The organism is Pseudomonas sp. (assembly GCF_030683065.1).
Taxonomy (GTDB): domain Bacteria; phylum Pseudomonadota; class Gammaproteobacteria; order Pseudomonadales; family Pseudomonadaceae; genus Aquipseudomonas.
On record NZ_JAUXMX010000004.1, the window covers coordinates 1 to 115,343 of the forward strand.

The following is a 115,343-nucleotide window of genomic DNA, read 5'->3' on the forward strand; positions in this document are numbered from 1 at the left end:
GTTCGCCTTCGCCGACGTGACCATGGGCCTGCTGGCCATCGCCAACCTGATCGCCCTGGCCCTGCTGTTCAAGGTCGGCCTGCGTCTGATGCGCGACTACGACAAGCAGATCAAGGCAGGTGTAGAGGTGCCGGTCTTCGACCCGAAAGACTTCGCCGATCTGGATCTCGATCCAAAGGCCTGGCCTGCCCAGCAGTCGGCACCCGCGCCGCACACCCTGAATTCCGACATCGGCCACAGCGTGCACCAGCGTTGAACCGCTAACAACGTGATAAACAGGGGGCCATGGCCCCCTGTTTTTTATCTGAGCGCCAGTGATCATGCTCCCGCTTACAGCGGCGGCTGCACGGCGGTACTCGATATGTTCACAACCTCTGAGGAGAGCCGTCATGGCTATAACAAAACTCCTGGTGCTCTACACCGGCGGCACCATTGGTATGCAAATGAGCGCGGATGGTCTGGCGCCCGCCGCAGGCTTCGAGGCGCGACTACGTGCCCAGCAAGCGCAAGAGCAACAACAGCTGCCAACATGGCTGTTCCGCGAACTGCTGCCGCCGATCGACAGCGCCAACATGAGCCAGGCCAACTGGCTGGCGATGGTCGCGGCGATTCGCGCCGGCATCGAGCAGGACGGCTGCGACGCGGTGCTGGTGCTGCACGGCACCGACACCCTGGCCTACAGCGCCGCGGCGCTGAGCTTCCTGCTGCTCGGCCTGGCGGTGCCAGTACTGCTGACCGGTTCGATGCAGCCGGCCGGCGTGCCCGGTAGCGATGCCTGGGCCAACCTGTTCGGCGCCATGCAGGCGCTGCAGCAGGGTGTTGCGCCCGGCGTACAGCTGTACTTCAACGGCTCGCTGATGCATGGCGCGCGGGTCAGCAAGCTGGCCAGCGCCACTTTCGGTGCCTTCGCCGAGCTGCCGCGCCAGCGCCAGAGCCTTCGCGCCGAGCGTATTCCCGCCAGTCTCGATTACCGCCAACCGCGCCAGCCGGTGAACCTCGCCGTGTTGCCGTTCTTCCCCGGCATCCAGGCGGCGCAGGTCAGCGCCCTGCTCGACAGCGGCGTACGCGGGCTGCTGCTGGAGTGCTACGGCAGCGGCACCGGACCATCGGATGACGCCGCGCTAATGGCCACGCTGAGGACAGCCCATGAGCGCGGCGTGGTGCTGGCGGCGATCAGCCAGTGCGCCCATGGTCATGTCGAGTTCGGCGTCTATGCGGCGGGCAGCAAGCTGGCCAGCGCCGGTTTGGTCTCGGCCGGTGGCATGACCCGCGAGGCCGCACTTGGCAAGCTGTTCGCCCTGCTCGGCGCCGGCCTGAGCCAGGCCGAGGTGGAGCACTGGTTTGCCCTGGACTTGTGTGGCGAGCGCGCCGACTAGCAGGCTTACTGCCCCGCCAGCCAGTCGCGGTCGGTCAGGAAATACTCGGTCAGGCGCGCTTCTTCGCTGCCTGCTTCGGCCTTCCAGTCATAGCCCCAGCGAACATGCGGCGGCAACGACATGAGGATCGACTCGGTGCGCCCACCGGACTGCAGACCGAACAGGGTGCCGCGGTCGTAGACCAGGTTGAACTCGACGTAACGACCACGGCGGAAGGCCTGGAACTCGCGCTCACGCTCGCCGTAGGGGGTCAGCTTGCGGCGCTGTACGATCGGCAGGTAGGCCGCCAGGTAGGCATCGCCGATGGCGCGCATAAAGGCGAAGCTGGTGTCGAAGTCCCACTGGTTCAGGTCATCGAAAAACAGGCCGCCAATCCCGCGTGGCTCGCCGCGGTGCTTGATCTGGAAGTAGCGGTCGCACCATTCCTTGAAGCGCGGGTAGACGTCGGCGCCGAAGGGCGCGCAGGCCTCGAAGGCAACCTGGTGCCAGTGCACGCAGTCTTCTTGATTGGCGTAATAGGGCGTCAGGTCGAAGCCACCACCGAACCACCAGACCGGCTCCTCGCCTTCCTTCTCAGCGCTGAAGAAGCGCACGTTGGCATGCGAGGTGGGCACATAGGGGTTTTCCGGGTGGATCACCAGCGACACGCCGAGCGCCTCGAAACCGCGGCCGGCCAGCTCAGGCCGGTGGGCACTGGCTGACGGCGGCAGGCTGTCACCAAACACATGGGAGAAGTTGACCCCGCCCTTTTCGATCAGCGCGCCATTCTCGATCACCCGCGTGCGCCCGCCGCCGCCGGCCGGGCGCTGCCAGCTGTCCTCGAAGAATTCGGCACCGCCGTCCTCGGTTTGCAGGGCGGCGCAGATACGGTCTTGCAGGTCGAGCAGATAGGCCTTTACGGCCTCAGTACGGTCACTCACGGCGGCACCTTAAGAGCAGTCAGGCCAGCTGAGGGGTTGCCCAGCCGGCGAAATCGGCGCCAAGCATAACATTTGCCCAGCCACCCTCGCAGTTGACGCCGCTCAAGCGAAACGATTGGATAGATGCCCGCGACCCGTCCTCATCGGCGGTTTGATCGCCCCCTTCGCAGCAAGGAGCCTTGTATGGCCAAGCGTATTCAATTCAGCAGCCACGGCGGCCCCGACGTCCTCGAGTACCGCGACTATCAGCCCGCCGCCCCCGGGCCCCATGAGGTTCGCGTGCACAATCAGGCAATCGGCCTGAACTTCATCGACACCTACTTTCGCAGCGGCCTGTATCCGCCACCGGCCATGCCGTCGAGTCTGGGCAACGAAGGCGCGGGTATCGTCGAAGCCGTCGGTTCGCAGGTCAGTCAATACCAGGTCGGCGACCGCGTGGCCTATGCCACCGCCCCGCTGGGTGCCTACAGCGAACTGCACGTGCTGCCGGCCAACAAGCTGGTCAAGCTGCCGGACGCGATCAGCTTCGAGCAGGCCGCCGCGGTGATGCTCAAGGGCCTGACCGTGCAGTACCTGTTGCGCCAGGTATTCGTGCTCAAGGGCGGCGAAACCATCCTGTTCCATGCCGCCGCCGGTGGCGTCGGCTCCTTCGCCTGCCAGTGGGCCAAGGCGCTGGGGGTGCAATTGATCGGCACCGTCAGCTCGGCCGAGAAAGCCGCGCGCGCCACAGAGCAGGGCGCCTGGGCGACCATCGACTACAGCCACGAAGACGTGGTCCAGCGCGTGCTGGAGTTGACCGATGGCCGCAAGTGTCCGGTGGTGTATGACGGCGTCGGCAAGGACACCTGGGAAATCTCCCTCGACTGCGTGGCCCCACGCGGCCTGCTGGTCAGCTTCGGCAACGCCTCGGGCGCGGTGACCGGGGTCAACCTGGGTATTCTCGCGCAGAAGGGCTCGCTGTTCGTCACCCGGCCGACGGTGGCCGGCTACGCCGACACGCCCGAGCGCTTGCAGATGATGGCCGACGAACTGTTCGGCATGATCGAGAGCGGCCAACTCAAGGTCGAGATCAGCAACCGCTATGCACTCAAGGACGCCGCCGCCGCGCAAGCCGCCCTGAGCGCCCGGCAGACCACCGGCTCGACCATTCTGCTGCCGTAAGACGGCGCGCCCCCGCGTTAGCGTTATCCTACGGGGCGCGTGCGGCATAAAAATCGGCGGATTTACGCCTAGCATTCGATATAAACAAGCGTAAATCCGCCTATTGATGATAGATACATGCAGGCAAAGCCCTCTAGAACGGGCCTTGCAACCCTTGGCACGGCATCTGCTATAGCTCTGGTACGCCAAGCGTGTGGTTTACGCTGGCGACTAATAAGAAAGACCAGAGGTGAGCCCATGAACTGCCGTACTTCCCCCCGCGAGCGCGTCTCGCCCAGCTTCGCTATGCCGCCTCTGACGTGCCAGGCCTCGGCCGGGCGCAGGCATTCGCCACTTTCGCCCAACCTGATCAAACCCCAGACCTGCCCATCCGCTGCGGCGGCTGAGCATCGTCTACAGTAAAAAAACGCTGCATAAAGCCATAACAATGACGGAGATACTCCATGCGATTGACCAAGCGTTTCAGCCTGCTCGCTGCTGCCGCGGCCTTGACGGCCAGCACTGCCGCCTTTGCCGCACCGACCTTTATCAACATCCTCACTGGCGGCACCAGCGGGGTCTACTACCCGATCGGTGTGGGCCTGTCGCAGCTCTACAGCACCGGCATCGACGGCGCCAAGACCTCGGTGCAAGCAACCAAGGCCTCGGTGGAAAACCTCAACCTGCTGCAAAGCGGTCGCGGCGAGCTGGCCCTGGCCCTGGGTGATTCGGTCGCCGATGCCTGGAATGGCGTGGAAGACGCCGGCTTCAAGGTACCGCTGAAGAAGCTCCGTGCCATCGCCGGCACCTACCCGAACTACATCCAGATCGTTGCCAACAAGGAAGCCGGCATCAACACCCTGGCCGATCTCAAAGGCAAGCGCATCTCGGTCGGCGCGCCGAAGTCCGGCACCGAGCTGAATGCTCGCGCAATCTTCGCCGCGGCGGGTCTGAGCTACGAAGACATGGGCAAGGTCGAGTTCCTGCCGTACGCCGAGTCGGTCGAGCTGATCAAGAACCGTCAGCTGGATGCCACCCTGCAATCCTCGGGTCTGGGCATGGCGGCGATCCGCGATCTGGCCGCCACCCTGCCGATCAACTTTGTCGCCATTCCGGCCGAGGTCACCAGCAAGATCGACAACGCGGCCTACCTGCCAGCAGTCATTCCAGCCGGCACCTATGACGGCCAGGACAGCGACATCGCCACCGTGGCGATCAACAACATCCTGGTCAGCCATGACGGCGTGTCCGAGGAAATCGCCTACCAGATGACCAAGCTGATGTTCGACAACCTTGAGCGCCTGGGCAACGCCCATTCCGCAGCCAAGGACATCACCCTGGAAACCGCCGCGAAGGATCTGCCGATCCCGCTGCATCCGGGTGCGGAGCGCTTCTACAAGGAAGTCGGCGCCCTGTAAGGCTGCCGCAGGGTTGGCTGGGTAGCATGGGTTGAGTACAGACGGTCGTAGGATGGGTTAGCCGCGCAGCGGCGTAACCCATCAAGCGATGTCGAAGGCGAGCGCCCATGCAGCATGGGTATCGCTTCGCTCAACCCATCCTACCCGGCTACCCAGGCACCACTATCTGTAGAGCCGCGAATAAAACCAGCGTACGCAGTACGGCAGGTTTTGTTGGCGACTCTTGCACCCTATCGACGTTGTAATGAGGGCATTGGCTCCATGACTGAACAAAACCACGGCCTTGCGGCAGGTCCGGGCGAATGGCCGAAAGCGCTGTTTTACGTGGCGCTGCTGTTCTCGATCTTCCAGATCACCACAGCGGCCTTTCATCCGGTGTCCAGCCAGATCCTGCGTGCGGTGCATGTCGGCTTTCTGCTGCTGGTGGTCTTTCTCAGCATCCCGCTGGTTGGCAAAAACAAGCCTTGGCAACCCCTGGCCTGGGTGCTGGGCCTGGTCGGCATGGGCACGGCAGCCTACCAATGGGTGTTCGAGGCAGACCTGATTCAGCGCTCGGGCGACCTGACCAGTGCCGACATGGTGGTCGGCCTGGTGCTGACGGTGCTGGTGTTCGAAGCCGCACGGCGGGTGATGGGCATCGCCCTGCCGCTGATCTGTGGGCTGTTCCTGGCCTATGGCCTGCTCGGCCAATACCTGCCCGGTGACCTGGCGCATCGCGGTTATGACCTGGATCAGGTCGTCAACCAACTGGCCTTTGGCACTGAAGGTTTCTACGGCACCCCGACCTATGTGTCGGCCACCTATATCTTCCTGTTCATCCTGTTCGGCTCGTTCCTTGAGCAGGCAGGCATGATCAAACTGTTCACCGACTTTGCCATGGGCCTGTTCGGCCACAAGCTCGGTGGCCCGGCCAAGGTCTCGGTGGTGTCTTCGGCGTTGATGGGCACCATCACCGGCTCGGGCGTGGCCAACGTGGTCACCACCGGCCAGTTCACTATTCCGCTGATGAAGCGTTTCGGCTACAAGTCGGCATTTGCCGGCGGCGTCGAGGCGACGTCCTCCATGGGCAGTCAGATCATGCCGCCAATCATGGGCGCCGTGGCATTCATCATGGCCGAAACCATCAATGTGCCCTTCATCGAGGTGGCCAAGGCCGCCCTGATTCCGGCACTGCTGTACTTCGGCTCGGTGTTCTGGATGGTCCATCTGGAAGCCAAACGCTCCAACCTTAAAGGCTTGCCGAAAGACCAGTGCCCCAACCCCTGGGCGGCGGTGAAAGAGCGCTGGTACCTGCTGATCCCGCTGTTCATCCTCATCTACCTGCTGTTCTCCGGGCGCACGCCGCTGTTCTCCGGGATGGTCGGCCTGGCCCTGACGGCCATTGTCATTCTCGGTTCGGCGATCATCCTGCGGGTGTCTTCCTTTGCCTTGCGCATGGCCTTCTGGATCGCCCTCGGCCTGCTCTGTGCTGGCTTCTTCCAGCTCGGTATCGGCGTGGTGTTCGGCGTGGTCGGACTGCTGGTAGCGATCTGCTGGTTTATCAAGGGCGGTCGCGACACCCTGGTGATCTGCCTGCATGCGCTGGTCGAAGGCGCACGCCACGCAGTACCTGTAGGCATTGCCTGCGCCCTGGTCGGGGTGATCATCGGCGTGGTGTCACTGACCGGGGTGGCGTCGACCTTCGCCGGTTACATTCTCGCTATCGGCCAGGACAACCTGTTCCTTTCGCTGATCCTCACCATGCTCACCTGCCTGGTACTGGGCATGGGCATTCCGACCATTCCCAACTACATCATCACCAGTTCGATTGCTGCGCCCGCGCTGCTGGAACTGGGCGTGCCGCTGATCGTCTCGCACATGTTCGTGTTCTATTTCGGCATCATGGCCGACCTCACCCCGCCGGTGGCGCTGGCCTGTTTCGCGGCGGCGCCAATCGCCAAGGAAACCGGGTTGAAGATCAGCCTGTGGGCAATACGTATCGCCATCGCCGGTTTCATCGTCCCCTTCATGGCCGTGTATGAACCGGCGCTGATGCTGCAGGGCGATAGTCTGCTGGCCACCCTATACGTCGTGTTCAAGGCGGCGGTAGCGATCGGTATCTGGGGCGCAATTTTCACCGGCTTCCTGCACTGCAAGATGGCCTGGTGGGAGCGGGCACTCGGCTTCGCGGCGGGTGCCAGCCTGATTCTGGCCACGCCGATGAGCGACGAGATCGGCTTCGCCCTGGCGGCGCTGTTCATCGCTCAGCACTTCTGGCGTGCCCGGCGTGCCCAGGCGACGCTGGCGTGATCGGATTGTGCATGGGCCTGGCGGGCGTGGTGTGGGCTGAGCTGCCCGTACCAGCCTTCACCCTGGCCTGGCAGCACACCATTGAGAAAGTACGCTGGGAAGAGGATTACCGCGTTACGCCAGAGGGCTTGTTGCTCGGCGAGGCGCGGGTCAAAGGGTCTGGTGCCGGCATGGAAATTCCTGCCGACGCCGAACTGCGTGAGGGCAGCTGGCATTACCAACGCCAGCTAGCGCCCCTGCAACCGCTGCGCCTGGGGCGAACCCCCGAGGCAGGGGATTACCAACTGTGTTTCAACCAGCGTTGTCGCTCGATGAGCGACTGGCTCGGCCCGCCACAAGCGACCGAGCCGGCGTTGGAACTCTGGAGCTGTGAGCTGAGCCCCCCTGGATCCTCCGTGGATCCAGGCCAGGACAACGGTTAAGACCGCGTCCGCTCCCAAGGCCACAAGCCCTGGTCGTCGTAGAGGAGAACCCCCATTTGGCGCAGGCCGGTGGGGGTTTTGTTCTTTAAGGCTGGGCTCGGATTTATGCCGAGTCGGGTGTGCGGGGCCGCCTAGGCCGTGCGCACCAATATTCTGCAACCTGCGTTGGTGCGCACGGCGCACCCTACGGGGCAACCCAGTCTTGGGGCAGAGCCTTGCTTATGGCATGGGGTTGGTTATCTTGACGCCCCTCGCGTGCCAGTCCTCGCCCGCGAGCTGTGCCCCCCGTTTTTCGTGATTACAGAGCAGCAAGCCGATGACCTACACCACCTATTACCTGGACATGCAGCACCCCGAGCAGATCCGCGCCAAGCCGCTGCCAGCCGGGCTGAGCGTGGTGGAGTGCCAGCACAAGCAGTTCCAGCTCAACCGTTTTCTCTACCAACTGGTTGGCGAGCCTTGGCAGTGGACCGACAAGCTGAGCTGGAGCGATACGCAGTGGCGCGAGCTGATCGAGCAGCCCAATCACCGCACCTGGGTGGCCTATCACCAGGGTGCAATTGCCGGCTACTACGAGCTGCTGCGCGATACCGAAGGCGCAGTGGAGATTGTCTATTTCGGCCTGGCCGAGGCCTTCTTCGGTCAAGGTTTCGGCGGCCCGCTACTGACGCACGCCTTGCAATCGGCCTGGGCCTGGCCGGGCACCACCAGGGTCTGGGTGCACACCTGTAGCCTCGACCACCCCAGCGCCCTGGCCAACTACCAGGCCCGCGGTATGCAAATCTATCGCGAGGAAGCGACGCTCTAGGCTGGGTTGAGCGCATGGCAGGTCATGGGGGAATGCGTGGATGTGTGGTGCGCCGTAACCCATCGCGGGCCCCGAGACCTTCATCGGTCTCGGGGCCCAATCCTGGGCCACAGCGGCGCGCGAGCAAGGCACGCATGATTTTTTGCGGATGACGTTTATGAATGACTGCGCGGCGTTTTGAGTGCGGGCTGGGCGCTGGCCTGTCTGTACCCTTCTGAGCCAGAGCGGAGTTGGCCCGGTTATCTGTCAGTGGGCGTATCCGCCGTTTGCCCACCAGGGCATGTCAAGCGAAGCAAGGAGTACTGCGAATGGCTAACTATCCACCCAAGGACACCACACCGTCCGCCGGCATCCCCGCACCGAGTGGGGCAAGCAACCTGATCGACACCGACTACGTCATCGGCCAGGACAATATCAAGGGCAAGTTCCTTTTCAACCTTGATATTCATGGCAAGGTCTTCAGTATTTCCGCGTTGCTGACCGTGCTTTTCGTGGTGCTAACCCTGGCCCTGCAGAGCGAGGTCGAGCCACTGTTCACGGCTGTGCGCAACTGGCTGACCGGCAACCTGGCCTGGTTCTTCCTCGGTTCGGCAAACATCTTCGTGGTGCTGTGCCTGGGGCTGATCGTCTCGCCGCTGGGCAAGGTGCGTCTGGGCGGCAAGGAGGCGACGGCGGATTACACCTACACCGGCTGGTTCGCCATGCTGTTCGCCGCCGGTATGGGCATCGGCCTGATGTTCTACGGGGTGGCTGAACCCATGTCGCACTTCTCCTCGGCCATGGGCGGGGTCAGCGTCGAGAACGGCCTGCGCACTGACTGGGCACCGCTGGGCGCCGCGGCCGGTGATGCCCAGGCGGCTGCCAGCCTGAGCATGGCCGCCACCATCTTCCACTGGGGCCTGCATCCCTGGGCGATCTACGCCATCGTGGCCCTGGCCCTGGCGCTGTTCACCTTCAACAAGGGTCTGCCGATGAGCATCCGCTCGATCTTCTATCCGCTGCTGGGCGAGCGGGTGTGGGGTTGGCCGGGCCATGTGATCGATATCCTCGCGGTGCTGGCCACCCTGTTCGGCCTGGCCACTTCGCTCGGTATCGGGGCGCAACAAGCGGCAGCCGGCATCGAATACCTGTTCGGCATCACGGCCGACAACACCAGCATGGTGCTGTTGGTCACGGGTATCACCGCACTTGCCCTGCTCTCGGTAATGGCCGGCCTGGACAAGGGGGTCAAACGCCTGTCGGAAATCAACATGGTGCTCGCGGCCATGCTGCTGCTGTTCATCATCGTGGTGGGGCCGACCCTGGCGATTCTCACCGGCTTCTTCAGCAACCTGGGGAGCTACCTGACCCATCTGCCGGCCCTGTCGAACCCGTTCGGCCGTGAAGATGCCAACTTCAGCCAGGGCTGGACCGCCTTCTACTGGGCCTGGTGGATCAGCTGGTCGCCCTTCGTCGGCATGTTCATCGCCCGGGTCAGCCGTGGGCGCACGGTGCGCGAGTTCCTGATCGCCGTTTTGCTGGTCCCCTCGATGGTCTCGGTGCTGTGGATGACCGCCTTCGGCGGCACGGCCCTGGGCCAGCTCTTCAACGATGGCTTCACCGGAGTGCAGGACGCGGCGCTGGAGCTGAAGCTGTTCGCCATGCTCGGCGAACTGCCGCTCACCGAGATCAGCTCCTTTCTCGGTATCGTCCTGGTGATCGTGTTCTTCGTCACCTCCTCGGACTCCGGCTCCCTGGTGATCGACACCATCACCGCTGGCGGCAAGGTCAACGCGCCAGTGCCGCAGCGAGCCTTCTGGGCGATTCTGCAAGGAGTGGTAGCCATCGCCCTGTTGCTCGGCGGCGGCCTGGTGGCTCTGCAGGCCATGGCGGTGTCCGCCGGTCTGCCGTTTACCATCGTCCTGCTGGTGGGCTGCGTGTCTGTCGTCAAAGGTCTGATGAGCGAGCCGCGCTGACTCTTGGGTGCGCCCCGCGTATTGGCGTCGAGGCCGGTGCGCGCGGCGCACCCTACCGATAGGCCGCGTGCCTGCGTAGGGTGCGCTGTGCGCACCGCGTGGCCCGTTGTTCCCGGATTGCGCCAAGGCTTATCCGGGCTACCCGTCTAGCACACTTCTCTGCCGGGTCCGCTTCGCGGCTCAGGCCGCTCCTGCCCAGCCTTTCAGTTCCACAAATCCCCCACCGGGGTGGTCGGCGGATAGTGGGTGGCGCTCTGCGCTTGCAGCAACTCCGCAGTCGCCAGGGCATCGGTCAGCGCATGGTGGGCCTGGTAAAGCGGCAGGCCGTAGCGCAGACGGCTGTCGGCCAGGCGGATCGATACTGTCTGCTGGTCGAGCAACTGACGCAGCCAGCCGGGCCTGCGCTTACGCGGGTGCAGCCGGACTTCCAGCTGCATGGTGTCGATCACCGGGAATTGCAGCCCTTCGCCGAGCAGATGGCGCACGGCCTGATCGAGAAAACCGCGTTCGATCGGGCGGTAGTGCACCACCATGATCTTGCCGGCCATGGCCGTCAGCAGCTGTTCGAGCACGGTCTCCAGGCTCGGCGCGCTTTGGATGTCCGAGTGGGTGATGTGGTGGAAGGTGACCGACTGGCTGCTCAGTTCGCCCGCCGGCTTGACCACCCAGTAGTTGGCTTCGCGGCAGCGAATGCGGCGCAGGTTGAAAAGCACCAGGCCGAGGCTGACGATCGAATCACGGCAGCTGTCCAGACCGGTGGTTTCGACATCCAGGGCCAGCAGCGGTACCTGTTCCAGGGGAGTGTCTGCGCTTACCGTGCCGGCCTGGTAGAAGCGCGCCAGGCGCGGGTCGCGGGCGTCCTGCCCCAGCTGAGCGAACAGCGCCGGCCAGTCGGGCGGCTCGCCAGGGCTGTGGCGTCTCATAGCGGCATATTCTGCGATTGCCCCGGGTAGCGGAAGCGCAAAAATTTCTGCGCATTGCTCAGCACCTGGAAGGACGATTTGAGGTTCTGCCGGTCGCTGGCGGAGACCTTTTCCGGTTCGATGTAGTTGTCCGGCTCGCGGCCTTCCTGCAAGTCCATGGCCTGATGACGGATGCGCACGATGGAGAGGAACTCCAGGGCGTAGCGCAGCTGAGTGATGGCCTCCTCGGTGAGCAGCTTGGTGGCGGCAATGGCGTCCAGGCGCTCCAGCGAGTTCTGTGCCTTGGAGCCGGCAGCCAGGGCATGCACCCTTATAAGGTCGGTGAGCGGCGCAGTACCCCGGCCCTTGAGATTGATGATGTTGTTATGCTGACCGTCCTTCTCCATCACGAAGGTACGGAAGAAGCCCAGCGGCGGAGTACGGTTGAGCGCATTGCGTGCCAGGCTGGCGAGAAACAGCGGGCTGTGGCTGGCTTTCTGCGCCACCAGCACCTTGAGATTCTCGACCAGCTCGGCCTCGCCGTAGATGCTGTCCAGGTCGAAGAAGATGCAACTGTTGAGCAGGGTCTGCGGATTAGGTCGCTCGATCCACTCGGTGAAGTAGCCCCGCCAGACCCGAAGCGGCTGACGCCACTGGGGGTTGCTGGCCATGATCCCGCCCTTGCAGTACGTGAAGCCGCAGGCCGCCAGGCCGTCGCTGACGAACTCGGCGAGTTGCTGAAAGTAGTGGTCGTGGACCCGCGGGTCGAAGCGGTTGTCGAGCACCAGGGCGTTGTCCTGGTCGGTGACGATCAACTGCTCGGCGCGGGCCATCGAGCCCAACACCATGAAGCAGTAGGGCACCGGCGGTGGCCCCAGCTTTTCCTCGGCCAGTTCCAGCAGACGCTGGGTCAGGCTACGGCCGATGCCGGACATGGCGCTGCCGATCATGTGGGCAGTGGCCTGCTCATTGACCAGGCGCAGGAAGGTGGCGCGCAGGTCCGGCACCAGGGCCTGCAACTCCGCCACCGACTGCCGGTTGAAGATGCTGTTGACCAGATACAGGCTGCTCTGCGACTCGTACTTGATGATGTCGGCCAGGTTGATCACCCCGATCGGCCGCTGGCGATGCACCACCGGCAGGTGGTGGATGTTGTGGCGGAGCATGCACAGCATGGCCTCGAACACCGAGTCGTCGGCCTGGATGGTGATCGGGTTGGGCGACATTATCTGCTCGACCGGAGTGTCCAGGGCGAGGCCCTCGGCCAGTACCCGGCTGCGCAGGTCACGGTCGGTGGTAATGCCGGCCATCGCCTGGCCCTGGCCGGGGTTGCCTGGCGGTGAGCCGAGGATCACCAGGGAAGACACCCCATGCTCGGTCATCACCCGTGCCGCATCCTGAACCGAGGTGCCCAGTGGCACGCTGACAGTGCGCCGGGTGACCAGCTTGCGTACCTCGGTCTTCATCAGTTCGCTGGCATTGCCCTGAGGTTTTTCCACCGACTTCAGCCGCGACTGACCTTCGGCCTCGACGAAGTCGGCGAACGCGTCATGCGCCTCGCATAACTGCTCAAACAGCTGGCCGGGTATGAAATAGATCAGGCTGTCCTCGATCGCCCGGGCCGGCAGGCGAACTTTCTTGCCGCGCAGCAAGCCGAATTGGCCAAACACTTCGCCTTCGGCCAGGCGGTTGTAAAGCTCGCCGTTACGCCGGTAGATATCTACCGCGCCGCTGCGGATGTAGTGCAGGTCCTGGATCGGAGCACCGTAGAGCAGGATGTCGCTGCCGGCCTTGAAGTAGCCGACCTCGATCTGTTGGGCGATCTGGTCGAGGACCTCGTTCGGGAGTCCATCGAAAGGGGCGAAGCGACTCAGGTGGTCGCGTATTTCGATCAGCTCGACTTGCATGCAGGGGTCCTGGCGGGCGCGTACGGAACTATTGAAGCATGCGCCCGGCAGGGCGGGCATGGGCAGAGTTGGGCGCACGCCTGCACCGGTCGTTGTCAGGCAGCTGGGCGTCGGTTGCAGGCAGGAATGGCCCCCGCATCTGGACGCATACCTGCAGAGCTAGCGCAAAAATGTGACCCCGACGAATGCGCTGTGCGCGTCTCAATATTGAAAAACCTGGCCCTGTGTCTGCTGCCCGCGCTGGCCACGGCGCAGGAGACCGGCCTGTGGGAAATCAGTTCGCGCAAAATGCTCGAGCAGATGAACAACCTGCCGCCCGAGCAGCGCCAGATGATGGAGCAGGTGTTGGCCCAACAGGGTGTGCAACTCAGCGGCCAGGGCGTACGGCGCAGATAAAACGCCCCTGCAAGACCCCAAGTCCGGTTGTAGCCAGCGCCACGCGGTGGACGTTCCGCTTCAGTTGCCCGGATGGACAGGGCGAGGGTGAGGCGCACTTTGTCAGCGACCGGGAGTTCAACACCCAGCCTATGGCGGCCAGAGCAGCAGCATGCGAAGCCATGCGCGCTGGATTTCCAACGATTGTGGCGGCGTGCAACCAGGCTGATCTGCGGCTGCGTCACCCTCGTTGGCTGCGTTCGCTATCAATAGCCACATCAAACGATAATAAACCTCAATTGCATTGACGAGGACAACAAACTGCTGCGAAAATTCAATCGATAATTATTAGCGTTTGCATTCGAGGGGATTTGAACACTCGAGGCGCCCTGCTAATGAACACCCCCTGCACACAAGGACGATCCTGCAGGGCATTCGATATTCGTATTGGGGAGAGTCCTTGTGATGTGCAGAAAGACCCGCTTGGCCGTGGCCATCGCCGCCGTTTGCAGTTTCAACCACGCCCTGGCTGACGACGGCGCGGCGGTACAACTCGACGCCCAGACCGTAGTCGGCAGCAGCGACAGCGAGCAGCCAGACAGCTACAAGGCCGCGCCAAGCAGCGCCGCGACCAAGCTGGACCTGACCCCGCGGCAGACCCCGCAGTCGATCTCCACCATCAGCGGCGCGCAGTTGCAGGACTTCAAGTTAAGCAGCGTCAATGACGCGCTGAAGATGGCCCCCGGCATTCAGGTGCAGGAGGTCGAGACCGACCGCACCTACTACACCGCCCGCGGCTTCGATATCACCAACTTTCAATACGACGGCATTGGCATTCCCTTCGTCTACGGCAACGTCGAGGGCGATCTGGACACCGCAATGTTTGAGCGGGTGGAGGTGATTCGCGGCGCCAATGGCCTGATGTCCGGTACCGGCAACCCCTCGGCCACCATCAACTTCGTGCGCAAGCGCCCGACAACCACGCCCCAGGCGCGCATCGACCTGACCGGCGGGTCCTGGGACAAAAGGCGCATCGACACCGATGTGTCCGGCCCACTGACCGAGTCGGGCAATATCCGCGGTCGTGCGGTCTACGCCCATGAGGACAAGAATTCCTACCTGGATAGGTACTCGCGCGAGAAGAACATCTTCCATGGCGTGCTGGAAATCGACCTCAGCGACGAAACCCTGTTCACCATCGGCCACACCCTGCAGAAGAGCGACGCCGACTCGCCGCTGTGGGGCGCCCTGCCGCTGAACTACAGCGACGGTTCGAAGACCGATTACTCGCGCTCTACCAGTACTTCGTCGGATTGGGCTTACTGGGACGTGCAGGAGAACCGCACCTTCGCCGAGCTGGCCCAAGACCTGGGCAACGGCTGGCAGGCCAAGGCGGTGCTGACCCATGTGCAGAAAGAGGGCGACGGCTCGCTGTTCTACGTCTACGGCGAGCCGGACCGCGACACCGGTCTGGGCCTGTTCAGCTTTCCGTCCGAGTACCAGGACAAGAACACTCAACTGATCGGCGACCTGCAGCTCAGCGGCGCCTTCGGCCTGGGCGGCCGCGAGCACGACGCAGTGCTCGGCGCCAGTTGGTCGCGCTCGGAGCTGGAGGATATGTCCTGGTACGACTCCAGCACCGGCACCGCGTTGCCACCACTTGAAGAGTGGAATGGCAACATCGGTGAACCGCTGAACGATGCCGGCACCAACGGCAGCGATTTCACTGATCGCATGCAGAGCGTCTACGGTGCCGCACGCTGGAGTCTGACCGATCGACTCAATCTGATCACAGGTGCACGGGTGGTCGATGTGGAAAGCAGTGGCGGCAACTACGGCGCGGACAAGACCACCAAGTACAGCAGCGAGATCGTGCCTTACGCCGGCCTGGTCTACGACCTCACCGAACAGTACTCGGTCTACGCCAGCTACACCGAGATCTTCGACCCACAAACCGAGACCGATATGAGCGGCTCGCGTCTGGCACCCGTGGAAGGGGTCAACTACGAAGCAGGGATCAAGGGCGAGCTGTTTAATGATCGCGTTAATGTTTCCCTCGCGGTGTTCCGTACCGAGCAGGATAACCTGGCCGAGTTCGTCGCGATGGTTGCGGGCAAGAACCGTTACCGCGCCGTCGACGGGATCACCAGCGAGGGCTACGAGCTGGAAGTCTCCGGCGAACTGCTGCCGGGCCTGCAGGCGACGGCCGGCTACACCTTCGTCGATATCACCGACGCCGATGACCGGCATACGCAAACCCACTCACCTAAGCATCTGTTCAAGACCGCCACAACTTATCGTGTTCCGGGTCTGGAACAGCTCAAGGTCGGCGCCAGCCTCAACTGGCAGGACGATATCCACAACGGCATCGCCGAGCAGGACGCCTATGCCCTGGTCAACCTGATGGCCAGCTACGACATTGATCCAAACTGGAGCGTCTCGGCCAACCTCAATAACGTCACCGATGAGAAGTACCTGACCAGCCTCTACTGGACTCAGGCCTATTACGGTGCGCCGCGCAACGCCAGCATGAGCGTCAGCTGGAAATACTAGAAAGCTGCCGTGCCAGCGCCACACCGGTGCTGGCGGGGCGCGACTTACCGTGACGAGATAGCCCATGCGTGCCTCACTGGTTCTTCTACACCGTTGGTTCGGCCTGTTTATCGCCGTGTTCCTGTTCGTCTCCGGCCTGACCGGGGCGATCATTTCCTGGGATCACGAGGTCGACGAATGGCTTAACCCACAGCTGTTCGAATCCCGCAGTGCCGGGCAAATGCAGTCGCCCGAGGCTCTGGCCGCGCAACTGGAAGCACGCGACCCACGGGTGCAGGTCGGCTTTATGCCGCTGTATACAGAGCCGGGCCACGCCTTCGGCCTCAGCGTCAATCCGCGCATCGACCCGGCCACCGGCAAAGCCTACGTACTGGATTTCAACCAAGTGGCGCTCGACCCGGTGACCGGCGAGGAGCAGGGTCGGCGCATGTGGGGCGCGGTGTCGTTAAGCCGTGAAAACCTGATGCCGTTCCTCTACAAGCTGCACTACAGCCTGCATATCCCCGACGGCTTCGGCATCGAGCTGGGCATTCTGCTGTTTGGCATCATCGCCATCGTCTGGGCCCTGGATTGCTTTATCGCTCTGTGGCTGTCGTTTCCCAGCTGGCGTGCCTGGCGCAAGTCCTTCGCCTTTCGCTGGCAGCAGGGCGGCTACAAGCTCAACTTCGACCTGCACCGCTCCGGTGGTGTGTGGATCTGGGGCCTGCTGCTGATTCTGGCGGTGACCTCGGTGTCGATGAATCTCAATGTGCAGGTGACCCGGCCGCTGGTCGAGCTGTTCTCGCCGCTGACCCCCAGCCCTTTCGCCAGCCGCACCCCGGTCAGCCTCGATCAGCAGATACAACCGGCCATCAACCGCGCCGCAGCGGTCAGCCTGGCGGCAGTCGAAGCGGCGCGCCTGGGCCTGGAGAATCCCGCTGGTGGGGTGTTCTATTCGCCGGAGTTCGATGTCTACGGCGTGGGTTTCTACACCGCGGAAAACGACCACGGCGACGGCGGCTTGGGCAATCCCTGGCTGTACCTGGACGGGCAGACCGGCGCCCTTGCGGGCAGCCAGATTCCGGGCACGGGCAGCGCCGGGGATATCTTTATGCAGGCGCAGTTCCCGCTGCACTCCGGGCGCATTATCGGCATGCCGGGGCGCATTCTGGTGTCGCTGCTGGGCCTGGCGGTGGCCATGCTGTCACTGACCGGGGTGGTGATCTGGGCGAAGAAGCGCCGCTCGCGGGTGCGTAGCGAGCAGCGCAATCGACAGGCGCTGGGCGAGACGTCAGCCGCCTGCTAGAGGATCGGCGAGATCAGCCGCGCCACGCGCATGCCGAGCTGTTGCAGGCGATGCAGGTTGTGGCGGTCGGCGCCTATGAGTTCGCGGCAATTGCGCAGGTCTTCTTCGAGCATCTGCTCAACCTCGGCGGCAAAGCCGGCGTCGAAAGTCAGCAGGCTGATCTCGAAATTCAGGCGGAACGAGCGATTGTCCAGGTTGGCGCTGCCGATGACCACGACGCTGCTGTCGATCAGCATGACCTTCTGGTGCAGGAAGCCCGGCTGGTAGCGGAACACCCGGACTCCGGCGCGCAATGCTTCGAAGGCATACAGGCTGGAGGCGGCGTAGACCACCCGGTGGTCGGGCCGCGCCGGCAGCAGGATGCGCACGTCGACGCCGCGCAGCACGGCCAGGCGCAGGGCGGCGAACAGCGCCTCGTCAGGGATGAAATAGGGGCTGGTGATCCACACCCGCTCACGGGCGCTGTTGATCGCTTCGACGAACAGCAGCGCGCAGGTTTCCTGCGGGTCGGCCGGGCCGCTGGCGATCACCTGGCAGAGCATGCCGTCGTCCGCATAGGCCTCGGGCAGCAGCAACGGCGGCAGTTGGTGGGTGGCCCAGAACCAGTCTTCGGCAAAAGACTCCTGCAAGCAGGCGACCACCGGCCCGCGCACCTCGACATGGGTGTCGCGCCAGGGCGCCAGCGGCGGCTTGTGGCCAAGGTATTCGTCGCCGACGTTAAACCCACCGAGAAAACCGCACTCGCCATCGACCACCACTATCTTGCGGTGATTGCGAAAGTTCAGCTGGAAGCGGCTGAGCAGCCCGCCGCCAGTGGGGAAGGCGCGAACCTGCACACCGCCGGCACGCATTTTTTCGCTGAAGTGGCGCGGCAGGGCGTGACTACCAATGCCGTCGTAGAGCACGAAAACCTGGACCCCGGCAGCCGCGCGCTCCAGCAGCAGGTCGCGCAGGCGCCGACCGAGCTGGTCATCGCGGATGATGAAGAACTGCAGCAGGATCACCTTGCGTGCCCCGGCCAAGGTAGCCAGGATCGCGTCGAATACCGCCTCGCCATCGATCAGCAGTTGCACCTGATTGTTCGCCAGACAGGGCATGCGGCCCAGTCGCGGCAAGGCGCGCAGTTGCTGGTAAGCCGGCGACGCGCTGGCGCTCAGGGCTTCGTCGACCCAGGGCCGCCAGTTCAGCTCGGCCATGGCCTGGTGCATCTGCTTGTCGGCGTGGCGCCGGCCCTTGATGTAGGCATCGAAGCGGCTGCGGCCAAAAACCAGGTAAGGCAGCAGGGTCAGGTAGGGCATAAAGAACAGCGACATCGCCCAGGCCAGAGCGCCCTGGGCGGTACGCACGGTCAGTACGGCATGCACCGCCGCGAGCATGCCGAGGGCGTGGATCGCGGCGATCAGGTAGGCGAACAGATGGGGGATGCCGAAATCCAGAGGCATGGCGGTTCCTGTGTGTTGACGCAAGATTACTGCTGTCACGGGTGCCTTTGCAGTGTGGCATCAACGGAGGGACATGCGCCAAGTCTCGATTCGGCAGGCGGCGCGTTTGGCCGACTAATGACGCTCCACAACACGCAGACCAGGGCTTTGACTGTTACTCTTACCGGCTAACCGGAAAAAACTCCGGTCGCGATGAGTTGTAAGTGGGGCGAATCCGTCCTTCTTGTGCTTGCCAGCGAGTTAAATGCCTCAAGGAGAACTCCACATGGACAAACCCCCTTTGCATGACACGACGCCACAGCCAGAAGCGGAAAAACCAGGTGGTATCCCGGCTCCGAGCGGGGCCGCCAATCTGATCGATACCGACTATGTCGTCGGCCAGGACAACATCAAGGGCAGGTTCCTGTTCAACCTGGATATCCACGGCAAGGTCTTCAGTATCTCAGCCCTGACCGTGGTGCTGTTCGTGGTTCTGGCGCTCGCGCTACAGAGCGAAGTAGAGCCGCTGTTCAGTGCCATACGCGGTTGGCTAACCAGTAACCTGGCCTGGTTCTTTATCGGCTCAGCCAATATTTTCGTGCTGCTTTGTCTGTTCCTGATCGTCTCGCCGCTGGGCAAGGTGCGCCTGGGTGGCAAGGACGCGACCCCCGATCACTCCTATTCCGGTTGGTTTTCCATGCTGTTTGCCGCCGGCATGGGTATCGGCCTGATGTTCTATGGCGTGGCCGAGCCGATGTCGCACTTTTCTGCGTCCATGGGCGGGGTCAGTCTCGGTGAAGATGGCCTGCGTACCGACTGGGCACCGCTGGGCGCCGCCGCCGGCAATACACAGGAAGCCGCGAGCCTGGCGATGGCTTCCACCATCTTCCACTGGGGCCTGCACCCCTGGGCGATCTACGCGATTGTGGCGCTGGCACTGGCATTGTTCTCGTTCAACAAGGGCCTGCCGCTGAGTATTCGCTCGATCTTCTATCCACTGCTCGGTGAGCGGGTGTGGGGCTGGCCTGGGCATGTGATCGATATCCTCGCAGTCTTCGCCACCCTGTTCGGCCTGGCCACGTCTCTGGGCTTGGGCGCCGAGCAAGCGGCAGGCGGCCTCGATCACCTGTTCGGCATCACCGCGACCAATACCAGTAAGGTACTGCTGATCGTTGGCATTACCGCGATTGCCTTGTTGTCGGTACTGGCCGGCCTGGACAAGGGGGTCAAACGCCTGTCCCAGCTGAACATGATCCTGGCGATCCTGTTGCTCGGCTTCATCATTGTGGTCGGCCCAACGCTGGCGATCATCACCGGTTTCTTCAGCAACCTGGGGAGCTACCTGACCCATCTGCCAGCGCTGTCCAACCCCATTGGCCGCGAAGATGCCAACTTCAGTCAGGGCTGGACTGCCTTTTACTGGGCCTGGTGGATCAGCTGGTCGCCTTTCGTTGGCATGTTCATCGCGCGGGTTAGCCGTGGGCGCACAGTGCGTGAGTTCCTGGTGGCGGTGCTGCTGGTGCCTTCCCTCGCGTCGGTATTGTGGATGACCGCCTTTGGCGGTACCGGCATCGGCCAGTTGGTTGGCGATGGCTTTACCGGGGTGCAAGATGCCGCGCTGGAGCTGAAGCTGTTCGCCATGCTGGCGCAACTGCCATTGGCCGAAATCACCTCCTTTATCGGCATCCTCCTGGTAATCGTGTTCTTCATCACCTCATCTGACTCAGGGTCGTTGGTGATCGATACCATCACCGCTGGTGGCAAGATCAACGCCCCAACACCCCAGCGGGTGTTCTGGGTGATCATCGAGGGGGTCATTGCCATCGCCCTGCTGCTTGGCGGTGGCCTTGTCGCGCTACAGGCGATGGCGGTATCCACCGGCTTGCCGTTCACTATTGTGCTGTTAGTGGGCTGTGTGGCAATCGTCAAAGGCTTGATGAGCGAGCCGCGCTGATCGCAGCTGCCGGGTAATGCAAAAGCGCGCCTTCGGGCGCGTTTTTTGTGGGTGACATTATCCAGAGCAGGGTCGGCAGCAATCATTGTGGGAGGGGCTTTAACCGCGATGCTTTTGGCCCACTGGTTAAGCGTTCGCGGCTAAAGCGGAGCGTCACTCCAGCCCCTTCTACAAGCTGATGCGCAGCAACCCGCTTAACTCCACAACTCGCCAATCGGTGTAGTTACCGAGTAGTGGGTGGCTATCTGCGCCTGCAACAGCTCCGCCGTGGCCAGGGCGTCGGTCAGGGCGTGGTGCGCCTGGTAAAGCGGCAGGCCATAGCGCAGACGGCTGTCGGCCAAGCGGATGGACGTTGGCTGACGACCGAACAGGCGATCAAGCCAGCCCGGTTGGCGCTGGCTACGGTGCAGCCGGGCCTCCAGTTGCATGGTGTCGATCACCGGGAAATGCAGCGCCTCACCCAGATGCTGACGGACCGCCTGGTCGAGAAAACTGCGCTCGATCGTGCGGTAGTGCACCACCATCACCTTACCGGCCATGGCGGTCAGCAGCTCACCAAGAATGGTCGTCAGCCTGGGGGCGTCGCGGATGTCGCTATGGGTGATGTGATGGAAGGTGACCGACTCGCTGCTCAGCTCGGAAACCGGCTTGACCACCCAGTACAGGGCCTGGCTGCAACGAATACGCGCCAGATTGAAGGGCACTAGGCCGAGGCTGACGATCGAGTGGCCATTGCAATCCAGGCCGGTGGTTTCCACATCTAGGGCCACCAGCGGCACCTCCTCCAGCGGGGTGTCGGCGGCGACCACGCCGGCCTGATAGAAAGCCGCCAGGCACGGATCCTTGGCCGAGTGTCCGAGCTGGGCAAAGATGCTCTGCCAGTCCGCAGGCACAGCAAGAGCGGTTTTACGCCGAACACCGAGCAGCTTCACAGGGTGCCGCTCGCCGGGTAACGGAAGCGCAGGAATTTCTGCGCATTGCTGAGCACCTGAAAGGCTTCCTTGAGGTTGTGACGCTCGCTGGCGGAGATTTTTTCCGGCTCGATGTAATTGTCTGGCTCGCGGCCTTCCTCAAGGTCCATGGCCTGATGGCGTATGCGCACAATGGAGAGGAACTCCAGGGCGTAGCGCAGCTTGCTGATGGCTTCCTGGGGCAGCAGCTTGGTCGCGGCGATGGCATCCAGCCGCTCATTGGAGTTCTGCGCCTTTGAGCCGCAGGCCAGGGCGTGCACACGGATCAGGTCGGTAAGCGGCGCAGTACCCCGGCCCTTTAGATTGATAATATTGTTCTGCTGGCCATCCTTTTCCATCACAAAGGTACGGAAAAATCCCAGCGGCGGAGTGCGGTTAAGCGCATTACGCGCCAGGCTGGCGAGAAACAGCGGGTTCTGACTGGCCTTTTCCGCGAGCAGATCCTTGAGACTCTCCACCAGATCGGCTTCGCCATAGACGCTGTCGAGGTCGAAAAAGATGCAACTGTTGAGCAGAGTCTGCGGGTTGGGCCGCTCGATCCACTGGTTGAAGTAGCCCTTCCACACCCGCAACGGCTGACGCCACTGCGGGTTGGTGGCCATGATGCCGCCCTTGCAGTAGGTGAAACCGCAAGCCGCCAGACCATCACTGACGAAGGTCGCCAGCTTGAGGAAGTACTCATCGTGGATCCGTGGATCGAAGCGGTTGTCGAGAACCAGAGCGTTGTCCTGGTCGGTGACCACCAGTTGCTCGTCACGCGCCATCGACCCCAGGGCCATGAAGCAATAAGGCACCGGCGGCGGGCCGAACTGCTGCTCGGCCAGCTCCAGTAGACGCTGGGTGAAACTACGGCCGATGCCCGATATGGCGCTGCCGATCATGTGCCCGCTGGCTTCGTCGCTGACCATGCGCACGAAGGTGGCGCGCAGGTCGGGCAGCAGCGCCTTGAGCTCGGCCACTGATTGTCGGTTGAAGATGCTGTTGACCAGGTACAAGCTGCTTTGCGACTCGTACCTGATGATGTCCGCCAGATTAATCACCCCCACCGGCCGTCTGCGATAAACCACCGGCAAGTGATGGATATTGTTACGCAGCATGCACAGCATGGCCTCGAAGACCGAGGCATCAGCCTGCAGGGTGATCGGGTTGGGCGTCATCACCTGGCTGACCGGGGTGTCGCCGGCCAGCCCCTCGGCCAGCACGCGGGTGCGCAGGTCACGGTCGGTGACGATGCCGACCATCACCTGGCCCTGCTCGCTCGCCGGTAACCGAGCGGGCTCGGGGTCGCTGGCGTGCGGGTCGACGATCACCAGGGAGGACACGCTCTGCTCGGTCATCACCCGTGCGGCCTGTTGCACCGAGGTGTCCAAGGGCACGCTGACCGCCTGCCGGGAAATCAGCCGGCGCACCTTGATCTTCATCAGTTCGCTGGCCTTGCCCTGACTGTCCACCGCCGACTTGAGGCGCGATTGACCCTCGGCCTCGACAAAGTCGGCGAAGAATTCATGGGCTTCGCAGAGCTGCTCGAACAGGCTGCCGGGAATGAAATAAATCAGGCTGTCTTCGATCGCCCGGGCCGGCAGGCGCACCTTGTGCCCGCGCAGCAGGCCGAACTGACCAAAGATGGCACCCTCGGTCAGGCGGTTATAGAGGGCGCCGGTGCGCCGGTAGATTTCCACCGCGCCGCTGCGTACATAGTGCAGGTCGTGAATTTCCGCACCGAAACTAAGGATCTCGGTGCCAGCTTTGAAGTAGGCGACTTCGACCTGGCGGGCGATGTCGTCGAGGGTGTCTTCGGGTAGACCATCGAAGGGCGGGAAGCGGTGCAGGTGGTCGCGTATCTCGATCAACTCGATCTGCATACGGTCCTCTTGAAAGGTGGGCGGTCAACGAGCGTGCCTGTACGGGGCCAGGCGTGCTCTGAAGCGTGGCGCTGAACGGCTCGTACGTTTGGGGCGGACGCTCGGCATTGGCCCAACGATAACGCGTTCTGCAGCGGGATTGCCGATTGTTTGGCGATCCCCCGCTGATGTATGACGCCCGACGGCGGCCGGTAGGCGGCCCCCACCTCGCTTGCGATGCCACCCGGTCGTTCTTATCAAACAACCAGCATGTCATTTATTTTATGGGTTATGACGTTTTCTGTAGGAGGGGCTTTAGCCGCGAAGCTGTGCTGTGCATCGAAGAATTCAGGGCTAAGGCGCAACGCCGCCCAGCCGCTCCTACGGCAGGGAGAGAGCCGCCAGTTTGCTGCGCGGCGGCCCCCCCCCCTCATGCCGTCCGTAACGGCTACATCGCATTGGTTTGCCGTGGCGCGTTGCGCGCCGGTTCAGCTGTGCTCAAGCGTCAGGTAGACCGCGGTCTGGTTGAGCAACTGATAGGCGACTTCACCGAAGGTGATGGGGCCAGTGAGTCGCCCCGTCTGGCGTCCCTGCAACTGTGAATACAGGTAATTAAGGATGCAGTTGCAGCCGAACAGGATGGGGCCGCCGGCGCTGGGCATGGCCTGCAGGAAGCGCTCGCTGTAGTCCTCCACCGCGTCGGCGAAGCGGTAGTTGACCCCGGCGAACACCGGTGCGTAGAAGGACACCAGGCCCGGCTCGCTGTCCAGCGACTGGATGCTGACATTGACCATGGCCCCGCAGTAGTCGGCCACCAGCGGCAGGCGGGTGTCGATGCCACGCGTGCGGATCAGCTCCAGCAAGCTGCCGCGCACGCCATCGATCAGGCAGTCGCGGGCGGCAAAGCCGGTCTCGTCGAAGCTCAGCAGCGGCCCAGTGCCGGGCTTGAACAGGTTCACCGTATGCACCAGCGCCGTCTGCTCGGGCGGCAGGGGTACATGCAGAACAATAGCCTGATCGACAAAGCAGCGACCGCTGCGACCATCGATCACCTGGGCCTGCGCGCTGCCCAGTTGATCCAGGTGTACGCCCGCGACCCAGCCGGCAATCGGCTTGATGTACATATCGGGGTAGTTGGGGGCCTCGCGGGCATAGTCTTCGAGCACGCCGCTGCCGGCCGGCAGAATGACGATGCTGAAGCCATTTTCCGGAGCGTCTTCGAGCATGTGCGGCAGCCGCTCGCGGTCATAGCAGGCGATCTCGCCGACCTGCTGGCCGAACGGTTGCACGAACACCCGATCGAGTCGGCAAGTACCGCCTTCGCTCGCCATGAAATAGGGCGTGGTACCGCCGATCCAGTTGCCCTTGGGCAGCGCCGCCAGGCACTCAAGGTGGCCGGCGATGGCCAGGGTTTCGCCGCGTTCGATCAAGGCGCTGGCCTGGCACAGATCGAGCAGTGCGCTGGTTGCTGTTCCGTTGCTCATGGCTGGTCGCCCTGCGTGGCCTGCTGCTGGTCGCAGGTTAGCTGGGCAATCTCGTGCGCCAGGTGCTTTTCGTGCTTGATAAAGAAGCGCCGCAGTTCATTGATTCTGAGAATCTGCATATCCGCGTCATGCGCCTTGGCGAAGTCCTGGCGGGCGCGGGCCAGCAACAATTTCAGACTCAACAGGCGGATTTCGAACGGGCAATCCAGCGCCAGCAGGCGCTGCCATGCCCGGTCATCGCTGGCGGGAATGCTGCTGGCGGTTTGTCCCGCCGGGTCGTCCAGCTGCAGGCGTGCCCGCAGCTCCGTATCCGCCGTGGCCAACTGACCGGACTCGATCGCATGCTTGATCTGCCAGGCGAGGTGAATGTCGATATCCAGCAGGGCGCAGACCTGACGATAACGCAGGCCATCCTGCAGGCACTGGATCACCCGCCGGGCCAGGCCATGGGTGAAGTCGCTGGCGCTTTTACCGAGGAAGGCTTGCGGCTCCTGACCGTTCTGCTCAGGCAGGCTGGCATGGATATAGGTTTTGTAGGCGCCGATATTGGTATGCCGCCAACGCGAGCGCGGCTGTTCGCCGAGGTAGCGGCCGAACCAGCTCTTGCCCGTGCTCAGGTAGGCATGCACCTCGCGGCTATGGGTATCGACACGAACCCGGCTGATCTCCCAGGGTTCGTTCACTTCCAGCAGCCAGCGGCATAATTCTGCGTCTTTCACCCGGACCTCCCTGTATTGGTTTACCAGTCCAGGGACATTCACATGGGGGGGCGCAGCGAGCCAGGGAACCTTGGCACTAAGTCGTTGCTACTTGCTTGTTGCGACTTGTGCAGTAGTACGGCGACGCCTTCTGGGAGGCTGCCCAAGAATGGCCGTCGACGGCAAATTGACTAGTAAAAACTCACCACGTGGCCCGTACGGTCGAAGGCGATGAAGTTGCCGATGCTGCCCGCTTCGATGGCCCCGACCATCATCTTCAACGGTTGCTCGGCCTCGTCGCTGTTCGGCGCCATACCCGCACGCCCGGCCAAGCCGGCGGCGAACACCAGATCCCAGGCCACGCCGGTACGGCTGGACTCAGTCAGCAGCCCGGCGAAATCCACCAGTTCGTCCGGCAGCTTATCGACGCACAGTACCGGCTTGAGCGAGCCGCCCTGGCTCTCGGCGTAGCGCTGACGTTCCTCTTCGGTCGCATCGTCCGGCAGCTCGGCGCTAACGAACACCAACAGCAAGCGTTGCGGTTCCGGCTGGGCTTTGGAAGCGGCCAGCAGGTCGGCGAATTCGGCAATATCCATGACAGTCCATCCGTACGGCAAAAATGAGCGAAGCAATAACCCACACTGCCACGCGGCGCCGACCTTTGACCATATCTCTTAAGGCATAGAACGCCGGTCAGGGTTTGCCGCTTTCCCGTAGCAAGATTGCCCTGCCCCTGCGCGCCGCAATCGTCAATGACCGATCACGCAGGTTTGCTTCACCCCGGTTCAACTGGCCTTTGCAGCTTCCGCTTGGCTGGGTGGGTTCAGATAGGCATCCAGCGAATCATCCATCGCCTCAAGCCACGGCGTATGGTGCGCCGGCGCCTGAGTACCGGTCATCAGGGAGCGATAGGAGTGATCCCTGAAGGTCAGGATATTGTTGTGCTTGTGCTGTTCCCACTGCAGAAACGTCTGGTTCACACCCTCGATATCGAAGGTCGGGTAGTCGGTCTGCTCGATCAGGGATTTTATGTAATCGCCCTGAAAGCGGATCATCTGCTCATCGGTTTCAAGTAGCGCTTCGCGCTGACTCCAGTTCTGGATGGCGGCCTCCATCACGGGCTTTGCGGGCATGGTGATGCGACCCAGAATCACATCCCGCACATACCAGGCCTGGGCATCGAACATATTGAAGGTGTACCACTGGTCTTGCATGCCGAGGTAGAACAGTGCCGGCTGCTCGACCAGGGCCACACCCTCATGCAGACCAAGAGGCCAGAGACGGTTGCTGGTTTTCAGGCGCAACTCTTCATCCAGAAACGGGAAGTGATGCAGATAGCCGGTACAGAGAATGATCGCATCGACTCGCTTGGAACTGCCGTCGACAAAATAGGCGGTATCGCCATCGACTTTGATCAGCAGCGGCTTTTCATCCCAATTATCCGGCCAATCGAAACCCATGGGCCGGCTGCGATAACTGCTGGTAATACTCCGTGCGCCGTACTTGTAGCATTGCGAGCCGATATCCTCGGCGGAATAACTGCTGCCAATCAGCAGAATGTCCTTGTCCTTGAACTCCAGCGCATCACGAAAATCATGGGCATGCAGAATGCGGCCATTGAAGCCCTCAAAACCCTCGAAAAACGGCACGCTGGGTGTCGAGAAATGACCGGAGGCCACAATCACATGGTCATACAGTTCACTGCTGGTACTGTCACTGCCATGATCATGGGCAGTGACCGTGAATTGCCGACTTTGCGCGCAATAACTGACCTGCCGAACCGGCGTATTGAAGCGTATATATTGACGGACATCGGCTTTCTCGACCCGGCCCTTGATGTAATCCCAGAGCACCGCGCGGGGCGGATAGGAGGCGATGGGCTGATCGAAGTGTTCATCGAAGGTGTAGTCGGCAAACTCGAGGCATTCCTTGGGGCCATTGGACCACAAGTAACGGTACATGCTGCCGTGTACCGGCTCGCCATTCTTGTCCAGTCCTGTGCGCCATGTGTAATTCCACAATCCGCCCCAGTCCGCCTGCTTTTCATAACAGACCAGTTCAGGAATTTCAGCGCCTTGTTCCTGGGCGGCTTGAAAGGCGCGAAGTTGTGCAAGGCCACTAGGGCCGGCACCAATAATGGCTACTCGAGTCGTGATACATTTCTCCCTGAATAAGACGCCTTGTTGCCGTATTAATAAGCAACAAGAACCCGGTCTATCAACTAGGCGAGTTAATAGATCAAGAACCATGAATCGCAAGATTCATGAGATCGATATGCGTAAAAACGATGTAAGACCATACAGCAAAGGCCCGCTCTTGTCCGTTTTGTGATGCCTTGTGGGTCTGCGACAATAAATATCAGGCGGCCAAAGGCGATTGTTCAAATCGCCCCATAATTGGCTGCAGCGCTTGCAGTGAAGGGCCTGTAGCAAGGCTACTGATCGCCCGCAGGGGCGGTTTGATGGTTACGCGAGCAGGCGGCAACAACTAACATTATTTTGAAATTAGTGGCACGACGACTTGCTTATCTGCGTTTTTAACGCCCCAGCGCACGGCATGTATACCGTAAAATCCCTGCCAAAAATCATGCGCCTGAACTGAGCATATCGGTGATATTAACCATGAACACAGAGACTTATTTGCTACGCAAGACGCGCCCCAAAGATCAGTTGCTTTTTAACGAACTGATTACGAGAGCTTGAGACTAATTAGTTAACTGATTATTCATGCTGAGTAATAACATGACTTGTAATATGACCTGAATCAACAGGCGACAGTGGTCGCACGATTATTATCCTCCGCGTTAGAATTATTTTTATGGAGGCGACATCGTGAGTAGCGACGCTGCCTGGGCTCATCCCGCGCCTGTTAATTTTATATAGAGACACTCAACCCCTGCTCTCTATCAAGGAATCCTGTATTCAGGGTTTCAATACCGCGCGTAATTCGCGGCGCTTCAACGGCAGCAATCGGGCCGACTGCTTACGCGGCAACTCTTTCATTTTCACATAGACTTTCGATAGCAAACTGGCCATGGCGCACCCTAGAATTGATATTGCGTAGCTATATAAACGCTATTGTTTTTTCGGAAGGCGCCGTAATCCTCGGCACTGTTTTCACCGTCGAAAGCCAGGCAGCCGACGGATAACATCCATTGCATATCCATCTGCCAACGCGCCTCCAACTTGCTGAAACCCCCTTGCTTATTTATGTCGTAAAGCGTCGTCCACTCGATTTTCACGTCGGGGTCATAGAACGTTTTGGCGATCTGAAACGTGGCCAGATTCAACTCGCGCGGCAGGATCACCTCGTCTTCGGGCTCGCCCAGCCAGACATCCTGGTACTGGAAGTTCAGGTAAATGTCGCCGGGGGCGGTGTAATCCAGCGAGAGGATCGCTGCGGTCGCATCGGTTTCCGTGAGGCCGTCAGCATCGGCCAGATAGCGCGCCAGCTCCGGGTAGATATACAGCTTGACGTCCTGGTAGCGCGCCAGTTCGGCGCGGGCTACCACATCGCCAAACGCATAGGCCGCATCGACGCCATAGGACAGGCTTTGGTATTCCTTGGTCTCCAGCGCCACCACGCCCGGCGCGACGAATGTCCGCTCCACCCGCTGGCGGTGGTCGGTGCCGTAATAAACCGCGGCACCGAAATCCAGTCCGCCCAGGCGGCTGGTGTAGCGTCCCGCCCATTCGTGCCGCGGCGCGGATGCCTTGGAGGTGTTGACGGCAAAGCCCAGAGCGGCGAATTGCTCACGCTGGAAATCGGCATCGGCGAAATCGCAGGCCCGCTCGCACCAGATGCTGTCGGCATCGGCCAAGTGGTTGCGCGAGGACTCCGGGAAATAAAACAGCGCCAGGCTGGAGTCGCCCCACTCGATACGTGTGCCGGCGGACAACCGCGCCAACTTGCGCTGCGCGCGCGGTTCCAGGTAATACCAGCGGGGGTCTTCGGCAAAGGCGAAATCCAGCGGATTGACGTCGTCGGCCCGGCCCCATACTTGCTGCTGCCAGCCGGCGAACAGATACACGGCGTCGTGCACCTGCCAATCCAACAGCAGCGTGCGCAGCTCAGCGCTGGCACTTTCCACCGAGGTTTCGCCGTTGCCTTCAACTTCCACCTGCAAGCTCAGGCGCTCGGCGAGTTCGCCCGAGGCTGTCACCGCGGTGCGGCCCAGCAAGGCGGACTCGCCCGCCTCGCGAGCATCCATACGCAGGTCGACGGTGCCGGTGTGATTCCATCCGGCATTGGCCAATACAGGTGCCGATAACAGCAACGTGAGCAATCCCTTTCTCATCGACACGAATCAAATCTCTCTGGCTGTTAACGCTTTGAAGCTGAATTGATCGACCTGTAACCCGAGGTTGTAATCGATCTTGTCAATGTTCATCACGGTGCTGGAGCCTTGCTTGACGCTCACCACCTTGGAGCGTGTCACTGTCCAGACACCTTCGATCTGCTCGGTCTGCTCGGCGGTCAGGGTCTTGAGCAGTTTGCCGTCCTGGTAGTACTCCACTTTCAGCTCCAGCAAGCGCTCGGGGTCGACCCAGGAAATCGTCCGCTCGTAGGGGTAATCCGACTTGTTCGGCACGGCCTGAACCACCGCCGTGGCGATACCGTCGAGCACTTCATCGCGCAGCTGTTGGTAGGTGAAATCCTCGGTGGCCTTGGCTTCGATATCCACGTAGAAGATGTCGGTGCCGAACAATGGACGGCCGCGCTCGGAACTTGAAATCTTGCGCGCTTCCTTCTTCGCCGCCTGGGATAGATACAGCCACTGCAAGGTCTCTTGTTTGTCTTCGCCGTGGACCAGCACACCGCTGCCGCGCATGAAGTTAGGCGCGGTGTACTTGAGCAGCGTCTTGTTGCCGGCGCTTTCCTCGATGTTCCAGATACGCAGCTGATACTCCTTGCTGCTGCCGCTTTTACTGGTGTACTCGAGGGTGACTTCGCTGAGCGCGTCATCACCGACATAGCGATTGTTGACCTTGTCCATCAGCCCTTGGGCGTCTTGTGCAACAACCACGACGGGCAGCGCGAGTATCAGCAGTACAGAGAGAATGCTGTTCATGGTTCAGGCCTCCTGTGCATCGGATTTAGCGGCGTGCGGTTGCAACTCCGACAGCGACGTTTGGCTTATCGCCGCGCCGCGCATAAGGAAACGCGGTTGCAGGACCAGGATCACCGCGCCCAGCAACAGCAAGGTGCCGAGCGTGGCGAACAGGATGGTGACGATGTTCAACACACCGAAGTAGATGATCGGGGTGAAGGGCGATGCCATCAGCACCAGATAGCCGCCGATCAGCGCCAGGGAGGTGTAGATGATCGCCCGACCGCTTTGCTGCAGGGTTTCGACAAAGGCACGCGGGTAATTGCCATGCTGGCGAACCTGTTGTTTGTAGGTCATCAGGAAATGGATGGTGTCGTCGATACCGATGCCGATCGCCATCGCCGAGACCAGCGCGGTGGCGATATTCAAAGGAATGCCGAACAGCCCCATAAAACCGAAGTTCACTGCCACAGCCAGGGATACCGGGATCAGGCTGATGATGCCGCCGAGCAACGAACGGAACACCAGGGTGGTGACGACAAACACGCAGATCAAGGCCAGCGCAACCGAGATGATCTGGCCTCGGATGATGCTGTCGTTGATATCCGAAACGATCATGATGTCGCCGTAAGGTTTAGCCTCCACCCCTGCCGGCAAGTTGGTCTTCAGCCAGGCGCTGGCCGCATCGATGATGCGTTTCTGGTTCTGTAGGCTTTCTTCCCGGTAGCTGCCGTCCGGGTATTCGATCAAGGCAAAGCGACCGCCGAAACTCAGCAGGCGGAAATCTTCATCGACCACATTGCGCAGGCTTTCACGTACATCGGCGCCCCAACTGAATATCTCGATGTACTGCGCCACTTCCTCGGCGGACTGGGGAATGCGGTGATAGCTCTGGTCGCCGTTGTAGGCGCCGCTCATCTGCTTGACGTAGTCGGCCAGCGACAGGGTTACCTTGACCTGATCGCCGTACTCGCTGTGCAGCCAGTCCTTGAACGCCGCCAAGGTGGCCAGTACCGCAGGGTCCTTGGCGCCGTCCACCTTGCCGGTATCGATGACGAAGTTGAAGCCCACCACGCCGCCGAAGGATTGCGAAATCGCCCGGGAAGAGCGCACCAGGTTGGAGTCTTCCTTGAAGAAACTCAGGCCCGACGACTCCACTTTCACCTGTTGCAGGTAGTACGCCGAGCTACCGATCAGCAGCGCCCCCAGCCCCAGCACCCACCAGCGCCGATTGACGATACCGCGCCCCAGCAGTTCTAACACGCTGTCGAGCACACGATTAAAGCGGCCTTTGGCGTGGCCGTTGCGCACGCCCTTGATCGGTTTCAGCAGGCTGATGATGGCCGGCAGCAGCGTCAGGTTGGCCATCCACAACACCACCACGGCAAAGCCCAGGGTGGTGGCGAAATCGCGGATGGCGACTATCGGGTTGAATATATTGGAGATGAAACCGAGAAAGGTCGTGGCGGCCGCGAGCAGAATGATCGGCCCGATATGTTGGCCAGTAGCACGCAGAATTGCCGAAGATAATGCCTCCGGAGCCAGGCCGACTTGCCGGTAATACTCGTTCAGGAAGTGGATCGAATAGGACGAGCCCACCGCGATGATCAGCATGGGTACCAGGTTGGTGATGATGGTGATCTTGATGCCCAGCATGCTCATCAAACCGGTGCTCGCCACCACCGCGAGAAGGATTGGCGCGAATGGCAGCAGCACGCCGCGAGCGGTATGGAAGGACAAGAACAACAGAGCGGCCAGCACCACCAGGAACAATGGCATCAACACGCCCATGTCGCGGTCCATGTAGCGCTTCATTTCATGCTGAATCACCGCCAACCCGGCAATCGGCCAGCGCCCTTGCAGGCCGGCCTGCTCCAGCGCCTGCTCGACCAGCTCGGTGGCGACCTGGTCGGTGATGCCGGCATTGAACTCCACCAGCAACGCCAGGCCCTTGCCGTCGAGGCTGAGCAGATTGCCGCGGTATACCGGATCACTGGCCAGGCGTTGTTGAATGAGCACGGGATTGAATCGCCCGGAGTCGGGGTCATCGACGATCTGGCCGACCTCGAAGGTACCGCCGCCGCCCTGAAGATATTGCTTGGAGAAGATCGAATGCACCTCACGAACGTGAGGCGACTGGCTCAGCTGCCTGCTTAGCGCATAGGCCGAAGCGAGCACCGGCTGAGTTAACACTTCGTCTTCGCTGACGCTGATAATGATGAAGCCAGCAGCGCCGAACACCTTCTCCATTTCATTGCGCAGGGTTACATGAGCGTTATGCTCAGGAACCAGTGCCTCGACCCGGCCATCGACCTGCAGCTTCGGCAGCTGGCTGGCGAACAGGGCGAAGACGATAAGCGATGCGAGAATGACCCACCAGGGTCGCTTTACCGAGAATACAACCAGTCCGTTGAACATTCGTCCTCCTGAGCCTGTCAGGACGAACTGGCGCGTTTGGGGCGGCGCTAAACCATTACTCGTCCTTGAGCGCCTCGGGGCAGCAGCTCTCGAAATAATGCCTTATCGCCGTGGCGATGCCTTCCAAACGGTGCAAAATTGCCAGCCCGTCGAGTTCGTAAAATATGTGCCTGCCGCGTTTTTCCGCCTTCAGCACCCCAACGTCATGCATGACGCTGAGGTGCCGTGAAACCACGGAGCGGTCCTGCGGCAGGTAGCCGGTGATCTCTGCAATGTCCATCTGGCCGTGCTGCGCCAACACCTTAAGAATGTCGATGCGGACCGGCTCGCTGAGCACTTTGAATAGCTTTGAATCGAAAATCTGGTGCAGTTCGCTCATATGGGCTCTCCATATCGATTATTCATGCACACATATGCATATGTCAATTTATACCGATAACGATGCTAGCATCGCCCATAAACAAATTGGCAACTATTGGGCCTATCGGTCAGTGTTCCGCGAGGGCTTCAGCCTCCTCGGTCAAGGGTGACACGCTCCACAGCTTCAGATCGGTCTAGACCTTGCCGGTCACAGCCAGAAAGGATTCCTGCATGGCCTGCATCATCGGTGTATGAAAGGCATGGCTGCCGAGCAGGCGGGGAGAACGTCCCAGAGAGGACACATCCCTGGTGTAGATCAACGGCTTGTAGTCCGGTCCCTGGCCTTGGCCACAGCCGCCCTTGAGCCTTCTGTCGATCTGGGCCTGGGTCAGGCCATTGGATGTTCCAGGCATGAGAAAACCTGCACCCGCTGTGTCGATCATCTCAACATAGTGGATGTAGGTTTGGGATGAAGCGCTATACGTAGGATGGTTTTTTATTTATGCGGACGAGACTGTATTTTCATCCCACGTGTCCAGCAGCCAGGCGCATGCCGCTTATTCCACCGTTACGCTCTTGGCCAGGTTGCGCGGCTGGTCGACGTCGGTGCCCTTGAGTACGGCGACGTAGTAGGACAGCAGCTGCAGCGGGATGGTGTAGAGGATCGGCGCTAGGGCGTCGTGGATATGCGGCATGTTCACCACATGGGTGCCCTCGCCGTTGCGCATACCGGCCTGCTGGTCGGCGAACACGATCAGCTCACCGCCGCGGGCGCGCACTTCCTGCAGGTTGGATTTGAGCTTCTCCAGCAGCTCGTTGTTCGGCGCCACCGTGACCACCGGCATGTCGCTGTCGACCAAGGCCAATGGCCCGTGCTTGAGTTCGCCGGCCGGGTAAGCTTCGGCGTGGATATAGGAGATTTCCTTGAGCTTGAGCGCACCCTCCATCGCCACCGGGTACTGCGCGCCACGACCGAGGAACAGCGCGTGGTGCTTGTCGGCAAACAGTTCGGCGATCTTCTCCACCACCGCATCCATGGCCAAGGCTTCGCCGAGACGAGTCGGCAAGCGGCGCAGTTCGTCGACTAGCTCAGCTTCCAGTTGTGGGGCCAGGCTGCCATGTACCTGGCCAATAGACAGGGTCAGCAACATCAAAGCGACCAACTGAGTGGTAAAGGCTTTGGTCGAAGCCACGCCGATTTCCGGGCCGGCCTGGGTCAACAGGCACAGGTCGGATTCGCGCACCAGGGAGCTGATGCCGACATTGCAGATCGCCAGGCTGGCCAGGTAGCCGCCCTGCTCCGGGCTCAGCGCCTTGGCATTGCGCAGGGCAGCCAGGGTGTCGGCGGTTTCGCCGGACTGGGAGATGCTGATGAACAGGGTATCGGGCTGCACCACCACCTTGCGGTAGCGGAATTCGCTGGCCACCTCGATCTGGCAGGGAATCGCGGCCAGCTCTTCCAGCCAGTAACGGGCGACCATGCCGGCGTGATAGCTGGTGCCGCAGGCGACGATCTGCACGTTCTTGACCCGGGCGAACAGCTCGGCGGCTTGCGGGCCGAACGCCTGGACCAGCACCTGGTTAGTGCCCAGGCGGCCTTCCAGGGTGCGCTGCACCACTTTGGGTTGCTCGTGGATTTCCTTGAGCATGAAGTGGCGGAATTCGCCCTTGTCGGCGGCTTCGGCGCCGTCGTGGTACTGCACGCTTTCGCGCTGTACCGGCTTGCCGTCGACGTCCCAGATCTGCACGCCATCGCGGCGGATCTCGGCGATATCGCCTTCTTCCAGGTACATGAAGCGGTCGGTGACCTGGCGCAGGGCCAGTTGATCCGAGGCGAGGAAGTTCTCGCCCAGGCCCAGGCCGATCACCAGCGGGCTGCCGCTGCGGGCGGCCAGCAGGCGATCCGGCTGCTTGGCGCTGATCACCGCCAGGCCATAGGCGCCGTGCAGTTGCTTGACCGCCTCTTTTAGCGCAGCAGTCAGATCCGGCTGGCTTTTCAGCGTGTGGTCGAGCAGGTGGACGATGACTTCGGTATCGGTATCGGAGCTAAACACGTAGCCCAGGTCTTTCAACTGAGCACGTAGTTGCTCGTGATTTTCGATGATGCCGTTGTGCACCACCGCCAGCGCGCTGCCGGGTTCTTTACCTGAGAAATGCGGGTGGGCATTGCGTTCGCTCGGCGCACCATGGGTGGCCCAGCGGGTATGGGCGATGCCCAGACGGCCGGCCAGGGGCTGCTCGCTCAGGGCGTTCTGCAGTTCGGCGACCTTGCCCACCCGGCGACTGCGCTGCAGCTCGCCCTGCTCATTCAGCAGCGCCACACCGGCGCTGTCATAGCCACGGTATTCCAGGCGTTTCAGGCCTTCCACCAGCACGGCGGTGATATTACGTTCGGCGACGGCGCCCACGATGCCACACATAGTCTTGCTCCTTGTTAATGCTCTACGGCTGCGCAGATCAGGTTGACCCCGCGCGCTGTCAGTTGTTCACGCACTTCATCGCTGAGGCGCTCGTCGGTGATCAGGGTATGGACACTGCTCCAGGGCAGTTCCAGGTTGGGAATCTTGCGGCCAATCTTGTCGCTCTCGACCATCACCACCACTTCACGGGCCACCTCGGCCATCACCCGGGACAGGCCGAGCAGCTCGTTGAAAGTAGTGGTGCCACGGGCCAGGTCGATACCATCGGCACCGATAAACAACTGGTCGAAGTCGTAGGAGCGCAGCACCTGTTCGGCGACCTGGCCCTGGAAGGACTCCGAATGCGGGTCCCAGGTACCGCCCGTCATCAGCAGCACCGGCTCGTGCTCCAGTTCGCTGAGGGCGCGGGCCACATTCAGCGAGTTGGTCATCACCACTAGCCCGGGCTTGTGCCCCAGCTCGGGGATCATCGCCGCCGTGGTGGTGCCGCTGTCGATGATGATCCGCGCATGCTCGCGAATGCGCGCCACCCCGGCGCGGGCGATGGCCTGCTTGTACCTGGAAATCGGCTGGGTGGCATCGCCGATTAATTCCTGCGGCAGCGACACCGCACCGCCATAACGGCGCAACAGTAGACCGTTTGTTTCCAGGGCGGCGAGGTCTTTGCGAACGGTCACTTCGGATGTCGCAAAACGCTTGGCCAACTCATCCACACTCACCTCGCCCTGCTCGGCGAGCAAGGCGAGAATGGTGTGACGACGTTGCGGAGTGTTGCGTTTCGACATGCTAAGTTTCGATTCGAAAGATAATGTCGCGAATCAAAACCTAATGAAGCTTTCGAGTCAAGCCTGAAAACGACAAAAGGCGGCCGGGGCCGCCTCTAGGATCGGGTCGTCGATGGGTAGGGCCGCGTAGGTTAGCAGCAAGCGCAACCCATCGATTGGCAGCATGGGTATCGCTGCGCTCAACCTACGCGGCCCTACCCATCCTACGGAGTTGCTTCACTTCTTGGTCGGGCGCTTCCAGCCTTCGATATTGCGCTGCTTGGCGCGGCCCACTGCCAGGGTGTTGGCCGGCACGTCGCCGGTAATTACCGAACCGGCGCCGGTGGTGGCGCAATCGCCCAGGGTCACTGGTGCCACCAGGGCGCTGTTGGAGCCAATAAACACGTCCTCGCCCAGTACAGTCTTGAACTTGTTGGCGCCATCGTAGTTGCAGGTGATGGTGCCAGCGCCAATATTGGTTCGGGCACCGATCTCGGCATCACCCAGGTAGCTCAGGTGGCCGGCCTTGGCGCCCTCGCCCAACGTGGCATTCTTCAGCTCGACGAAGTTACCCACATGGGCGCGGGCGCCCAGCAGCGAGCCGGGACGCAGACGGGCAAACGGGCCGCAATCGGCGCCCTCGCCCACTTCGGCACCTTCCAGATGGCTATTGGCTTTGATGATCGCGCCTTGGCGCAGGATGCTGTTCTTGATCACACAGTTAGGGCCGATCTGTACGCCATCCTCGATGACCACCTGACCTTCGAGGATCACGTTGATATCGATCGATACATCGCGACCCACCGTTACCTCACCACGCAGGTCGAAGCGGGCCGGGTCGATCAGGGTCACGCCCTGCACCATCAAACGTCGCGCCGCACGGTACTGATAATGCCGTTCAAGCTGCGAAAGCTGAATACGGTCATTGGCGCCCAGCACTTCCATCTCGTCGGTGGCCTGTTCGGTGGCCACCACCAGACCGTCGGCCACCGCCATGGCGATCACGTCGGTCAGGTAGTACTCGCCCTGGACGTTGCTGTTGGAGAGCCGACCGAGCCAGTCGCCCAGACGCGTGCCGGGCACGGCGAGGATGCCAGTATTGCCTTCGCTGATCAGCCGTTGCTCGAGGCTGGCATCCTTGTGCTCGACAATAGCCTGCACCACGCCATTGTCATCTCGAACGATGCGGCCATAGCCGGTCGGGTCATTGAGATTGACCGTCAGCAGACCGAGCTGCTGCTCGCTGACCTTAAGCAGCAGGCGTTGCAGGGTTTCCACTTCGATCAGCGGCACATCGCCATAGAGAATCAGCACCCGCTCGGCGCTCAACATCGGCAAGGCCTGAGCCACGGCATGGCCGGTGCCCAGTTGCTCGCTTTGCAGTACAAAGTTCAGGTCATCGGCCGCCAGACGCTCGCGAACCAACTCTGCACCATGGCCGATCACTACATGAATGCCCTGGGGCTTGAGCTGGCGGGCTGTGTCTATCACATGGCCAAGCATGGATTTGCCAGCAACCGGGTGCAGCACCTTGGGTAGGGCCGAACGCATGCGGGTGCCTTGGCCGGCGGCTAGAATAACGATATCGAGGGACATGGTAGGTATCCTGAACAACCCGGGAACCGGCCCGGGGTTAAACGATTGCGAATATGCTGCATCCCCGTAGGGTGCGCCGTGCGCACCATCAAACAGCTGGACCGGTGCGCACGGCGCACCCTACAGCATGCCGGACAAAAACTGCGGACAAAGAAAAAGGGTAGCCAAGGCTACCCTTTTACTTACACACAATGAAGCCGGTGACTTAACCGCCGAACTTCTTGCGCAACTGCTGGACGGTACGCAGCTGAGCCGCGACCTCAGCCAGGTGAGCGGCGGCGGAACCGTAGTCGAACTCCGCGCCCTTCTCGTGCAGTGCACGCTCGGCAGCATTGAGGGCTTCCTGAGCTGCAGCTTCGTCAATATCGGCAGCACGCTGCACGGTATCGGCGAGCACTTTCACCACATTCGGTTGAACTTCCAGGAAGCCACCAGAGATGTAGTAAACCTCGGCCTCGCCACCCTGCTTGATCAAGCGAATCGGGCCTGGCTTGAGATCGGTCAACAGAGGCGCGTGGCCGGGTGCAATACCCAGGTCGCCCAAGTTGCCGTGTGCAATCACCATTTCCACCAGGCCGGAGAAGATTTGCCCCTCAGCGCTGACGATATCGCAATGGACTGTCATGGCCATATCTAACCTCACGTATCGATCATCTGAACGCTACTACGTTCGACTATGCAATCGTTGAAACCAGGCTCAAAAGTAAACAACGCTTTCTCTCCTGACCTCACCTTGCCCAGCCTTCGCTCGCTGGCGTTCAACCAGACCGTGAGCGCCCGTTACCGGGCGCACCGATTACAGCTTCTTGGCTTTTTCGACGGCTTCTTCGATACCGCCAACCATGTAGAACGCCTGCTCTGGCAGGTGATCATAGTCGCCGTTAAGAATGCCGCTGAAACCAGCGATGGTGTCCTTCAGGGAAACGTACTTGCCCGGCGAGCCGGTAAATACTTCAGCCACGAAGAACGGCTGGGACAGGAAGCGCTGGATCTTACGAGCACGGGATACCAACAGCTTGTCTTCTTCAGACAGCTCGTCCATACCGAGGATCGCGATGATGTCCTTCAGTTCCTTGTAACGCTGCAGCACGTACTGAACGCCGCGAGCGGTGTCGTAGTGCTCCTGACCGATTACCTGCGGGTCAAGCTGACGCGATGTCGAGTCGAGTGGATCGACCGCTGGGTAGATACCCAGGGAAGCGATGTCACGGGACAGTACAACGGTGGCGTCCAAGTGGGCGAAGGTGGTCGCCGGGCTCGGGTCAGTCAAGTCATCCGCAGGTACGTAAACGGCTTGGATCGAAGTGATCGAACCGGTCTTGGTGGAAGTGATGCGCTCTTGCAGAACACCCATCTCTTCGGCCAGGGTCGGCTGATAACCTACTGCCGACGGCATACGGCCGAGCAGTGCGGATACTTCGGTACCGGCGAGGGTGTAACGGTAGATGTTGTCAACAAACAACAGTACGTCACGGCCTTCGTCACGGAACTTCTCGGCCATGGTCAGGCCGGTCAGAGCTACGCGCAGACGGTTGCCTGGCGGCTCGTTCATCTGACCGTAAACCAGGGCTACCTTGTCGAGAACGTTGGAGTCCTTCATCTCGTGGTAGAAGTCGTTACCTTCACGGGTACGCTCGCCCACACCGGCGAACACGGAATAACCGCTGTGCTCGATGGCGATGTTACGGATCAGTTCCATCATGTTTACGGTTTTGCCTACACCGGCACCACCGAACAAACCGACTTTACCGCCCTTGGCAAACGGGCAAACCAGGTCGATAACCTTGATCCCGGTTTCCAGCAGTTCGTTGGAGCTCGACTGCTCAGCGTAGGAAGGTGCCGGACGGTGAATGCCCCAGCGCTCTTCTTCGCCAATCGGACCGGCTTCGTCGATCGGGTTGCCCAGTACGTCCATGATCCGGCCCAGGGTCTTAATCCCGACTGGAACCTGGATTACGGCACCGGTGTTTTCGACGTTCAGGCCGCGTTTCAGGCCTTCGGTCGAACCCATCGCAATGGTACGTACCACGCCATCGCCCAGCTGCTGCTGAACTTCCAGGGTGGTTTCGGCGCCGACTACTTTCAGCGCTTCATAAATATTCGGCACTTGATCACGCGGGAATTCCACGTCGATAACGGCGCCGATGATTTGAACGATACGTCCGCTACTCATCTTTGGTTCCTCGAATATTTGAACCGTTCTTAAACCGCGGCAGCGCCGCCGACGATTTCCGAAATCTCTTGGGTGATCGCTGCCTGACGCGCCTTGTTGTAGACCAGTTGCAAACCACTGATCAGGTCACCGGCGTTATCGGTAGCATTCTTCATCGCGATCATCCGAGCTGCCTGTTCGCACGCGCTGTTTTCCAGCACGGCTTGATATACCTGCGATTCGATAAAGCGAACCATCAGGCTATCGAGCAGCGACTGTGCATCAGGCTCGTAGATGTAATCCCACAGCCCTTTCTGCACGCCTTCTTCTTCGATCGCGGCCAGCGGCAACAACTGATGCACTTCCGGCTTTTGCGTCATGGTGTTGACGAACTTGTTCGACACCAGATACAGGCGATCAATTCGGCCGTCGCTATACGCGTCGAGCATGACCTTGACACTACCAATCAGGTCGTTAAGCGAAGGCTCTTCGCCCAGCTTGCTGATGGCTGCAATCACATTACCGCCGTAGCTACGGAAAAAGCTCGCGCCCTTGCCGCCCACAGCACAGAAGTCTGCTTCGACCTTGGCATCACGCCATTCGGTCATATTTTTCAGCAGTGCCTTGAACAGGTTGGTGTTCAAACCACCACACAGACCACGGTCACTCGAGACCACGATATAGCCGACGCGCTTAACGACGCGTTCCACCATAAATGGGTGGCGGTATTCCGGGTTGGCATGGGCCAAATGGCCAATTACCTGACGGATACGCTCGGCGTAGGGACGACCAGAAGCCATGCGCGACTGAGCTCTGCGCATCTTGCTGACCGCCACTTTTTCCATGGCGCTGGTGATCTTCTGCGTGCTTTTGATGCTCGCGATCTTACTGCGAATCTCTTTTGCGCCTGCCATTTCACACCTTTTGGTTCAAGCAGGCGGGGGCGTCTAGGCCCCCGCTGCGGTTACCAGGTTTGGGTGGCTTTGAACTTCTCGATACCGGCTTTGAGGCCCGAATCGATCTCGTCGTTGAAGTCACCCTTCTCGTTGATCTTCGCCATCAGATCGGCGTGATCACGGTTGAAGTAGGCAAGCACCGCTGCTTCAAAGGCACCCACTTTCTTCACGTCCACGTCCTGCAGGAAGCCACGCTCGGCGGCATACAGGGACACCGACATGTCGGCGATGGACATCGGCGCATACTGCTTCTGCTTCATCAGCTCGGTAACGCGCTGACCGTGCTCAAGCTGCTTGCGGGTGGCTTCGTCCAGGTCAGAAGCGAACTGGGCGAATGCGGCCAGTTCACGGTACTGAGCCAGAGCGGTACGGATACCACCGGAAAGCTTCTTGATGATCTTGGTCTGAGCAGCACCACCTACGCGGGATACCGAAATACCGGCGTTCACTGCAGGACGGATGCCCGAGTTGAACATCGAGGATTCCAGGAAGATCTGACCGTCGGTGATGGAAATCACGTTGGTCGGAACGAACGCGGAAACGTCGCCACCTTGAGTTTCGATGATCGGCAAAGCGGTCAGGGAACCAGTTTTACCTTTCACAGCGCCGTTGGTGAACTTCTCAACGTACTCTTCGGATACACGCGATGCGCGCTCCAGCAGACGGCTGTGGAGATAGAACACGTCGCCCGGGTAGGCTTCACGGCCTGGCGGACGGCGCAGCAGCAGGGAAATCTGGCGGTAAGCCACTGCTTGCTTGGACAAATCGTCATACACGATCAGCGCGTCTTCGCCGCGATCGCGGAAGTATTCGCCCATGGTGCAACCGGCGTACGGTGCAATGAACTGCAGCGCAGCGGATTCGGAAGCGGAAGCAGCAACCACGATGGTGTTAGCCAGCGCGCCGTTTTCTTCCAGCTTGCGCACCACGTTGGCGATGGTCGATTGCTTCTGACCAATGGCTACGTAGACGCACTTAATGCCGCTGTTCTTCTGGTTGATGATGGCGTCGATTGCCAGAGCAGTCTTGCCGATCTGACGGTCACCAATGATCAGCTCGCGCTGGCCACGGCCTACCGGGATCATGGCATCGACCGACTTGTAACCGGTTTGCACCGGTTGGTCGACCGACTTACGCCAGATCACACCCGGCGCAACCTTCTCAACCGCGTCGGTGGCGACGTTGTTCAGCGGGCCTTTACCATCAACCGGGTTACCCAGGGCATCGACGACGCGACCAAGCAGTTCCGGACCAACCGGTACTTCAAGGATGCGGCCGGTGCACTTGGCGCTCATGCCTTCGGCGAGCGTGGTGTACGCGCCCAGTACTACTGCACCGACGGAGTCTTGCTCCAGGTTCAGTGCCATACCGAAAACGCCACCAGGGAATTCGATCATTTCGCCGTACATTACGTCGGCGAGGCCGTAAATGCGCACGATACCGTCGGAAACGCTGACGATAGTGCCTTCATTACGGGCTTGAGCGGTCACATCCAGCGCGCCAATGCGCTGCTTGATGATTTCGCTAATTTCGGAAGGATTCAGTTGCTGCATGCCAGTTCCCTCAAATCAGGATTTCAACGCTTCGGCCAGCTTGTTCAATTTGCCGCGTACCGAACTGTCGATGACCAGGTCACCTGCGCGGATCAACAGGCCGCCAATAAGGGCAGCATTGACAACCGGCTTAGGTTGGACAGTTCGAGCAAGCCGCTTGGAAAGCGCGGCAGCCAAGGTTTGTAGTTGTTCCGCGCTGAGCTCGAATGCTGTTTGCACCTCAACGTCGAGGGTGCTTTCAGCTTCGGCTTTCAATACGGTGAATTGCTCGAGTACGACCGGAAGCAACGACAGACGATCATTGCTGCTCAGGACGGAGAGGAAGCTGATGAACGTGTCATCAACGTTGCCACTGCAGACCTGTGCCAGCATTTGAACTTTCTGTTCGCTGGTCAACGCGGGATTTCCCAGTTGCTGTGCCACTTCCGGGGTCTGCACGGCGGCAGCGGAAAAGGACAGCATGGCCAACCAGGCGTCAGCCTGACCGGCGTTGCTGGCGAACTCAAAAGCGGCTTTGGCGTAAGGCCGACCAAGCGTAATGGTATTGATCATCGCTTGCCTCGCTTAGAGTTGTGAGGCCAGTTTTGCGACCAAATCATTGTGTGCTGCGCCGTCTATCGAAGACTCGAGAATCTTCTCGGCACCGGCAACGGCCAGAACTGCTACTTGTAGACGCAGTTGATCCTTGGCACGGTTCACTTCCAGATCGATTTCAGCTTTGGCACCGGCGATCAACTTCTCGCCTTCAGTGCGGGCCTGGGTCTTGGCTTCTTCAACAATCGAATTGGCGGTTTTGTTCGCGCGGTCGATGATTGCGCTGGCCTGCTCTTTACTTTCACGAAGTAATTGAGCAGCGCGTTCCTGGGCAAGATGCAGATCACGCTCAGCGCGTCCTGCAGCATCCAGACCTTCGGCGATTTTCTTCTGGCGTTCTTGCATGGCGCTGGTCAGCGGCGGCCATACGAACTTCATGCAAAACCAGACGAAAATAGCGAAGGAAATCGTTTGACCAAACAGGGTCAGGTTTATGTTCACAGCGATTTACCTCGTGCTATCTCGTATGAGCGGTGTCAATTTCACAGCTATGGGGATTCGCTGAGGCGAATCCCGCATCACACTGGAAAGTGATTAGGCACCAGCAGCCGGAGCAACAACGAAGATCAGGTACATCGCGATACCAACACCGATCATCGGAACGGCGTCGAGCAGACCGGCCATCAGGAAGGTCTTGGTTTGCAGCTGTGGGCCCAGCTCAGGTTGGCGAGCGGTGGATTCCAACAGCTTGCCGCCCAGCAGGGCGAAACCGATACCAGTGCCCAGTGCGCCCAGACCAATCATGAGGGCAGCAGCGATATAGACGAGTTCCATAAATAAAGCTCCAGAGTTTTATAAGTTAAGGTTTTTGTTGAACAGGTTACTGGCGTCAAGTTGCTATCAATGATGATCTTCGTGCGCAGCACTCAGATACACCACCGTCAGCACCATGAAAATGAACGCCTGCAGCGGGATCACCAGGATGTGGAAGATCGCCCATGGCACGTTGAGCCCGAATTGCAAGTAGAAGGGCAACAGCGCGATCAGGATGAACACCACTTCGCCGGCATACATATTGCCGAACAGTCGCAGCGCCAGACTCAAAGGCTTAGTCAGCAGGCCAATGATTTCGAGAAACAGGTTGAACGGAATCAACGCCCAGTGATTGAACGGCGTGAACGACAGTTCCTTGGTGAAACCACCGAGTCCCTTGACCTTGATGCTGTAGAAGATGATCAGGATGAACACCCCCAAAGCGAGGCCGAAGGTACCGTTAGGATCGGCGGTCGGCACTATCTTGAAGTATTCGAGCCCCAGGAGGCTCGCCACACCAGGAATGTAATCGACCGGAATCCACTTCAGGCTGTTCATCAGCATGACCCAGACGAAGATAGTCAGGGCCAACGGGGCAACCAGTGAGTTGCGACCGTGGAAGGTGTCTTTGACGATGCCCTGGATGAACTCGATGGACATTTCTGCAACGTTTTGCAGACCACCCGGGATACCGGTGGTGGCTTTCTTGGCAGCCAAACGAAACAGGCCAAGGAAGATCAGTCCCATAAACACCGACCAACCCATGGTGTCTACGTGAACTGCCCAAAAGCCCATTTGCGCTACGTCTTCCGGGGTTTGGGCCAAAATCCAGCCCTTTTCCGGATGCTCGCCATAGACCAGGTTTTGCAAGTGATGCTGGATGTACTCTGCCGGGGTGTTTGCCATAAACGCCTCAAACGCTCTAATGCTTCAGAAATTTTTTATCAGTAGTGGAGCGCTGGCGGCTGCCGCCACAGCCAGCAGATACCCGACGAATAGCGCCGCAATATCCAACTGCCTTATGCCCACAAACACCAGTGCAAACAGCACTGCTGTGAGAATCCATTTACCCATTGCCCCAGACCAGATGGACAGGACGATATCTCTAGTCGAACGCGCGCCAAAATAACGAAAGGCTTTGTACGCAAAAAACGCATTCGGCAGCAGGGCAATCATGCCGCCCAGTAAAGCCGAGTAACCAGCGGTCAGGCCCTTGCCTAGAGTAAAAAGTAGGGCGACCAGCAGACAGACAATTGCCTGCACAAGCAGAACAGGAAATCCGGGTTGCTGGATAAACGGCGTTTTATTGCGAATAGCCAAACCAGCGACACCCCAACTCAAGCTGCAAACATTAATCAACTTGAAGCTTACAAAACAGCGCGGGGAGTATAGGTGCATGCTTTCCCCCGATCAACCTCGCTGTAGTGCCTGGGTCGGCAATACTACATGGCCAATTGTTTCAGCGAATGTGGGCCAGTACGCCCTGCAATTCATCCAGTGAGTTGTAGCGGATCACCAATTGGCCTTTGCCTTTCTGCCCGTGCTTGATTTGTACCGGCGAGCCCAGGCGCTCTGCCAGGCGCTGTTCAAGGCGACTGATGTCGGGATCGGACTTGACTACTTCAGCCGTCTTTTCCTTGCCACTCAACCATTGGCGCACCAACGCCTCGGTTTGTCGGACAGTCAGCCCGCGCGCGACAACATGTCGCGCCCCTTCGACCTGTTGCTCTGCAGGCAGGCCAAGCAAGGCACGCGCATGACCCATTTCCAGATCGCCATGGGACAGCAGGGTCTTGATCTCGTCCGGCAGGGCAATCAGACGCAACAGGTTGCTGATGGTCACGCGGGATTTGCCCACGGCATCGGCTACCTGTTGCTGGGTCAGATTGAATTCCTGCTGCAGCCGTTGCAGAGCGACGGCCTCGTCAATCGGATTGAGGTCTTCACGCTGGATGTTCTCGATCAGCGCCATGGCGATGGCCGCCTCATCGGGCAGCTCGCGCACCATCGCCGGGATCTTGTCCAAACCAGCCTGCTGACTGGCACGCCAGCGCCGCTCACCGGCAACGATTTCAAAACGGCCCTGGCCAATTGGTCGCACTACGATCGGCTGCAAGACACCCTGGACCTTGATCGACTGGGCCAGCTCCTCGAGCGCAGTAGCGTCCATGTCGCGGCGTGGCTGGTACTTGCCGCGCTGGATCAGATCCAGGGGTACGTATTGCAGCTCGCGGCTGTCGGCCTGAACGGCTTCTTCCTGCAAAGCAGTGACGGTAGTGCCGCCCAGCAGGGCGTCCAAGCCTCGTCCCAGCCCTCGTTTCTTGGCGGCCATGCGGAATTCCTTATGCGGTTGCGGTGTGGGGGCGGGCGCGCTGACGACGAACCAGTTCCCCGGCCAGGGCCAGGTAGGCAATGGCTCCGCGGGAACTCTTGTCGTATACCAGCGCCGGCATACCGTAGCTGGGGGCCTCGGCCAAGCGCACGTTGCGCGGGATTACGGTTTGGTAAAGCGTGTCTGGAAAATGTTCCTTGAGCTGCGCTGAAACATCATTGGTCAGGCTGATGCGTGGGTCGTACATGGTACGCAGCAGGCCTTCGATTTTAAGCGAAGGATTGAGCATTTGAGCGATGCGCTGAATGCTGTTGATCAGGTCACTCAGGCCTTCCAGGGCAAAATACTCGCACTGCATGGGGATGATCACACCATCGGCAGCCACCAGGGCATTGACCGTCAACATCGACAACGCAGGCGGGCAGTCGATGAGGATGTAGTCGTAGTTCTCACGGATCGGCGCCAGTGCGTTGCGCAGGCGACTTTCCTTCATTTTCATTTCCAACAGGCTGACTTCCGCAGCCGTCAGGTCACGGTTGGCCGGCAACAACTGGTAGCCGCCGTGCTCGGAATACTGCATGGCCTCGACCAGGTTGCACTCACCGATCAGCACGTCATAAATCGAGTGTTCCAGGGCATGTTTATCCACACCACTGCCCATGGTCGCGTTGCCCTGTGGATCAAGATCGATCAACAGCACCCGGCGTTTGGTCGCAACCAGTGAGGCGGCCAGATTGATGCAGGTGGTGGTCTTGCCCACGCCGCCTTTCTGGTTGGCAATTGCGAATACTTTAGCCATGTTGCGTTTCCCCTAGACCGAGCGGCGCAGTATCAGCAGATGGCGCTGACCTTGGCAACCGGGAACCTTGAGCACATGGGTGGTTGCCAGGCTGAAGTCAGCCGGCAAAGCTTGCAGTTCGTCGTCCGGGTGTACGCCTTTCATGGCCAGCCATTGACTCTGGCCATTGCCGAGATGGCGAGTCCAGTTGGCAAAATCTTCCAGGCTGCTGAAGGCACGGGAAACGATACCACTGAACGCCTGCTCAGGCTTGAAGGCCTCAACCCGGCTGTGGATAACTTCGAGGTTGGCCAGTTTCAACTCCAACTTCACCTGAGTCAGAAAACGAGTCTTCTTGCCGTTGGAGTCGAGCAGGGTGAACTGGCGGTCGGGAAACAGGATGGCCAAGGGAATACCCGGCATACCGCCGCCACTGCCAACGTCCAGCCAGTTATCCCCAGCCACCTCAACAAAGGGCTGCACACTCAGGCTGTCGAGCAGGTGCCGCGAGACCATTTCATCCGGATTGCGCACCGCGGTGAGGTTGTAGGCCTTGTTCCACTTGATCAGCAGCGCCAGGTAGGCGAGCAGTTGCTCCTGCTGTGTGGACGAAACCTCTACGCCCAGTTCGATAGCGCCTTGCGCCAGTTCTTCGGCGTGCTTGCTGGTTACCACTGACATCAGGCGCTTTGCTCCAACTGGCGACCAGCGCCGCGTTTCTTCAAATGGATCAGCAACAGGGAAATCGCCGCTGGGGTAACACCTGGGATCCGCGAAGCCTGGCCGAGGGTTTCCGGGCGGGTGTTGCCGAGCTTGTGCTGGATTTCCTTGGACAAACCGGAAATCCCGTTGTAATCGATGTCCACCGGTAATTTGGTGTCTTCGCTGGCGCGCAGCCGGGCAATTTCATCCTGTTGACGGTCGATGTAGCCGGCGTACTTGGTCTTGATCTCGACCTGCTCGGCGACGCGCGGGTCTTCTGCACCCGCGCCTGTCAGTTCGGTCAGGCCGATGTAATCGATCTCCGGGCGCGACAGCAGATTGAGCAGGTTGTACTCATGGGTCAACGGCGTCCCGAAATGCGCAGCGATAGCATCGCCTTGGGGCGTGCCGGGTCTGACCCAGGTACTTTTCAGGCGCTGCTCTTCCACTTCGATGGCTTCGCGTTTGGTTTCGAATGCCGCCCAGCGGACGTCATCGACCAAGCCAAGCTCGCGGCCTTTCGCGGTCAGGCGCAGATCGGCGTTGTCTTCGCGCAGGATCAACCGGTATTCGGCCCGCGAGGTGAACATCCGGTACGGCTCCTGAGTACCCAAGGTAATCAGGTCGTCGACCAATACACCGATGTAAGCCTCGTCGCGGCGCGGACACCAGCTGTCCTTGCCCTGGGCGCGCAGCGCGGCGTTGGCCCCGGCGAGCAAACCTTGCGCGCCGGCTTCTTCGTAACCCGTGGTGCCGTTGATCTGTCCGGCGAAAAACAAGCCGGCGATGACCTTGGTTTCGAGGCTGTATTTCAAATCACGCGGATCGAAGTAGTCGTACTCGATGGCGTAACCGGGACGCACAATGTGGGCGTTTTCCATGCCGCGAATCGAACGTACCAGCTGCAATTGCACGTCGAACGGCAGCGAGGTGGAAATGCCGTTGGGGTAGAGCTCGTGGGTGGTCAGCCCTTCCGGCTCGATAAATACCTGATGGCTATCCTTGTCGGCGAAGCGATGAATCTTGTCCTCGATCGACGGACAGTAACGCGGGCCGACGCCTTCGATCACCCCGGAGTACATCGGCGAACGGTCGAGGTTGGCGGCGATAATTTCATGGGTACGCGCATTGGTGTGGGTAATCCAGCAGCTGACCTGGCGTGGTTGCTGCTCGGCGCGCCCGAGAAAAGACATCAGCGGCGTTGGCGTGTCGCCCGGCTGCTCGGTCATCACCGAGAAATCCACCGAACGACCATCGATGCGCGGCGGGGTACCGGTTTTCAGGCGACCAACGCGCAGCGGCAATTCACGTAAACGCTGAGCCAGGGCGATCGACGGCGGATCACCGGCTCGGCCGCCGGAATAGTTCTGCATGCCGATGTGGATAAGTCCGCCGAGGAAGGTGCCGGTGGTCAATACCACCGAATCGGCGAACAGGCGCAGGCCCATTTGGGTGACCACGCCTTTGACTTCGTCGTTTTCAACGATCAGGTCATCTGCAGCTTGTTGAAATATCCACAGGTTGGCCTGGTTTTCCAAAGTTTCGCGAATCGCGGCCTTGTACAGCACCCGATCGGCCTGGGCACGAGTGGCACGTACAGCTGGACCCTTGCGGCTGTTGAGCACACGGAACTGGATACCACCCCTGTCAGTGGCCGCTGCCATGGCGCCGCCGAGAGCGTCGATTTCCTTGACCAGATGACTTTTGCCAATCCCGCCAATCGCCGGATTGCAGCTCATCTGCCCGAGGGTTTCCACGTTATGGGTCAGCAGCAGGGTTTTTACTCCCATGCGTGCTGCTGCCAGAGCAGCCTCAGTGCCGGCATGACCACCGCCGATCACGATCACCTGAAAACGGGAAGGGAAATCCACCACGAACCTCGTGCCTGTTGATAAATGGGGTTTTTGCTTTGAAAAGCTGGGAAGCCGGCAAGTATAGGGATTTAGGCCGTGTGAAAGAAGCCTTGTGCACAAAAAATAGCCAGCCTGCTTTGGCTCTCCACAGCGCTGTCGGTTAATAGAGAATAAAAGAATGAATTTATATAGATCTTTATTTTTATGTTTATTAAGTATGAAGCGCTTTTCTGTGGATAGATTGCTGTAGACCAATAACGACAAGGCCTACAGCGTTTCAAAAGGCTGTGATGATCCTGCCGTTAGCCTGTTGGATAGCCGTAGATACCCTGTGGATGAAAGCGATGGTTATCCACAGGGGCGTTTATCCTCAGTTTTATCACCGGGTTATAGGCAGGGCTCAGGCACGGTTTTCCACAGGGCTTAGCTGGGGAAATAAGTGCGCGATATACATATTTCGCCCAAGCAGATGCCTGCCACGGCGACACAAAAAGGGATTCGGGGCGCAGCGATTTGTAGGATGGGTTAGGCGCGGGGAGAAGATTCAGGATTCAAGTGGGGGCTGGATGCGCCGTAACCCATCAGAAATCATGAGGTGTTAAGGCTGGGTTAGGTGCAGAGAGGTAGTCGTGAACACAGCAGGTGGTAGAGGCGCCGTAACCCATCTGCGCCACGTCATGATGAGTTATGCGACGCGGGGGGATTTGAGTTGCTCGCAGATTTTGGATTCTGCGGCGCTAACCTACGCGGCCCGACCCATCCTACTTGCCGATACAGAAGCTGGAGAATATCCGCCCGAGCAGGTCGTCAGAGCTGAAGGCTCCGGTGATCTCGCCCAGAGACTGCTGGGCCAGGCGCAGGTCTTCGGCGAGCAGCTCACCGGCCCCTGCCAGGGTCAGTTGTGCGTGGCCATGGTCAAGATGGGTCGCGGCCAGGCGCAACGCCTCCAGGTGCCGTCTGCGGGCACTGAAGCTGCTCTCGGCAGTCTGCTCATAACCCATGCAGGCTTTCAGGTGCTCACGCAACAGCTCCAGGCCGTCGCCTGAACTGGCCGAGAGGCTGATGGTCACGTGACCATCGCTGCCAACTTCCAGGGCAACAGCTTCGCCCGATAGGTCAGCCTTGTTGCGGATAAGGGTTACTTTGCCCGCAGCGGGGCGCTGATCAAGAAATTCTGGCCATAACGCAAAGGGGTCATGCGCTTCCGACGCGGTGGCGTCAACCACCAGGAGTATGCGGTCGGCTTCGCCAATGGCTTTAAGTGCCCGCTCGACGCCGATCTTTTCCACCTGATCCTCGGTAGCGCGCAAGCCGGCAGTATCCACAACATGCAGCGGCATACCGTCAATGTGGATATGTTCGCGCAACACATCGCGGGTGGTGCCGGCTATCTCGGTGACAATAGCGGCTTCGCGCCCAGCCAGAGCGTTCAGCAGGCTGGACTTGCCGGCGTTCGGCCGACCGGCGATCACCACGGTCATGCCATCGCGCAGCAACGCACCTTGTCCCGCTTCGCGCAGCACCTCAGTCAGGTCTTTTCGCACACCCTCGAGCAGGTTCAGTACATGGCCATCGGCGAGGAAGTCGATCTCTTCTTCCGGAAAATCGATGGCCGCTTCGACGTAGATGCGCAGGCTGATCAGGCGCTCGGTGAGGCCGTGTATGCGCCGCGAGAATTCCCCCTGCAGCGAACGTAGGGCATTGCGCGCCGCCTGTTCTGAACTGGCTTCGATCAGGTCGGCAATCGCTTCGGCCTGGGCCAGGTCGAGTTTGTCGTTGAGAAACGCGCGTTCACTGAACTCGCCGGGCCGGGCCTGGCGTGCACCGAGCTGCAGGCAGCGACGCAGAAGCAAATCCAGCACCACCGGGCCGCCGTGGCCTTGCAGTTCCAGCACATCTTCGCCGGTAAAGGAGTTGGGGCCGGGGAAGTACAGGGCCAGGCCTTCATCGAGCACCTGTTCGGCAGCTGCAAAAAAAGGGCCGTAGTGGGCGTAGCGTGGTTTCAGCTCACGCTGGCAGATTGCTGTAGCCAGTTTCCCGGCCAGTGGTCCGGAAACACGCACGATACCCACGCCGCCCCGACCTTGGGCGGTGGCGACGGCAGCAATGGTTTCAGTAACGGTTGGCATGCGGTTCTCCTGAATACGACATAGCAAAACGCCCCTGAAAAGGGGCGTTTGTTACAGCTTAGAAGCAATCATTGCTCAGGCGTCTGCGGCCCTGGCTGCTGCTTCGATCTTGCGGGTAATGTACCACTGCTGTGCGATCGACAAGACGTTGTTGACCACCCAGTACAGGACCAGACCAGCTGGGAACCAGAGGAAGAAGAAGGTGAAGATGATCGGCATCAGCTTCAGTACCTTGGCCTGCATAGGGTCCGGCGGCGTCGGGTTGAGCTGCTGCTGGATGAACATGGTAGCGCCCATGATGATCGGCAGGATGAAGAACGGATCCTTGATCGCCAGGTCGGTTATCCAGAACATCCAGGGAGCCTGACGCATCTCCACGCTTTCCAGCAGGGTCCAATAGAGCGCGAGGAAAACCGGCATCTGCACCAGAATCGGCAAGCAACCACCCAGCGGGTTGATCTTCTCTTTCTTGTACAGCTCCATCATCGCCTGGGACATTTTCTGCCGATCGTCGCCGTGCTGTTCTTTCAGCACAGCCAGTTTCGGTGCTACGGCACGCATGCGCGCCATCGACTTGTAGCTGGCGGCAGACAGTGGGAAGAAGATCAGTTTGATAATGATGGTCAGGACGATGATCGACCAACCCCAGTTGCCGAGGATGCTGTGGATATGTTCCAGCAACCAGAAGATCGGTTGTGCGAGGAACCACAGAATGCCGTAGTCGACGGTCAACTCAAGCCCAGGGGACAGGGTTTTCAGGTGACCCTGAAGTTTCGGACCGGCATACAGAATTGCACTGACTTCGCCTTGGGCGCCTGCAGCAACCTGAACGGCCGGGCCGGTAAAGCCGACAATGTAATTGCCTTGGCTATCTTTGCGGGTCTGTACCTGATTGGCGCTGTCTTTGGCAGGAATCCAGGCAGTAACAAAATAGTGCTGCAGCCAGGCAACCCAGCCTCCTTGAACGGTTTCTTTGAAGGCTTGCTTGTCGATATCTTTCATCGACACTTTTTTGTACGGCTCTTCGGCTGTCCAGAGCGCGCCACCCAGGTAGGTCGCGGTGCCAGTGGCAGTGGTCGAAGAAGGGTCATCGCTGCCATCGCGCTTGAGCTGAGCGAACATGTTGCCGCTCCATGCTTTGTCGCTCTGGTTATCGATCAGGTAGCTGACGGTCATCTGGTAAGACGCAGGGTCTACACAGCCCGGCTTTTTCAGCTGTTGTTCACTCGCCGAGCACTGTGCGTTCAAACCACGCGTCAGGGTGAAGCGTTTGATGTAATTGATCCCGTCTTCGCTGAGCTTGAGGTCGACTTGCAGTTCGTCCTGCCCGTCAGCCAATTCGTAGCTCTGTTGCTCGCTGCTCCACAGCGCACGTCCACTGGACTTGTCCGGCGCGTTAGTGCCGATCAAACCGCTTTGTGCCAGATAGGTGCGTTCGCTACCGTTATCAAACAGCTGGAAAGGCACGTCAGGATGATCTTGCCGACGCGGGTACTGCGGCAGACGCAGTTCCACAACATCGCCACCGCGCGGGTCGATAGCCAGATCCAGGACGTCGGTTTTCACTCGAATCAGTTGGTTGCTGACGGCTACAGGGGCAACGCTGATAGAGCCTGAATCGGCGGCAGGAGCTGCAGTCGGTATGTCATCACCGTTAGCAGTTTTTGCGCTGGCAGTGGTATCCGGCAAGCCCGGAACGGTACTGCTGACTGCTGCAGTCTGAGTCGGCAGGGCAGCTTGACCGTAGTCCTGGTTCCACTGGAGAACCATCATATAGGACACGATTGCCAGGGCGACGATCAGGATCGAGCGTTGAATATCCATGATTATTCGGCCATCGAAGAGGAACGGGAGGTTTTCGCGGGGGGAACCGGGTCGTAGCCACCGGGATTCCACGGGTGACAGCGGCCAAGCCGGCGCAATGCCAGCCAGCCACCACGCATGAGGCCATTTTGTTCAATGGCTTCATGCGCGTAGCAGGAGCAGCTTGGATAAAAACGACAGTGACTGGCCATCAGCGGACTAATGGCATAGCGGTAGAACTGGATTGGAATCAAGGCCAGTTTACGCATGGGGACTGTCGTTCATCCCGATAGGGGTAGCAGTTTCCGGGCTTGGCTTGTTGCGTGCCAGGCGTTTCCAGAGCTTGTCGAACTGATTAGCCAATTCGACATTCTGCAGATCGCCCAGGCCTTTGCGCGCCACCACAACGATGTCCCAACCGACCAGTTTGTCCTGGTTCAGACGAAACGATTCGCGTATCTGGCGTTTCAGGCGATTGCGCTCAACCGAGAGCTTTACGCTCTTTTTGCCAATCACCAAACCCAGACGGGGGTGATCAAGCTCATTGTTGCGCGCCAGCAGCAGGACATTTTTGCCCGGAACTTTGCCGCTAGGGGAGTCGAAGACTGCCTTGAATTGTCGGGGGGTTAGCAGGCGCTTTTCCCGACTGAAGTCTCGACTCACCACAATACCGATATTTAGACGGCGAGACGCTTACGGCCCTTGGCGCGGCGACGCGACAGGACAGCACGGCCGTTCTTGGTGGCCATACGAGCACGGAAACCGTGGGTGCGAGCGCGTTTGATAGTGCTGGGTTGGAAAGTACGTTTCATGGTGCGGTACCTGGTCGTCGACTACGGGCCGGAATGGCCCCCGTTTTAAGAGACCGGCGATTCTAGAGACTCGCGAGGGTTAGGTCAATTTCCAACCAGCCTTTTCGTTAATAAAGAATATAGAGAAGAGAATATTTAAAGCTTTTCTATTATTTTAATAACTATTAGCAAGGCCTTTATCTGTGCATAAGTGCCTCTAGCCCTTTACTGGCGGCGCTTTCAAGCAAGGGCAAGTCTGTCAGGAAGTGGTGCTCCAGCTGTGTGCATGCAGCGGATAAGCTGGGGATGGAATGGTAAGTTATCCACAGGGCGGTTCTTCCACCACTTATGCCCAGGCTTATCCGCTGGGCTTAGGCAGGGTTATCCACAGAGCTAAATTCATAGTGATCGACCAACGGTCGATTCTTGTACTGACACTTCTAGCCAGGCTGCCGGGACCTTTTCGTGTGGATAACTTTGTCTTCGGCGGCTACAATGGCGGCTGTTTTTTGCATCGCCGCTTTCCTATTTAGGGGTTATCCGTGTCCGTTGAACTTTGGCAGCAGTGCGTTGAGCTTCTGCGCGATGAACTGCCGGCCCAGCAATTCAATACCTGGATCCGGCCGCTGCAGGTCGAAGCCGCGGGCGATGAGCTTCGCGTTTATGCACCCAATCGTTTTGTGCTTGACTGGGTTAATGAAAAGTACCTGACGCGGTTGCTCGAGTTACTTGCTGAACGGACCAACGGCATGGTGCCGGCGCTGTCTCTATTAATAGGCAGTAAACGCAGCAGTGCCCCGCGCGTAGCTGCCGTTGCCGCACCTGCGCCCGCCATAGCCACTACGCCAGCGCCAACCCAGAAGGCGCCACCGGTACTCTCAGAGCCATCGCGTTCCAGCTTTGATCCGATGGCAGGCGCTGCAAGCCAGACGGCTCCTGCGCGCACTGAGCGTACTGTGCAGGTCGAAGGTGGGCTCAAGCACACCAGCTATCTGAACCGTACCTTCACCTTCGATAATTTCGTCGAGGGTAAATCTAACCAGCTGGCCCGTGCGGCAGCTTGGCAAGTAGCGGATAACCCCAAGCATGGTTACAACCCGCTGTTTCTTTATGGCGGCGTGGGGTTGGGCAAGACTCACTTGATGCATGCCGTAGGCAACCACCTGCTGGCCAAGAATCCGAACGCTAAGGTGGTCTACCTGCACTCCGAGCGTTTTGTTGCCGACATGGTCAAGGCGCTGCAACTGAATGCGATTAACGAGTTCAAGCGTTTCTACCGTTCGGTGGATGCGTTGCTGATCGACGACATTCAATTCTTCGCCAAGAAAGAACGCTCCCAGGAAGAGTTCTTCCACACCTTCAACGCCTTGCTTGAGGGTGGCCAGCAGGTGATTCTCACCAGCGACCGCTATCCCAAGGAAATCGAAGGCCTGGAAGAACGCCTGAAGTCGCGCTTCGGTTGGGGCCTGACCGTGGCGGTCGAACCGCCCGAGCTGGAAACCCGGGTAGCGATCCTGATGAAGAAGGCCGATCAGGCCAAAGTCGATCTGCCCCACGACGCAGCGTTTTTCATTGCCCAGCGCATCCGTTCAAACGTGCGTGAATTGGAAGGCGCGCTCAAACGCGTGATTGCCCATTCGCACTTTATGGGACGCGACATCACCATCGAATTGATTCGTGAATCGCTGAAGGATTTGTTGGCGCTGCAGGACAAGTTGGTCAGCATCGACAATATCCAGCGCACCACGGCCGAGTACTACAAGATCAAGATTTCTGATCTGCTTTCCAAGCGTCGTTCACGCTCTGTGGCAAGACCTCGCCAGGTAGCGATGGCACTGTCGAAGGAATTGACCAACCACAGCCTGCCGGAAATTGGCGATGCCTTCGGCGGCCGCGATCACACCACGGTACTTCATGCTTGCCGCAAGATTGCTGAACTGAAGGAATCCGACGCGGACATCCGCGAGGATTACAAGAATCTGCTGCGTACGTTGACCACTTGAATACGCCACTCCACTAGGCAAGGGACTAGACCATGCATTTCACTATTCAACGCGAAGCCTTGTTGAAACCGCTGCAACTGGTCGCCGGCGTCGTGGAACGCCGGCAGACCTTGCCGGTGCTGTCCAATGTGCTGCTGGTGGTCGAAGGCCAGCAACTGTCGCTCACCGGTACCGATCTCGAAGTCGAGTTGGTGGGCCGTGTCAGCCTGGATGAACCGGCCGAGCCGGGTGAAATCACCGTACCGGCGCGCAAGCTGATGGATATCTGCAAAAGCTTGCCGAGCGATGCGTTGATCGACATCCGCATCGACGATCAGAAGTTGCTGATTAAGGCCGGCCGCAGCCGCTTTTCCCTGTCGACTCTACCGGCCAACGATTTTCCTACAGTTGAGGAAGGCCCAGGTTCGCTGACCCTCAGCCTGAGTCAAAGCAGACTCCGGCGCCTGATCGAGCGGACCAGTTTTGCCATGGCGCAGCAAGACGTGCGTTATTACCTCAATGGCATGTTGCTGGAAGTCCAGACTGGCATCCTGCGTGCCGTCGCCACCGATGGCCATCGTCTCGCCATGTGTTCCATGGCAGCCGAGATCGAACAGACCGAACGTCATCAGGTAATCGTGCCGCGTAAAGGTATTCTCGAGTTAGCGCGCCTGCTGACCGAGCAGGATGCCAACGTCAGCATAATCCTGGGCCAGCATCATATTCGTGCGACCACTGGTGAGTTCACTTTCACCTCCAAGCTGGTTGACGGCAAGTTCCCGGACTACGAGCGCGTCCTGCCGCGTGGTGGCGACAAGCTGGTGGTGGCTGATCGTCAGGGGCTGCGCGAAGCGTTCAGTCGTACCGCCATTCTCTCCAATGAGAAGTACCGCGGTATTCGTTTGCAGTTGGCTGCCGGCTTACTGAAAATTCAGGCCAACAACCCTGAACAGGAAGAAGCCGAAGAAGAGATCGCCGTGGACTATAACGGTAATCAGTTGGAGATCGGTTTCAATGTCAGCTACCTGCTTGATGTGCTTGGGGTTATGACGACAGAGCAGGTTCGTCTGATTCTGTCCGACTCCAATAGCAGTGCCTTGGTGCAGGAAGCCGATAACGACGATTCTGCCTATGTCGTTATGCCCATGCGTCTGTAATAGCTAAATGTCCCTTACCCGCGTCATGGTCACTGCGGTGCGTAATTTGCACCCAGTGACCCTCTTCCCCTCCCCGCGTATCAATATTCTCCACGGTGCCAATGGCAGCGGCAAAACCAGTGTGCTGGAAGCCGTTTATCTGCTTGGTTTGGCCCGCTCATTTCGAAGCATACGATTGCTGCCAATGATTCAGTACGAGCAACTTGCCTGTACGGTTTTTGGTGAAGTGCAACTGGCGGATGGCCGACAAAGTAGTCTCGGCATTTCTCGTGATCGTCAGGGCGAGTTGCAGATTCGTATTGACGGACAGAATGCCCGTAGCGCTGCCCAGTTGGCTGAAGCATTGCCATTACAACTAATCAACCCGGACAGTTTCCGCCTGCTTGAAGGCGCGCCCAAGGTTAGGCGGCAGTTTCTCGATTGGGGAGTGTTCCACGTGGAACCTCGCTTCATGCCAGCCTGGCAGCGCTTGCAGAAGGCCCTGCGGCAGCGAAACTCATGGCTGCGGCATGGTACACTTGACGCCGCTTCGCAGGCCGCCTGGGATCGTGAGCTGTGCCTTGCCAGCAACGAGATAGATGAGTATCGCAGAGCCTACATCAAGGCTCTGAAGCCGGTATTCGAGCGTACGCTGAGTGAGCTGTTGGAGCTGGAAGGTTTGACCCTCAGTTATTACCGCGGCTGGGACAAGGAGCGCGAGCTGAGTGACGTACTTGCCACTTCTCTTCAGCGCGATCAACAAATAGGCCACACCCAGGCTGGACCCCAGCGAGCCGATCTCAGACTACGTCTAGCAGCCCACAGCGCTGCCGAGATACTGTCGCGAGGTCAGCAAAAGCTGGTCATTTGTGCCCTGCGCATTGCTCAGGGCCATTTAGTTAATCAGGCCAAGCGCGGGCAATGCATTTATCTGGTGGATGACTTGCCGTCAGAACTGGATGAACAGCACCGTCGCGCCTTGTGTCGTTTGTTGGAAGACTTGCACTGCCAGGTGTTTATCACCTGTGTAGACCATGAATTGTTGAGGGAAGGCTGGCGCACGGATACGCCCGTTGCCATGTTCCACGTGGAACATGGCCGTATCACCCAGACCCACGACCACCGGGAGTGAAGCATGAGCGAAAACCAAACGTACGACTCCAATAACATCAAGGTCTTGAAAGGCCTGGATGCCGTACGCAAGCGGCCTGGTATGTACATCGGTGATACCGATGACGGTAGCGGTCTGCACCACATGGTCTTCGAGGTGGTCGACAACTCGATCGATGAAGCGCTGGCAGGTCATTGCAGCGACATCACCATTACCATCCACCCCGATGAATCGATCAGCGTGAGTGACAACGGTCGTGGCATTCCGGTGGACATTCACAAGGAAGAAGGTATTTCCGCCGCAGAGGTCATCATGACCGTGCTGCACGCTGGCGGTAAGTTCGACGACAACTCTTATAAAGTATCCGGTGGTTTGCACGGTGTCGGCGTGTCGGTGGTTAACGCCCTTTCCGAGCACTTGCTGCTTACCGTGCGCCGCAGTGGCCACATATGGGAACAGACCTACATCCACGGCGTGCCGCAAGAACCTATGCGGATTGTTGGCGACTCCGAGACTACGGGTACCCAGATCCACTTTAAGCCGTCTGCGGAAACCTTCGCCAATATCCATTACAGCTGGGATATTCTGGCCAAGCGTCTGCGCGAACTGTCGTTCCTCAACTCCGGTGTCGGTATCGTCCTCAAGGACGAGCGCAGCGGCAAAGAAGAGCTGTTCAAGTACGAAGGCGGTCTACGCGCCTTCGTCGAGTACCTGAATATCAACAAGACTGCGGTCAATCAGGTGTTCCACTTCAACATGCAGCGCGAGGACGGTATCGGCGTTGAAGTGGCCCTGCAGTGGAACGACAGCTTCAACGAAAACCTGCTGTGCTTCACCAATAACATCCCACAGCGCGATGGTGGCACTCACCTCGCCGGTTTCCGTTCGGCACTGACGCGTAACCTGAATGCCTATATCGAGCAGGAAGGTCTGGCCAAGAAACACAAAATCGCCACCACTGGCGACGATGCGCGCGAAGGTTTGACTGCGATCATTTCGGTGAAAGTGCCGGATCCCAAGTTCAGTTCGCAGACCAAAGACAAGCTGGTCTCCTCTGAAGTGAAAACCGCAGTCGAGCAGGAAATGGGCAAGCACTTCTCTGACTTCCTGTTGGAGAACCCGAGTGAAGCCAGGGCTGTTGTCGGCAAGATGATCGATGCTGCCCGCGCCCGTGAAGCCGCTCGCAAAGCGCGGGAAATGACCCGCCGTAAAGGCGCGCTGGATATCGCCGGCCTGCCTGGCAAGCTGGCTGACTGCCAGGAAAAAGACCCTGCCCTATCCGAACTCTACATCGTGGAAGGGGACTCCGCGGGCGGTTCTGCCAAGCAGGGCCGTAACCGCAAGACCCAGGCGATCCTGCCGCTCAAGGGCAAGATCCTCAACGTCGAGAAAGCCCGCTTCGACAAGATGATTTCTTCCCAGGAAGTCGGCACGCTGATCACCGCGCTCGGTTGCGGTATCGGGCGCGATGAGTACAACATCGACAAGTTGCGTTACCACAACATCATCATCATGACCGACGCCGACGTCGACGGCTCGCACATCCGTACCCTGCTGCTGACTTTCTTCTTCCGTCAGTTGCCAGAGCTGGTCGAGCGCGGATACATCTATATCGCTCAGCCGCCGTTGTACAAGGTCAAGAAGGGTAAGCAGGAGCAGTACATCAAGGACGACGAGGCCATGGAGGAATACATGACCCAGTCGGCCCTGGAAGATGCCAGCCTGCACGTCAATGAAAGCGCGCCCGGCCTGTCTGGTGCGTCGTTGGAGCGCTTGGTCAACGACTACCGGCTGGTGATGAAGACACTCAATCGCTTGTCGCGTTTGTACCCTATCGAGCTGACCGAACACTTCGTCTACATCCCCCGTGTCAGCATCGAACAGCTGGCTGACAAGGATGCCATGCACGTCTGGTTAGGCCTGCTTGATGCGCGCCTGAAAGGTATGGAAAAGTCCGGCCTGGTATACAAGACCCGGCTGCAGGAAGATCAGGAGCGCCACCTCTGGCTCCCGCAGGTCGAGCTGATTTCCCATGGGGTTTCCAGCTACATCACTTTCAACCGCGACTTCTTCGCCAGTAATGACTACAAGACCGTTACCAGCTTGGGCGACCAACTGAACAGCCTGCTGGAAGAAGGCGCCTACGTGCAGCGCGGCGAGCGCAAGAAACCAGTAACCACCTTCAAGGATGCCTTGGGCTGGTTGATGACCGAGAGCACTAAGCGCCACAGCATCCAGCGTTACAAGGGTCTCGGTGAAATGAACCCGAACCAACTGTGGGAAACCACCATGGACCCCGACGTACGTCGCATGCTCAAGGTGACGATCGAAGACGCCATTGGTGCGGATCAGATCTTCAACACCTTGATGGGTGATGCGGTGGAGCCACGCCGGGAATTCATCGAGGCCAACGCTTTGGCGGTATCAAACCTGGACTTCTGACATGGTGTAGGTGGGCAAAGTTAATCGCCAATTCGGTCAAAGTTAACGGCCCACTGCTCTACTAAAAAACCCCGGCAGACCTAAAGTCTGCCGGGGTTTTAGCGTTAAAGGGGGAGATTTTCCAGGCTCCAGGTAACGCCAACTTGTACAGTCTGGTTCCGACCACAGCACGCTTTGCTAGTAATGCAGCTAATCCTGGGAACCAGTCACTGGGGGTGTGGTTTATCAGTCATCCCGCAACTGATCAGTGGATGGCCCGGTCGCTGATCGACTTGTTGCCAAACACCTGTAAGGGTGAAATCTTGATGACAAGTGTCATCACAGTGAGTACCCGGTCATGGCGTCCATACACATTCACATCGACGACGAGCTTAAAGCTCGCGCTTTCCGTGAGCTGGAACGACTTGGCGTTACCCCTTCCGAGCTGATGCGCCAAGCCTTGCAGTATGTGGCTGATCGAGGCCAGCTGCCATTTCGTCCAGGGCTGACGGCCGAGGAAGATGAAGCGTTAATCGTCACGGTTCGTCAACGTCAGGCAAGTCCTCAGCGCGTAAAGGTTGCGCTGGATGACCTATAGCCTGAGTTTGATGCGGCACTGCAGGAATGGCAAAAGCTGGGTGATATCGCTCGCCAGCAGCTCAAGAAAAAGTGCGCTGATATATTGCGCAATCTGCGTATCGATGACCGGCAGCGGCCTTGCTGCGGATGTGGAGCAAACGCCAAGCCGGCTATAAGCCAATAGGCTAGCTGGTCCAGCTCAATGGAGTTGCTGGGCACGACAGGCTAATACGCGACTGTGTGCAGGGCAGGAGGACTCGGTAAGCCCGGAGCTATTGTGCGACGCAACACCGCATTGTAGAGCGCGGGTCGCTGATTAGGAGAGTGGAAGACCGATGGCTTGACCCTGCTGAAGATGGGAAAGCCAGAAAGCACTGAGGGGAGCCTGGGCTCCCCTCGAATAGGTGACGTGTGCTTTGTTTTTATTATGTAGCGATCTGTTGTTGTTATTAGCGATCGGCTTTTTTTCATCAGATCCCCAAGAGGGATCAAGGGCAAACGTATTTTTTTGGTTGCTGGTACTGCCATTGTCACTAGGTGATCCAACCAGGACGGGCTACCTCAGGGTAGTTTTATTGTTCTATAACTGGTTGCCGGTTATGAATCCCGGAACAACACACACTCTCCAAAAAAATCTGTTGGCTACTTCTCTGTGGTGTTTTTTTTGTTTTGCCAGAGTCGAGATGTTTTTCTTCTTGCTGTTCTTATTGTTGTTCTTATTGTTGTTCTACCGTTGATATAGCACAGCCCGTGCCAGTTATTAAATATTGTTATATATCAATGGTTTGTAAAGTTATCGGTTTTTCAGCCGGATAGAAAGTCGGCTGATCTGTTTCCGTATCACTCAGTTACGTTACCCGGCGACGGCCGTCGTAACACCTGATGCCCAGTTGGGCGATGCTCCTCTCGCTGCCGCTCGTCAGATGTGAAAAGGCAGGGGTTGTGAAGGTGCAGTGGCTGAGCGATCCAGCCGTCTGTTGGAACCTGTCGCCATATAGACGTTCTAATTAGTCCTGCAGCAGGACGCTGCCACAAAAAAAGCTGATGGCTCCCCTCCCCGCCCCTCAACTAAACGCCCGCGCAATGACATGACCTGGCCGGAGACAGGATAAAAGATGTCGTCCGCAGAAATGCAGCGGATTTCAGCAAACGACAGCATAACGGTGAGGCCCAAGTCAGCGAAGACGCAGCCAAGCCGAGAGCTGAATATGCTGGCGGTCCACTACCCGGATGCCTTGCCATCACCTAGCGTTGAGCCGTGAACCTGCACTGCCATGATTTCACCGCACTGCCTTGCCCAAGCAGATAAGGGGCAATCCGCAAGCAGTCCATTGAACAATTACAAGCACGACGCCGAAGCCGACCTGAAGGTTGCTCCAGACCCTCAGTATCAGGCGAGGCGCTGGGCATAGGACCTTTATGACTATTGTTTTGTCGGGCGCGATCATCACGCTTTTGCTTATCACTTTGTATGTCCTGGTACGCTGGGGTAATGAGCGCTGTCATGGCTCTGAGCCGGTGGGGTTGTTGACCTTCATGGCGATTCTGTTCACCTCGGGTCTGGACATGGGCCTGATCATCTTTCCGCTGACCGAGTTCCCGGTCTACGCCGAGGATGCGCAATATCAGTTCTCCAACCCATTGGCTGTCGGGTTCGGCTTCTGGGGCTTTCTAATCTGGGTGTTTTACTTCATCACCACCTTCTACTTTTGCGTGATCGAGCCGCGGGTGAAGTTCTTCGAACTGAAACCGGTAAAGATCATCAATAACCTGGTGATCATCTCGACCTGTGCCTTCACGGCCTATCTGTTCCTGGTGAACATCGCCTGGTATGCCCCGGAACTTAGCGAAGCCTGGGGGTATCTGGTGGTGTTCCTGATTCTGTTGGCGGCGGTCTATTCGAGTACGGATATCAAGTACCTGAAGATCCTCAGCGTCGCTTCGACCTGGTTGTTCTTCGCCCTGATTGCCGGGATGTGGTGGTGGATGGATGCCGATGCAAGCTACGCCGCCGAGGCCGCTTCTGCGATCGGTACCGGCTACTTCGCCGAGTTGCATGAATTCATCCTGCCGCTGAGCGATTACCACGCCTTCTACCTGTTTTGGTGGTTCGCCTGGAGCGTGATGATCGGGCAGTTCGTTTCGCGCTTTGTCGGCGGTTTGAAGACGTATCAATTGCTGCTGGCGTTGCTGATCATCCCTTCTATTCCGTTGGCGATATGGTTCTCCGTCTTGTACTACTACTTTGCCAACGCCATTGAGATCACCCTGCTCCTGAAGTTGGCGATGGTTACGGTGGGGGTTATCTTCGTGATCAACTCGGTCGATTCTCTGGTGCGTTTGTACACCGATAATCTGGGGATCAAGGTCGAGAAGCTGGGGCGGCCGAGGTTCATTCTGCTTAACGTGAGTGTCTTGGCGGCGCTGGTTCTGCTGTTCAAATTCACCCCGTTCGAGATTCAGTCGGTGGGGCTGGTGGTGATTGGCCTGTATGCGGCTGCCATTACGACCATTGTCTGGCGCCATCGACCGGCGTTGGCGGCGATCAATGACTGAAGCGCTGGCTGAATTTGCGGTAAGGCAAATCCAGCTTCGCTGCAGTCGAATAGACGACCATGGATAAATCGCTAGGCCAGCGGCACCCACCAGTAGCGCACGAAGTGGAAGAAGATCGGCGCGGCGAAACATACCGAGTCCAGGCGGTCGAGCATGCCGCCGTGGCCTTCGATCATATGGCCCCAGTCCTTCACCCCGCGGTCGCGTTTGATCGCCGACATTACCAGGCCGCCGGCAAAGCCCAGCAGGTTGACGGTCAGGGCCATCAAGGCGGCCTGCCAGAAGTTGAACGGGGTGATCCAGCACAGCAGCGCGCCGATCAGGCAGGACAGGCTAACGCCGCCGATAAAGCCTTCGACAGTTTTCGACGGTGACAGACGCGGCGCGATCTTGTGCTTGCCGAACAACTTGCCGCAGACGTACTGCAGCACATCGGACAGCTGCACCACGATGATCAGCCAGGCGATCAGCAGCAGGTTGCGCCCTTCATAGCCGGGGATGTCCAGGGTCAGCAGCGCGGGCACCGAGGAGATGCAGTACACCGCGATCATCAGGCCCCACTGCACCTTTGACGCGCGTTCGAGAAAGCGCGTGGTGTCGCCGCCCAGGGACGCCAGGATCGGCAGCAGCAGGAACAGGTACACCGGGATAAAGATGGCGAACAGGCCGTACCAGTCGAAGGCGATCAGCAGGTACTGCATGGGCAGCGCGAAGTAGAAGGCTGCGACCAGCGCCGGGTAGTCGCTGCGCCGCGTGGGCGTCAGGGTCATGAACTCGCGCAGGGCGTAGAACGAGACGAAGTAGAACAGCAGGATCACGCCCAGGTTGCCGAACAGAAAGGCGATGCCGATCACCAGCACCATGACCCACCAGGCATTGATCCGCGCATTGAGGTTATCGATTACCGGATTGGGGCTGTCGCCACTGCGCCGCTTGAGGAAATAGCCAATGGCCGAGGCGAGCAATAACAGCGCGCCGATACCGGCGAACAGCAGCAGGGTGTTGTTATCCATCTCAAGCCTCCTCAGGAGCTAGGGCCAATAAGGCGTTACGGGCGCGTTCGAGGAACGCCTGCTTGCTTTCATCCTGCAGATGTTCCAGCGGCGTGCCGAAACTCAGGGTGCACAGCAGCGGCAACGGCAGGGCCCTGCCCTTGGGCATGACCCGATTGAGATTGGCGATCCACACCGGCACCAGTTCGATGTCAGGACGCAGCCGGGTCAAGTGGTACAGGCCGCTTTTGAACGGCAGCAGGCCGTCCTCCAGATTGCGTGTGCCTTCTGGGAAGAGGATCAATGAGTCGCCTTGATCCAGAGCATCGAGCATCGGCTGCAATGGGTTGGCTTCCGGCGTCGCGCGCTCGCGGTCGATCAGTACGCCGTTGAATACTTTGTTGATGAGGTAGCGGCGCAGGCCGTCGCGTTGCCAGTAATCGGCCCCGGCCACCGGTCGGGTGCGGCGGCGCAGTTCATCCGGTAGCGAGGCCCAGAGCAATACGAAATCGCCGTGGCTGCTGTGGTTGGCGTAATACAGCCGCTGCACGGGCTGTGGCGTGCAACCCAGCCACAGTGCGCGGGCACCGGTGAGCAGGCGTGCAGCCGAGGTGATGACGAACGCGGTGAGGGACGCGAGCATGGACGACTCCTTATCCAGTGATTGAAAGCCGGGAATGATTGATTCGTTCGCCTGGTTGGCCGCGTGCAGACGAGGGCATTGGACAGGGCAGCTCTACGCCGACACTATCGAGACATCCTTATTGCGAAGCAGTTGGCCGTGCCGCTTCCCCCAGGCCCTGGCGTACGCGGTTATAGAGGGTGTAGAGCAACAGCGCGAGAATCACCGCGAGCAGGCCATTGAGCCAGGCAGCGGGCAGCAATCCGCTGGCCACGCCGGCTCCCAGTACACCGAAACAGAAGGCGCGGTCGCTCTTGCCCATGGGGCCGTCATAGCGGCGCGAGGCGCCGACCATGGGCCCGAGCACGCCGGCGTATTCGCTGGTCAGGGCCAGCAGCACGACCAGCACGACCAGCAGCGGCGACACTCCGGGGAGCAAGGCGAAGGGCAGATACAGCGCGCTGTCGGCGATCAGGTCGCTGAGTTCATTGAGGTAGGCACCGAGCCGCGACTGTTGGCCGAACTCGCGGGCGAGCATGCCGTCGACGGCATTCAGCGCCATGCGCAGCAGCATCCACAGTGGGATCAGGGCGAACAACCAGGTGTGCTGATGCAAGGCCAGCAGCAGGCTGCCAAGCAGCACGGAGACCACGGCGGCGAACAGGGTGACCTGATTGGCCGTCACGCCTTTGTCGTAAAGGTGCTTTACGCCCGGGCGCAGCAGGTTCTGGAAAGCGGGCTTGAGCTGATAGATGGACAGCATGGAGTTGAATTCCCTTTCAATGCAGTTGCCTGTCCAAACAGCTTAGCCGTTTTGCCTATTCAGCTGTCGTTCAAAACTGTGCGCCAGTGCCCGATTATCCAGACGGGTGAAAACTTATGCCCAGATACCAAGCATTCAAGGCTCTTTTTAAAGTGTTTAATAATCAGCTAGTTATATCGAATAATGAGATTTTTTCGATATTTTACGCACAGCTTATCCACAATTTATGCCGATCAGTACAGATTGCCCATCATGCCGAATACAAGCGCTGCTAGATGCTTTTGCTGACGTCGCAGGCAGCACTTTCAGCAGCCAGCGCGCCGATATCGCGCTGTGCCTGGCTGACCCAGGCGAAAGCGCGCTCATTCAACTCGGCAATTGCCCGTGGGCCTGTGCCTTCGGCGTGCATGGCCGGGCCTATCACCACCTGAATGGTGCCGGGGATTTTGCCCCAGCCCTCTTTGGGCCAGAACTCGCCGGCGTTATGGGCGATGGGCAACACCGGCAGGTTGGCGTTGACCGCCAGCGAAGCGCCGCCACGGGAGAATTTGCCGATCTGGCCGGTGGCGATCCGCGTGCCTTCCGGGAAGATCAATACCCAGGCGCCCTGCTCCAGGCGCTCGTGGCCCTGCTTGGCCAGTTGCTTGAGCGCCGCTTTGGGGTTACTGCGGTCGATGGCGATGGGTTTGAGCATGGCCATCGACCAGCCAAAGAACGGCACATAAAGCAGTTCGCGCTTGATCACCTGGCTCAGTGGTTCGAACAGCGCCGAGAGGAAGAAGGTCTCCCAGGTGCTCTGGTGCTTGGCGAGAATCACGCACGGCCGTTGCGGGATGTTCTCCAGGCCTTTGACTTCATAGCGGATGCCCATCACCACCTTGGCCAGCCAGACGGCACAGCTGCACCAGGCCTGGTTGACGAAACGGTAGCGCGCCCGAAACGGCAGGAAGGGCGCGACGAATACGCTGAGGATGCACCACAAACACGCGCTGACAGACAGCAACAGGTAGAAGAGGAAGGTTCTGAGGGTCTGCAGTGTCGACATGGGAGCGTTTACCGTCCGGCTTTATTTCAGTGAATTAGTTGGCTGGCGACCGCCGCCAGATCATCGAATACCAGGGTGCCCGCAGGCAATGGCTTGGCCAGGGTCAGCAGGCCCTTGCCGGTCTTGACCAATACCGGCTGACAACCGACGGCCAGCGCGGCGTTAAGGTCACCGCTGCTGTCACCGACAAACCACACGCCGGCCAGGCTGACCCCGTAATGCGCCGCGATTTGCAGGAGCATACCGGGCTTTGGCTTGCGGCAGTCGCAGCCGTCATCCGGGCCATGTGGGCAATGCACGATCAGTCCCAGTTCGCCGCCCTGCTCGGCGACCAGCTGGTGCAGGCGCGCGTGCATGGCGTCGAGCGCCGTCTGGTCGTAATAGCCGCGCGCTAAGCCTGACTGGTTGGTGGCCACTGCGACCGTCCAGCCGGCCCTGGACAAGCGCGCGATGGCCTCGACTGCACCGGGCAGCGGAATCCACTCATCGAGGGTTTTGATATAGGCGTCGGAGTCGTAATTGATTACACCGTCGCGGTCGAGAATCAGCAATTTCATGGGGCGTCCGTGCCGGGTTGCGGTGTTGGCCGCAACCCGGCGAAGGGTGATGGTGGGTATCGCCGCGCTCAAACTGCGCGGCTCGACTCATCCTTCGATCAGGCAGGCAAGCGTCAGCTCAGCACCGAGATATCGGCCACGCCAAGGAACAGGCCACGCAACTTCGCCAGCAGGGCATAGCGGTTGGCCCGCACTGCCGGGTCTTCGGCGTTGACCAGCACCGACTCGAAGAAGGCGTCGACCGGTTCGCGCAGGCTGGCCAGTTGCGCCAGGGCGGCGCTGTACTGCCGCGCTGCAGCCAGTGGCTGGACGGCCTGTTCGGCCTGCTGGATGGCGGCGTTGAGGGTGAACTCGCTCGGCGTATCGAAGTGGTGGGCCTGGATGCTTGCGGCGACCTGACCCTCGGCCTTGCCCAGCAGATTGGACACGCGCTTGTTGGCGGCAGCCAGGGCTGCCGCCTCAGGCAGTTTGCGGAAGGCCTGCACAGCCTGCACGCGCTGGTCGAAGTCCAGCGGTGAGACCGGATTGACCGCGCGCACAGCCTGATACACGGCGACCTCGACACCTTCGTCTTCATAACGCGCACGCAGGCGATCGAAGATGAAGTCCTGCACCTGGGACGCCAGATCGCCGGCTTTGACTTTGCCATCGAACTGCTCGATGGCAAAGGCGACGGTGGCCACCAGATCCAGATCCAACTGTTTCTCGATCAGAATACGCAGCACACCGAGGGCTGCACGACGCAGGGCGTAGGGGTCCTTGCTGCCGGTGGGCAACATACCGATGCCGAAGATGCCGACCAGGGTGTCGAGCTTGTCGGCCAGGGCCACGGATGCACCGGTCAGGGTGCTCGGCAGCTCGGCGCCGGCACCACGCGGCATGTAATGCTCGTTGAGCGCCAGGGCGACGTCTTGCGCTTCGCCGTCATGCTTGGCGTAGTAGTAACCGGCGATGCCCTGCATTTCCGGGAACTCGCCGACCATCTCGCTGGCCAGGTCGCACTTGCACAGCAGGCCGGCACGCGCGGCACGCGCAGCGTCGCCGCCGATGCGCTGGGCGATGAAACCAGCCAGGGCCGAGACTCGCTTGGCTTTGTCAAAGACCGAGCCGAGCTGGGCCTGAAACACCACGTTGGCCAGGCGCTGGTTGAGGGTCTCGAGCTTGTGCTTCTGGTCCTGCTTGAAGAAGAACTCGGCGTCGGTCAGGCGCGGACGCACCACCTTTTCGTTGCCGGAGATGATCTGCTGTGGATCTTTGCTCTCGATGTTGGCCACAGTAATGAAGCGCGGCAGCAGCTTGCCGTTGGCATCGAGCAGGCAGAAGTACTTCTGGTTGTCCTGCATGGTGATGATCAGCGCTTCCTGCGGCACCTCGAGGAAGCGCTCCTCGAAGGAGCAGACCAGCGGCACCGGCCATTCGACCAGGGCACTGACTTCATCCAGCAGCGCGGGCGGCACTATCGCCGTGCCCTGCTGTTCGCTGGCCAATTGTGCGATGCGCGTGGCGATCTGCGCACGCCGCTCGGCGAAATCGGCAATCACATAGGCGCTGCGCAGGTCTTCGGCGTAGTTGGCCGGCGCCGAGATGCGCACCTCGTGGTTGGCGTGGAAGCGGTGACCGCGCGATACCCGACCGGATGTCTGGGCGAGGATTTCGCAGTCGATCACGTTGTCACCGAACAGCATCACCAGCCACTGGCTCGGACGGACGAATTCGGTCTTGCGCGCGCCCCAGCGCATGCGCTTGGGGATCGGCAGCTCGTTCAGCGAGGTTTCGACGATGCCGGGCAGCAGGCCGACAGCGGCCTGGCCGGGGATGCGCTGGCTGAATTTCAGTTTGGGCCCGCTCTGGTCGATCTCGGCCAGATCGACGCCACATTTCTTGGCGAAGCCCAGCGCCGCCTGGGTCGGATTGCCTTCCTTGTCGAAGGCTGCCTGCACGGGCGGGCCATCGAGGTTCTGGATGCGATCGGCTTGCTGTTCTTCAAGCTGCTCGACCAGCACCGCGAGACGCCGTGGCGCGGCGTAGTAGCGCACCTGGCCATAGCTCAGGCCGGCGGCCTTCAGGCCTTTTTCGATGCCGGCGAGAAAGGCCTGGCCCAGGGTGTTCAAGGATTTCGGCGGCAGCTCTTCGGTGCCCAGTTCTACCAGAAAGTCGTGCGCACTCATTCTGCTGCCTCCAGCTTAGCCAATACTTCATCACGCAGGTCCGGGGCGGCGAGCGGGAAGCCGAGTTTGCGTCGTGCTTGCAGGTAGCTCTGCGCCACGGCGCGGGCCAGGGCACGTACGCGCAGGATGTATTGCTGGCGTGCGGTGACCGAAATGGCGCGGCGGGCATCCAGCAGGTTGAAGGTGTGCGAGGCTTTGAGCACCATCTCGTAGGTCGGCAGCGGCAGTTCCAGCTCGATCAGGCGATTGGCTTCCGACTCATAGAAGTCGAACAGCTCGAACAGCTTCTCGACATTGGCGTGTTCGAAGTTGTAGGTCGATTGCTCCACCTCGTTCTGGTGGAACACATCGCCATAGGTGACCTTGCCAAACTTGCCGTCGGTCCACACCAGGTCGTACACCGAGTCGACGCCCTGAATGTACATGGCCAGGCGCTCAAGACCGTAGGTGATCTCGCCGGTCACCGGGTAGCACTCGATGCCACCGACTTGCTGGAAGTAGGTGAACTGGGTGACTTACATGCCGTTCAGCCAGATTTCCAAGCCCAGACCCCAAGCGCCGAGGGTCGGCGATTCCCAGTTGTCTTCGACGAAGCGGATGTCATGCACCAGCGGATCGATGCCGATGGCCTGCAGCGAGCCTAAGTACAGCTCCTGAAAGTTTTCCGGGTTGGGTTTGAGCACCACCTGGAACTGGTAGTAATGCTGCAGGCGGTTGGGGTTCTCGCCATAGCGGCCGTCGGTGGGGCGACGGGAGGGCTGCACGTAGGCAGCGTTCCAGGTCTCCGGGCCGATGGCGCGCAGGAAAGTGGCAGTGTGGAAGGTGCCGGCGCCCACTTCCATATCGTAAGGCTGCATCACCACACAACCTTGCTCGGCCCAGTATTGTTGCAGGGTGAGGATCAAGTCTTGGAAGGTGCGCACGGCAGGCGTAGTCTGGCTCACGGAAAATTCACCTGTTGGGGCTGCGACAGAAAGGGCGGCAGTATACCCCAATCCATGCGGCCTCCACCGCCCAGGAAGGCCCTATGCCCCGCTGCTTCTGGTGTACCGACGATCCGCTCTACCAGGCCTATCACGATCAGGAATGGGGTGTGCCGCAGTACGATCCCCAGGCCTTGTTCGAGTTACTGCTGCTGGAGGGCTTCCAGGCCGGTTTGTCCTGGATAACCGTGCTGAAGAAGCGCGAACGCTACCGCGAGGTGCTGTTCGGCTTCGATCCCCAGCGTCTGGCCGTGATGAGCGATGAATACCTGGAAAGCCTGATGCAGGACGCCGGGATCATCCGCAACCGCCTGAAGCTCAAGGCCGCGCGGCAGAATGCCCAGGCCTGGCTCCGGCTGGAGGACCCGCGGGCGCTGCTCTGGTCGTTTGTCGGCGGCGCGCCAATGATCAATCACTTCAACCAGCGCAGCCAGGTGCCGGCCATCACCCCTGAGGCTGAAGTCATGAGCCGCGCGCTGAAGAAGGCCGGCTTCACCTTCGTCGGCCCGACCATCTGTTATGCCTATATGCAAGCCACGGGGATGGTCATGGATCACACCACCGACTGTGACCGCTATGCCGTGCTGGTGTAGGGGGAACGTTATGGGTGTTGCCTGCCGGGTAATCTGGTCGCGGGTTTACCGCGAGTGGAAATGCTTACCGTTGTCGGATTTCGCTGCGCGCAGCAGCAACCCGTGTCTCTGGTTACAATAAGTGCCTTTTTGACCTGTGGAGTGGCCTGTGGAAAAGCTCAAAGGTGCCTTGGTTGTGGGGTTTTTGCGCCTGTTCGCCCTACTACCCTGGCGTGCGGTGCAGGCCGTGGGCGCAGCGATTGGTTGGTTGATGTGGAAGCTGCCGAACAGCTCGCGCGAGGTGGTGCGGATCAACCTGGCCAAGTGCTTCCCCGAACTGGACGAGGCTGCGCGTGAGCGCCTGGTCGGTCAGAGCCTCAAGGACATCGGCAAGACCTTCACCGAAAGCGCCTGCGCCTGGATCTGGCCGGCACAGAAATCGATTGGCCTGATCCGTGAAGTCGAGGGCCTGGAAGTCCTCGAGGAGGCTCTGGCCAGCGGCAAGGGCGTGGTCGGTATCACCAGCCACCTGGGCAATTGGGAAGTGCTCAACCACTTCTATTGCGCCCAGTGCAAGCCGATCATTTTCTACCGGCCGCCCAAGCTCAAGGCGGTCGACGAGCTATTGCGCCAGCAGCGGGTGCAGTTGGGCAACCGGGTGGCGCCCTCGACCCGTGAAGGCATCATCAGCATCATCAAGGAAGTGCGCAAAGGCGGTGCCGTGGGAATTCCCGCCGACCCTGAGCCGAGCCTGTCAGCGGGTGTGTTCGTGCCCTTTCTGGCGACCCAGGCGCTGACCAGCAAATTTGTCGCCGGTATGCTGACTGGCGGCAAGGCCCGCGGTGTGTTTCTGCATGCCTTGCGACTGGCCGATGGCTCTGGCTTCAAGGTGATCCTTGAGGCTGCGCCGGCAGATATGTACAGCGAAGATGTCGACGTCGCGGTGGCCGCCATGAGCAGGGTCATCGAGAAGTATGTGCGGGCCTATCCGAGCCAGTACATGTGGAGCATGAAGCGCTTCAAGAAGCGCCCGCCAGGCGAGCAGAAGTGGTACTGAATTGAAGCGCTCAATTGGCCTTTGCCCAGCATAACTATTCGGCTTTTCCGGGATTCTGCGTTATTAATCGCACTTCACCTGCTAAGGACAGTCACGCATATGCCCAGCAACCGCCAGCATCCACGTACCTCCATGAAGTGCCGGATCAAGATATGTCACCCGAGTTTCGGTGAGGTGGTGGCGCAGACCCGCGACCTTTCCGATGGCGGCGTCTATGTCAAACACCCGCAGCTGTCAGCTCTGCCATTGGGCACGCTAGTCACTGGGCAGGTGCAGGATTTGCCGATCGAGGCGCCGGTGCTGCAGATGGAGGTGATGCGCGCGGATCCTGAGGGCGTTGGCTTGCGCTTTGTTGCGCGCGAGTAAAAGGCCCCTCGCCCACTGCGATCCCCCGGTCGTCTGCTGCGTGCAATAAAACTTATCTCCGCGGTCAAGAAAACGCTAGAATGCCGCGCGGCGAATACTCCAGCGCCGCCGCAATGGGTTCCCTAACCCCATCTCATTCAAAAAGGATATGCCATGCCAACAGTCCCCGCGACGATCTGGCGCCCGGTTTTAGCCGGCCTGATCGCCTTTCATATGCTCATCATCATTGCCAGCAACTACCTGGTGCAGCTGCCCATGACCCTGTTCGGCTGGCAGACCACCTGGGGTGCGTTCAGCTTTCCGTTCATCTTCCTGGCAACCGACCTGACCGTACGCCTACTCGGCAAAGGCCCGGCGCGGCAAGTGATCGCGCGGGTCATGCTGCCGGCGCTGGTCGCCTCTTATGGGGTGTCCGTGTTGTTCCAGAGCGGCAGTTTTGCCGGCGTAAGCGCGCTGCAGGAGTTCAATGTATTCGTCGCGCGCATCGCCCTGGCCAGTTTTATCGCCTATGCCCTCGGGCAACTGCTGGACATCCAGGTATTCGACCGCCTGCGCAACCTGCGCCAATGGTGGGTGGCCCCGGCTGCGTCGACGGTGCTGGGCAACCTGCTGGATACCTTCGCCTTCTTCTCCATCGCCTTCTGGCACAGCAGCGACCCATTCATGGCCGAGCACTGGGTCGAGATCGCCAGCGTGGATTACGTGATCAAGCTGGCGGTCAGCCTGATACTTTTCGTGCCGCTTTACGGCATGCTGCTCAACGCCATCGCCCGGGCTGTGCCCAAACGCGGGGCGCTGTCTGCCCGAGGCTGACGGCGGCGCAAGAGTGCGCAGGGTCAATGAGTGTCACCGCGGCGGGGGGAACTCGGCGTTCCCCCCGCGCCTAGGCTCAGAAAAACCTCGGGGCTCAGAAAAACGTCAGGCCGACCTGGAACAGGCGTTCGACATCGCGGATGTGTTTTTTGTCGACCAGGAACAGGATCACGTGGTCGCCGGATTCGATCACCGTGGCATCGTGGGCAATCAGCACTTCCTCGGCCCGGATGATCGCGCCGATGGTAGTGCCCGGCGGCAGCGGGATGTGCCTGATGGCACGGCCGACCACTTTGCTTGACTTGGCGTCGCCGTGGGCAATGGCCTCGATAGCTTCGGCGGCGCCGCGGCGCAACGAGTGCACGCTGACGATGTCGCCACGCCGCACGTGGGTCAGCAGGGTGCCGATGGTGGCCAGCTGCGGGCTGATGGCGATGTCGATCTCGCCACCTTGAACCAGGTCGACATAGGCCGGGTTGTTGATCAGGGTCATCACCTTGCGCGCGCCGAGGCGCTTGGCCAGCAAGGACGACATGATATTGGCCTCGTCGTCATTGGTCAGGGCGAGGAAGATGTCGGCGTCGCTGATGTTCTCCTCGACCAGCAGGTCCCTGTCCGAGGCGCTGCCTTGCAGGACCACGGTGCTGTCGAGGTTTTCCGAGAGGTAGCGGCAACGCGCCGGGTTCATCTCGATGATCTTCACCTGGTAGCGGCTCTCGATGGCCTCGGCCAGGCGTTCGCCGATATGCCCGCCGCCGGCGATCACTACCTTTTTGTAGCTGACTTCGAGGCGGCGCATCTCGCTCATCACCGCGCGGATGTGGCCCTTGGCGGCGATGAAAAACACCTCGTCGTCGGCCTCGATCACGGTATCGCCCTGGGGAATGATCGGTCGGTTACGGCGGAATATCGCCGCAACACGGGTATCGACATTGGGCATGTGCTCGCGCAACTGACGCAGTTGCTGGCCGACCAGCGGGCCGCCGTAGTAAGCCTTGACCGCCACCAGCTGGGCCTTGCCATCGGCGAAGTCGATCACCTGCAGCGCGCCGGGGTATTCGATGAGGCGCTTGATGTAGTTGGTCACCACCTGCTCGGGGCTGATCAGCACGTCGACCGGGATCGACTCGTTGTTAAACAAACCACTGCGCGTCAGGTAAGCAGCCTCACGCACGCGGGCGATCTTGGTCGGGGTATGGAACAGGCTGTAAGCCACCTGACAGGCGATCATGTTGACTTCGTCGCTGTTGGTCACCGCCACCAGCATGTCGGCATCGTCGGCACCGGCCTGGCGCAATACTGTGGGGAATGAGCCGCGGCCTTGTACGGTGCGGATATCCAGGCGGTCACCGAGGTCGCGCAGGCGGTCGGCGTCGGTGTCGACCACGGTGATGTCGTTGGCCTCGCTGGCCAGGTGTTCTGCCAGCGTGCCACCGACCTGACCGGCACCGAGAATGATGATTTTCACGTAATTGCTCCTGCAAACCTGATCAGTGGGGAGACGCGGATATCTTGCTCAGCTTGGCATAGTAAAAACCATCATGGCCGTCGATTTGCGGCAGGAGCTGGCGACCATGAGCGGGCTGCAGGCCGAAGTCAGCGCTGATCTGCAGCTCGCTGGCGCTTGGCGTGCGGGCGAGAAAGGCGGCGATGGTGTCGCTGTTTTCCATGGGCAGCACCGAGCAGGTGGCGTACAGCAGGATGCCGCCGACTTCCAGGGTCGGCCACAGGGCATCCAGCAACTCGCCTTGCAACTGGGCCAGTGCGGGAATATCCGAGGGCTGACGGGTCAGCTTGATGTCTGGGTGGCGGCGAATTACCCCGGTGGCCGAGCACGGCGCATCGAGCAGAATCCGCTGGAACGGTTGGCCGTCCCACCAGGTCGCCGTATCACGACCGTCGGCGGCGATCAGCTCGGCGTCGAGGTTGAGGCGCTTGAGGTTTTCGCGCACCCGCACCAGGCGCTTCTCTTCCAAGTCTACCGCCACCACGCCAGCCAGTGCGGGTTCGGCTTCGAGCAGGTGGCAGGTCTTGCCGCCCGGTGCGCAACAGGCATCCAGCACCCGTTGCCCGGGTGCCAGTTCGAGCAGCTCGGCGGCCAGTTGCGCGGCTTCATCCTGCACGCTGACCCGGCCTGCGGCGAACCCCGGCAGGGTGGTGACATCGCACGCCTGGAGCAAACGAATACCGTCATGGCTGAACACGCAGGGTTCGCTGGCGAATCCACTCTGCCGCAGCTCTGCCAGGTAGTCATCACGGCTGCCGAGGCGCCGATTGACCCGCAGGATCAGCGGTGGATGGGCATTGTTGGCCGCGCAGATGGCTTGCCAGTGATCGGGCCACTGGGCTTTCAGAGCTTTCTGCAGCCAGCGCGGATGGGCGGTGTGCAGCACCGGGTCGCGGTCCAGTTCGACCAGCAGGGCCTCATGCTCACGCTGGGCGTTGCGCAGCACGGCATTCAGTAGGCCCTTGAGCGACGGCTTCTTCAGCTTGTCGACACAGGCCACCGTCTCACCGATGGCGGCGTGGGCCGGGATACGGGTATAGAACAGCTGATACAGACCGATCAGCAGCAACGCCTCGACGTCACGATCAACTGCCTTGAAGGGCTTTTGCAGCAGTTTTTCGGCGATCAGGGCCAGGCGCGGCTGCCAGCGGGCAGTACCGAAGGCCAGATCCTGGGCCAGGCCGCGGTCGCGCGCCTCGACCTTGTCCAGCAGCGGCGGCAGGCTGCTGCCCAGTGAGGCCTTGCCATTGAGCACCACAGCCAGGGCGCGTGCGGCAGCGAGACGCGGGTTCATGCGTATGTCCTCATCATTGCAGCACCAGGCCCGCGGCAAACTGCTCGCGGCGACTGTTGTACAGGTCACTGAAGTTCAGCGCTTTGCCGCCGGGCAGTTGCAGGCGGGTTAGGCGCAGCGCACCTTGGCCGCAGGCCACCGTCAGACCCAGTTTGTCGGCCGCAAGGATGGTGCCCGGGGCACCAGCACCCTCGCCCGGCTCGGCTGCATGCACCTTCAAGGTTTCACCGTTCAGCGTGCTGTGGCAGATCGGCCAGGGGTTGAACGCGCGTACCAGCCGCTCGAGTTCCACGGCCGGGCGTGTCCAGTCGAGACGCGCCTCGTCCTTGTTCAGTTTGTGTGCGTACGTCGCCAGGCTGTCGTCCTGCACCTCACCTTGCAGCGTACCGGCGGACAGGCCCGCGATGGCCTGCAGCACTGCCTGCGGGCCGAGGCTGGCCAGACGGTCGTGCAGGCTACCGCCGGTGTCGTCGGCGGTGATCGGCGTGAACACTTTGAGCAGCATCGGCCCGGTGTCCAGGCCTGCTTCCATCTGCATCACGGTGACCCCGGACTGACTATCACCGGCCTCGATGGCGCGCTGGATCGGTGCGGCACCGCGCCAGCGCGGCAGCAAGGAGGCATGACTGTTGATGCAACCCAGGCGCGGAATATCCAGCACCACCTGCGGCAGGATCAGGCCGTAGGCCACCACCACCAGCAAATCGGGGTTGAGCGCGGCCAACTCCGCCTGGGCCGCCGGATCGCGCAGGGTTTGCGGTTGATAGACCGGAATCTGCTGCTGCACAGCGAGCTGCTTGACCGGGCTGGCGGCGAGTTTCTGCCCGCGGCCGGCCGGGCGATCCGGCTGGCTATACACCGCAATGATCTGGTGAGGGCTATCGAGCAGGGCCTTCAGGTGTTCGGCGGCGAACTCCGGGGTGCCGGCAAAGACGATACGCAGTGCTTCAGTCATGGGGGCTCGCTAAAGGAAAAGGCTATGTGCCAGTCAGGCGGTTAAGGCGTTTTGTGCTGACCGGTCGCTCTGCATGGGCCGCGGACGGCACCCTGCGATATTGCGCGATCTCGCACTCAAGCCGCCTCTGGGGTGCCGGCACCAAAGAAAAAGGCTTGCCGCGGCAAGCCTTTGCAGGTGTGGCTCAAGCCTGCTGGCGATGTTGCTTTTCCAGCTTCTTCTTGATCCGGTCGCGCTTGAGGTTGGACAGGTAATCGACGAACAGCTTGCCGTTGAGGTGGTCGCATTCGTGCTGGATACACACCGCCAGCAGGCCTTCGGCGATCAGCTCAAAGGCCTGGCCATCGCGATCCAGGGCCTTGATCCTGACCTTTTGTGGGCGGTCGACGTTCTCGTAGAAGCCAGGCACCGACAGGCAGCCTTCCTGGTACTGGTCCATCTCGTCGGTCAGCGTCTCGAACTCGGGGTTGATGAACACCCGTGGCTCGCTCCTGTCTTCGGACAGATCCATCACCACCAGACGCTTGTGTACGTTGACCTGGGTCGCAGCCAGGCCGATGCCAGGCGCTTCGTACATGGTTTCAAACATGTCATCGATCAGCTGACGCAAAGCGTCGTCGACCGTGTCCACCGGCTTGGCAATGGTGCGCAAGCGTGGATCGGGAAATTCAAGGATGTTTAATATAGCCATATGCGTTTGTGATGCACTTGTGGAATAAAGTCAAAATCCGCTGCTAAGATGATGCGCAGCATTGAAAAACGGCTTCACGCCGCAGTACTACTGGGTTTAGTCGCGGCGCTAGGGCGCTCCACGTGAAGGCACATAATAAAGGGATTCACCGCATGAGGAAATCACTACTCGCCCTGCTATTGCTTGCCGCTAGCGGCTTGGCCCAGGCCGAAGTGCAACTCAAGGACGGTCACCCAGACCGTTATACCGTGGTCAAGGGCGATACCCTCTGGGATATTTCCGGGCGGTTTCTTAGTCAGCCGTGGAAATGGCCAGAAATCTGGCACGCCAATCCGCAAGTGGCAAACCCCCATCTGATCTACCCTGGCGACCAACTCAGCCTAGTCTACATTGATGGCCAACCCCGCTTGATGCTCAGCCGAGGCGAGTCGCGCGGCACCATCAAGCTGTCGCCACAAATCCGCAGCACGCCGATGGCCGAAGCCATTCCGACGATTCCACTGGGGGCGATCAACAGCTTTTTGCTGAGCAACCGTATCGTCGATACCCCTGAACAATTCCAGCTGGCACCCTACATTGTCGCCGGCGAAGCCGAGCGGGTGGTCAGCGGCGCCGGTGATCGTGTCTATGCCCGTGGGGTGTTCGACGAAGCCGCGCCGGTATATGGCATCTTCCGTCAGGGCAAAACCTACGTCGATCCGGACACCCAGGAGTTCCTCGGGATCAACGCCGATGACATCGGTGGCGGTGAGATCGTTGCCGAAGAAGGCGATATCGGCACCATGACCCTGACCCGCTCGACCCAGGAAGTGCGGCTTGGCGACCGTCTGTTCGCGACCGAAGAGCGGGCGATCACCTCGACCTTTATGCCCAGCGAGCCGAGCAGCGAAATCAACGGCTTGATTCTCGACGTTCCACGTGGCGTGACCCAGATCGGCCAGTTCGACGTGGTCACCCTGAACAAGGGCGTGCGTGATGGCCTGGCCGAGGGCAACGTGCTGGCGGTGTACAAGACCGGTGAAACCGTGCGCGACCGGGTCACGGGTGAAGCGGTGAAGATCCCCGATGAGCGGGCTGGTTTGTTGATGGTGTTCCGCGCCTACGACAAGCTCAGCTACGGCCTGATCCTTGGTGCCAACCGCCAGCTCGCGGTGATGGACAAAGTGCGTAACCCGTAACGCCCCGACCCCAGCCGCGCGCTTGCGCGGTTGGGGTTTCCGCTGCACCGCTACCTGCCGCCCTGAACCTTGTAGAGGTTTGCGGGCGCGACCGATCAAGGACGATCGTCATGGCACAATCCCCCAGCTACTGCATATCCCCTGCCGAACTCGAAGCCCGCCTGCGCTTGCACAGCTTGCCGGAGCTTGGGCCGCGGCGTTTTCGCAAATTGCTCAGCGCCTTTGACAGCGCTTCCGCTGCCCTCAGTGCGCCGGCCAGTGCCTGGCGCTCGCTGGGCTTGCCGGCCGTTTGCGCCGAGGCCCGGCGCAGCAGCGAGGTGCGTGAGTCTGCTGCGGCGGCCCTGGCCTGGCTGGAGGCTGAGCGCCATCATGTGTTGATGTGGGACGATCCTGCGTACCCGGGCTTGCTTGCCGAACTCAATGATGCCCCGCCCCTGCTCTATGTGGCCGGTGATCCGGCGTTGCTCGAACTGCCGCAACTGGCCATGGTCGGCAGTCGCCGTGCTTCCCGGCCTGGGCTGGACACCGCGCACAGCTTCGCGCGCAGCCTGGCTGCCGGCGGCTTTGTCATCACCAGCGGCCTGGCCCTGGGCATTGACGGCGCCGCCCACCAAGGTGCGCTCGATGTGGCGGGCAAAACCATTGCGGTACTCGGTACCGGCCTGCAGCGCCTGTATCCGGCGCGGCACCGGCAATTGGCGGCGGATATCGTCGAGCACGGCGGCGCGCTGGTGTCCGAGCTGACGCTGGACTGCCCTCCCCATGCGAGCAATTTCCCCAGGCGCAACCGCATCATCAGCGGCCTGTCCCTCGGCGTATTGGTGGTCGAGGCCAGCCCGTCCAGCGGCTCGCTGATCACCGCGCGGCTGGCAGCCGAACAAGGCCGCGAGGTGTATGCCATTCCCGGCTCGATCCACCACCCGGGTGCGCGCGGTTGTCATCAGTTGATCCGCGATGGCGCCGTGCTGGTGGAAAGTATCGAGCATATTCTCGAAGCGTTGCGCGGTTGGCAGCTGCAGCCGCCGCTGGCGAACGAGGCGAGCTTCAAGCATCCGCTGCTCGACTTGCTGCACGCGGCGCCGCACAGCAGTGAGGCCCTGGCGGCGGCCAGCGGTTGGCCGTTTTCGCAGGTATTGGCGGCCCTCACCGAACTGGAATTGGATGGCCATATCGCCTGCGAAGGTGGACGCTGGGTGGGCCGCGCTCGCTAGCTTGGATACACTGCGTGGCAGCCTTTATCCGGAGAGCAGAATGGTCAGCAATTGGCAGGTACAGCAGGCGGCGCGTGTGGTGCGTCAGGGCGGCGTAATCGCATACCCGACCGAAGCGGTGTGGGGGCTCGGCTGCGACCCGTGGAACGAAAGCGCAGTGGCGCGGCTATTGGCCCTGAAAGAACGGCCGATGAGCAAGGGCCTGATTCTGGTGGCGGACTGCATTGAGCAATTCGATTTTCTTCTCGACGATTTGCCGGATATTTGGCGTGACCGTCTGGCCGGTACCTGGCCAGGACCCAATACCTGGCTGGTGCCGCATCAGCAGCGCCTGCCCGAGTGGATCACCGGTGAGCACAGCAGCGTCGCCCTGCGCGTCAGCGACCACCCGCTGGTGCGTGAACTCTGCGCACTCACCGGCCCGCTGGTGTCGACTTCGGCCAACCCGGCTGGTCGCCCGGCTGCCCGCTCACGCCTGCGGGTCGAGCAGTACTTTCCGCAGCAACTGGACAAGGTGCTTGGCGGTGCCTTGGGTGGGCGCAAGAACCCCAGCCTGATTCGCGACTTGATCAGCGGCGATGTGATCAGGCCGTCTTGATTGAACACCCAGCCCGGGCCGAGCCAGGGCTGCTTTAGTCCTCGTCACCACCACCCGCCGGACGATAACTGCTGCGCTGCAGGCCATGGCGCTGCATTTTTTCGTTGAGGGTGCGCCGTGGCAGCTGCAACAACGCCATGACCTCGGTGATATTGCCCTGGCAGTGCTGCAAGGCGCGGTGCAGGCATTGCGCCTCGAAGGCCTCGATTTGCTCGGCGAGGGACTGCGTGAGCAACTCTCCCGAGTGTTCGACCGGGGCACTCAGGCCCAGGGCATGGCGCTCGGCGGCGTTGATCAGCTCGCGCACATTACCCGGCCAGTCGTGACCCAGTAGCCGCGCCAACTCGGTCGGTTGCAGGGGTGGCAGCTCGCGGCCGTGACGTTCGGCGGCTTCGCGGGCGAAGTGCTCGAATAGCAGGGGAATGTCCTCACGGCGCTCGCGCAGTGGCGGAATACGCAGGCTGGCGACATTCAGGCGGTAGTACAGATCCTCGCGGAAACGCCCGGCACGCACTTCATCGAGCAGGTCCGGCTTGACCGCACTGATCACCCGCAGGTCGACCTGGATACTGCGATTGGAACCGAGTCGTTCCAGGGTCTTCTCCTGCAGCACCCGCAGCAGCTTGACCTGTTGCGCCAGCGGCAGGCTTTCCACCTCGTCGAGGAACAGGGTGCCGCCGTCGGCATGCTCGATGCGGCCGATGCGCTTGCCCTGGGCGCCAGTGAAGGCGCCACTTTCGTGGCCGAACAGCTCGCTCTCGAACAGTTGCTCCGGGATCGCCGCACAGTTGAGGGCGACGAAGGGCTTGCCGGCGCGCGTGCTGAAGTCATGCAGGCAGCGGGCGACCCGCTCTTTACCGCTGCCGGTTTCGCCACGAATCAGGATATTCACCGAGGTCCCGGCCAGTTCGAGGATCTGTCGGCGCAGGGTTTCCATCGGTCGCGAGACGCCGAGCAGCTGCGCCTCGATATGATCCTTGAGGGCGAACTGCTGGCGCAGCTGGCGGTTTTCACAGACCAGCCGACGCTTGTCCAGGGCGCGGCGCACGCTGTCGAGCAGGCGCTCGGGGGTGAAGGGCTTCTCGATAAAATCGTAGGCGCCCTGGCGCAACGCCTGCACCGCCATGGGCACATCGCCGTGGCCGGTAACCAGGATCACCGGCAGGTCGCGATCCAGCTCCAGCAGCTTGTCCAGCAGTTGCAAGCCATCGGTGCCGGGCATGCGTACATCACTGATGACGATTCCGGGGAAGTCGCGGTCGATCAGCGCCAGCGCCTGGGTCGCGCTGGCACAGCTTTGCACGCGAAAATCCGAGAGCTCCAGCCACTGCTGCACCGCCTCGCGGATTGCCTCTTCATCGTCGACGACTATCACTTGCCCGGTCATATCACCTCCTGATCAATCGACGGCAGTGTAACTGCCTTGATACGTGTAGGGTGCGCCGTGCGCAGCAGCAGGCGGGTGGTATGCGTTAGTCGGTGAGCACAGCGCACCCTACGCTGCCGCCGGCAGCCTGAGGGTAAACACCGCGCCTTCCGGGCCATTGCTCACCTCCAGGCTGCCGCCCAGTTCGCGGACGATGCCGTAGGACACCGCCAGGCCAAGGCCCAAGCCCTGGCCCACCGGTTTGGTGGTGAAGAATGGCTCGAACACGCGTGTCAGGTTTTCCTCGGCAATGCCGCCGCCGCTGTCCGTGATAGTCAGCAGGCAGCGCTCGCCCTGGCGCTGGATCGACACGCTGAGCAGCCGCTGCTCGACGCCGGCCATGGCATCCAGCGCGTTGTTGAGCAGATTGAGCAGCACTTGTTCGAGGCGGATCGCATCGCCCAGCACCATGGCGTTGCTGTCAGTTTCGCAGTGCAACACCACCTGTTCGCTGCGCAGGCGTGGCGCCAGCAGTTGCAGCGCCTGCTCCAGCACATCGCCCAGGCGCAAGCGTTCGCTGAGGCCAGCCGGGCTCTTGCGGGCGAAGGTTTTCAGGTGTCCGGTCAGCCCGGCCATGCGCTGCAATAATGCGTCGATACGGCGCAAGCCTTCGTGTACATCGGCCTGGCGACCGCTGTCGAGCAGCAGGCGCAGACTGCCCAGTTGCATCTGCATGGCGGTCAGCGGTTGGTTGATCTCGTGGGCCATGGCTGCCGACATCTGCCCCAGGGCCGCCATCTTTGCCGCATGCACCAGACCCTCCTGGGCCTCGCGCAACTCGGCGGTGCGCAGCGCCACTTCGCGCTCAAGGCGCTCGCGAATGCCTGCCTGCAGGCGCTGGTTCTTGCGCCGCTGGGCGAGAAACAGCAGGAGAAACGCCAAGGTCATCCACACCCCGGCGGCGGCCAGGCGGTAGCTGCGCACGCTGTCGACCAGCGCTTGCGGCTCGACCAGCAGGTGCAGGGTCCAGTCTTCTTCGGGTAGCGCCAGGCGTTGCCAGAGGTAGTCGCGGCGCCCGTCCGGGCCATCGACTCGGCGCCACTCGCTGTCCTCGCCGATGCGCTTGCGCAGCTCGCTGGCCAGCGGTTGCAGCGCCTGCTCGGCGTACTTGCGCACCTCCACCAGTTCGCCACGGGCCTGTGCGCTCAACGCGTGCAGGGTGAGAAAGCGCCAGGCCGGGCGACTGCTGAGAATCACCACCGAGTAGCTGTCGGCCACCAGCAACACCCCGGACTGCCCGGCCCACTCGCGCTGCAGTTCCTCCAGTTCGAGCTTGGCCACCAGCACGCCGAGTACCACGCCGTCATCGTCGCGCACCACGTGGGAGAGGAAATAGCCGGGAATCCCGGTGGTCACGCCCACCGCGAAATAGCGCCCGGACGACTGGCGCACGGCATCCTGAAAATAGGGGCGGAAGGCGTAGTTGTTGCCGACGAAGCTGCTCCAGTCGCGCCAGTTGCTCGCCACCAGCGTCTCGCCCTGGCTGTCGAGCAGATAGAGCACGGTGGAGCCGGCGGCGGCGTTCAACTGCTCCAGGCGCTGGTTGAGTTTCTCGCGCAGCAGGCGATCATTCGGCGCATGCAGCAGCGACTTGATATCGCTGTCCAGGGCCAGCACCTCGGGCACCGAGCGAAAGCGCTCGACCAGGGTATGCAGCGACTGGGCATAGAGTTGCAACTGGCCACGCGCCTCGACGCTGCGCTCCTGCCAGGCGCGCTGCTCGGCATAACGCCCGGCCAGCCACATGCTGGCGAGCAAGCCGAGGAGAATCAGCAGCACGATCAGGATGACGCGAAAACGCTGGAAAAAAGCAGTCATGCACGGCTCGACTCGACCCAATCCCGGCATGGTAAGGCAAAGCGCTCGGCATCGCTGCCGGTTTGTTCGACGGCCGCCAACGGCTATAGTCGCCACTCGGCCGGTTCGGCCAACGAGCGACTCAGCATGGCAAAGACCAAGGTAGATCAAGCAACCAGCCCGCGCTTCTGGCGCGACCCGGCCCTGCCGTTCGTGGAAGCGCGGGATGTGCTGGACGGGCGCCAGCTGTGCTACGCGCCGCACTCCCATGGGTTTTTCTCGATCGGCGTCATCACCCGTGGACGCAGCACCTACCTCAACGAAAAGGCCCGCGAACGGGTCGCCGCCGGCACCGTGGTGCTGATGAATCCGGGTGATGTGCATGCCTGCAATCCCCTCGACGGTCAGGCGTGGTCTTATCGCATGTTCTATGTCGACGTGGCCTGGCTGACCGAACTGCAGCACCAGCTGGGCTTCAGTCACAACCAACCGCTGCGCGCCTTCGCCGCTATTCTCAGCCGCGACCCCGTGCTCTATCGCGGCCTGAATCGCCTCTATCGCCTGCTCGGCGACGACCAGGCCGAGGTCATGCACAAGCATTGCGCGCTGCTGGATTTTTTCGCCGAGCTGCAGCAACGCCTCGACCCCGCGCCGGCCAAGCGCCGCGAGGACAACCCGCGCCTGCGCCTGGCCGCCGAGTTGATCCACGAACGCTGCACCGAGGCGCTGAAGCTGGAGGATATCTGTGCGGCGGCCGGGCTTTCAGCGTCCTATCTGACCCGCAGTTTCCGGCGCTGCTACGGCATGACCCCGCATGCCTATCTGATCAACAGCCGCGTCCAATTCGCCCAGGCCCGCCTCAGGCGTGGCGGGCAGATCGCCGAGGTCGCCCTGGCGGCCGGTTTCGCCGACCAGGCGCACCTGCAACGCACCTTCAAGCAACTGCTCGCCGCCACCCCCGGGCAATACCGCTACGTGCACTGATCACCACAGCAGCAGATAAAGCGCGGACGCCACCAGCAGCAGGGCCAGACCGCGATTGAACAGGCGCATGCGCCGCGGCTGTTCGAGGTACTGGCGCAGGAAGGCGCCGGCATAGGCCCAGCAGGCGATCGACAGGTAACAGATGACGAAATACAGCGCGGCGAACTGGCCAACCAGAGACAGCTCACCATTGGCCGCGAACGCCCCTATGCCGGCCAGCGATGCCAGCCACGCCTTGGGGTTGAGCCACTGCATCGCCGCGCCGCTGAGCAACCCGGGCGCGCGCTGCGCCTTGCCGCTGTCGAGGCGACCGTCGTCGCGCGCCAAGCCATAGGCCATATAGAGCAAAAAGGCCACGCCGGCCCCATGCAGCAGGGTCTTCAGTGGTGGCCACTGCGCCAACAGCTGTTGCAGGCCCAAACCCATGGCCAATAACAGCAGGGTAAAACCCAGGGTCGCCCCGGTCACATGCCACAGGCTGGCGCGCAGGCCATAACGCGCGCCGGCGCTAAGCGCCACCAGATTGACCGGGCCGGGGGAAATCGAAGAGGCCAGGGCAAAGGCCGCCATGGAAAGCAGAAGAGTCATCGCACACCTGTCAGCATTGCCAGAAAGAAGGCGAAGACTGATCGATGGTTACATCGCGGTATTGAAGGAAACTGCCCTGTCCCCGGCAGCTGCCTGGTAAAAGCGGCAGCACTGGCGCAGAAGTAAATCCGCGTTGCTCTTGTGGGCGGGGCCGGGCGGCGCTCCGCGTTAGCCGCGACTACAGATTGGTGGCCGGAATGTTCTGTCGCGGGCATGGCCCGCTCCCATCATAAAACAAATAACTCATTGTTTTATATATAGAAAATTTTACGAAATCTTGTCGTAGCCAGTAACTGTAGGATGGTGTTGAGCGCAGCGATACCCATCGAGCGATTCATACCTGTATCCGGTTGTTGTGGCTGAAATCCATGATGGGTCACGGCACGGTTATTCTGCTGGCAGCAGGTCAATTTGTGGGCGCCTAACCTAGGCGGCCCCACCTACGCGGCCCGACCTAGGCGGCCCCACCCATCCTGCGGTCTTGATCCTTGAGCACCTAGTTTGCTGTACGACGGGTGATCTCCTACAAGGACCCTTGGCAGGCCGCAGGACGGTGCGGGTCTAGGGCCGCTCGTGGCTGCCGTTGGCGTGCGGCTTGATCGCTAGCGCCTGACCTTGCTCGCCGGTTCGCCGCCGATGCCGAAGTGGTTGCTCGGCATCTCGGTGATGATCACCCGCACCCGTTCGATCGGCGCGTCCAGTGAGCGCGACATGGCCTCGCTGACTTCGCGGATCAGGGTTTCCTTCTGCTCGTTGCTGCGACCTTCAAGAATGTACAACTGGGCGATAGGCATGGTTCTGCTCCTGCAAAAAACGGCCGGCGCGCAAGCCGGCCGCACAAGGTTTAAACGAAGCGCGCGGACACCGAGCCGAGGCCCTGGTAGCGCACGGTGATGTTGTCGCCCGGCGCCACCGGCACGGCGGCGGTGATGCCGCCGGTCATGATGAAGGTACCGGCCGGGATGTGTTCGCCGCGCTCGGCCAGCAGGTTGGCCAGCATCGCCACGCTGGACAGCGGATGGCCGAGCACCGCGGCGCCGGCGCCGAGTTCCACCACTTCGCCGTTCTTCTCCATGACCACGCCGAGGGTGCGCAGGTCGACCTCCTCCAGGCTGGCCATGCGTCCGCCAGTGATGAAGCGGGTTGAGGAGGCGTTATCGGCGACCACGCTGATCAGGTCGAACTTGAAGTTCTCGTAGCGCGAGTCGATCACCTCGACGGTGGGGATCACGTAGTCGATCGCCGCGATCACGTCACCCAGGTGGCAGCCCGGACCGTGCAGCGGCGCCTTGGTTACCACCGAGATTTCCGCCTCGATCTTCGGGTGGATCAGCTTGGAGCAATCCACCACGCCGCCGTCCGGCACGCTGAAGTAGTCGGCGAGGAAGCCGTAGATCGGCGTTTCCACGCCCATCTGCGCCATCTTCGCCCAGGAGGTCAGGCCCATCTTCAGGCCGACGATCTTGTTGCCGCGGGCTTCCTTGCGCCGGCGGATTTCCCACTGCACGTCGTAGGCGTCGGCGAAGGTCATCTCGGGGAAGTCGTTGGTCACCTTGCCGATGTCGTGGACATTCAGCTCGGCGTTTTCGATGTGCTCGGCCAGGGCCAGCACCTGTTCGCGGGTCAGGGTACGGTTCATGCGCTCACCTTCTGCTGCTGACGGGCCCGGGCCATGTCCAGGGCCAGGTCTTCGATCATGTCTTCCTGGCCACCGACGGTGCCGCGCCGGCCCAGTTCGACCAGGATGTCGCGGGCCGAGACGCCGTATTTCTTCTCGGCGCGCTGGGCAAACAGCAGGAACGAGCTGTACACCCCGGCGTAGCCCAGGGTCAGGGCGTCGCGGTCGACGCGGATCGGCTGATCCATCATCGGCACCACCAGGTCCTCGGCGACGTCCATGATCTTGTACAGGTCGATGCCGGTCTCCACGCCCATGCGTTTGCACACCGCGACGAACACCTCCAGCGGGGTGTTGCCGGCACCGGCGCCGAGGCCGGCGACCGAGCCGTCGATGCGTATGGCACCGGCCTCGATGGCAGCCAGCGAGTTGGCGATGGCCATGCCCATGTTGTGGTGGCCGTGGAAGCCGACCTCGGTGGCCGGGTTCAGTTCGGCGCGCAGCAGGCCGATTTTCTCGCTGACTTCATCGGGCAGCATGTAGCCAGCCGAGTCGGTGCAATAGATGCAGTTGGCGCCGTAGCTCTCCATCAGCTTGGCCTGTTCCAGGACTTTCTCGGCGCTGATCATGTGCGCCATCATCAGGAAGCCGACGGTGTCGACGCCGAGCTTGCGCGCCATGCCGATGTGCTGCTCGGAGACGTCGGCCTCGGTGCAGTGGGTGGCCACGCGGATGGTCGAGACGCCGCAGTCCAGCGCCATGCGCAGGTGCTCGACGGTGCCGATGCCGGGCAGCAGCAGGGCCGAGACCTTGGCCTGCTTGAGGTGCGGGATCACCGCGCGCAGGTACTCCTCGTCGCTGTGCGCCGGGAAGCCGTAGTTGATCGAACGACCGCCGAGGCCGTCGCCGTGGGTGATCTCGATCAGCGGCATGCCGGCGGCGTCGAGGCCGGTGGCGACCGCGACCATCTGCTCCAGGCTGATCTGGTGGCGCTTGGCGTGCATGCCGTCGCGCAGGCTCATGTCGTGCAGGATGACGCTCTTGCCGTGCAAATTCATGGTGCTACTCCTCACGCGAACGCGATGTCGCGACGCGGCAGTTGAATGGTGCCAGCGGCGATTTCCTCGGCGAACATCTCGCCGGTGCGCAGCGCGGCGGCGGTCATGATGTCGAGGTTGCCGGCGTACTTGGGCAGGTAGTCGCCCAGGCCTTCGACTTCCATGAAGATCGACACGCGGTTGCCGTCGAACACCGGGCCGTTCTTCAGGCGGTAGCCGGGTACGTATTTCTGCACCTCGACGATCATTGCGTGGACCGAGGCGGTGATCGCGGCCTGGTCCGGCTCGCTGTCGGTCAGGCAGTGGATGGTGTCGCGCATCATCAGCGGCGGCTCGGCCGGGTTGATGACGATAATCGCCTTACCTTCCCTGGCGCCGCCGACCTGCTCGATGGCACCGGCGGTGGTGCGGGTGAACTCATCGATATTCTTGCGCGTGCCCGGGCCGACCGAGCGCGAGGAGACGGTGGCGACGATCTCGGCGTAGGCCACCGGCTGCACGCGGGACACCGCGGCGACCATGGGGATGGTGGCCTGACCGCCGCAGGTGACCATGTTGACGTTCATTTCCAGGCGGCCGACGTGCTGCTTGAGGTTGACCGGCGGCACGCAGTAGGGGCCGATGGCCGCCGGGGTCAGGTCGACCATCAGCACGCCCAGCGCGTTGAGCTTGCGACTGTTTTCGGCATGCACATAAGCCGAAGTGGCATCGAAAGCGATGCGGATGTCGTCGTCCAGCACGTGCGGCAGCAGGCCGTCGACGCCATCGGCAGTGGTCTTCATGCCGAATTCGCGGGCACGCTTGAGGCCGTCGGAGTTGGGGTCGATGCCAACCATCCACACCGGCTCGATCCACTCGGAACGCAGCATCTTCATCACCAGATCGGTACCGATATTGCCGGGGCCGATAATGGCCGCCTTGAGTTTCTTGCTCATGGGTCTGTCCTCTGTTCGATCAGGTAAAGCGCACGGAGGCGCTGCCGATGCCGCCGATCTCGACGCGCATAAAGTCGCCGGCCTTGACCGGCTCCAGGGGTACCAGCGAACCGGAGAGGATCACTTCGCCAGCCTTCAGCGGGATGCCGAAACGGCCGAGGGTGTTGGCCAGCCAGGCCACGCAGTTGACCGGCGAACCCAGGGCCGCGGCGCCGGCGCCGGTGCTGAGCAGCTGGCCGTTCTTCTCTACCAGCATGCCGCAGGTGACCAGGTCGACCTGGCGTGGCGACACCGCCGTGTCGCCGAGCACGAACAGGCCGCAGGAGGCGTTGTCCGCCACGGTGTCCTCGATCTTGATTTTCCAGTCGCGGATGCGCGAGTCGACGATCTCGAAGCAGGGCATCACGCACTCGGTGGCGGCCAGCACGTCGGCGTTGGTCACGCCGGGGCCGATCAGGTCCTTCTTCAGGATGAAGGCGATCTCGCCCTCGGCCTTGGGCTGCATCAGCCGTTGGCTGATCGGCACGGCTTCACCGCTGTTGAACACCATGGCGTCGGTCAGGTAGCCGAAGTCCGGCTGATACACGCCCAGCATGTTCTGTACTGCCTTACTGGTGACGCCGATCTTCTTGCCGATGATCTTCTCGCCGGCAGCCAGCCGGCGTTCGAGCATGCGCAGGGAGATGTGGTAGGCATCGTCGATGCTGATGGCGAAACCGCGCTCGGTCAGCGGGCTGACTGCTTCACGGTTGAGCATCGCCTGGTACAGCTCGTCGCCGAGCTCGTTGATCAATATCTGGTCCATGCTTGTCTCTCTCTCAGGAAAGGGGTGCGGCCTCGGTGAGGAAATCCTCGACCAGGCGGGCGAAACGGCCGGCGTGTTCGATCTGGGTCCAGTGGCCGCAGTGGCCGTAGATGTGCAATTGGGCGTTGGGGATCCAGTGGGCCAGGGTCAGCGAGGTCTCCAGCGGGATGATCTGGTCTTCGCGGCCATGCACTACCAGGGTCTGGTGGGGCAGCGCGCGGATCGCCCGCTCGTCGCTGCACAGCGCCTCGACCCAGCGCTGGCGCGGGGCCGGGAACATGGCAGCGAAGGACTCCTGAAAGCCTGGACGGATGCTGGCCTGGTAACGCAGCTCGGCCAGTTCGTCGTTGACCAGGCCGCGGTCGAAGGCGAAGAAGTCGAGCAGCGCGCGCATATTGGCCAGCGATGGCGTGTAGCCCCATGCGGCGTCCAGGCCCGGGGTCAACTCGAAGGGCACGCCGACGCTGCCCATCAGCACCAGCCGACGGACTCGCTCGGGATGCCGTACAGCCAGGGCCAGGGCGATGGCGCCGCCGAAGGAATTGCCAACCAGGTCGGCCTGGGCGATGCCCAGGGCATCCAGCACGCCGAGGGCATGCAGCACCCAGGTGTCGAGGTTGTAGTGAGCATCCGCGGGGCGCTCGCTGTAACCGAAGCCGAGCATGTCCGGGGCGATCACCCGGCGGTTCTGGGCCAGCGCCGGCATGACCAGGCGCCAGTTGGCCCAGGCAGTGACGCCGGGACCGGAGCCGTGGATCAGCAGCAGCGGAAAGCCGCTGCCCTGCTCCAGCAGGTTGGTGCGCCAGCCGGCCGCGAGGATCTGCCGACCCACCTCGGGGCTATGCGCCCGTGCTTGTGTAGGTGCCTCCATGGATGCACTCATGGTCACCTCAGAGTTTCACGCAGATGTTTTTCAGCTCGGTGTAGAACTCCAGCGAGTGCACACCCCCTTCGCGGCCGATGCCTGACTGCTTGCTGCCGCCGAACGCGGTGCGCAGGTCACGCAGGAACCAGCTGTTGACCCAGACGATGCCCGCCTCGATCTGCCCGGCGACGCGGTGGGCGCGCGAGCTGTTCTCGGTCCAGATCGCCGATGCCAGACCGTAGGGCAGGCTGTTGGCCAGTTCGATGGCCTCCTCTTCGCTGTCGAACGGACGGATGTGGCAGCAGGGGCCGAAGATTTCCTCGGTGACCACCGCCGAATCGTCGGCCAGGCCGGTCCAGATGGTCGGCTGCACCCAGGCGCCGCCGGCCAGGTGTGTCGGCATCTCTGGCACGCCGCCGCCGGTGATGACGTTGGCACCGTCGTCGCGCGCCTGCTGGTAGTAGCTGAGGACTTTTTCCCGGTGTTTGAGGCTGACCAAAGGGCCGAAGTTGCTGCTCGCGTCGTCCGGCGGGCCGATCACCAGGCTCTCGGCACCGGCCTTGAGGCGGGCGACGAACGCGTCGAAGATCGAGCGTTCGACATACACCCGCTCGGTGCCCAGGCAGACCTGGCCGCAGTTGGCGAAGGCCGAGCGCAGGGTGCCCTCGATGGCCTTGTCCATATCGCAGTCGGCGAACACGATGCCGGCGTTCTTGCCACCCAGTTCCAGCGACACCTGACGCACGCCCTTGGCCGCGGCGCGCATGATGGTTTCGCCGGTGCCGGTTTCGCCGGTGAAGGTGTAGGCATCGACGTCCGGGTGGGCGGTGAGGAAGGCGCCGGCCGAGTTGCCGCCGAAGCCGTGCACCACGTTGTACACGCCGGCCGGTACACCAGCAGCCTGCATCACCTCACCGAGCAGCGCGGTGGTGGTGGGGGTTTCCTCGGAGGGTTTGACCACCACCGTGTTGCCGCAGGCCAGCGCCGGGCCGACCTTCCAGGTCATCAGCAACAGCGGCAGGTTCCACGGGCTGATCACCCCGATCACGCCTTTGGGTCGGCGCACACCGTAATTGAGCGCGCCGGCACCGTCCGGGGTGGCCATCTCGAAGGCCTCGGTGGGCACGTTCTTCACCAGGTCGGCGAATACCGAGAAGTTGGCCGCGCCGCGCGGGATGTCGATGTGGCTGGCCAGCGACTTGGGTTTGCCGGTGTCTAGGCACTCGGCCTCGAGGAACTCGTCGAAACGTGCGGTGATGCCGGCGGCGACACGATGAAGAATCTCGGTGCGCTGGGCCACGTTCATCTTGCCCCAAGGGCCCTTGAGCGCGGCGCGGGCGGCCTTGACCGCGGCGTCGACCTCGGCCTCGCCGGCCTCATGGACCTTGGCGATTACCTGGCCATTAGCCGGATTGACGTTGTCGAACAGCTTGCCGCTGGCCGAACCGACGTACTCGCCGTTAATGAAATGTTTGATCTCTTTCATCTGCGCAATCTCTGCAATAAGTCGAGCGGGGCTTTTTTGATTTATGAAAAAACGCTCAGGTCAGCACGGTAAGGAAACGTTCGTTGAGGACCCGGTCGTGGTAGAAGATCGCCTTGCCCAGTTGGTCGGCGGTCCAGGTCACCACTGGGTGATCGGGGTAGTGGTAGTCGCCGCCGCAGAACACTTCGTTGCGGTTGCCGGACGGGTCGAAGAAGTAGATGGTCTTGCCGTGGGTCAGGCCGTGACGGGTCGGGCCGATGTCGATCGAGGTGTCGGTCATGCTGATCAGGTCGGCCGCGCGCAGCACGTCCTCCCAGGTCTCGAGGAAGAACGAGGCATGGTGGAAACGGCCCTTCTCCGGGTGGAGGATGAACGCCACGTCGTGGGCCTTCATGCACAGGCTGAGGAACTGGGCGATGCGTGTGCCGCCATCGAGCACCTGTTCGGCGAGGGTGAAGCCGAGCACCTCGGTGAACAGGCGCAGGGTTTCGTCGAGTTCGTCGCCGTATAGCAGGCAATGGTCGAAACGCACCGCGCGCATGCCTTTGAGGCCACGCGGCCAGGCTTCCGGGTTGACCTCTTCAAGGCCCCATTTGCCGGTGACCTGCTTCTGCGCGAACAGCTCGAAGCGGTGTCCGGAGGGTGAGGTGAATTGCACTCGCCGGCCGCAGTCCTTGAGATCGCCGGCCGGCAGTTCTTCGACCTGGCAGCCGAACGCTTGTAACTCGCCGGCCAGGCGGGTCAGGCAGGCATCGTCGATCACCTTGAAACCCATGAAATCCATGCCCGGCTCGTCGGCCTCGCGCAGCACCACGGAGAACTTGTCGGTCTCGGTCCAGGCCTTGAGATAAACCCGACCTTGCTCGTCGCGGTCGACCTCGATCAGGCCGAGCAGCTCGACGTAGTGTTCCAGGGCCTTGGCCATGTCCAGCACGCGCAGTTGCACGTGGCCGGGACGCATCACACCTTTTTTCATAACGACACCTTTTGTCTTTGTTGTGGGTCGACCGTGTTTTCGCTGCACGGCTTTTGATAACGCTCGATACACAGATCGCTGCGGGCAAACAGGCGGCAGGCCAGGGCGTAGCCCTGTTCGCGGGCCTCGCTCGGCACATGCTTGCAGCTCATCCGCCCGCACTCGTAGTCGCCGGCCAGCACCCGCACCTTGCACAGGCCACAGCCGCCACCGCGGCAACCGACTGGCACGCAGAGCAGGCCCTGTTGTTCCATGGCGGCAAGGACCGACAGCGTCTCGTCGCAGCTGAAATGCTGGCCACTGCTGGCCTCGGTCACTTGATACTGTCTGCCCATGGCGGCGGGCCTCAGATGCGTTTGAACAGCGCGGAACGCTGGCCGTCGCCTGCGCCATCGGCCGCGGTGAGGAAGCGCTCCATAAAGATGTCGCGTTCGAACAGGCGGCCCTGCATCAGGGTGCTGATGGCCGCGTCGATCATCGGTGGCGGTCCGCACAGGTAGGCTTTGTGCCCCGTGAAACGGCCATCGAAATGAGCCTTGGCGGCGTCATGCACGAAGCCCTTGAAGCCCTGCCAGTGCGGGTCGTCGGTGGCCTGGCTGAGCGCCGGCACATAGGTGAAATTGGCGTGCGCGCGGGCCAGGCCCTCAAACAGTTCGCGGTTGTACAGTTCGGCGACGTTGCGCGCGCCCTGGAACAGGGTGATCTGGCGGCTGTCGCCCTGTGCCAGCAGGTCGAGGATCATCGACTGCGGGCTGGACAAGCCCGAGCCACCGGCCATGAAAATCAGGTCGCCCGGCTGCGAGCCACGCACGAAGAACTGCCCATAAGGGCCAGACAACTGCAGTTGATCGCCGACCTTGAGTTGCTGGTGGATATAGCTGGTGGCGGCGCCGCCCTCGACCAGGCGTACATGCAGTTCCACCTCGCTGTCCTGGCCCGACGGGTTGGCCAGGGAGAACGCCCGGCTGCCGTCGATACCCGGCAGGTCGAGGTTGATGTATTGCCCGGACTGGAAGGCCATCGGCCGATCCAAGCGCAGGTGCAGGCCCTTGATGGTCGGCGACAGCTCGACGATGGCCGTGACCGTGGCGCTGAAATCCGCCACTGGATGGCCGAGGAAGTCGGGATCGACATCAATGTCCGCTTCGATGGTCACATCGCTCTGCACGGTGGCGCAGCAGGCCAGTACCTTGCCCTCTTCACGCTCGATGTCCATCAGGGCGAAGGGTGAGGCGGCGCCGATCTCGACGTCGCCTTCCAGCACCTGCACTTTGCAGGTGGCACAGGTGCCATGACCGCAGGCGAAGGGCAGCCACACGCCCTGACGCAGGGCGGCCTGGAGGATGGTCTGGCCTTCCTCCACCTCGATCACTTCGCCGGTCGGTTCGATGGTGACGGTGTAACTCATGGGGCTCACCTCAACTCGCGGAGTTACCCAGGCCGTTCAGGCCGGGGGTTTGCAGACGCAGCATGTCCTTGTGGCGCAGGCCGTTGGCATCCAGGCTGGCGGCGAAATCCGGCGCCCAGGGCTCGTCGTTGAGCAGCCAGATGCTGGCGCTGAAATCGACCTTGGCGGTGTCCGGGTGAGCGGCCATGGCCGGACGCAGCACCTGCTCGCACAACTCGCTGAAGCCCATGGCCGGACTCACTGCCAGAGCGAATGGCGAGCTGAACATCAGGTGACGATCCCAGCCTACATACAGCAGGCGATTGCCATGGAAGTTGGCTTCGAGGTCGAGCGGCGGGAATTCATAAGGCCCGATGGAATTGACGGTCATGAAAAGGTTCCTCTTGTTCTTGGTATGGGAAGGAACGGGACGGCACTGCCGTCCCGCGCCGGCTCAGCTCGCCTTGGGTAGCGGGGCGACGGCCGGATTCAAGCCTTTCCACTGCAGCCAGCGCTGGTGCTCGGGCGAGCCGAGGTACTCGAAGTTGTCCTCGCCGATATTGATGTTGTAGTAGTCGCGCACCACCGACTCGACGTCGGCACCACCGCAGTTGCCCTGGTAGATCTGGTGCACCGGCAGCCAGGCCTGGACATACTTTTGCGGCTGGTTCTTGAAGATGTCGCAGCAGCCATCCGAGCAGAAGTGGTAACGCTCGCCCTCGTGCACATGGCTGCGATGGCTGAGCTGGGTGGCGTCGTCCGGCTCGGTGAAGATGGTCGGGATCTGGCACACCTGGCACAGCTGCGGCAGGGTGTTGTTGTAGAAACGCTCGCCCTTTTCCTGCTGCTCGCGCCAGAAGGTGAAGCGCTCGCGGTAGTACTTGTCGAAAGTGTTCGGGTACTTGGCCGACAGCCAGTCCATCTCCTCCTCGTTGGGCATCCAGGTGTGGAAGTTGGTGGCCTGGCTGTACTGGTAGAAGGTCGCCCAGGCTTGGTGGGAGACGTGCTCCTTGCCGATAGTCGACTGCTCGACGTACTTCGGCGCACGGATGCCGTAACGCTCCAGATCCTTGAACAGCGCGCCGCCGGCCTCCTCGAAATAGACTTCCCAGGCTTCGGCCCAGGACATCACTTTGTTCGGCAGCATGTAGTCCATCATCATCCCGACCAGCGACAGCAGGCGGTTGCCGCGCCAGAACCACTTGTCGATCCAGCCCTGGATGATCGGCACGTTGTCCTCGTGCTGCTCGAGCATGAACTTGATCACTTCCAGGCCCAGGGTCATGTGCCGTGCCTCGTCGGACTGCGCCGAGAAGCCGAAGGTGACGGTGGCCATGTCGCCGTTGTAGGCCGCGCCAGACATGAAGGGCACGAACAGCAGGTTGGTCAGCACGTACTCGAAGGAGAACGAGATGGCGGTGAGGAACTCGAACGGCCCGGCCGTGCGCGCATCGTCGAAGAACGACTTGGGCACCGAGAGGAACCACACCCGGTCGTGCATATGAGCGAAGTCATGCAGGCCGTTGAAGTGCTTGTTGTAGTGGCTCATCGCATGCACTTGAGTCTGCACGTGGCGCAGCTCGTCAATCGCCTGCATCTGGCAGGCGACCCGCGCACCGGCGCCGCTGAATTGCCGGCCGACCCGGGCAAAACCCTGGAATGCCTGGTACTCGCAGGGGCTGATGCCACCCAGGAACAGCTTTAGCGCATTGACGTAGCGCGCATCGGAGATGGTCTGCTGGCCGTTGTTCTGGGCGAAAGCATCGAGAATGGCGTAGAGCTTCTTCTCTTTTTCGGCCTGGTACTTCCAGTAGGAATCCATGGTCAGGCGGAAGGGGTCTTCCCACTTGTCCCAGTCGGTGATCTTGATGCCCTCGAAATCCTCGTGGGGGAAGATGTCCTTCTTGTCCTGGTAGCTAGGCTCCCAGTCGAGGTCGCGGGTCAGGTAGCGGTACTTGTCTTTTAGGCCGAGTTTTTTCTTGGTAGCGGTCATGGCTTGGCTCCTACTAATTTTTCCACTCGAGAACGAAGGCGTCGTCGTCTTCATCGACGTTGCCGCCGATGGTGATTACGTCCAGCAGCATTTCCTGCACGTCCCAGGCGCGGCCGAGCCGCTCTTCCATGGTGTCGCGACGGATCTCCAGACGGCCTTCGGCCTCGATGCGAATCATTGCCGGCTGGTGCTGGACCACCGCATGCGGGTTGTCATGGGTGATGCCATCCACCAGGTAGCGGGCGTTGTCGTTGTCCTGCAGGACGAGGTAAACAAGCGACATGGTCTGGATCCTTATTGAATGTTCAGGCCGAGCTTTTTCAGCCGGACGAGGAAGTCCTGATGCACGCTGGCGAATGCGTCGCCGCCAGCGCTGATCTCGGCCAGCGGTGCCTGCGCCTCAAGGGCACGGGCCAGCCAGTATTCGATCCAGGCTTCGATCTGCAGGCGATTGCTCTCGCTCTCGGCGGCCACGGTCTTGACCATGGCATCGACCCAGCGGCTGCTCTCGGCGTACCACTGGCGCATGAACTCGGTGAGCATGCCGACGTCGCCGGCGCCTTCGGCACTCAGGGTCTCGTCGAACTTCTGGTACATCAGCGGGAACAGCAGGCCATCGCTGACCAGGTTCTGCGCCAGGGTCAGCTCGAACCAGTCCTTGACCACGAAGCTGTCCTCGACGTAACGGCGCAGGCCCTGCCAGACCGGGTCGTCGAGCCACAGCTGCTTGCCCTGCACCAGCGCCTCGGTGCCGCCGTTGTCGAGCAGCAGGCCGATGCGTGACAGGTACTGGGCTATCCCCAAGCGGTCCATGGCGGTGTAGATGTGCATCTGCACCACGGTGGTGGCGCAGCCATCGGCGGCGATGCCGCTGTTATTGGTGTTGGCACCCAGCTCGGCGTGGCGCAGCGGCACCAGTGCTCGGAGGATGCGTGCGCGCTGCTCGTCGCTCAGGCGTCCCAGCAGCTCGCGCTTCTCGCAGAAGGCGTACTCGTGCTCGGTGGTTTCCTGCATGCGCGCACGGGTCTGTACATAGGTGCCGTAGTAGTACTGACGCGGGTCGCTGACCGCATACCAGTCGCGCATCACCAGGCAGGTGCGGGTGACATCGTTGAGCAGCTTGTCCGGCTGCCACTGCGGGCGGTAATGGAAATTGATCGTGGCCGCGACGTCGTAGCTGGCTTCCTGATAGCGACTGGCCGGCTTGTCACCGAAGCGCCTGCGGATATGGCTGAAGGTCTGGCGGATCGGTTCCACCGTGCTTGTCTTGATCTCTATGCTCATCTCGACCGTACCTATTGTTGTTGTGGGTGGCTGCCATGGGCAGGCGTTCAGTCGTGCTTGCCCGGCATGCGGCGACCGGCTTCACCGAAGCGCCACTTGACCATGTCGTCGTCGACTGCCTGGGCCATCGCCTGATCCATCACCACCACGCGGTTGTGTTGGCAGAACTGGGTGAACGCGGCTTGCGGCAGCACCAGCTCGACGAACAAGTCGGGGTAGCCGATGGCGAAGTCGAACTCAACGAAGCGGGCACCCGGCTCGCTGCGTACCCGGATGTAACGTGGCAGGTCTTCAAAACGGGGTTCAAGCGTGTTCATGTTCTGGCCATCTCCCTTGGTGGCGGGTGACAGGCCTAACGCAACGGCTGTGCCAACGCCTGAGAAAAACTTATAAACAATTGATTTATATAGGCTTATATAAATTTTTAGGCGACAAAAGGCACACCGCTCAGCGCAGAGCGATCAAGCCGATACGGGTTTTTTTGATGATTTGATCAAACGCCCCAGGCCGGCTTGAGCAAATGCTCAGCCAGCGAAAATGGGCGTGCAGGCGGGCGGGGCAGGCGACGCCAATTTCATCAATTGGTTGACTTCCAAGTGCGCACGGATCTGGATATGGTGACTGCCGATTTGAGCTGCGAGGCGTTTTGCCAGCACTTGACCGCCAACCACCCAGACCCTTCCATTGACGGAAATTGCAGGGAAAAGCAGGTTTACAGCAGGTAAATTCAGCTATCTTTATTGACTGAGTAAATACCCTGGCAACCGGTCAGAGGTGGTTCTCCCCTTACAAAAATAATCAGGGGTCCTATTGCCATGGCAATCAGGTACAAGCCACAACTGCAGCACTCGGACTTTCAGGATCTGAGCAAACAGATCCGTTTTCAAAGCATGGAAGGCAAAATCTGGTTCGGCGAACAACGCATGTTGCTGATGCAGGTTTCCGCCATGGGCAGCTTTCGCCGCGAGCTGGTGAGCATCCTCGGCATCGAACGGGCCAAGGGCTTCTTCCTGCGTTTGGGCTACCAGTCCGGCCTGCGCGATGCCGAGTTGGCGCGCAAGCTGCGTCCACATTGCAGCGAGCTGGATATCTTCCTTGCCGGCCCGCAGCTGCACTCGCTCAAGGGGCTGGTCAAGGCGATTCCTACCGAGCTGGATATCGACATCGAAACCGGGCGTTTCTACGTCGAGGTGGAGTGGGTCGACTCCTTCGAGGTGGAGATCTGCCAGAGCGAACTGGGGCCGATGGACGAGCCGGTGTGCTGGACCCTGCTCGGCTATGCCTGCAGCTACTCCTCCTCGTTCATGGGCCGCGAGGTGATCTTCAAGGAGATCACCTGCCGCGGCCGCGGCGACGACAAGTGCCGGATCGTCGGCAAGCTGGCAGAAGAGTGGGACGACGCCGAGGCGTTCAAGGCGTATTTCAAGAACGACCCGATCATCGAAGAACTGTACGAGTTGCAGTCGCAACTGGCCTCGCTGCGCACCAGCCTGCAACGCCAGGAAGGCCAGTATTACGGCATCGGTCAGTCCCAGGCCTACACCAAGGTCTGCCAGATGATCGACAAGGCCGCCAAGGGCAAGGTCTCGGTGCTGTTGCTTGGCGAAAGCGGGGTGGGCAAGGAGGTGATTGCGCGCAGCGTGCACCTGCGCAGCGCCCGCGCCGAACAGCCATTCGTGGCGATAAACTGCGCCGCCATTCCCCCGGACCTGATCGAGGCCGAGCTATTCGGCGTGGAAAAGGGTGCCTTCACCGGCGCGCTGCAGTCGCGCATGGGCCGTTTCGAGCGGGCCAACCAGGGCACCATCTTTCTCGACGAAGTGGTTGAACTGAGCACGCGCGCCCAAGCCACTCTGCTGCGCGTGCTGCAGGAAGGCGAACTGGAGCGGGTCGGTGACAACCGTACGCGCAAGGTCGACGTGCGGGTAATCGCCGCCACCAACGAAAGCCTCAGCGAGGCGGTCAAGACGGGCAAGTTCCGCGCCGACCTGTTCTACCGGCTCAATGTGTTCCCGGTCAGCATCCCGCCCCTGCGCGAACGCCTGGAGGATATCCCGCTGCTGGTCGAGCACTTCCTCAAGCGCTTCCACAGCGAATACAACAAGAAGACCCTGGGCCTTTCCGACCTGGCCATGGAGGCCTGCATGCACTACCCCTGGCCGGGCAATATCCGCGAACTGGAGAACGTCATCGAGCGCGGCATCATCCTTACCGATAGCAACGAGAGCATCAGCTTCGAGTCGCTGTTCCCGCAGTTGCAGCTGGAAGAATTGCTCGAGAGCCGGTTGTCCAGTGAAGGCACCTTGCTGCAGCCGACCGCCGAGCAGAGCTGGACCGAACAGGTGCTGGGCACGGGCCTGAGTCTGGACGCCATCGAAGAACAGTTGATGCGCGAAGCCATGCAGCGCGCAAGCAACAACGTCTCCGGCGCCGCGCGCATCCTCGGCCTGACCCGCCCGGCCCTGGCCTACCGGCTGAAGAAGATCGGCATCGAGGTCTGAGCGCCTGTGCAAAGGCGCCGACCTGCTGCTTGGCGCCTTTGTAGGATGTGGCGGGCCGCGTAGGCTTGAGCGAAGCGATACTCATCGGGCGGTTTATGCCTGTACCCGTTGGCTGGGCGAATATCGATGATGGGTTACGGCGCGCGTGTTCTGCTGGCAGCAGGTCAATGTGCGGGCGCCTAACCGCATCCTACAAAAGCGCCGCCCGGCCCGCCCATCGGCTTGCCGCCCACCTAGCCGGGACGCCGGCTTTACCAAATGGATAAAACCCCGGGCGATTTGACTATTTGCTCAAAGGCAGCGCGTCCCGCCGCGTTGCAATTGCGCCCTGAATAATCTTCACGAAACCTAAAAATCGATAGGTTTCAACAGCTTGTAAATCAATACAGGAGACTGGCACAAGCGTTGCTCTAGGGTTCACCAACCGCTGCAAGACAAAAACAATCCAAGTGGTGACCCGTAATGAGCTTCACTTCCACGCCGCGTAACGGCCTGACCTGCGCTACTGCCTCTCCACGTCTACCTCGCTGCACGCTCGCCCTGATTCTGCTGCCCGTACTGCTGGCCGGTTGCGAGGCCGAACTGAACCTGGCGGCGGTCGGCGAGGCAACCCGCCACGCCAGCCTGCGCACCGATCATTACCAGGCATTAGCCAGCAACGCGACAGTCAGCGTGCTGGTCGGCAACGACGGGGTGATCCTGGTCAGCCAGGATCAGGGCCTCAACTGGCAGCGCCAGCAACTGCCGGGGCAACCCGGCCTGATCGATGTGGATGCCTGCCCGGACGGCAGTTTCATCGCCCTCGGCTTTGCTAATCAGCTGTGGCACAGCGCCGACCAGGGCCTGAGCTGGAATGCCCATACGCTGCCGACCCAGGAGCAGATGCTCACCGCAACCTGTGCACCCGACGGTGCCTGGTGGGCGGCCGGCAGCTTCACCACCCTGCTCAATAGTCAGGACCAAGGCGCCAACTGGGATGAAACCAGCCTGGACGAAGACGCCATGCTCACCACCCTGCAGTTCCTCGACGCACAGCAGGCGGTGGTCACCGGCGAATTCGGCCTGGTCTTCAGCAGCACCGATGGCGGCCAGAGCTGGCAGGCCAGCGGTCGTTTGCCGGAAGAGTTCTACCCGCACGCCAGCCACTTCGTCAGCCTGGATGAAGGCTGGGTCGGCGGCCTCAATGGCTTTATCTACCACACCCTCGACGCCGGCCAGAACTGGCAACGCCAGGACACCCCGTCCGCCGCACCGATCTTCAACTTCAGCGCCAACCGCGACGGTCTGTTCGCCATCGGCGATCACAGCAGCGTGCTGCGTCTGAGCGGCGAGCGCTGGCAGGCATTGCCCACGCCGAATGCACCGGCTTACCTGCGCGCCGCCAACAGCAGCGATGACCATCGCCTGACCGTGGCTGGCGGCCGCGGCCTGCTGCTCAACCTCGATACCCGCCCGGCCCTGGCCGCCCAGGCTCAGTGAGGCTTTGACCATGTCCATGCATCGGTTCACCCATTTTTTCTACCTGGCCAAGATCTGGCTGTTTCGTAACCCGCGCCGGGTACTGGCGCTGATTGGCGCGCTAACCCTGTTCTTCGCCCTGCAGATCCCGGCGCTCAAGGTCTATACCGACTTCGCCGACCTGCTGCCGCAGGAACACCCCTATATCCAGCTGCACAACAGCATCAAGGACACCTTCGGCGGCGCCAATGTGCTGGTGATCGGCGTCGAGTTCGAGGACGGCGACCTGTTCAGTAACGCCAACCTGGCCACCCTCGACCGGGTCACCCAGGCGGTCGACAACCTACCGGGGGTCAACCACAACCTGGTCAGCAGCCTGACCCATCGCAACTCGCGCAAGATCTGGCTGACCGAGGTCGGCAGCATCAACTCCGAACCCTATTACCAGCCAGAATTCGGTCAGCTCGACGCCGCTCAACTGACCGCGATGAAGGCCGATGTGGTGGCCAACCCGCGGGTCTATGGGCCGCTGGTGTCGCCGGATCTCAAGGTGGCGCTGGTCAAGGCGCAGCTGATCGAGGGCCAGCTCGACTACGAGCAGACCTTCGCTCAGCTGCAGGCCCTGCGCCAGGCGGAAGTGCGCGACGGCGTCAAGCTGTACGCCACCGGTCAGCCGGTGCTGGTCGGCTGGGCCTACACCTACATGGAGCAGATCCTGCAGATCTTCGTGTTCACCGTGTTGGCCATGCTGGCCCTGCTGGTGTTCCATTTCCGCAAGGCCTACGGCGTGCTGATCCCGCTCGGCGGGGTGCTGATTTCGACCATCTGGGGCTTGGGCATCATCAGCCTGCTGGGCTACAACCTCGACCCGCTGGGCCTGGTGATTCCCTTCCTGATTGCCGCACGGGCCATGAGCCACGGCGTGCAGTTGGTGGAGCGCTACTACGCCGAGGTGCGCGAACGCGGCAACGGCCAGTTGGCCGCGCGCGCCACCTTCGACAGCCTGTTCCGCCCCGGCACCCTGGGCATCGCCTCGGACGCCATCGGCCTGGCGCTGATCGCCATCGGCTCGATCGCGCTGAACACCAAGCTGGGCATCTACGCTTCGCTGTGGGCAACTACGGTGATCTTCTCGGTACTGATCGGCGTGCCGCTGCTGCTGTCGATCCTGCCGCAACCGAAGAACCCCGAAATCAAGGAAACCTTCCTGCGCCATATCGGCGCCACCTGCGCCGCCACCGTGTCGCGTCCCGGTGCCGCGCGCAAGCTGCTGGGGCTGGCCGCTCTGGCGATGGTTGCCGGGCTGTGGGCATCGTCGCAGGTGCGCATCGGCGACTCCGAACCCGGCTCGCCAATCCTTTATCCCGAGCACGACTACAACCTGTCGTCCAAGGAAATCAACGACCGCTTCCCCGGTTCCGAGGAGTTGTACATCATTGCCGAGCACGCCGAGAACGGCGGCATCAAGCGGCCCGAAGTGCTCAAGGCGCTGCAGTCACTGCAGGCGCACATGCTGGGTGATCCGACGGTGGGCGGCAGCAAAGGCCTGCCGGACCTGGTCAAACAGGTCAATCGGCTGATGCATAACGACGACCCGCGCTGGTTCCAGATCCCCCATGACGCCGATTACGTCGGCGGGCTGATGTTCACCTACATGGCCTCCAGCCCGATCCCCGGCGCGCTGGACGAGTTCAACGATACCGACGACCGCATCGCCAACCTGGTGTTCTATTACAAGGATCGCCAGGGCGAGACCATCCGCCGCGCCATGCACATGGCCAAGCAGTGGATCGCCGAACACGGCGAGTCGGTACCGGGCCTGAGCATCCGCCTGGCTGGCGGCACCCTCGGCGTCGCTGCGGCGATGAACGAGTCGGCGTTCGAGACCAACCTTCTGGTACTGCCGTTGGTGTTCCTGTTTATCTTCGTCTTCGTCATGGTCTTCTACACCAGCTGGCATGCCGGCCTGATGATGCTGATGGCGATGCTCTTCGCCACCGTGTTGACCTATGCCTACATGGGCCTGGCCGGCATGAGTATCGACATCAACACGGTGCCGGTGATCGCCGTGGGTATCGGCGTCGGCATCGACTACTCCATTTATATGATGGATCGCATCCGCGAGGAGATGGTCAAGAGCGGCAACCTGTCCGCCGCGGTGCACCGCGCCATCGCCACCACTGGCATGGCGATTAGCTTCACCGCGCTGACCCTGATGGCCGGCATCGTCATGTGGGTGCTGCTCTCCGACCTGCGCTTCCAGGCCGACGCCGCCAAGTTGCTGTGCGTGATGATCGTGATCAACGGCATCGCCGCCATGCTGCTAGCCCCGGCCTGGGTGCTGGTGTTCAAGCCGCGCTTCATCACCGATGCCTACGTCGATGAGGACGGCGTGATCCATGCCGACCACGACGCCGAGCCGGTTACGCCAATTCCCACCGATCCGTTGCCGACTTCAGCGCAGTCGGGCGGCGGGCTGCTGTCCGAGGCGCGCCAACCGGCCTGAGCCGGCACGCACCAACAACCCACGTAAGAGGTTCTGCCATGCAGACAAGAATAAGAAAAAGCCTGAAACACTGGACCCTGGCCACGCTGGCGGGGGCAGGTTGCAGCCTGACCCCGCTGGCTGCGGTCATGGCCAACGAGGAGATGCAAGTCACTGGCTTCGTCGAGAACGCCACCTTCGCCCGTGACAGTGTCGGCCTGTCGAAATTCCGCAACACGCTGCAGGTCAACGCCGACCGCAAGTTCGGCGACCTCGGCCAGCTGAACTTCAAGAACACTGCGTTCCACGCCACCTTCCGTGGCACCTACGACGGCGTCTACGACCTCAATAGCAGTGAGTACGGCAGCGGCGCGGGGGGCGCCATCGAGCTGGAGAACAGCATTGCCGGCAACAGCGTGCCGCACGGTGGCGGCTTGACCGTGCCCGGCACCCTGCTCGGCTTCGACCAGGTGCGCAACCCCAACGAGGGCATGATTGTGCTTGGTGAGAACCTGCACAAAACCCGCGGCGGTGTGGCATTCGGCGTGCCGGTGCGGCCCTGCGACAAGGACAGCCGCGGCTGCATCGACAATTACCTGGATGCCAGCAGCGACGACCTGCGCTTCCCCGAATTCAACGAGCGCCTGGACTTCATTCGTGAGCTGTATGTCGACTTCGACAACGAGCTGCCTAACGGCGACATCCTCAGCTGGCGCCTGGGCAAGCAGCAGGTGATCTGGGGCCGCACGGATCTGTTCCGCGTGCTCGACGTGATCAACCCGGTCGACTATTCGCGCAACAACATCTATGACGAGCTGGAAGACATCCGCATCCCCATGTGGATCGCCAAGGCCGACTGGCGGATGGGCGCCGGCGAGCTGTTCGACGACCTCAACCTGTCGTTCGTGTGGAACTTCGACAAGTTCCGCCCGCACAACCTCGGCCAGTGCGGCGGGCCCAACTCGATTCTCGACGCGGCCTGCTTCTTCCGCGGCATGAACAACCTGTGGGAAAACGGCGGCACCGTGGCCAACTTCGCCAACGGCAACATCGCCACCGACTTCGGCCCCGGCCAGATCGGTATCCGCCAGGCGCACATGCCGTCCTGGAGCCTGTCCAACAGCCAGTTCGGGATCAAGCTGGAAGGCGTCTACGGCGACTTCGGCTTCAGCCTCAACGCCCTCACCTACCGCTCGCAACTGCCTTCGCTGCGCGGCGGCATCCCGGCGACCAATGCCTTCACCGGCGAGACCGCGGTGTGGCCAAGCCTGATCGCCTTCGACATCCACTTCCCGCGGGTCAACCTGATTGGCGGCTCGATGGACTACTACTCGCAGGCGATCGACACGGTGTTCCGCGTCGAAGTGGCGCACACCGAGGGCGAGGAGTTCGCCAACACTATGCAGTCGCGGCTGTTCTCCGAGTCCAACGTGACCCGCTACGTGATCGGTGCGGACAAGAACATCTTCATCCCGGCGCTCAACCCGGGCCGGGCGTTCCTGTTCTCGGCGCAATTGTTCGGCCAGCACATCCACGAGCACCAGGAGGAGAAACGCGCACTGGGCAAGGTCGGCATGCCGGACTGGGAGCAGAACTGGATCGGCACCCTGCTGGTCAAGGGCTGGTGGATGAACGATCGGCTCAGCCCGCAGTTGCTCGCCGCGCATGACTTCAAGGCCCAGGCCACCGCCATCGCCCCGAGCATCGAGTACCTGTTCAGCGACAACCTGAAGATCACCGCCGGCGCCAACATCAAGGTCGGTCGCGGCGCCCGCGAGTACGACGACTGCCGTACCTGCAACCCATGGGACCCCTTCACCAGCGCTGGCCAACCGGAAGGCATGAGCCTCGGCCTGTCCGGCTATGAACCCCTGGGTCGTTTCCGCGCTGGCCCGATCGGCATGGCGCAAAAGGAAGACGAACTGCAACTGACCCTGCGCTACAGCTTCTGATCACCACGAGGAACGGACAACATGCACAAGAACACTATCTTCCGCCTGACCGCGCTGACCCTCGCCCTGACTGCGGGGCAGGCCATGGCTGCCGCTGAGTCGGTGATCGAGAAATCCTTCTACCCCTACAAAGGCGAAACGCCCAAGGCCGCCGGCCTGAGCGCCGGCCTGACCATCAACCAGGCCAACGTCGCCCAGTTCAAGGACATCATCGATCCGGCCTTCTACGGCTTTATCGAGAAGGGCTGGCTGGAGATGCAGGTTGGCGACACCACCTCCTTCGACCTGCACCCCAACTATGTCGAGGCCAGCCGTCAGGGCCAGGACCAGGTCAAGCTCGGCGCCAAGCCCGGCCAGATCGAAGGCTGGGTCGCCGGCCGGCCCTTCCCCCAGGAGCCGGACGCCAATGACCCGCGCGCTGGCGAAAAGCTGGCCTGGAACTACAAGTACGGCTACAACTGGGGCGACAGTGCGGCCATCTCGCCGTTCTACTGGAAGTACCGCGACATGGACTCGGCCAAGGTCGAGCGCACCATCAAGTTTGACTTCCACTTTCTCAACTTCACCGGCCGGGTCAACCAGCCGCCGCTGCCGGCGATCACGCCGAACCCCTCGCAGCTGTTTCGCGGCATCTACGTCAAGGTTCTCGAACCCTATGACGTGCGCAACACCCAGCTGCTGATTCACCGCGCCCAGGACGACCTCAAACGCGACAACTCTTGGCTCTACCTCGGCTTCCAGCGCCGCGTGCGCCGTCTGGCCACCGGCCAGGTGACCGACGCCTTCCTCGGCTCGGACCTGATGATCGAGGACTTCGAGGGTTACAACGGGCGCATCTCCGACATGAACTGGAGCTACAAGGGCACCAAGTTCCTGTTGATGCCCTTCTACAACCACAACGACCTGACCCTGGACAGCGAAACCCACAAGGACAACGACGGCTACCAGGTCGTAGCCTTCGCCGGCCAGGGCGGCTGTTTCCCCAACATCACCTGGCAACTGCGCAAGGTCTACGAGGTCGAGTCGGCCCCGGTTGAAGGCAGCCACCCGCTGTCCAAGCGCGTGCACTACGTGGATGCGCAGACCTTCACCGTGCCACGCACCATTTCCTATGACCGCAAGGGCAGCCTGTGGAAGACCTTCACCATCGGCCAGGCCCACCCCGATCATCACCTGCCCAAGAACAAAGGCAGCGGTGTGTCGATTGACGACAGCTTCAGCATGATCGACGTACAGGCCATGCACTGCACCACCGGCCAGTTCAAGGGTCAGGTCGACCCGGCAATGAGCAAACCGGAAATGTTCAGCGTGCAGCACATGCGCGCTACTGGTAACTAAAACACCAGCCTGCAACCGCCCGGCAACACGCCGGGCGGTTCGCTCACTACCCACGAATTCAACCCAGGCTGCGCCCGCGCGGCACGGCAACCCTTGCCCGTGCATTCGCGGCCTGCCCAGACCGTCACAACGGATCGGATGCCATGCCCCACGCGCGCCAGACCGACCCAGTGCCAAGACACCGCGCAGGTGGCCCAGGCCATGCAGCAGGGCCAGCCACCGCCGGCAACTGCAGCGCGCACCCTCGACCTCGCCGACCAGGTCAGCAGGCAGCGCGAACTGATCGAGCCTATGCACGGGCACTGATGCCAGGGCGGCTGACAGTTCCGGACGGCAGGCGCGCTGCGTTCGGCTCGGCCGCGGCTCCAGCCAAACCGGGCCCTTCCCCGGTGCAGTTATCCACAACCGTAGGATGGATTGAGCCTGCGATACCCATCAGCTGGCACACCGGCTACGCACAGGGCGTAGGCGAAAGGCGACTTGCCGTTTAGCCGCCGAGTGCTTAAGGTCGAGCCACCTTTGCTGGCCCGGTGCCAGCCCCCGCGTCTGCCGTTACCAAAAGGATGTTTGGTATGCGTTGCACAACAGCCGAATGGCTCAGGCTTGTCATGCCGGCGCCCCGGCATAACGCCCTGCTTGGTCATTGTGCGCTGCGCTCGGCGTCTGCCAATGGGAAGCTGATCAGGCAGCACTTATCCGCGCCATATCGGTTGCGGGGAAATACGCGAGCGTGCAGTCGTCCACAGCTGACCGCCGTTACAGGTTATGGCTTGGACTGGAAATCGGGGCTAGGTATTGCCTTTTGCTTGGCACATGGCGCTACGTACGAAGGAAATAAGGGGTTGTTTTTGTCTGCACTATTCGTATGTCAGTCGTACGATAACGGAAAAGGCCAAAGATAAGACCTGACCCTTTGTTGCTTGATGCCTATCGTTTCAAGCGTTGCACACATACTATAAATTCAGGAAAGGTAGTTATTAGCCATAAATGAAATTTAAAGATGAATGGAGTCAGCTCATTAAGAGTATTGATGAAGTAAAATCAGAAAACGCAGATACAGAGTTTTCTAATAATCTGTTAGAGCTCCTTGTTGCAGGAGAGGATCATCGTTTCTGGTCACATTTTGGAGTTGATCCAATAGGTCTAATTAGAGCTTTTTGGAAAACTACATTCCATCACCGAAGACAAGGTGGCTCTACAATTGCGATGCAATTAGTTAGAACAATTACGGAGCGGTATGAGATCAGCCTGCAGCGTAAAGTTAAAGAGATTTATTTAGCTACTAGATTAACCTTGGTGCTCGAAAGAAAAGAAATATTAAAGCTCTATTTGAGTATTGCTTATTTTGGATGGAATATGCATGGAGTAAAACAAGCGTGCAAAGCATTAGGGTTAGATGAATGTGCGCTATCCAATTATGAGGCAGCCTTGATAATTGCTAGATTAAAATACCCAGAGCCAAGATTTGATAAAAAAAATAAGCTCAAAGCTATTGATTTTCGAGCTGGCCATATCCTTAACCGTTTTAATCAATTGCATTCTAAAGGGCACTATGGAACCATTTAAAGTATCAAGCCATTTAAAAGGGATGATATCTCCGTACCCAGAAGCAAAATTGATCTCAGAAGCTGCAAAACATGGCGGAGAATCAGCTAGACAAGCTATTGCAAGGCAGTGGTTGTCGGAGGGTATCCCATTCGCATTCAAGGAGTGCCCTGGGATTTATGAATCTATTCGTTCGTGGGTTGGTTCAAGACTCAATATTGACCCAAAAGAATTAAATGTCACAGGTAGTGCAAGGTTAGGGCAGTCATTAGCACCCCATAAAATGGGTAAGCCATTTGGAGATGATTCAGATTTAGATATCTTCATTATTTCTAATGAGCTTTTTGAGCACTTAAAAAGTGACTTTAATGAATGGTCTTATGATTTTGAAAGTGGAGCTATTAGAGCTTCAAATGATAGGGAGAATGGGTTTTGGATAGATAATTTACATAGAGGACCTAAAAATATTGCAAAAGGTTTTATAGACTCAAGTATAGTTCCAAATCATGATAAATATCATTATGTAAGAAGTATTGCTCAAACCATGTACCTTCTTAAAGAAAAGTTAGATATTACAGTCGATGCACCAAGATTCTGTCATGCCTCGGTTAGGTGTTATAAATCATGGTCAAGCTACGTACAGCAAATTTCTTTAGGCTTGCAGTAACAAGAGTATTAAGGGACAGACCACGATTATCCTGATCTCGTCTACTCTTCTGGCGTCATTTCATGGAAAAGGAGTTTCCATATGCCGCGTCGAGCACGTGTGCTGTTGGCGGGAGTCCCGTCGCACCTGATTCAGCGGGGGAACAATCATTCTGCCTGTTTCTTTGCTGAGGAAGATTACCTGTTCTATCTGGAGCACCTTGCGGATCAAGCAAGAAAGCATGACTGCGCGATCCATGCCTGGCGCCTGATGACCAACCATGTTCATCTGCTGCTTACCCCCGCCAAGCCGGAAAGTGCCGGGATGTTGATGAAGGGGCTTGGTCAGCGCTATGTGCTGGCCTGCTATCGATACATTGAGATGAACCCGGTGCGGGCTGAAATGGTCGAGCATCCGGCGCAATATCGTTGGGCGAGTTATCGAGTGCATGCCCCGGCTGAGCAATCCGCACCGATTTAGCAACATTCCGTGTACCAGGCGTTGGGCTGCGCTGCGTTCAACACCAACCTACCGATCGTGAGCTTTTTCGGCATCAGCTTGTCCCTGGCTTGGTCGTGCAAATTCGCTCAGCCAGCAACCGGGGCTATGAGTGTGGGCGCTAAAGGTGTGTGGCAGAGGAGGGGCGCGACCCACGGAAAACACCGTCTCTGAGGCTGGCGGTAAGCGCTGGCCCCTGACTCATTCGCGGCCTTGCCAATGCAGCAGACGGCCATCCGACACGGCGCTGTAGTAGAGCCCGGGGGTCTTGGCGAAGGCTACCGCCAGCACGGCGCGGCCACGGTTGCTGTAGAAGCTCTGGCGCGGTGCATGCCAGTGTTGCAGGCGCTGTGCGTCGCCCGTCGACCACAGGCTGCTGCTGCCGTCTGGACTGCCGGTCAGCAGTTCGCGGCCGTCGCTGCTAAAGCGTGCGGTGCTGATAGAGCCGCGCTCATGGCCGATTTCGGTGAGTTGCTGACCGTCACTCAGTTGCCAGATACGGCCTTTGCCGTGATAGCGGCCGGCGAACAGCAGGCGCTGGTCGTCGCTCAGGGCCAGGCTGCTGAGGCCGCTGGCGAAGCGCCAGGTCAGGCGCGCCTGGCCGCTGTCCATATCCCACAGTTGCACCACGCCGTCGTCGGCACCGGTTGCGCCAATACGGCCGTCGCGGCTGATGACCACGGCCTGCACCGTGCTGCCATGGCGGATGCGTGCCAGCGGTTGGCCCAGGCGGGTGTCCAGTAGCACCGCAGTGTGATCGCGCAGGCCGGCGAGAATGCGCTGGCCATCGTCGCTGACGGCCAGGGACTGGATGTGTCCGTCCAGCAGCCAACTGCCCAGCGGTTGTCCGCTCCCGCTGTCCCAGAGGGTTAGCTGACGGCCTTCGCCGGTGGCAGCAAAACGGCCGTTGGCGGCCAGTGCCGTGGCGCTCAACAAGGACAGGCCTTCGGCTTGGTGATTCCAGTCATACAAGCGTTTACGGTCGCTGAGCCGCCACAGACTGCCGCCATGGCGCACGCTGCCGACCAGCACGTGCTCGGCCTCGGCGTCAAAACTGACGCTGAATACCCCAGCCTGTTCGGTCAGGTTCCAGCTGGCGCTCGGTGGTTCGTTGCAGGCGCTCAGCAGCACCGTGCAGAGCAGAATGGTCAGGCGAAGGGGCATGGGCGATCCGTAACAATGAGTCTATTCATAAGCTAGCAGCACTGGGTCGGCAGTATCAGGGGAGTAATAGGAGGCAGGCCACGGTTTTTCGCCTTAGCCTGATCATTTAAGTGAAACCCTGGCACGTCCCCTGGCGATGCACGGTCAGGATTTCTTCTTGCCCAGGCTTTTCAGGCGTTGGCTGGCGCGCTGCACGGCGGCCATTTTTTCCGGGCGCTTCATGCGCTTCCATTGCTTGATCTCGGCCTTGCTGCGCCCGCAGCTCAGGCACAGGTCGCCGCTCAGCTGGCAGAGCGAAATGCACGGGTTTTCAATCTCCTTGGCCATGGCTTAGTGCTTGCTCGAACGCTGGCGCGCCAGGCGTTGTTGCCAGTTGCCGCCATCGACCCGCTGGCAGCTTTGTTCGTTGTCGAAGTGCACATGGGCTGCCGGGGTTTCGAGTGCAACCTCGGCGGCTTGCAAGGCCGCTGCGGTAAGGGCCTGCATCAGGCGATCCTGGCCTTTGGCGATGGCGGCGTCTTGCTCAGCCTGGCTGGCGAACACCCAGATCACTCGCAGGCTTGAGGGGAAGCGTTGGTAGTCGACGTCATGGGTCAGCCACTCGAAGCCGACAATCTCGGCCTTGGCTGCTTCGCAGGCATCGGTGAGGGTTGCGGCCAGCGTCCGTTCGATCCGGCTTTGCTCGCGCTTGGTCAGGCTCATGGGGCTCCTTGATGGTGTAGGGCGGCCGTGCAGGATAACGCCTGGCCAATGGGTTTATGCAGGTTGCTAAGCGGTGCGCCGCCAGCAACCTGCTGATCAGTCTGTCGCGTCCTGACCGGGCATACGCGCCTCAGTGCTCAGGCGTTCGACCAGCTCGGCCAGCGTCAGGCTGCCAAGGTTGTCGCCAGCGCGGCTGCGCAGGGTGACGCGGCCTTCGGCTTTTTCCTGTTCGCCGATGACCAGCAGGTAGGGCACTTTCTGCAGGGTGGCTTCGCGGATTTTGTAGCCGATTTTCTCGTTACGCAGATCCGCGCTGGCGCGCAGCCCGGCGCGCTTGAGGGCAGCGAGTACCTGGCGGGCGTAGTCGTTCTGGCCTTCGGAGATGGTTAGCACGGCCGTCTGTTGCGGCGCCAGCCACAGCGGGAACAGGCCGCTGTACTGCTCGATGAGGATGCCGGTAAAGCGCTCCAGCGAGCCGAACAATGCACGGTGCAGCATCACCGGGCGTTCGCGTTCGCCTTGCTCGTTGATGTAGCTGATGTCGAAGCGCTCCGGCAGGTTGAGGTCCACCTGCAGGGTGCCGCACTGCCAGTCGCGGCCGATCGCATCGCGCAGCACAAACTCCAGTTTCGGCCCGTAGAACGCGCCTTCGCCGGGGTTGAGCTGGTAGTCGATATTCATCCGTTGCAGTGCGCCGGACAGTGCGCCTTCCAGTTGATCCCAAGTGGCGTCGCTGCCGATCCGGTTAGCCGGGCGGGTGGAGAGTTTGACTGCTACCTTGTTGAAACCGAAGTCGCGGTAGATGGCGAACACCAGGGCGATGGTGTCGGCGCATTCCTGCTCCATCTGCGCGGCGGTGCAGAAGATGTGCGCGTCGTCCTGGGTGAAGTGGCGCACGCGCAGCAGGCCGTGCAGTGCGCCGGAGGGTTCGTAGCGGTGCACCTTGCCGAACTCGGCCATGCGCAGCGGCAGGTCGCGGTAGCTTTTCAGGCCACGGGCGTAGAGCGCCACCGCGCCGGGGCAGTTCATCGGTTTGAGGGCGAACACGCGCTCGTCTTCGGTGGTGGTGGTGAACATGGCCTCGCGGTAGTTAAACCAGTGCCCGGAGGTTTCCCACAGGCTGCGGTCCATCACGTCGGGTGTGTTGACCTCGACATAGCCGGCGGCGTCCTGCTGCTGGCGCATGTAATTGATCAGCTGCTGGAACAGCGTCCAGCCCTTGGGGTGCCAGAACACCGAGCCGGGGGCGCAGTCGTCGAAGTGGAACAGGTCTAGCTGAGCGCCGAGCTTGCGGTGGTCGCGCTTACCGGCTTCCTCCAGGCGAGTCAGGTAGGCCTTGAGTTCTTTCGGCGTGGCCCAGCAGGTGCCGTAGATGCGTTGCAGCGCGGCATTCTTGGCGTCGCCGCGCCAGTAGGCACCGGCCACTTTGGTCAGTTTGAACGCTTGCAGCAGGCCGGTGCGCGGGATGTGCGGGCCACGGCAAAGGTCTTCGAAGTCGCCCTGGCGGTACAGCGACAGCACCTCGCCTGCAGGAATGTCGCGGATCAGCTCGGCCTTGTAGTGCTCGCCCTGCGCCTCGAAATGGGCGATGGCTTCATCACGCGGCAGCTCGCGGCGGCTGACCGGCAGATCGGCGGCGGCCAGCTCCAACATGCGCGCTTCGATGCGTTCGAGATCGTCCGGGGTAAAGGGCCGCTCGAAGGCAAAGTCGTAGAAGAAGCCGTCCTCGATCACCGGGCCGATGGTCACCTGAGCGCTGGGGTACAGCTGCTTCACGGCCATGGCCAGCAGGTGCGCGCAGGAGTGGCGCAGCAGCGCCAGGCCGTCGCCGTCACGGGCGGTGATCAGGCTGAGTTGGGCGTCGTGTTCGATAAGCGCGCTGGTGTCCACCAGTTGGCCATCGAGGCGGCCGGCCAAGGCCGCTTTGGCCAGGCCGGGGCCGATATCGGCGGCGACGTCGGCCACGCTCAGC

Annotated in this window: 102 protein-coding genes and 3 pseudogenes (1 of these 105 running past the window's edge); 36 read left to right on the forward strand and 69 right to left on the reverse strand. The window is 60.9% G+C overall.

What is annotated here, in order from left to right; genetic code table 11:
• Together Q8K09_RS00260 and Q8K09_RS00265 are read left to right on the forward strand one after the other, a co-directional pair.
• On the forward strand, nt 1-256 hold a 256-nt coding region (locus Q8K09_RS00260; protein WP_305252834.1), incomplete at its 5' end, for an alanine:cation symporter family protein.
• Between the two features lie 133 nt (nt 257-389).
• The gene (locus Q8K09_RS00265; RefSeq protein WP_305252835.1) at nt 390-1,376 is read left to right on the forward strand and encodes an asparaginase; all 987 of its coding nucleotides are present in this window, start codon (nt 390-392) and stop codon (nt 1,374-1,376) included.
• A 5-nt stretch (nt 1,377-1,381) separates the two neighbouring features.
• Here the strand turns inward: Q8K09_RS00265 and hemF are convergent, their stop codons facing one another.
• Nucleotides 1,382-2,296 (reverse strand): oxygen-dependent coproporphyrinogen oxidase, encoded by a 915-nt coding sequence (gene hemF / locus Q8K09_RS00270; RefSeq protein WP_305252836.1) that lies wholly within the window; start codon nt 2,294-2,296, stop codon nt 1,382-1,384.
• Nucleotides 2,297-2,479: 183 nt separating this feature from the next.
• Between hemF and Q8K09_RS00275 the strand changes: the two genes are divergently transcribed.
• The 6 genes from Q8K09_RS00275 to Q8K09_RS00300 all read left to right on the forward strand — a co-directional run bounded on the left by Q8K09_RS00275 (nt 2,480) and on the right by Q8K09_RS00300 (nt 10,328).
• Nucleotides 2,480-3,457, forward strand: coding sequence for an NADPH:quinone reductase (locus tag Q8K09_RS00275; RefSeq protein WP_305252837.1), 978 nt, complete (start codon nt 2,480-2,482; stop codon nt 3,455-3,457).
• Between the two features lie 443 nt (nt 3,458-3,900).
• Nucleotides 3,901-4,854, forward strand: coding sequence for a TAXI family TRAP transporter solute-binding subunit (locus Q8K09_RS00280; RefSeq protein WP_305252839.1), 954 nt, complete (start codon nt 3,901-3,903; stop codon nt 4,852-4,854).
• Between the two features lie 261 nt (nt 4,855-5,115).
• Nucleotides 5,116-7,143, forward strand: coding sequence for a TRAP transporter permease (locus tag Q8K09_RS00285; RefSeq protein WP_305252841.1), 2,028 nt, complete (start codon nt 5,116-5,118; stop codon nt 7,141-7,143).
• The gene (locus Q8K09_RS00290) at nt 7,140-7,565 is read left to right on the forward strand and encodes a DUF1850 domain-containing protein (RefSeq protein ID WP_305252843.1); all 426 of its coding nucleotides are present in this window, start codon (nt 7,140-7,142) and stop codon (nt 7,563-7,565) included. The genes Q8K09_RS00285 and Q8K09_RS00290 overlap by 4 nt, the downstream gene beginning before the upstream one ends.
• Before the next feature lie 316 nt (nt 7,566-7,881).
• Complete coding sequence (locus Q8K09_RS00295; RefSeq protein ID WP_305252845.1) at nt 7,882-8,373, forward strand: GNAT family N-acetyltransferase; 492 nt, start codon at nt 7,882-7,884, stop codon at nt 8,371-8,373.
• Nucleotides 8,374-8,681: 308 nt separating this feature from the next.
• On the forward strand, nt 8,682-10,328 hold the full coding sequence (locus Q8K09_RS00300) for a BCCT family transporter (protein ID WP_305252847.1): 1,647 nt from the start codon (nt 8,682-8,684) through the stop codon (nt 10,326-10,328).
• Between the two features lie 203 nt (nt 10,329-10,531).
• Here the strand turns inward: Q8K09_RS00300 and Q8K09_RS00305 are convergent, their stop codons facing one another.
• Together Q8K09_RS00305 and Q8K09_RS00310 are read right to left on the reverse strand one after the other, a co-directional pair.
• Nucleotides 10,532-11,251, reverse strand: coding sequence for a 3'-5' exonuclease (locus Q8K09_RS00305; RefSeq protein ID WP_305252849.1), 720 nt, complete (start codon nt 11,249-11,251; stop codon nt 10,532-10,534).
• Nucleotides 11,248-13,137 (reverse strand): DUF294 nucleotidyltransferase-like domain-containing protein, encoded by a 1,890-nt coding sequence (locus Q8K09_RS00310; RefSeq protein WP_305252851.1) that lies wholly within the window; start codon nt 13,135-13,137, stop codon nt 11,248-11,250. The genes Q8K09_RS00305 and Q8K09_RS00310 overlap by 4 nt, the downstream gene beginning before the upstream one ends.
• Before the next feature lie 192 nt (nt 13,138-13,329).
• Between Q8K09_RS00310 and Q8K09_RS21210 the strand changes: the two genes are divergently transcribed.
• The 3 genes from Q8K09_RS21210 to Q8K09_RS00325 all read left to right on the forward strand — a co-directional run bounded on the left by Q8K09_RS21210 (nt 13,330) and on the right by Q8K09_RS00325 (nt 17,350).
• The gene (locus Q8K09_RS21210) at nt 13,330-13,533 is read left to right on the forward strand and encodes a hypothetical protein (protein WP_370869465.1); all 204 of its coding nucleotides are present in this window, start codon (nt 13,330-13,332) and stop codon (nt 13,531-13,533) included.
• A 444-nt stretch (nt 13,534-13,977) separates the two neighbouring features.
• Nucleotides 13,978-16,065 (forward strand): TonB-dependent siderophore receptor, encoded by a 2,088-nt coding sequence (locus tag Q8K09_RS00320; protein ID WP_370869468.1) that lies wholly within the window; start codon nt 13,978-13,980, stop codon nt 16,063-16,065.
• 64 nt (nt 16,066-16,129) lie between these two features.
• Entirely contained in the window at nt 16,130-17,350 is a 1,221-nt protein-coding gene (locus Q8K09_RS00325) for a PepSY domain-containing protein (protein ID WP_305252855.1), read from the forward strand.
• On the opposite strand, the gene cls is transcribed toward Q8K09_RS00325, so the two are convergent.
• A complete protein-coding gene (gene cls, locus Q8K09_RS00330) occupies nt 17,347-18,786 on the reverse strand; it encodes a cardiolipin synthase (RefSeq protein WP_305253072.1) in 1,440 nt (479 codons plus the stop codon). The two genes, Q8K09_RS00325 and cls, sit on opposite strands and share 4 nt — an antisense overlap.
• Nucleotides 18,787-19,057: 271 nt before the next feature.
• Here cls and Q8K09_RS00335 point away from each other — a divergent pair, with 271 nt between their 5' ends.
• Nucleotides 19,058-20,725 carry a BCCT family transporter gene (locus Q8K09_RS00335; RefSeq protein WP_305252857.1) on the forward strand — a complete coding sequence of 556 codons (1,668 nt, stop codon included), beginning with the start codon at nt 19,058-19,060 and terminating at the stop codon, nt 20,723-20,725.
• Between the two features lie 194 nt (nt 20,726-20,919).
• Here Q8K09_RS00335 and Q8K09_RS00340 read toward each other — a convergent pair whose 3' ends face one another.
• From Q8K09_RS00340 to rpmH, 32 genes and pseudogenes are all read right to left on the reverse strand, one after another.
• Complete coding sequence (locus tag Q8K09_RS00340; protein WP_370869466.1) at nt 20,920-21,657, reverse strand: 3'-5' exonuclease; 738 nt, start codon at nt 21,655-21,657, stop codon at nt 20,920-20,922.
• Entirely contained in the window at nt 21,654-23,558 is a 1,905-nt protein-coding gene (locus Q8K09_RS00345; protein ID WP_305252859.1) for a DUF294 nucleotidyltransferase-like domain-containing protein, read from the reverse strand. The genes Q8K09_RS00340 and Q8K09_RS00345 overlap by 4 nt, the downstream gene beginning before the upstream one ends.
• A 467-nt stretch (nt 23,559-24,025) precedes the next feature.
• Complete coding sequence (locus Q8K09_RS00350) at nt 24,026-25,021, reverse strand: hypothetical protein (protein WP_305252861.1); 996 nt, start codon at nt 25,019-25,021, stop codon at nt 24,026-24,028.
• Complete coding sequence (locus Q8K09_RS00355) at nt 25,018-25,740, reverse strand: hypothetical protein (protein WP_305252862.1); 723 nt, start codon at nt 25,738-25,740, stop codon at nt 25,018-25,020. The genes Q8K09_RS00350 and Q8K09_RS00355 overlap by 4 nt, the downstream gene beginning before the upstream one ends.
• 170 nt (nt 25,741-25,910) lie before the next feature.
• The gene (locus Q8K09_RS00360; RefSeq protein ID WP_305252863.1) at nt 25,911-26,315 is read right to left on the reverse strand and encodes a ribonucleotide reductase subunit alpha; all 405 of its coding nucleotides are present in this window, start codon (nt 26,313-26,315) and stop codon (nt 25,911-25,913) included.
• A 189-nt stretch (nt 26,316-26,504) separates the two neighbouring features.
• A complete protein-coding gene (locus Q8K09_RS00365; RefSeq protein WP_305253074.1) occupies nt 26,505-27,875 on the reverse strand; it encodes an NAD(P)-binding domain-containing protein in 1,371 nt (456 codons plus the stop codon).
• A gap of 887 nt (nt 27,876-28,762) precedes the next feature.
• Nucleotides 28,763-30,004: a hypothetical protein gene (locus Q8K09_RS00370; RefSeq protein ID WP_305252864.1), complete on the reverse strand. Its 1,242-nt coding sequence runs from the start codon at nt 30,002-30,004 to the stop codon at nt 28,763-28,765.
• 21 nt (nt 30,005-30,025) lie between these two features.
• Nucleotides 30,026-30,790 carry an outer membrane lipoprotein-sorting protein gene (locus Q8K09_RS00375; protein ID WP_305252866.1) on the reverse strand — a complete coding sequence of 255 codons (765 nt, stop codon included), beginning with the start codon at nt 30,788-30,790 and terminating at the stop codon, nt 30,026-30,028.
• A 3-nt stretch (nt 30,791-30,793) separates the two neighbouring features.
• Complete coding sequence (locus Q8K09_RS00380) at nt 30,794-33,187, reverse strand: RND family transporter (protein ID WP_305252867.1); 2,394 nt, start codon at nt 33,185-33,187, stop codon at nt 30,794-30,796.
• A gap of 55 nt (nt 33,188-33,242) precedes the next feature.
• Nucleotides 33,243-33,566 (reverse strand): helix-turn-helix transcriptional regulator, encoded by a 324-nt coding sequence (locus tag Q8K09_RS00385; protein WP_305252869.1) that lies wholly within the window; start codon nt 33,564-33,566, stop codon nt 33,243-33,245.
• A gap of 244 nt (nt 33,567-33,810) precedes the next feature.
• A pseudogene (locus Q8K09_RS00390) lies at nt 33,811-33,960 on the reverse strand (heteromeric transposase endonuclease subunit TnsA); the annotation flags it as partial.
• 144 nt (nt 33,961-34,104) lie between these two features.
• Nucleotides 34,105-35,967 carry a glutamine--fructose-6-phosphate transaminase (isomerizing) gene (gene glmS, locus Q8K09_RS00395; RefSeq protein WP_305252872.1) on the reverse strand — a complete coding sequence of 621 codons (1,863 nt, stop codon included), beginning with the start codon at nt 35,965-35,967 and terminating at the stop codon, nt 34,105-34,107.
• Nucleotides 35,968-35,981: 14 nt separating this feature from the next.
• Nucleotides 35,982-36,752, reverse strand: a complete 771-nt coding sequence (locus Q8K09_RS00400) for a DeoR/GlpR family DNA-binding transcription regulator (protein WP_305252874.1) — start codon at nt 36,750-36,752, stop codon at nt 35,982-35,984.
• A gap of 216 nt (nt 36,753-36,968) precedes the next feature.
• Complete coding sequence (gene glmU / locus Q8K09_RS00405) at nt 36,969-38,327, reverse strand: bifunctional UDP-N-acetylglucosamine diphosphorylase/glucosamine-1-phosphate N-acetyltransferase GlmU (protein ID WP_305252876.1); 1,359 nt, start codon at nt 38,325-38,327, stop codon at nt 36,969-36,971.
• Nucleotides 38,328-38,532: 205 nt separating this feature from the next.
• Nucleotides 38,533-38,958, reverse strand: coding sequence for a F0F1 ATP synthase subunit epsilon (locus Q8K09_RS00410; protein ID WP_305252878.1), 426 nt, complete (start codon nt 38,956-38,958; stop codon nt 38,533-38,535).
• Nucleotides 38,959-39,123: 165 nt separating this feature from the next.
• Nucleotides 39,124-40,500 carry a F0F1 ATP synthase subunit beta gene (gene atpD, locus Q8K09_RS00415; RefSeq protein ID WP_305252880.1) on the reverse strand — a complete coding sequence of 459 codons (1,377 nt, stop codon included), beginning with the start codon at nt 40,498-40,500 and terminating at the stop codon, nt 39,124-39,126.
• Between the two features lie 29 nt (nt 40,501-40,529).
• Nucleotides 40,530-41,393 carry a F0F1 ATP synthase subunit gamma gene (gene atpG, locus Q8K09_RS00420; protein ID WP_305252882.1) on the reverse strand — a complete coding sequence of 288 codons (864 nt, stop codon included), beginning with the start codon at nt 41,391-41,393 and terminating at the stop codon, nt 40,530-40,532.
• Nucleotides 41,394-41,443: 50 nt separating this feature from the next.
• Nucleotides 41,444-42,988 (reverse strand): F0F1 ATP synthase subunit alpha, encoded by a 1,545-nt coding sequence (atpA, locus tag Q8K09_RS00425; protein WP_305252883.1) that lies wholly within the window; start codon nt 42,986-42,988, stop codon nt 41,444-41,446.
• A 15-nt stretch (nt 42,989-43,003) separates the two neighbouring features.
• A complete protein-coding gene (locus Q8K09_RS00430; RefSeq protein ID WP_305252885.1) occupies nt 43,004-43,540 on the reverse strand; it encodes a F0F1 ATP synthase subunit delta in 537 nt (178 codons plus the stop codon).
• Between the two features lie 12 nt (nt 43,541-43,552).
• Entirely contained in the window at nt 43,553-44,023 is a 471-nt protein-coding gene (locus tag Q8K09_RS00435) for a F0F1 ATP synthase subunit B (RefSeq protein WP_305252886.1), read from the reverse strand.
• A 93-nt stretch (nt 44,024-44,116) separates the two neighbouring features.
• The gene (atpE, locus tag Q8K09_RS00440; protein WP_305252888.1) at nt 44,117-44,356 is read right to left on the reverse strand and encodes a F0F1 ATP synthase subunit C; all 240 of its coding nucleotides are present in this window, start codon (nt 44,354-44,356) and stop codon (nt 44,117-44,119) included.
• A 66-nt stretch (nt 44,357-44,422) separates the two neighbouring features.
• Nucleotides 44,423-45,241, reverse strand: coding sequence for a F0F1 ATP synthase subunit A (atpB, locus tag Q8K09_RS00445; protein WP_305252889.1), 819 nt, complete (start codon nt 45,239-45,241; stop codon nt 44,423-44,425).
• A 24-nt stretch (nt 45,242-45,265) separates the two neighbouring features.
• A complete protein-coding gene (locus tag Q8K09_RS00450; protein WP_305252891.1) occupies nt 45,266-45,655 on the reverse strand; it encodes a F0F1 ATP synthase subunit I in 390 nt (129 codons plus the stop codon).
• Between the two features lie 139 nt (nt 45,656-45,794).
• A complete protein-coding gene (locus tag Q8K09_RS00455; protein ID WP_305252892.1) occupies nt 45,795-46,667 on the reverse strand; it encodes a ParB/RepB/Spo0J family partition protein in 873 nt (290 codons plus the stop codon).
• Between the two features lie 10 nt (nt 46,668-46,677).
• On the reverse strand, nt 46,678-47,466 hold the full coding sequence (locus Q8K09_RS00460; RefSeq protein ID WP_305252893.1) for a ParA family protein: 789 nt from the start codon (nt 47,464-47,466) through the stop codon (nt 46,678-46,680).
• A gap of 12 nt (nt 47,467-47,478) precedes the next feature.
• Nucleotides 47,479-48,126 carry a 16S rRNA (guanine(527)-N(7))-methyltransferase RsmG gene (gene rsmG, locus Q8K09_RS00465; protein ID WP_305252895.1) on the reverse strand — a complete coding sequence of 216 codons (648 nt, stop codon included), beginning with the start codon at nt 48,124-48,126 and terminating at the stop codon, nt 47,479-47,481.
• Nucleotides 48,126-50,018: a tRNA uridine-5-carboxymethylaminomethyl(34) synthesis enzyme MnmG gene (gene mnmG / locus Q8K09_RS00470; RefSeq protein WP_305252896.1), complete on the reverse strand. Its 1,893-nt coding sequence runs from the start codon at nt 50,016-50,018 to the stop codon at nt 48,126-48,128. Before mnmG ends, rsmG begins: the two co-directional genes overlap by 1 nt.
• 743 nt (nt 50,019-50,761) lie before the next feature.
• Nucleotides 50,762-52,129, reverse strand: coding sequence for a tRNA uridine-5-carboxymethylaminomethyl(34) synthesis GTPase MnmE (gene mnmE, locus Q8K09_RS00475; protein WP_305252898.1), 1,368 nt, complete (start codon nt 52,127-52,129; stop codon nt 50,762-50,764).
• Nucleotides 52,130-52,204: 75 nt separating this feature from the next.
• On the reverse strand, nt 52,205-53,953 hold the full coding sequence (yidC, locus tag Q8K09_RS00480) for a membrane protein insertase YidC (RefSeq protein WP_305252899.1): 1,749 nt from the start codon (nt 53,951-53,953) through the stop codon (nt 52,205-52,207).
• 2 nt (nt 53,954-53,955) lie between these two features.
• Nucleotides 53,956-54,201, reverse strand: a complete 246-nt coding sequence (gene yidD / locus Q8K09_RS00485) for a membrane protein insertion efficiency factor YidD (protein ID WP_305252901.1) — start codon at nt 54,199-54,201, stop codon at nt 53,956-53,958.
• Nucleotides 54,194-54,595, reverse strand: coding sequence for a ribonuclease P protein component (rnpA, locus tag Q8K09_RS00490; RefSeq protein WP_305252903.1), 402 nt, complete (start codon nt 54,593-54,595; stop codon nt 54,194-54,196). Before rnpA ends, yidD begins: the two co-directional genes overlap by 8 nt.
• Before the next feature lie 14 nt (nt 54,596-54,609).
• On the reverse strand, nt 54,610-54,744 hold the full coding sequence (gene rpmH / locus Q8K09_RS00495; RefSeq protein ID WP_002551315.1) for a 50S ribosomal protein L34: 135 nt from the start codon (nt 54,742-54,744) through the stop codon (nt 54,610-54,612).
• A gap of 521 nt (nt 54,745-55,265) precedes the next feature.
• Here rpmH and dnaA point away from each other — a divergent pair.
• From dnaA to Q8K09_RS00530, 7 genes and pseudogenes are all read left to right on the forward strand, one after another.
• Nucleotides 55,266-56,726 carry a chromosomal replication initiator protein DnaA gene (dnaA, locus tag Q8K09_RS00500; RefSeq protein WP_305252939.1) on the forward strand — a complete coding sequence of 487 codons (1,461 nt, stop codon included), beginning with the start codon at nt 55,266-55,268 and terminating at the stop codon, nt 56,724-56,726.
• A 32-nt stretch (nt 56,727-56,758) separates the two neighbouring features.
• On the forward strand, nt 56,759-57,862 hold the full coding sequence (gene dnaN / locus Q8K09_RS00505) for a DNA polymerase III subunit beta (RefSeq protein WP_305252941.1): 1,104 nt from the start codon (nt 56,759-56,761) through the stop codon (nt 57,860-57,862).
• A 7-nt stretch (nt 57,863-57,869) separates the two neighbouring features.
• Nucleotides 57,870-58,973, forward strand: coding sequence for a DNA replication/repair protein RecF (gene recF, locus Q8K09_RS00510; protein ID WP_305252943.1), 1,104 nt, complete (start codon nt 57,870-57,872; stop codon nt 58,971-58,973).
• A gap of 3 nt (nt 58,974-58,976) precedes the next feature.
• Entirely contained in the window at nt 58,977-61,394 is a 2,418-nt protein-coding gene (gene gyrB / locus Q8K09_RS00515; RefSeq protein ID WP_305252944.1) for a DNA topoisomerase (ATP-hydrolyzing) subunit B, read from the forward strand.
• A gap of 337 nt (nt 61,395-61,731) precedes the next feature.
• Complete coding sequence (locus tag Q8K09_RS00520) at nt 61,732-61,971, forward strand: type II toxin-antitoxin system RelB/DinJ family antitoxin (protein ID WP_305252945.1); 240 nt, start codon at nt 61,732-61,734, stop codon at nt 61,969-61,971.
• An 18-nt stretch (nt 61,972-61,989) separates the two neighbouring features.
• Nucleotides 61,990-62,058, forward strand: a pseudogene (locus tag Q8K09_RS21215) (type II toxin-antitoxin system mRNA interferase toxin, RelE/StbE family); the annotation flags it as partial.
• Nucleotides 62,059-63,371: 1,313 nt separating this feature from the next.
• A complete protein-coding gene (locus Q8K09_RS00530) occupies nt 63,372-64,508 on the forward strand; it encodes a BCCT family transporter (RefSeq protein ID WP_305252946.1) in 1,137 nt (378 codons plus the stop codon).
• Nucleotides 64,509-64,579: 71 nt separating this feature from the next.
• Here Q8K09_RS00530 and Q8K09_RS00535 read toward each other — a convergent pair whose 3' ends face one another.
• From Q8K09_RS00535 to glyQ, 7 genes and pseudogenes are all read right to left on the reverse strand, one after another.
• Nucleotides 64,580-65,521 (reverse strand): phosphatidate cytidylyltransferase, encoded by a 942-nt coding sequence (locus Q8K09_RS00535; protein ID WP_305252947.1) that lies wholly within the window; start codon nt 65,519-65,521, stop codon nt 64,580-64,582.
• A gap of 1 nt (nt 65,522) precedes the next feature.
• On the reverse strand, nt 65,523-66,143 hold the full coding sequence (locus Q8K09_RS00540; protein ID WP_305252948.1) for a 1-acyl-sn-glycerol-3-phosphate acyltransferase: 621 nt from the start codon (nt 66,141-66,143) through the stop codon (nt 65,523-65,525).
• A gap of 118 nt (nt 66,144-66,261) precedes the next feature.
• Nucleotides 66,262-66,885: a CDP-alcohol phosphatidyltransferase family protein gene (locus tag Q8K09_RS00545; protein ID WP_305252949.1), complete on the reverse strand. Its 624-nt coding sequence runs from the start codon at nt 66,883-66,885 to the stop codon at nt 66,262-66,264.
• A 271-nt stretch (nt 66,886-67,156) separates the two neighbouring features.
• Entirely contained in the window at nt 67,157-67,930 is a 774-nt protein-coding gene (locus Q8K09_RS00550; protein ID WP_305252950.1) for a 1-acyl-sn-glycerol-3-phosphate acyltransferase, read from the reverse strand.
• A 26-nt stretch (nt 67,931-67,956) separates the two neighbouring features.
• Nucleotides 67,957-68,487: a D-glycero-beta-D-manno-heptose 1,7-bisphosphate 7-phosphatase gene (gene gmhB / locus Q8K09_RS00555; protein WP_370869467.1), complete on the reverse strand. Its 531-nt coding sequence runs from the start codon at nt 68,485-68,487 to the stop codon at nt 67,957-67,959.
• A 113-nt stretch (nt 68,488-68,600) separates the two neighbouring features.
• Nucleotides 68,601-70,655 (reverse strand): glycine--tRNA ligase subunit beta, encoded by a 2,055-nt coding sequence (gene glyS / locus Q8K09_RS00560; RefSeq protein WP_305252951.1) that lies wholly within the window; start codon nt 70,653-70,655, stop codon nt 68,601-68,603.
• A pseudogene (glyQ, locus tag Q8K09_RS00565) lies at nt 70,652-71,599 on the reverse strand (glycine--tRNA ligase subunit alpha). The gene glyS and the pseudogene glyQ overlap by 4 nt, the downstream one beginning before the upstream one ends.
• Nucleotides 71,600-71,682: 83 nt before the next feature.
• Between glyQ and Q8K09_RS00570 the strand changes: the two are divergent.
• The 4 genes from Q8K09_RS00570 (at nt 71,683) to Q8K09_RS00585 (ending at nt 74,446) form a co-directional block, all read left to right on the forward strand.
• Nucleotides 71,683-72,231, forward strand: coding sequence for a DNA-3-methyladenine glycosylase I (locus tag Q8K09_RS00570; protein ID WP_305252952.1), 549 nt, complete (start codon nt 71,683-71,685; stop codon nt 72,229-72,231).
• A gap of 148 nt (nt 72,232-72,379) precedes the next feature.
• The gene (locus tag Q8K09_RS00575) at nt 72,380-73,267 is read left to right on the forward strand and encodes a lysophospholipid acyltransferase (protein WP_305252953.1); all 888 of its coding nucleotides are present in this window, start codon (nt 72,380-72,382) and stop codon (nt 73,265-73,267) included.
• A 99-nt stretch (nt 73,268-73,366) separates the two neighbouring features.
• A complete protein-coding gene (locus Q8K09_RS00580; protein ID WP_305252954.1) occupies nt 73,367-73,633 on the forward strand; it encodes a PilZ domain-containing protein in 267 nt (88 codons plus the stop codon).
• 153 nt (nt 73,634-73,786) lie between these two features.
• Entirely contained in the window at nt 73,787-74,446 is a 660-nt protein-coding gene (locus Q8K09_RS00585) for a 7-cyano-7-deazaguanine/7-aminomethyl-7-deazaguanine transporter (protein ID WP_305252955.1), read from the forward strand.
• 94 nt (nt 74,447-74,540) lie between these two features.
• On the opposite strand, the gene trkA is transcribed toward Q8K09_RS00585, so the two are convergent.
• From trkA to def, 4 genes are all read right to left on the reverse strand, one after another.
• A complete protein-coding gene (gene trkA, locus Q8K09_RS00590) occupies nt 74,541-75,914 on the reverse strand; it encodes a Trk system potassium transporter TrkA (RefSeq protein ID WP_305252956.1) in 1,374 nt (457 codons plus the stop codon).
• 22 nt (nt 75,915-75,936) lie between these two features.
• Nucleotides 75,937-77,247 (reverse strand): 16S rRNA (cytosine(967)-C(5))-methyltransferase RsmB, encoded by a 1,311-nt coding sequence (rsmB, locus tag Q8K09_RS00595; protein WP_305252957.1) that lies wholly within the window; start codon nt 77,245-77,247, stop codon nt 75,937-75,939.
• A gap of 13 nt (nt 77,248-77,260) precedes the next feature.
• Nucleotides 77,261-78,202 carry a methionyl-tRNA formyltransferase gene (gene fmt, locus Q8K09_RS00600; protein WP_305252959.1) on the reverse strand — a complete coding sequence of 314 codons (942 nt, stop codon included), beginning with the start codon at nt 78,200-78,202 and terminating at the stop codon, nt 77,261-77,263.
• A 184-nt stretch (nt 78,203-78,386) separates the two neighbouring features.
• Entirely contained in the window at nt 78,387-78,893 is a 507-nt protein-coding gene (def, locus tag Q8K09_RS00605) for a peptide deformylase (protein WP_305252961.1), read from the reverse strand.
• A 152-nt stretch (nt 78,894-79,045) separates the two neighbouring features.
• Between def and Q8K09_RS00610 the strand changes: the two genes are divergently transcribed.
• From Q8K09_RS00610 to Q8K09_RS00620, 3 genes are all read left to right on the forward strand, one after another.
• Nucleotides 79,046-80,071, forward strand: coding sequence for a LysM peptidoglycan-binding domain-containing protein (locus tag Q8K09_RS00610; RefSeq protein WP_305252963.1), 1,026 nt, complete (start codon nt 79,046-79,048; stop codon nt 80,069-80,071).
• Between the two features lie 110 nt (nt 80,072-80,181).
• Nucleotides 80,182-81,282: a DNA-processing protein DprA gene (gene dprA, locus Q8K09_RS00615; protein ID WP_305252965.1), complete on the forward strand. Its 1,101-nt coding sequence runs from the start codon at nt 80,182-80,184 to the stop codon at nt 81,280-81,282.
• Between the two features lie 40 nt (nt 81,283-81,322).
• Nucleotides 81,323-81,880 carry an L-threonylcarbamoyladenylate synthase gene (locus tag Q8K09_RS00620; protein WP_305252966.1) on the forward strand — a complete coding sequence of 186 codons (558 nt, stop codon included), beginning with the start codon at nt 81,323-81,325 and terminating at the stop codon, nt 81,878-81,880.
• A 34-nt stretch (nt 81,881-81,914) separates the two neighbouring features.
• Here the strand turns inward: Q8K09_RS00620 and Q8K09_RS00625 are convergent, their stop codons facing one another.
• Nucleotides 81,915-83,267, reverse strand: a complete 1,353-nt coding sequence (locus tag Q8K09_RS00625) for a sigma-54 dependent transcriptional regulator (RefSeq protein WP_305252967.1) — start codon at nt 83,265-83,267, stop codon at nt 81,915-81,917.
• A gap of 108 nt (nt 83,268-83,375) precedes the next feature.
• Nucleotides 83,376-85,124 (reverse strand): ATP-binding protein, encoded by a 1,749-nt coding sequence (locus Q8K09_RS00630; protein ID WP_305252968.1) that lies wholly within the window; start codon nt 85,122-85,124, stop codon nt 83,376-83,378.
• A 126-nt stretch (nt 85,125-85,250) separates the two neighbouring features.
• Between Q8K09_RS00630 and Q8K09_RS00635 the strand changes: the two genes are divergently transcribed.
• Nucleotides 85,251-86,087: an AraC family transcriptional regulator gene (locus Q8K09_RS00635; protein WP_305252969.1), complete on the forward strand. Its 837-nt coding sequence runs from the start codon at nt 85,251-85,253 to the stop codon at nt 86,085-86,087.
• Here the strand turns inward: Q8K09_RS00635 and Q8K09_RS00640 are convergent, their stop codons facing one another.
• The 16 genes from Q8K09_RS00640 to Q8K09_RS00715 form a co-directional block, all read right to left on the reverse strand.
• Nucleotides 86,088-86,675, reverse strand: coding sequence for a LysE family translocator (locus Q8K09_RS00640; RefSeq protein WP_305252970.1), 588 nt, complete (start codon nt 86,673-86,675; stop codon nt 86,088-86,090).
• Between the two features lie 602 nt (nt 86,676-87,277).
• Nucleotides 87,278-87,514: a 2-hydroxymuconate tautomerase gene (locus tag Q8K09_RS00645; RefSeq protein WP_305252971.1), complete on the reverse strand. Its 237-nt coding sequence runs from the start codon at nt 87,512-87,514 to the stop codon at nt 87,278-87,280.
• A gap of 5 nt (nt 87,515-87,519) precedes the next feature.
• Nucleotides 87,520-88,314, reverse strand: coding sequence for a 2-oxo-3-hexenedioate decarboxylase (dmpH, locus tag Q8K09_RS00650; protein WP_305252972.1), 795 nt, complete (start codon nt 88,312-88,314; stop codon nt 87,520-87,522).
• Nucleotides 88,311-89,351, reverse strand: coding sequence for a 4-hydroxy-2-oxovalerate aldolase (dmpG, locus tag Q8K09_RS00655; protein WP_305252973.1), 1,041 nt, complete (start codon nt 89,349-89,351; stop codon nt 88,311-88,313). The genes dmpH and dmpG overlap by 4 nt, the downstream gene beginning before the upstream one ends.
• Before the next feature lie 11 nt (nt 89,352-89,362).
• The gene (locus Q8K09_RS00660; RefSeq protein WP_305252974.1) at nt 89,363-90,286 is read right to left on the reverse strand and encodes an acetaldehyde dehydrogenase (acetylating); all 924 of its coding nucleotides are present in this window, start codon (nt 90,284-90,286) and stop codon (nt 89,363-89,365) included.
• 19 nt (nt 90,287-90,305) lie between these two features.
• Nucleotides 90,306-91,091, reverse strand: a complete 786-nt coding sequence (gene dmpE, locus Q8K09_RS00665) for a 2-oxopent-4-enoate hydratase (RefSeq protein WP_305252976.1) — start codon at nt 91,089-91,091, stop codon at nt 90,306-90,308.
• A 13-nt stretch (nt 91,092-91,104) separates the two neighbouring features.
• Nucleotides 91,105-91,962: an alpha/beta fold hydrolase gene (locus tag Q8K09_RS00670; protein ID WP_305253077.1), complete on the reverse strand. Its 858-nt coding sequence runs from the start codon at nt 91,960-91,962 to the stop codon at nt 91,105-91,107.
• Between the two features lie 19 nt (nt 91,963-91,981).
• Entirely contained in the window at nt 91,982-93,442 is a 1,461-nt protein-coding gene (locus tag Q8K09_RS00675) for a 2-hydroxymuconic semialdehyde dehydrogenase (RefSeq protein ID WP_305252977.1), read from the reverse strand.
• 55 nt (nt 93,443-93,497) lie between these two features.
• Nucleotides 93,498-94,418, reverse strand: a complete 921-nt coding sequence (locus Q8K09_RS00680) for a catechol 2,3-dioxygenase (protein WP_305252980.1) — start codon at nt 94,416-94,418, stop codon at nt 93,498-93,500.
• Nucleotides 94,415-94,753 carry a 2Fe-2S iron-sulfur cluster binding domain-containing protein gene (locus tag Q8K09_RS00685; RefSeq protein WP_305252982.1) on the reverse strand — a complete coding sequence of 113 codons (339 nt, stop codon included), beginning with the start codon at nt 94,751-94,753 and terminating at the stop codon, nt 94,415-94,417. Before Q8K09_RS00685 ends, Q8K09_RS00680 begins: the two co-directional genes overlap by 4 nt.
• Nucleotides 94,754-94,764: 11 nt before the next feature.
• A complete protein-coding gene (locus Q8K09_RS00690; RefSeq protein ID WP_305252984.1) occupies nt 94,765-95,826 on the reverse strand; it encodes an NADH:ubiquinone reductase (Na(+)-transporting) subunit F in 1,062 nt (353 codons plus the stop codon).
• A gap of 10 nt (nt 95,827-95,836) precedes the next feature.
• Nucleotides 95,837-96,196 (reverse strand): phenol hydroxylase subunit P4, encoded by a 360-nt coding sequence (locus tag Q8K09_RS00695; RefSeq protein ID WP_305252986.1) that lies wholly within the window; start codon nt 96,194-96,196, stop codon nt 95,837-95,839.
• 63 nt (nt 96,197-96,259) lie between these two features.
• Nucleotides 96,260-97,798 (reverse strand): aromatic/alkene/methane monooxygenase hydroxylase/oxygenase subunit alpha, encoded by a 1,539-nt coding sequence (locus Q8K09_RS00700; protein WP_305252987.1) that lies wholly within the window; start codon nt 97,796-97,798, stop codon nt 96,260-96,262.
• A gap of 13 nt (nt 97,799-97,811) precedes the next feature.
• On the reverse strand, nt 97,812-98,081 hold the full coding sequence (locus tag Q8K09_RS00705) for an MmoB/DmpM family protein (RefSeq protein ID WP_238044628.1): 270 nt from the start codon (nt 98,079-98,081) through the stop codon (nt 97,812-97,814).
• Nucleotides 98,082-98,092: 11 nt separating this feature from the next.
• The gene (locus Q8K09_RS00710; protein WP_305252991.1) at nt 98,093-99,082 is read right to left on the reverse strand and encodes an aromatic/alkene monooxygenase hydroxylase subunit beta; all 990 of its coding nucleotides are present in this window, start codon (nt 99,080-99,082) and stop codon (nt 98,093-98,095) included.
• 47 nt (nt 99,083-99,129) lie between these two features.
• A complete protein-coding gene (locus Q8K09_RS00715) occupies nt 99,130-99,399 on the reverse strand; it encodes a phenol hydroxylase subunit (RefSeq protein WP_305252993.1) in 270 nt (89 codons plus the stop codon).
• 498 nt (nt 99,400-99,897) lie between these two features.
• Between Q8K09_RS00715 and Q8K09_RS00720 the strand changes: the two genes are divergently transcribed.
• The 9 genes from Q8K09_RS00720 (at nt 99,898) to Q8K09_RS00760 (ending at nt 111,487) form a co-directional block, all read left to right on the forward strand.
• Nucleotides 99,898-101,583 (forward strand): sigma-54-dependent Fis family transcriptional regulator, encoded by a 1,686-nt coding sequence (locus Q8K09_RS00720; protein ID WP_305252995.1) that lies wholly within the window; start codon nt 99,898-99,900, stop codon nt 101,581-101,583.
• A 462-nt stretch (nt 101,584-102,045) separates the two neighbouring features.
• Entirely contained in the window at nt 102,046-103,062 is a 1,017-nt protein-coding gene (locus Q8K09_RS00725; RefSeq protein ID WP_305252997.1) for a YCF48-related protein, read from the forward strand.
• 10 nt (nt 103,063-103,072) lie between these two features.
• A complete protein-coding gene (locus Q8K09_RS00730) occupies nt 103,073-105,547 on the forward strand; it encodes an RND family transporter (RefSeq protein ID WP_305252999.1) in 2,475 nt (824 codons plus the stop codon).
• A gap of 38 nt (nt 105,548-105,585) precedes the next feature.
• On the forward strand, nt 105,586-107,478 hold the full coding sequence (locus Q8K09_RS00735) for a DUF1302 family protein (RefSeq protein ID WP_305253000.1): 1,893 nt from the start codon (nt 105,586-105,588) through the stop codon (nt 107,476-107,478).
• Between the two features lie 21 nt (nt 107,479-107,499).
• On the forward strand, nt 107,500-108,816 hold the full coding sequence (locus tag Q8K09_RS00740; protein ID WP_305253001.1) for a DUF1329 domain-containing protein: 1,317 nt from the start codon (nt 107,500-107,502) through the stop codon (nt 108,814-108,816).
• A 138-nt stretch (nt 108,817-108,954) separates the two neighbouring features.
• Nucleotides 108,955-109,122 carry a hypothetical protein gene (locus Q8K09_RS00745; protein ID WP_305253003.1) on the forward strand — a complete coding sequence of 56 codons (168 nt, stop codon included), beginning with the start codon at nt 108,955-108,957 and terminating at the stop codon, nt 109,120-109,122.
• Nucleotides 109,123-109,803: 681 nt separating this feature from the next.
• Nucleotides 109,804-110,382 carry a biosynthetic peptidoglycan transglycosylase gene (locus tag Q8K09_RS00750; protein WP_305253005.1) on the forward strand — a complete coding sequence of 193 codons (579 nt, stop codon included), beginning with the start codon at nt 109,804-109,806 and terminating at the stop codon, nt 110,380-110,382.
• Nucleotides 110,369-111,028: a hypothetical protein gene (locus Q8K09_RS00755; protein WP_305253007.1), complete on the forward strand. Its 660-nt coding sequence runs from the start codon at nt 110,369-110,371 to the stop codon at nt 111,026-111,028. Before Q8K09_RS00750 ends, Q8K09_RS00755 begins: the two co-directional genes overlap by 14 nt.
• 81 nt (nt 111,029-111,109) lie before the next feature.
• On the forward strand, nt 111,110-111,487 hold the full coding sequence (locus Q8K09_RS00760) for a transposase (protein ID WP_305253008.1): 378 nt from the start codon (nt 111,110-111,112) through the stop codon (nt 111,485-111,487).
• Nucleotides 111,488-111,706: 219 nt separating this feature from the next.
• Here the strand turns inward: Q8K09_RS00760 and Q8K09_RS00765 are convergent, their stop codons facing one another.
• From Q8K09_RS00765 to thrS, 4 genes are all read right to left on the reverse strand, one after another.
• Entirely contained in the window at nt 111,707-112,669 is a 963-nt protein-coding gene (locus Q8K09_RS00765) for a WD40 repeat domain-containing protein (RefSeq protein ID WP_305253009.1), read from the reverse strand.
• A 144-nt stretch (nt 112,670-112,813) separates the two neighbouring features.
• The gene (locus tag Q8K09_RS00770; protein ID WP_305253010.1) at nt 112,814-112,996 is read right to left on the reverse strand and encodes a DUF1289 domain-containing protein; all 183 of its coding nucleotides are present in this window, start codon (nt 112,994-112,996) and stop codon (nt 112,814-112,816) included.
• 3 nt (nt 112,997-112,999) lie between these two features.
• A complete protein-coding gene (locus tag Q8K09_RS00775; RefSeq protein ID WP_305253012.1) occupies nt 113,000-113,371 on the reverse strand; it encodes a hypothetical protein in 372 nt (123 codons plus the stop codon).
• A gap of 96 nt (nt 113,372-113,467) precedes the next feature.
• On the reverse strand, nt 113,468-115,343 hold the 3' portion of the coding sequence (thrS, locus tag Q8K09_RS00780) for a threonine--tRNA ligase (RefSeq protein ID WP_305253014.1). The gene runs 50 nt beyond the window's last position; the window shows 1,876 of its 1,926 coding nt (coding positions 51-1,926); its start codon lies beyond the right edge, outside the window; the stop codon is at nt 113,468-113,470.

Bases quoted from the DNA above. Each gene is read 5' to 3' on its own strand.
- Q8K09_RS00265 (WP_305252835.1), top strand. From the start codon at position 390: ATGGCTATAACAAAACTCCTGGTGCTCTACACCGGCGGCACCATTGGT.
- Q8K09_RS00275 (WP_305252837.1), top strand. From the start codon at position 2,480: ATGGCCAAGCGTATTCAATTCAGCAGCCACGGCGGCCCCGACGTCCTC.
- Q8K09_RS00280 (WP_305252839.1), top strand. From the start codon at position 3,901: ATGCGATTGACCAAGCGTTTCAGCCTGCTCGCTGCTGCCGCGGCCTTG.
- Q8K09_RS00285 (WP_305252841.1), top strand. From the start codon at position 5,116: ATGACTGAACAAAACCACGGCCTTGCGGCAGGTCCGGGCGAATGGCCG.
- Q8K09_RS00295 (WP_305252845.1), top strand. From the start codon at position 7,882: ATGACCTACACCACCTATTACCTGGACATGCAGCACCCCGAGCAGATC.
- Q8K09_RS00300 (WP_305252847.1), top strand. From the start codon at position 8,682: ATGGCTAACTATCCACCCAAGGACACCACACCGTCCGCCGGCATCCCC.
- Q8K09_RS00305 (WP_305252849.1), bottom strand. From the start codon at position 11,251: ATGAGACGCCACAGCCCTGGCGAGCCGCCCGACTGGCCGGCGCTGTTC.
- Q8K09_RS00310 (WP_305252851.1), bottom strand. From the start codon at position 13,137: ATGCAAGTCGAGCTGATCGAAATACGCGACCACCTGAGTCGCTTCGCC.
- Q8K09_RS00320 (WP_370869468.1), top strand. From the start codon at position 13,978: ATGTGCAGAAAGACCCGCTTGGCCGTGGCCATCGCCGCCGTTTGCAGT.
- Q8K09_RS00325 (WP_305252855.1), top strand. From the start codon at position 16,130: ATGCGTGCCTCACTGGTTCTTCTACACCGTTGGTTCGGCCTGTTTATC.
- Q8K09_RS00335 (WP_305252857.1), top strand. From the start codon at position 19,058: ATGGACAAACCCCCTTTGCATGACACGACGCCACAGCCAGAAGCGGAA.
- Q8K09_RS00345 (WP_305252859.1), bottom strand. From the start codon at position 23,558: ATGCAGATCGAGTTGATCGAGATACGCGACCACCTGCACCGCTTCCCG.
- Q8K09_RS00350 (WP_305252861.1), bottom strand. From the start codon at position 25,021: ATGAGCAACGGAACAGCAACCAGCGCACTGCTCGATCTGTGCCAGGCC.
- Q8K09_RS00360 (WP_305252863.1), bottom strand. From the start codon at position 26,315: ATGGATATTGCCGAATTCGCCGACCTGCTGGCCGCTTCCAAAGCCCAG.
- Q8K09_RS00375 (WP_305252866.1), bottom strand. From the start codon at position 30,790: ATGAACAGCATTCTCTCTGTACTGCTGATACTCGCGCTGCCCGTCGTG.
- Q8K09_RS00380 (WP_305252867.1), bottom strand. From the start codon at position 33,187: ATGTTCAACGGACTGGTTGTATTCTCGGTAAAGCGACCCTGGTGGGTC.
- Q8K09_RS00385 (WP_305252869.1), bottom strand. From the start codon at position 33,566: ATGAGCGAACTGCACCAGATTTTCGATTCAAAGCTATTCAAAGTGCTC.
- glmS (WP_305252872.1), bottom strand. From the start codon at position 35,967: ATGTGTGGCATCGTGGGCGCCGTCGCCGAACGTAATATCACCGCCGTG.
- Q8K09_RS00400 (WP_305252874.1), bottom strand. From the start codon at position 36,752: ATGTCGAAACGCAACACTCCGCAACGTCGTCACACCATTCTCGCCTTG.
- glmU (WP_305252876.1), bottom strand. From the start codon at position 38,327: ATGTCCCTCGATATCGTTATTCTAGCCGCCGGCCAAGGCACCCGCATG.
- Q8K09_RS00410 (WP_305252878.1), bottom strand. From the start codon at position 38,958: ATGGCCATGACAGTCCATTGCGATATCGTCAGCGCTGAGGGGCAAATC.
- atpD (WP_305252880.1), bottom strand. From the start codon at position 40,500: ATGAGTAGCGGACGTATCGTTCAAATCATCGGCGCCGTTATCGACGTG.
- atpG (WP_305252882.1), bottom strand. From the start codon at position 41,393: ATGGCAGGCGCAAAAGAGATTCGCAGTAAGATCGCGAGCATCAAAAGC.
- atpA (WP_305252883.1), bottom strand. From the start codon at position 42,988: ATGCAGCAACTGAATCCTTCCGAAATTAGCGAAATCATCAAGCAGCGC.
- Q8K09_RS00430 (WP_305252885.1), bottom strand. From the start codon at position 43,540: ATGATCAATACCATTACGCTTGGTCGGCCTTACGCCAAAGCCGCTTTT.
- atpE (WP_305252888.1), bottom strand. From the start codon at position 44,356: ATGGAACTCGTCTATATCGCTGCTGCCCTCATGATTGGTCTGGGCGCA.
- atpB (WP_305252889.1), bottom strand. From the start codon at position 45,241: ATGGCAAACACCCCGGCAGAGTACATCCAGCATCACTTGCAAAACCTG.
- Q8K09_RS00455 (WP_305252892.1), bottom strand. From the start codon at position 46,667: ATGGCCGCCAAGAAACGAGGGCTGGGACGAGGCTTGGACGCCCTGCTG.
- Q8K09_RS00460 (WP_305252893.1), bottom strand. From the start codon at position 47,466: ATGGCTAAAGTATTCGCAATTGCCAACCAGAAAGGCGGCGTGGGCAAG.
- rsmG (WP_305252895.1), bottom strand. From the start codon at position 48,126: ATGTCAGTGGTAACCAGCAAGCACGCCGAAGAACTGGCGCAAGGCGCT.
- mnmE (WP_305252898.1), bottom strand. From the start codon at position 52,129: ATGCCAACCGTTACTGAAACCATTGCTGCCGTCGCCACCGCCCAAGGT.
- yidC (WP_305252899.1), bottom strand. From the start codon at position 53,953: ATGGATATTCAACGCTCGATCCTGATCGTCGCCCTGGCAATCGTGTCC.
- yidD (WP_305252901.1), bottom strand. From the start codon at position 54,201: ATGCGTAAACTGGCCTTGATTCCAATCCAGTTCTACCGCTATGCCATT.
- rpmH (WP_002551315.1), bottom strand. From the start codon at position 54,744: ATGAAACGTACTTTCCAACCCAGCACTATCAAACGCGCTCGCACCCAC.
- dnaN (WP_305252941.1), top strand. From the start codon at position 56,759: ATGCATTTCACTATTCAACGCGAAGCCTTGTTGAAACCGCTGCAACTG.
- recF (WP_305252943.1), top strand. From the start codon at position 57,870: ATGTCCCTTACCCGCGTCATGGTCACTGCGGTGCGTAATTTGCACCCA.
- gyrB (WP_305252944.1), top strand. From the start codon at position 58,977: ATGAGCGAAAACCAAACGTACGACTCCAATAACATCAAGGTCTTGAAA.
- Q8K09_RS00520 (WP_305252945.1), top strand. From the start codon at position 61,732: ATGGCGTCCATACACATTCACATCGACGACGAGCTTAAAGCTCGCGCT.
- Q8K09_RS00530 (WP_305252946.1), top strand. From the start codon at position 63,372: ATGACTATTGTTTTGTCGGGCGCGATCATCACGCTTTTGCTTATCACT.
- Q8K09_RS00535 (WP_305252947.1), bottom strand. From the start codon at position 65,521: ATGGATAACAACACCCTGCTGCTGTTCGCCGGTATCGGCGCGCTGTTA.
- Q8K09_RS00540 (WP_305252948.1), bottom strand. From the start codon at position 66,143: ATGCTCGCGTCCCTCACCGCGTTCGTCATCACCTCGGCTGCACGCCTG.
- Q8K09_RS00545 (WP_305252949.1), bottom strand. From the start codon at position 66,885: ATGCTGTCCATCTATCAGCTCAAGCCCGCTTTCCAGAACCTGCTGCGC.
- Q8K09_RS00550 (WP_305252950.1), bottom strand. From the start codon at position 67,930: ATGTCGACACTGCAGACCCTCAGAACCTTCCTCTTCTACCTGTTGCTG.
- gmhB (WP_370869467.1), bottom strand. From the start codon at position 68,487: ATGAAATTGCTGATTCTCGACCGCGACGGTGTAATCAATTACGACTCC.
- glyS (WP_305252951.1), bottom strand. From the start codon at position 70,655: ATGAGTGCGCACGACTTTCTGGTAGAACTGGGCACCGAAGAGCTGCCG.
- Q8K09_RS00570 (WP_305252952.1), top strand. From the start codon at position 71,683: ATGCCCCGCTGCTTCTGGTGTACCGACGATCCGCTCTACCAGGCCTAT.
- Q8K09_RS00580 (WP_305252954.1), top strand. From the start codon at position 73,367: ATGCCCAGCAACCGCCAGCATCCACGTACCTCCATGAAGTGCCGGATC.
- Q8K09_RS00585 (WP_305252955.1), top strand. From the start codon at position 73,787: ATGCCAACAGTCCCCGCGACGATCTGGCGCCCGGTTTTAGCCGGCCTG.
- rsmB (WP_305252957.1), bottom strand. From the start codon at position 77,247: ATGAACCCGCGTCTCGCTGCCGCACGCGCCCTGGCTGTGGTGCTCAAT.
- fmt (WP_305252959.1), bottom strand. From the start codon at position 78,202: ATGACTGAAGCACTGCGTATCGTCTTTGCCGGCACCCCGGAGTTCGCC.
- def (WP_305252961.1), bottom strand. From the start codon at position 78,893: ATGGCTATATTAAACATCCTTGAATTTCCCGATCCACGCTTGCGCACC.
- Q8K09_RS00610 (WP_305252963.1), top strand. From the start codon at position 79,046: ATGAGGAAATCACTACTCGCCCTGCTATTGCTTGCCGCTAGCGGCTTG.
- dprA (WP_305252965.1), top strand. From the start codon at position 80,182: ATGGCACAATCCCCCAGCTACTGCATATCCCCTGCCGAACTCGAAGCC.
- Q8K09_RS00620 (WP_305252966.1), top strand. From the start codon at position 81,323: ATGGTCAGCAATTGGCAGGTACAGCAGGCGGCGCGTGTGGTGCGTCAG.
- Q8K09_RS00625 (WP_305252967.1), bottom strand. From the start codon at position 83,267: ATGACCGGGCAAGTGATAGTCGTCGACGATGAAGAGGCAATCCGCGAG.
- Q8K09_RS00630 (WP_305252968.1), bottom strand. From the start codon at position 85,124: ATGACTGCTTTTTTCCAGCGTTTTCGCGTCATCCTGATCGTGCTGCTG.
- Q8K09_RS00635 (WP_305252969.1), top strand. From the start codon at position 85,251: ATGGCAAAGACCAAGGTAGATCAAGCAACCAGCCCGCGCTTCTGGCGC.
- Q8K09_RS00640 (WP_305252970.1), bottom strand. From the start codon at position 86,675: ATGACTCTTCTGCTTTCCATGGCGGCCTTTGCCCTGGCCTCTTCGATT.
- dmpH (WP_305252972.1), bottom strand. From the start codon at position 88,314: ATGAACCGTACCCTGACCCGCGAACAGGTGCTGGCCCTGGCCGAGCAC.
- dmpG (WP_305252973.1), bottom strand. From the start codon at position 89,351: ATGAATTTGCACGGCAAGAGCGTCATCCTGCACGACATGAGCCTGCGC.
- Q8K09_RS00660 (WP_305252974.1), bottom strand. From the start codon at position 90,286: ATGAGCAAGAAACTCAAGGCGGCCATTATCGGCCCCGGCAATATCGGT.
- dmpE (WP_305252976.1), bottom strand. From the start codon at position 91,091: ATGGACCAGATATTGATCAACGAGCTCGGCGACGAGCTGTACCAGGCG.
- Q8K09_RS00670 (WP_305253077.1), bottom strand. From the start codon at position 91,962: ATGGAGGCACCTACACAAGCACGGGCGCATAGCCCCGAGGTGGGTCGG.
- Q8K09_RS00675 (WP_305252977.1), bottom strand. From the start codon at position 93,442: ATGAAAGAGATCAAACATTTCATTAACGGCGAGTACGTCGGTTCGGCC.
- Q8K09_RS00680 (WP_305252980.1), bottom strand. From the start codon at position 94,418: ATGAAAAAAGGTGTGATGCGTCCCGGCCACGTGCAACTGCGCGTGCTG.
- Q8K09_RS00685 (WP_305252982.1), bottom strand. From the start codon at position 94,753: ATGGGCAGACAGTATCAAGTGACCGAGGCCAGCAGTGGCCAGCATTTC.
- Q8K09_RS00690 (WP_305252984.1), bottom strand. From the start codon at position 95,826: ATGAGTTACACCGTCACCATCGAACCGACCGGCGAAGTGATCGAGGTG.
- Q8K09_RS00695 (WP_305252986.1), bottom strand. From the start codon at position 96,196: ATGACCGTCAATTCCATCGGGCCTTATGAATTCCCGCCGCTCGACCTC.
- Q8K09_RS00700 (WP_305252987.1), bottom strand. From the start codon at position 97,798: ATGACCGCTACCAAGAAAAAACTCGGCCTAAAAGACAAGTACCGCTAC.
- Q8K09_RS00705 (WP_238044628.1), bottom strand. From the start codon at position 98,081: ATGTCGCTTGTTTACCTCGTCCTGCAGGACAACGACAACGCCCGCTAC.
- Q8K09_RS00710 (WP_305252991.1), bottom strand. From the start codon at position 99,082: ATGAGCATAGAGATCAAGACAAGCACGGTGGAACCGATCCGCCAGACC.
- Q8K09_RS00715 (WP_305252993.1), bottom strand. From the start codon at position 99,399: ATGAACACGCTTGAACCCCGTTTTGAAGACCTGCCACGTTACATCCGG.
- Q8K09_RS00720 (WP_305252995.1), top strand. From the start codon at position 99,898: ATGGCAATCAGGTACAAGCCACAACTGCAGCACTCGGACTTTCAGGAT.
- Q8K09_RS00725 (WP_305252997.1), top strand. From the start codon at position 102,046: ATGAGCTTCACTTCCACGCCGCGTAACGGCCTGACCTGCGCTACTGCC.
- Q8K09_RS00730 (WP_305252999.1), top strand. From the start codon at position 103,073: ATGTCCATGCATCGGTTCACCCATTTTTTCTACCTGGCCAAGATCTGG.
- Q8K09_RS00735 (WP_305253000.1), top strand. From the start codon at position 105,586: ATGCAGACAAGAATAAGAAAAAGCCTGAAACACTGGACCCTGGCCACG.
- Q8K09_RS00740 (WP_305253001.1), top strand. From the start codon at position 107,500: ATGCACAAGAACACTATCTTCCGCCTGACCGCGCTGACCCTCGCCCTG.
- Q8K09_RS00745 (WP_305253003.1), top strand. From the start codon at position 108,955: ATGCCATGCCCCACGCGCGCCAGACCGACCCAGTGCCAAGACACCGCG.
- Q8K09_RS00750 (WP_305253005.1), top strand. From the start codon at position 109,804: ATGAAATTTAAAGATGAATGGAGTCAGCTCATTAAGAGTATTGATGAA.
- Q8K09_RS00755 (WP_305253007.1), top strand. From the start codon at position 110,369: ATGGAACCATTTAAAGTATCAAGCCATTTAAAAGGGATGATATCTCCG.
- Q8K09_RS00760 (WP_305253008.1), top strand. From the start codon at position 111,110: ATGCCGCGTCGAGCACGTGTGCTGTTGGCGGGAGTCCCGTCGCACCTG.
- Q8K09_RS00765 (WP_305253009.1), bottom strand. From the start codon at position 112,669: ATGCCCCTTCGCCTGACCATTCTGCTCTGCACGGTGCTGCTGAGCGCC.
- Q8K09_RS00770 (WP_305253010.1), bottom strand. From the start codon at position 112,996: ATGGCCAAGGAGATTGAAAACCCGTGCATTTCGCTCTGCCAGCTGAGC.
- Q8K09_RS00775 (WP_305253012.1), bottom strand. From the start codon at position 113,371: ATGAGCCTGACCAAGCGCGAGCAAAGCCGGATCGAACGGACGCTGGCC.